This is a genomic window from Variovorax sp. 10N420 (assembly GCF_056394705.1).
In genome coordinates this window covers 112364-223737 of sequence record NZ_JBFTIJ010000001.1, presented here as the reverse complement: position 1 = coordinate 223737, position 111374 = coordinate 112364, and the positions used below count along the sequence as shown (strand labels likewise).

Genomic DNA, 111374 nt, shown 5'->3' with positions numbered 1-111374 from the left:
ATCAAGCCGAGCGCGACCAAAATGAATGGCCAATACCTCACTGGAATGAAGAAGAGGTCGTGTTTGGTCACCAGGACCATCTCCGTCCCGGTCTTCTTGTCAATCACGGCGCGCGGCTCGGATGACCTTTGCAGGAGGAGATGCAGTCCGTAAACCAGAGCTGCGGCAAAGCACAAACCTATCAGTTCAGACCATTGCTTTTTGTCGACCGGAATCGGGACTCCAAACAAGCGCTCCGCGCCAATCTTGCTGGCAAGCAGGCCGAGGACCGCGAATATCGCAACCATGATTCCATACCCTCTCCAAATCAGCATGTGCTCTCTCCTTGTAGTACTCTGAAATTCCGGTCGCGAGCTTTTGTTCGGCCTGAAGTTGTTTGATATCGGCAGATTTGTAGAAAATTTGAGCCGGGCTTCGGGCACCCCGGCGCCGACAACCATGTGGCAGGATGCAGGCCAACACCGGACGGTCGACGCCGTCCTCCATACAGACCTCCAGGACGAGTATGAAGACCGAATCAGGACCGGCTCTCGCGGGCAGGAAGCCCGATGCATTCGAGATGAAGGTGCGCTTTGCGTGCGGAGCTCTGCTCGGGCTGGCAGTTGGCCTGGGCCTATGCGTCAATCTGTCGCCGCTTAGTGCTCTGGCCACATGCATTCTTGTGGGGGCTGCCGTCCTCGCCTGTGGAATCTGCGCCGCTCGGTTCGGCGACAACTTCTGGGCGAATCTTCGTTGGCTCCGGTAGGCTTGTACTGCGGCTCGCGCAGGAGCGGTCCTTCAGGCGATGCCTCCAATATGAACCTTTTCATTTGTCCAGGTGCCCCCAGCCCCACGCGTGTTCGTCTCTACGTGGCCGAGAAGAATGCGGTTCAGCCAGTTCTCCAGGTCACCGATGTCGTCGTCAATCTTCAGGCCGGGGAGCAGCGTCAGGAGCCGCACCTAGCGCGGAACCCGATAGGCAGGATTCCGGTTCTGGAAGTCGAGGATGGCGTGTTTCTCAGCGAATCGCTGGCCATCATCGAATATCTTGAGGAATGCTTTCCCGACCCTTCGATGTTCGGCAGCACAACCCTGGAGCGGGCGCGAGTGCGCGAGCTGGACCGCGTCGCCGAACTGCGCGTGCTGCTGCCCCTCGGCAGGCTTGTCCATGCGACGAACTCGCCGATGGCGCGGCGGCCCGAACCGCTGCTGGCAGACCACTTCAGAAGCATGTTGCCGCTTGGGCTGGGCTTCCTAAACGACCGGCTGCGCGATGGACGGCGCTTCATCGCCGGCGACCGCCCTACGATTGCTGACTGCACGCTCGCCGCAGCTCTGGACTTCGGACGCCGACGAGGCGTCCCGCTCGATGACGAGTATTGTGAGGTGGCTGCGTGGTTCGAGCGCTACCGTACCCGTGCCGTGGTTCGGCAGGTCATGGCACCATGAGCGCGCTGCTCAAAGGTCACGTCGCCACCAGAACCAGACACTCACCACGCACCTCTGAAACGCTTGATGTCCTCGCTTTGGCGCAGTAGCTGCATTGCCGACTGCGGTGCTTGTCCATTGGCTGGCGCCAGGCGCGGATGCCGTTCAGGTCGGAGCATGGCTCGTCGGCCTGGGGTGGCTTGCCGGTGTCGTGTGGGAGCTGATGGGCAAAGACTTCAAGTAGGCATGGGCGGCGGCAGGCAGAATGCGGCCAGAACAATACCGATGAGGGCGACCACATGAGAGGCATGGCGGTATCGGCAATCGAAGGTTATCAGCGCTACTCGCCGTACAAGGGATTCAGCTGCGCCCACGGAGTGCACTCGGGCGGCGCCTCCTGCTTTCAGTTTGCCAAGCAGGCCATTTTTCGTGTTGGCATGACGCTCGGCTTCATGTTGACGGTGCGGCGCTTTCGCAAGTGCGCTGAGTCGGCGCGCCTGAATTCCGTGTCACAACAGGAGGGGCCCGATGGGCGCCGTCAGAACACGTCAACAGGACCATGGCAGTCGGTGGCTAACACCTTGGATTGCGGTGTCTCCGTGGCAACTTGCTGCTGTTGGCCAAGCTAGGCTTCAAACGGCCCAGGAGCGGACATTTGCTGCGATGAAAAAAATCCCAACAGGCCTTCGATTGCGATGCTTTGCCGGCGATGGCGATTTTCCTGCGATGGCAGAGGTGGCCAACGCAGTATTTGCGGCTGACAAGATGGGCTGGATTCGCACTCCGGAACACATACGACAAGATTACGCCCGGTTCACTGACTTCGACCCGCAGGGCGACATCGTGATGGCCGAACTCGACGACCAGTTGGTGGGCTACGTGCGCACCTCGCACTGGACCGACGAAAACGGCTGGCTGGCCCAGGGTCAGGTCGGCTTCGTCCATCCAGCCTTTCGGCGGCGCGGCATTGGCGCCGAACTGCTGCGCTGGGTGGAAACGCGACAGCGCGAGTTTGCGAGGGACCAAGGCGGTGTGTCTGTGCATCACGTCTTCGTGACCGAGGGCGAAGTCGGCCGCGTAGCAATGCTGCGCCGCGCCGGTTATGTGCCCGCTCGCCATTTCATGCTCATGGAGCGGCCCACGCTCGACCACATACCCGCCGCCCCCCTGCCCGAAGGCTTCGAGGTGCGTCCGGTGCATTTAGAACATTTGCGCCCGATTTTCGACGCCCACATGGAAGCTTTGCAGGGACATTGGGGCATCGCACCGCCCAAGCCAGGCGACTTCGAGCGCTGGACGACGCTGCCGACTTTTCAGCCGCACTTGTGGCAGGTGGCCTGGCACGTGGAAAGCGGTCGCGTGGCCGGGCAGGTGAAGCCCTTTATCAACGAAGAGCAGAACACGACGCAGAACCGTCGGCGCGGCGAGACGGAATTCATCAGCGTCGGAGCGCCGTGGCGCCGACGCGGCTTGGCGCGCGCGCTAATCGCGAGGGCCCTACATGCGCAACGCGACGCTGGCATGAACGAATCCGTGCTCGGCGTGGATGCCGACAATGCACACGACGCCGCTCGACTTTACGAGAGCTGCGGATTTCGCGTCGTTCAGCGCAACGCGGTCCTGCGCAAGACGGTGGATAGGTAGGCCGGCGCCAATCGGCCAACACCGGAGGGCGACGCCGTCCTCCAAACAAACGTCAGGACGAGCATGAAGACCGAATCGGGGCCGGCTCTCGCAGGGAGGAAGCCTGATGCATTCGAATTGAAGGTGCGTTTTGCGTGCGGAGCTCTGTTTGGCCTGGCGGTCGGCTTGGGCATATGCGTCAGCCTGTCGCCGCTCAGTGCTCTGGGTGCATGCATTCTTGTGGGTGTTGTCGTCCTCGTCTGCGGAATCTGCGCTGCTCGATTCGGCGATAGTTTCTGGGCCAATCTTCGATGGCTACAGTAGCGGCTCGTACCGCGGCTCGCGGCCAAGTCCGGACTCTCGTCGCCGTCGTCCAAAGCGCCTTCGTTTAAGCTCAGGAGACGTAAATCAACGGACTGAACGAATGGCAACTGTGTCTGCCGCCGTGCTTTCAAGTAGCGGCTTCCTGGTGCTACTCGTCGGCTTTTTGTGCGGGGCCCCTTTGGGCAGCGCAATCAACCAGAACCTCGACGAAGAACGCGTTCGCGCCTGGCGGGTTGCACATTCGAGTCTGGTTGGTGGAGGCGTCATGCTTCTGGCGAGGTCAGCATCACGCCAGATGCCTATCAAGTAGGCGAAGTCAAATCTGCACTCGCCACGCCCGTCGTCGATGCAGTGGTGCGAATCAAGCCGAGCAAAGTTCTGATTGTGGCTTGCCTGGCTACGCCGCCGCAGAAAATCATTCAGTTCGAACGAGAGTTGCGGGCTCGACACGACGTGGAACTGACCCTGACTTTAGTTGGCGACGGATGTCCTACTGCGTAAGCCCGGTGGCGCTGACCAAACTCACACCTGAAACGGCGGAGCTCGCCGCAACTTGCGAATCAGCAACCCAGGCAGCCGCAGCACAAACTCCACCATCAGCCGAGCATGCATCCACGTGAGTAGCAGGTTGTCCCGCACATAGTGAAAGTGCGAAACGCCGCCTTCTTCAGCGCTCAGGTACTTCACCGGCGCATCGATGTTGACGGGCTTGATGCCGCGCCACGCCAGCCGAACCACAGCCTCGGTGTCGAAGTCGAAGCGACGCATCCACGGTTGTCGCGTCATCGTCGCGATCAGATCCGCCACCGGATAGACGCGAAATCCGTAAAGCGAATCACCGACGCCCGCGAACAGCGTCTCAAGCTGGGTCCAACTGTTCGACACCCGCCGGCCGCGCACCCGTAGCAGTGGGGCACTGGCATCGAAGACCGGCCGGCCGAGCACCATCGTCTCGGGACGCGCCTGCGATGCCTTCATGAATGACGGGATGAGGTCCGCCGGATGCTGCCCATCGGAATCCATCGTCAGTGCATGCGTAAAGCCCGCCGCTTGCGCAGCGCAAAGCCCGTGCAGCACCGCCGCACCCTTGCCCTGGTTTGGCTCCAGCACCCACACGCGCAACCCTGGATCCGAAGCCGCCATCTGCTGGATCCGTTCACCGGTGCCGTCGGTGCTGCCGTCGATCACCACCCACACGGGGTTCCATTGAGCGCGTGCCGCTTTGACCGTCGAGAACAGGCGTTCGCCCGTGTTGTAGCTGGGGATCAGGACAAGGTGGGTACGCGAGACGTCTGGCATTCGGGCTGCGCCTGCGGAGTGCGCTGTTCCATGGATTGGCGGAAATATTGTTCGATCTGCTGCAGCAGCGCGTCGCTGTCGTGCGAAGGCGCGAAGCGTTGGCCCAATCGCAGCGTGAAAACGATGGGCAAGGGCGGCACGCGCCACAGCGGCCAGCCCTTGGCCAGATAGGGCGAATCGGTGTCGATGAAGACGGTCTGGATCGGTGCCTGCGCCAGCTTGGCGATCAGCGTCACGCCGGGCCTGAAGGCGTTCAGAGGCTGCGTCACGGTCCGCGTGCCCTCGGGAAAAATCACCAACTGGCCACCGTTCCTGAGGTCTTCGACCGCGAGCCGCACCATCGTTCGGGCCGAGTCGTTGCGGATGTAGCGCGCCAACCTCGCGCCCGCGCCGAGAAAGATGTTGCGCATCAGGTCGGCCTTCATGATGCAGGCGCTGCGCGGCAGTCTTGCCACCAGCAGCAAGGCATCGAGCATGGTCGGATGATTGGCGACGAAGATCAGCCCGCGTTCGTCGCGCAAGGCATCGAGGCAGCTGGAGTCGATGCGCATCATGCCGCTGAACGAAGCGGCGGCCCAGAAGAAGCGGTAGGCGCGCGCGATGACCATCCGGCCCAGGGAGCGCGCCGTCTTCAACGGGAGCACCGGATACAGCAACATCGCGATCAGATTCCAGACGAGCGAGATGCACCCCAGCAGCGCGAGCAGGATATAGAGCGGCAACGCGAGCAGGACCGAGAGCGCCATGGCTGTGGGAAGCGGCCGGTTCATCGCAAGAGGCGCTCTTCAGGCGCGCAAGCTGCCGCCGGCAACGGCATGGGCTTCGATTTCCACCAGAAGATCCTGGCGGCAGATGTCGGCTTCGAGATAGACGGCACGGCTGACCGTGTGTGCGTCCGCTCCGAGTGCTTGTTCGAGCACCTGCCGCACGATCGGCGCATCAGCGACGTGGCGCACGTACACCACGCAATCGAGTGCCGAAAGACCGAACCTGGCGCTCGTGCGTTCGTTGGCGGCGCCGATCACGGCTTCCAGATTTCGCAGTGTTTCCTGCGTCTGCGCGACGATTTCGCCGGTATGCACTGTCTCGTGGCCGACGATGCTGGCGGTGCCGGAAATGAAGAGCGCGACGTTGCCGCCGCCGATCTCGGCCAGTGCGGCGCGCGAGAAAGTAGGCGCGCGCGGGCCGTAGGCCGGCGGATAGCGGTAGGCCGAAACCTGGCGCGGGTTCTCGATCGGCAGCGGCGCCGTGCGGCCGGCCAGGAATCGAATGCACAACGCGCCCTGATGAATGCCCAGCGCACAGGCGGCCGGCGCGCCTTCGAACGCGGCCTGACCGGCTTCGACGAATGCCTCTTGCCGGCCGAGGTTGAACTGCCGATAACGCTCGAGACCGCCGCCGTCGCCGTTGATTTGCGGGAGATAGTTCCACACCCGCAGCAGGTGAGCGCAGCCCGTCTGCTCCAGCGACTTGAAGAGGTCGTGATAAGCCCGCTGGGCGAGCTTGGCCAGGCCCTGCTTTTCGACCGTTTCGTCAAGGTCGATGGCGCCGAGCATCCAATGGCCGTCGCTGCGCCATCGCACGACGCCCGTTGTTCCGGATTCGATGTGTTCGCTGGCATGCCAGACGTCGGCCATGGCGCCGCGCGCCGACAGCACGCGTGCATTCACGGTCGGCATCCAGGGGAGGCCATCCGGGGTTCCATAGCCGAGTGCACCGAATGGCGAACGCCCGCCGTCGGCGAGGGCCAGGCTGTCGGGCAACGAAAGGCGCTCTACGCGCAGGGGAGGCGCCCCGAGTGGTACTCGTGCTGTCACTGGGCCTCGACAATGAGTGTCGTGATTGGAATGTTCATGAGGCGGCTGAAGAGGTCCAAAGAAGAGATGCCCGGGAACGCGAATGTGGCGCATCAGCGCGAGGATTATCCCAAAAAGGCACCGGCAGTCGGCTCGCCGCCCGTCATATTGCGGCGCTCGCGGTTCGCGCCGGACAGTAAACTCACTGCCTGCTTTTGAAAACTCAGGATAGCGAGAGATTGAGCCATGGCCGGACACAGCAAATGGGCGAATATTCAGCATCGGAAGGGCCGGCAGGACGAGAAGCGAGGAAAGCTCTGGACCCGCGCCATCCGCGAAATCATGGTGGCCGCGCGCACGGGGGGCGGCGACCTCGGTGCCAATCCACGGCTCCGGCTGGCCGTTGAAAAGGCCAAGGCGGTGAACCTTCCCGCCGATACGGTCAAGCGCAACATCGACAAGGCCACCGGCAATCTGGAAGGCGTCAACTACGAGGAAATCCGCTACGAGGGCTACGGCATCGGCGGCGCGGCCATCATCGTCGACACCATGACGGACAACCGCGTTCGCACGGTCGCCGAAGTGCGCCATGCCTTTTCGAAGCACGGCGGCAACATGGGCACCGAAGGCTCGGTGGCATTCCAGTTCAAGCACTGCGGACAGTTCGTGTTCGCGCCGGGCACCGACGAAGACAAGGTGATGGAAGTGGCGCTCGAGGCAGGCGCCGAGGACGTGATCACCGACGACGACGGCGCCATCGAAGTGCTCACGGCAGCCGCCGATTTCGAGGCCGTGAAAAACGCGCTCGAAGCCGCCGGCCTCAAGCCTGAAGTGGCAGAGGTGACGATGCGTGCCGAAAACACCATCGAGCTCGCGGGCGAGGACGCCGCGAAGATGCAGAGGCTGCTCGACGTTCTCGAAGATCTCGACGACGTGCAGGATGTCTATCACAACGCAGCGATGTCCGAATGACGGACGCGCCAACGAAGGCCCGCGAATGAAGGTACTGGTGATTGGGGGAGGCGGCCGCGAGCATGCTTTGGCATGGCGGCTGGCGCAATCGCTGCGCGTGAGCAAGATTTACGTCGCGCCCGGCAACGGCGGCACGCGTACGGACGGACGCTACGAATGCGTCGACATCTCGGAGCCCGCAGCGCTGCGCGCATGGGCACAGCAGGAAAAGATTTCCTTGACGGTCGTCGGGCCCGAGGCGCCGCTGGCGGCCGGTGTCGTCGACGAGTTTCGCGCACACGGAATGCGCATCTTCGGACCCACCAAGGCCGCGGCGCAGCTGGAAAGCTCCAAGGCTTTCTCCAAGTCGTTCATGAAGCGTCACGGCATCCCGACCGCCGAGTACGAGGCCTTCACCGATGCTGCGTCGGCACACGCCTATGTCGATGCCAAGGGTGCACCGATCGTGATCAAGGCGGACGGCCTGGCCGCCGGCAAGGGTGTGGTCGTGGCAACCACGCTCGCCGAAGCGCACGAAGCCATCGACTTCATGCTGCTGGACAACAAGTTCGGCGTGTCCCACAACGAAGGCGGCGCGCGGGTCGTCATCGAAGAATTCCTGCAGGGCGAAGAAGCCAGTTTCATCGTACTGTGCGACGGCAAGAACGTGACGGCACTGGCGACCAGCCAGGACCACAAACGCCTGCTCGACGGCGACGAAGGTCCGAACACCGGCGGCATGGGCGCCTATTCGCCCGCGCCGGTGGTGACCGCGGAGGTACATGCGCGCGCCATGCGAGAGATCATCCTGCCGACGATTCGCGGCATGGAAAAGGACGGCATTCCCTATACCGGTTTCCTCTACGCCGGCCTCATGATCGATGCGGCAGGGCACCCGAAGACGCTCGAATTCAATTGCCGGATGGGCGATCCGGAGACGCAGCCGATCATGCTGCGGCTCAAGTCCGATCTCTTCGAGGTCTTCTGGCATGCGACCGACGGCACGCTCGACCAGGTCGAACTCGAATGGGACCGCCGCGTCGCGCTCGGCGTTGTCCTGGCGGCGCACGGATATCCGCTTTCGCCGCGAAAAGGCGATCGCATCGGCGGCATCCCGCCGGAAGCGCCCGATGCCGTGGTGTTCCACGCCGGCACCGCGCTCGAAGGCGGCGAACTCGTCACCAGCGGCGGCCGCGTGCTTTGCGTGACCGTGCTGGCCGACAGTGTCAAGCAGGCGCAGCAGCGCGCCTATGCCGTCGCGGCGCGCGTCCAGTTCGACGGCGTGCAGTACCGCAAGGACATCGGGCACCGCGCCGTGCACGCGCGCGGTTCGCAGTCTTGATGCAAAGCTCGACAGACGCCCAGCCGGCGGACGTCGGCGACTACCTTCGCGGCCTGCAGCACGACATCATCGCGGCTGTCGAGGCTGCGGACGGCGGCAGTTGCGTTCGCGACGAGTGGCGCAAGGACCCGGGCGAAGTGTTGCAGGGGAGTGGGTTGACCTGCATCCTCGAAGGCGGCGAGTTGTTCGAGCGCGCAGGTTGCGGCTTTTCCGAGGTGCGCGGCCCGAAGTTGCCGCCCTCGGCGACGCAGCACCGGCCCGAGCTTGCCGGCGCGCCGTTCGAGGCCATGGGCGTGTCGCTGGTGTTTCACCCGCGCAATCCGTATGTGCCGACGGTTCACATGAATGTCCGGATGCTGGCTGCGCTTCCGGTCGATGCGTCGCCGGTCTGCTGGTTCGGCGGCGGCATGGACCTGACGCCGTATTACGGCTTCGAGGACGATGCCGTTCACTTTCATCGGACCTGCCGCGATGCGCTCGCGCCTTTTGGCGACGACAAATACCCGCGGTTCAAGACCTGGTGCGATGAGTATTTCTTTCTCAAGCATCGCAACGAGCAGCGAGGCATTGGCGGAATCTTTTTCGACGACTTTTCCGAATTGGGTTTCACGGAAAGCTTCGCGATGCTGCGGTCGGTGGGGAATGCCTTCCTGCCGGCGTACATTCCGATCGTCGAGCGGCGACGAGACACTGCCTACGGCGAGCGCGAACGCCAATTCCAGCTTTACCGCCGCGGCCGTTATGTGGAGTTCAATCTCGTCTGGGACCGGGGCACACACTTTGGCCTGCAGTCTGGCGGGCGCACCGAATCGATTCTTTTGTCCATGCCGCCGCTTGCGAGCTGGGCCTATCGGCAACAACCCGAGCCCGGAAGCCCGGAGGCGGCGCTCTACAGCGACTTCATCGTGCGGCGCGAATGGCTTTGATCAAAACGCGGATCGGCGTCTTCGGCGGCGCCTTCGATCCGCCGCACAAGGCACATGTGGCGCTCGTGCAGTCGGCGCTTGCGCAGCTTGCGCTGGCCGAGCTTCGCATCTTCCCGACCGGCCAGGCATGGCACAAGGCGCGCGCCTTGAGCTCGGCCGAAGACAGGCTGGCCATGTCGCGCCTGGCCTTCGACGGCATTGCCAACACGGTGGTCGATGCTCGCGAAATCAGCCGCCCCGGACCGACCTACACGCTCGACACGTTGCGCGAATTGCAACAAGCGCATCCAGCTGCGCAACTCGTTCTGATCATGGGCGCCGACCAGGCCCTGTCGCTGCCTCGCTGGCACGGCTGGGAGGACATACTTTCGATCGCTATAATTTCCGTAGCATATCGCGCAATACCCACGGGCTCTTCCGGCGAATTCGACCCTTCGAACCTGCCATCCCTTCCAGCCGGCGCGCGATTCGAAAAGCTCCAACTCCCGCCAATGGACATCAGCGCGACCGACATCCGGTCGCGCGCCGCGCGTGGCGAGGACCTCAACGAACTGGTTCCGCCGGCGGTTGCACGCTATATTGAACAACACCATCTCTACCGATCCGCCTGATGAGAACTGAAGCCGCCGCCAAAAAAGACACCCAGAAACTCCAGAGAGCCATCATCGATGGACTCGAGGACGTCAAGGCGCAGGACATCCAGGTTTTCGACACTGAGCATCTGTCGCCGCTCTTCGAACGCGTGATCGTCGCTTCCGGAACCTCCAATCGCCAGACCAAGGCATTGGCCGCGAGCGTGCTCGATGCCGTGCGCGAGGCGGGCTTCAACAAGCCCCGCGTCGAAGGCGAGGCCAATGGCGAGTGGATCATCGTGGATTGCGGCTCCGCCGTCGCGCACATCATGCAGCCGGCCATTCGACAGTACTACCACCTCGAGGAAATCTGGGGCGACAAGCCGGTGCGTGCCAAGCTGGGCGCAACCAAGCCCATCGTGGTCAGGGCTTCCGAAGACGAAAAGGCGCCGGCCGCGAAGAACACTTCTTTGCGCCGTTCGAGCGCAGCCAAGACGGCCATCCGGGCTGCCGAACAAGCTGCCAAGCAGAAAAAGCCCGCGGCCAAGAAGGTTGCGGCGAAGAAGCCGGCTTCGAAGGCGCCCGTCAAGACAGTGGTCGTGAACAAGGCGCCGGCCAAGAAGGCCGCTGCAAAGACCAGCGCCAAGACTGTCACCAGGAAGACGGCACCGGCAGCCAAGAAGGTTGCGCGCAAGACCACTGCCGCGAGGTCATGAAGCTGCTGGTGGTCGCAGTCGGGCAACGCATGCCCGACTGGGCACAGACCGCCTGGGATGATTACGCCAAGCGATTCCCGCCTGAACTCAAGCTCGAACTGAGGGCTGTCAAGACCGAGCCGCGCGGCTCGAAGACGCTCGAAACGCTCTATGCCGCCGAACGCGAGCGCATCGAGGCGGCCATTTCCAAAGGGATGCGTATCGTGGCCCTCGACGAGCGCGGGACGTCCCTCACCACCAAGGCACTTGCCGCCCGGCTCCAGGCCTGGCAGGGCGAGGGCGACGACGTCGCGTTGGTCATCGGCGGCCCTGACGGCCTGGACCCGGCTTTCAAGGCCGCCGCGCACGAGCGGATCCGGCTTTCCGACCTCACGCTCCCGCACGCCATGGCGAGGGTGCTGCTGGTCGAGCAGCTCTATCGCGCCTGGTCGGTCAACGCGGGTCATCCATACCACCGCGAATGAGCCGCCCGGCATGAACCCAGGCTTTATCTACCTCGCGTCTCAGAGCCCGCGACGAGCGCAATTGCTCGGTCAATTGGGCGTGCGGCATGAATTGCTGCTGGCCGGTCCCGAAGAGGATGCGGAAGCGCTCGAGGCCGTCCGCCCCGGCGAATCGCCGACGGCTTACGTCCAGCGCGTCACGGGCCTGAAGCTTGATGCGGCAGTGCGGCGGCATCAGCGGCTGGCACTGCCTGCCGCGCCGATCCTGTGCGCGGACACCACGGTCGCGCTTGGATCAACGATCCTTGGCAAGCCCGATGACGAACGAGACGCTGAGCGCATGCTCGCCATGCTGTCCGGCCGCACCCACCGTGTCATGACCGCCATCGCCCTCCAGCATGGCGCCGAAAGACAGGCGCTCCTGAACGTATCTCATGTGCGCTTCGCTGCGGTCGAACCGGAGCGAATCGTGGCGTACGTCGCGAGCGGCGAGCCCATGGGCAAGGCTGGCGCCTACGCCATACAGGGAAGGGCGGCCGCATTCATCGAACACATCAGCGGCTCGCATTCGGGCATCATGGGCCTCCCGATGTTCGAGACTGCCGGGCTGCTCCGCACGGTCGGCTTCACGCTTTAGACCTGGACAACAGATGCAAGACATCCTGATCAATTGGTCCCCGCAAGAGACGCGAGTCGCAGTGGTCGAGCACGGCGCGGTCCAGGAACTCCACCTCGAACGAACGCTGGAGCGAGGGCTCGTCGGCAATATCTACCTCGGCAAGGTATCGCGGGTGCTCCCAGGCATGCAGTCCGCATTCATCGACATCGGGTTGGACCGCACCGCTTTCCTGCATGTTGCGGACATCCTCGCGCCGTTCACGCCCGGATCGCGTCCGAGCACGCCGTCGCCGGAGCGCGATCATCGCAACCCCGCGGCAATGGTTCCGATCGAGAAGCAGGTGTTCGAGGGGCAATCGCTGCTCGTACAGGTGATCAAGGATCCGATCGGCACGAAGGGCGCGCGGCTGTCCACCCAGATCAGCATCGCAGGCCGGCTGCTGGTCTTCTTGCCTCAGGACAATCACGTCGGTGTTTCCCAGAAGATCCCGGCCGATCTTCGGGACGCCTTGCGCAGCCGGATGCAAGTGTTGATCGAGGCGGCAGCTGCGGTCGACGGAGGTGGGGTCGTGCCGGCAAACACCGGCGGCTTCATCCTCCGCACTAACGGCGAGGATTCGAGCGACGCCGAGCTTGCGGAAGACATCGCCTACCTGCGCAAGACCTGGTCCAGGATCCGGGAACTGTCGGTGCGCATGCCGCCCATGTCGCTGTTGCACCAGGACCTGAGCCTGCTGCAGCGCGTACTGCGCGACATGACCAGCGAAGACACGCAGACGATCCGCATCGATTCGCGCGAGCAGTTCGACGCGCTGCTCAAGTTCGGCCTGGAATTCATGCCGCAGGCGGCCGGCAAGCTGCAGCTCTACAAAGGCGAGCGTCCGATCTTCGATCTCTATTCGATCGACGAGGAAATCGCCAAGGCATTGGGGCGGCGCGTCGATCTCAAGTCCGGCGGGTACCTGGTGGTCGACCAGACCGAAGCGCTGACCACCGTCGACGTGAACACCGGCGGCTTTGTCGGCGCGCGCAATTTCGACGACACCATCTTCAAGACCAATCTCGAAGCTGCGCAGGCCATTGCCAGGCAGCTTCGTCTGCGCAACCTGGGTGGAATCATCATCGTCGACTTCATCGACATGGCGCGCGATGATCACCGTGAACAGGTGCTGGCCGAATTCCGCAAGCAGCTTGCGCGCGACAGGGTGAAGACCACGGCGGGCGGGTTCTCGCAACTGGGGCTTGTGGAGATGACGCGCAAGCGAACGCGCGAGTCGCTGGCGCACATGCTGTGCGAGCCATGCATCGCCTGTGGCGGCCAAGGCATCGTGAAGACGCCGCGCAGCGTGGCTTACGACGTGTTGCGCGAGATCCTGCGCGAAGCACGCCAGTTCACGCCGCGCGAATTCCGCATCGTCTCTTCGCCGCAAGTGATCGAACTGTTCCTCGACGAGGAAAGCCAGCACCTTGCCGGGCTGAGCGATTTCATCGGCAAGCCGATCTCGCTGCAGGCCGAACCCCAGATGGGCCAAGGCCAGTACGACATCGTCTTGCTCTGACCACCGGTCACCACGGGCCCAATCCAGAAACACCGCGGAACTGGCTTCGCCAGGCCGCCGGTGTCGCCCCCGGTAGGGGGTGGGCGGCTACACGAAGTGAGCAAGCCTGGGGGCGAGCTCAAATCCTTGGATCTTGGCCGGGTTGGGCGCCTCGGACTGCGAGGTTTTGCAGGCGCGCGTAGAGGCCGTCGAGCGCCATCAGTTGCGCGTGGGTGCCTTGTTCTGCGATGCGGCCGTGGTCCATCACGACGATGCGATCGGCGTGCTGGATGGTGGACAAACGGTGGGCCACGATGAGGGTGGTCCGGCCTTGCATGAGGCGCTGAAGTGCCTCCTGGACCGATCGCTCGGACTCTGTGTCCAATGCCGACGTGGCTTCGTCCAGAAGCAGTATCGGGGCATCCTTGTAGAGCGCGCGAGCGATGGCGAGTCGCTGGCGTTGGCCGCCGGACAATTGGGTGGCGTTGTGCCCGAGCACGGTGTCGATGCCATTGGGCAGGCTATCGACGTGCACCGTGAGGTTGGCCGCGGCTACGCATGCCCGGATGCGCTCGGGATCTATCTGGGCGCCGAGCGCGACGTTGGCCGCCAGGCTGTCGTTCAGCATGACCACATCCTGGCTCACCATCGCAAATTGCGCTCGCAGGCTCTTGAGCTGCCATTCGGCAAGGTCATGTCCATCGAGAAGCACACGGCCGCCGCTGGGCAGCACAAAGCGCGGCAACAGATTGACCAGTGTCGTCTTGCCCGAACCCGATGGACCGACGAAGGCCACGACCTCGCCGGGTTCAATGACGAGATCGACATCGTCGAGGGCCCTCGATTCGTCGTCCCCGCGATACGTGACGCGCGCTTGTCGCAGTTCAATCCGGCCTTTCGCGCGTTGCACTTCAAATCCGCCTTGCGGCTCGGCGCCTACGGTGTCCACCAGCTCGAGCCCACGTTCGAGCGCCGCGAGTCCGCGCGTGATGGGATTGGCCATGTCCGCAAGCCGCCTGATGGGAGCAATCAGCATCAGCATGGCGGCGATGTAGGCGACAAAGCCGCCGACGGTCAGGCCCTGTTCGTTGCTCTGCCACAGAGCGATCACCACCACGACCGACAGCGCAACGGCGGCGAGCAGTTGCGTCAGCGGCGTCATGGCGGCCGATGCAATAGTCGACTTCACGGCCAGCCGGTTGAGGCTGTGGCTCAGGCGCTCGAAGCGATTCGTCTGGCTTTCCTGGGCGTTGTGCAGGCGTACGACGCGATGCGCGAGCACGTTTTCCTCGACCACGTATGCAAGCTCGTCCGTCGCGATCTGACCAAGCCGCGTCAGGTGATAGAGGCGCTTGGAGAGCACCTTCATGATCCAGCCCACGCCGGGTACCAAGACGCCGACGATCAGCGTCAGTTTCCAGTTCAGGTAGAGCAGGTAGCACAGCAGCGCGATCAGCGTCAGGCCGTCGCGCGACAGGCCGAGCAGGGCCTGCACCAGCAGCATTCCGCCCGTCTGGACTTCATACACGACGGTGTTCGACAACGTGCTGGCGGATTGCCGCGAGAAGAGGGCGAGCTCGGCGGCGAGCAGCTTTTCGAAAAGCATGCGCCGAAGCCGTTGCATGCCTTCGTTCGCGATGCGCGCGAGGGCGTATTGGGAAATGAATTGCGCCAGTCCACGGACCGCGAAAAGAAGGATCATGCATACCGGAACGATCCAGAGCGCCAGCTGGCCGCGCGTGAATCCACGGTCGAGCAAAGGCTTGACCAACGCGGGCATCAGTGGCTCGGTGAGCGCGGCAATGAGTGCGGTAAAGAATCCGAGAGCCCACCAGCGGCGCGAGCCGCCGAACCAGGCCATCAGTCGCGCGAGTCGGCGCATCAAGGGGGGGCGCGCGACTTCGGCGGCGGGGGAGGGCTGCATGGCGGCGGATTCTACGATCGTCATTCCTGTAGGACCGCGCCGGGTCATACACGTTTTGTGACGCTACGTGCATCGCAATGTGTACCATGTGGCCTCGTCAAGTCCGAGGCGCGAACTTATTCCTCGGAAACCTCTCCGAACCGCATGAAAAAGCAGTTGCAAGACTTTCCCCCAACCCCTTCTTCATCGTTCCTCGCTCGCCGCGCCTTGATTGCGGCTCTCGCTGCCTCCCCGATGGTCCCCGCGCTCGCCCAGTTTCGGGTCGAAGTCTCGGGGGTCGGGTTGACGCAGCTTCCGATCGCGCTTGCCCCTTTCAAGGGTGAAGACGCGTCGCCGCAGAAGATTTCCACGATCGTTCAGGCCGACCTCGAGCGCAGCGGGCAATTCCGCGGCGTCGATGCGTCCGGGCAAGCGCTCGACGAAACCTCCCGTCCCGACCTCAGCCTTTGGCGCCAGCGCACCGCCGATTCACTGGTCGTCGGCAGCGTGACTCGGCTTGCCGATGGGCGCTACGACGTCCGCTTCCGCCTCTGGGATGTTGTTCGTGGACAGGACCTCGGCGGGCAGAGCTTCACCGTGCCGCAAGGCGACCTTCGGCTGGCGTCGCATCGGATCGCAGACTATGTCTACGAAAAGCTGACCGGCGAAAAAGGCATCTTCTCGACGCGCATCGCCTACGTCACCAAGGGCGGCAACCGCTACAGCCTTTGGGTCGCCGATGCGGATGGCGAAAACGCACAGGCCGCGCTGGCAAGCCCCGAACCCATCATTTCGCCGCGCTGGTCATCCAACGGAACGCAGCTCGCGTACGTGTCCTTCGAGTCGCGCAAGCCGGTGGTCTACGTACACAACGTCGCAAGTGGGCAGCGCCGGCTGGTCGCCAACTTCCGCGGCTCCAACAGCGCACCGGCTTGGGCGCCGGACGGCAACACGCTCGCGGTCACGCTGAGCCGCGACGGCGGATCACAGCTCTACACCATCTCTTCGAGCGGCGGCGAGCCGCGCCGGCTCACGCAGAGCAACAGCATCGACACCGAGCCCGTGTACTCGCCCGACGGCAGTTCGATCTATTTCGTGAGCGATCGCGGCGGTGCACCGCAGATCTACAAGATGGGTGCTGGCGGAGGCAACCCGACCCGGGTCACCTTCAACGGTACCTACAACATCTCTCCGGCGATCAGCGGCGACGGCCGGTGGTTGGCCTACATCTCGCGCGTCAATGGTGGCTTCAAACTCCATGTCATGGAGTTGGCGACCGGCAACGCGCAGGCCATCACCGACACCACCGCCGACGAGCGTCCGAGCTTTGCCCCCAACAGTAAGTTGATCGTCTACGCGACCAAGCTTCAAGGCCGCGAGGCGTTGATGACGACCACGCTGGACGGAAAGATAAAAGCACGCCTGGCGGGACAGGCGGGAGACATCCGCGAACCGGACTGGGGTCCGTTTCAAAAGCAATGATTAACTTGAGGAGTTCGAAATGTTGAAACGTACGATTTATTCGTTGGCCATCGTGGCTCTGATCGCCGGCTGCTCGTCGGGCACCAAACTCAACGACACGCCAGTGGTCGATCGTGGCGCGGGCCAGGGCTCGGGCGGCGCTGCCAGCGGTGTTGCACCGGTCACCATCGACCCGAATGCACAAACTGCGCAGGGCCCCGTCGGTGTCGCGCGAATCATCTATTTCGACTTCGACAGCTATACCGTCAAGCCTGAATTCCAGTCGCTGATCGACGGACACGCTCGCTTCCTGAAGGCGAATCCGCAGCGTCACATCTCGATCGAAGGCCACACCGACGAGCGCGGCGGCCGCGAATACAACTTGGCGCTGGGACAGAAGCGTTCGGAGGCGGTTCGCCGTTCGCTGACCTTGCTCGGCGTCAACGACAGCCAGATCGAAGCCGTGAGCTTTGGCAAGGAAAAGCCTGCGGCGCAAGGTACGGGTGAGGACGTGTGGGCGCAAAATCGCCGCGCCGAAATCACTTATCGTTGATCATGCCCCGTGTTTCCTTGCGAGGGGCGGCCCTCGCTGTTGTCTTGTTGTGCGCCTCGTTAGGCGCACAGGCCGCCCTCTTCGAGGACGACGAGGCACGCCGCGCCATTCTCGATCTGCGCCAGCGCGTCGAGACGATGCGCACCCAGAGCGCCGACGAGAACGCGCAGCTGCGGCGCAGCCTGCTCGATTTGCAAAACCAGATTGAACAGATGCGCGGCGACATCGCACGCATGACCGGGCAGAACGAACAGCTGACGCGCACTCTCACCGAGATGCAGCAGCGGCAGACTGAAGTCGACAACCAGCTGAAGAAGAACGAGCCCTCGAAGGTGTCGATCGATGGACGCGAGTTCAACGCCGACCCCAAGGAAAAGGCCGACTTCGATGCGGCATTGGGCATCTTCAGGGCGGGCCAGTTTGCTCAGGCGCAAACCGCGTTCGCGGATTTCGTCAAACGCTATCCGCAAAGCGGCTACAACGCCTCCGCCTTGTTCTGGCTCGGCAATGCGCAGTATGCAACCCGAAACTACAACGAGGCGATTGCCAATTTCAGGTCGATGCTTTCGCTCGCGCCTGACCACGCCAAGGCCCCTGAAGCCGTGTTGTCGATCGCGAACTGCCAAATCGAACTGAAAGACACGCGGGCGGCACGCAAGACGCTGGAAGACCTGACCAAGGCCTATCCGCAGTCCGAAGCCGCACAGGCCGGTCGCGAGCGCCTTTCGCGCCTGCGCTGATCTTGCTGAGCGCCATGCCTTCTCCTGTCGTCATCTCGGACGACGCCGATCTGGCCCGCCGATTCGGTGGCCTGGAGCGGCTGTACGGGGTTGCGGGTGCTACAGCGATTCGGTCGTCGCATGTGCTGGTCGTCGGCATCGGCGGCGTCGGCTCGTGGGCCGTCGAGGCGCTCGCTCGCAGTGGAGTGGGGCGGCTGACGTTGATCGATCTCGATCACATTGCCGAGTCCAACATCAACCGCCAGATTCACGCGCTGGAAGCCACGGTGGGACAGGCCAAGGTCGAGGCCATGCGCGAACGCATTGCACAGGTCAACCCGTCTTGCCAGGTCTCCGCTATCGATGAATTCGTCGAGCCCGGCAACTGGCTTTCGCTGCTTTCAATGGCGCAGGACGCAAATGGATCGCCCACCGCGGTCATCGATGCTTGCGACCAGGTGCGCGCCAAGTTGGTCATGGCCGCATGGGCGCGCGAAACGGGGGTAGATTTCATCACCGTCGGCGCGGCCGGCGGCAAGCGACTCGCGCACAAGGTCGACATCGATGACCTCGCTTTGGTGACTCACGATCCTCTGCTCGCGCAGCTGCGCCAGCGACTTCGCAAGGAGCACGGTGCTCCACGCGAAGGCCGGAAGATCGGCGTGAACTGTGTCTTCAGCCGGGAGAGCGTGGCGCCGCCTGATGCTTCGTGCGCGATGGAGGGCGATGGCACGCTCAACTGCCACGGCTATGGTTCGGTAGTGAGCGTCACTGCCACCTTCGGCCAATGTGCGGCAGGCTGGGTTTTGGACCGAATCGCCAGGAATGGCACGCTATAATTTCTGGCTTTGCTGGATTCAACGCCAGCAAAGAACGAAGAAGCGACTGGTAAATGGGTAGGGGACGTTAGCTCAGTTGGTAGAGCAGCGGACTTTTAATCCGTTGGTCACTGGTTCGAATCCAGTACGTCCTACCAACTACCCGCGTGGACATATGAGAAGCCTGCTATTTGGTTAATGGCAGGCTTTTTGTTTTGGTTCGGCCAAGTCACATCTTTCTGCAAGGTGTGTCGTTCTCGTTCACCAGTGAGGCCCTATGCCTTCTCCTGCAGCGCCTCCCGTACGCGTACCGCCGCATCCTCTCCGACTATCTCCCGGAGGATATCTGCCACTTCGCTCAACTGAGCTTTCGTCAAACCAACGTTCAGACTGATTCGAATGTGCGCCACGAGTTGCGGCTCGACGCCCGCCAATGCGGACAGCGCGCTCACGGTTGCAAGCTCACGGCTCTGCCAGTCGAGATTGTCCCGCGCGAAGATGTCTCCAAACAAGTGAGCCTTCAGGTACTCGTCGATGGCCGGGGCAAACTCGAACAGCGGTCCGCGTACAGGAGCGCCCGAGAGTTTGGTCTGGTTCGCCGTTCCGATGTCCATGATGTTGCTGCCGGCAGGCAGCGGCGTCGGAGTGCTGCCGGCTGGATCGTTGATTCCCCGCTGCTCGCGATCCTTGGTCACATTCATCAGTTCCGCCAAGGCATTGAGGCTGCGCGGGAAGCCGGCATAGGCATACAACTGCACCAGGACTTCCTTGCATTCATTGACGGTGAGTCCGGCATCGAGCCCGTGATTGAGTGCCGAGCGGAGCTTGGCGATCCCGCCAACGGCTGCGAAGGCCGCAATGGGAACAATGGCCCGCCGGGAGGCGGGGAGGAGCGACTGAGGCGACTGAGATTGAGGTTGAGATTGATGCGTCATGGTGGTGTCGTTTTCAAACCGCCGGAGGTCCCGCGAGATATTCGGCATCGCTCACCTTTTCCATCCATTCGACGTTCTTGCCGTCGAGCGCTTCTTGAATGGCGATATGAGTCATCGCCGTCGTGGGTGTGGCGCCATGCCAATGCCGGTGCCCCGGTGGACACCAGATCACGTCGCCTGCGCGAATCTCCACGATCGGCTCGCCTTCGCACTGCGTCCAGCCGCAGCCAGCGGTCACGATCAGAGTCTGCCCGAGAGGGTGCGTGTGCCACGCACTGCGCGCTCCGGGCTCGAAGGTGACGCTTGCGCACGACGCGCGGGCTGGCTCGGGCGGTGCGTTCAGCGGATCGATTCGCACCTGGCCGGTGAAGTAGGCGGACGGGCCTTGTGCCGAAGGCTGTGAGCCTGCGCGTTTGAGCATCATGGTGGACCTCTTGATGGTTGTCGAAAATCAAGTGGGGCCCGTCGCCAGCAGAGTCAGGCGTGGTGCAGGGCAGTGCGTCGCATCTGCAAGGGTGACGGCCAGACGGGCAAAGATTACGCCTGCACTGATAAGAAAAACAGTCGCAGGGCACCGCTATCGGCCGCCGCACGCATTTGGACTCGCCTGCGACCGCATCACTGACGCGCATCCGTTAAGTATTTGTACTAGCCCTGAAATAGCTTACGGAAATTGCTACTTTGATGCTACTTTGATGCTACATTGAACGTAACTTATCGTTGCATAAAAAGGTAGGCCATGGCCGCGTTGAGGGGAGGGACGGGAGCGAGAGCGGGGAGGCGCGAGTCTCCTCCTTGCCTGTCACGCGCGACTGCCTGCGCAAGCCATCCGTCCAGCAGTTGCCTTGCGAGCCGTCGGATCTCCCCCGCCAATGACGGCCAAATCGGCTACCGGCGTGATGTCGCCCGCCTGGACGAATCAGGTCATCTGCCATGACTCCAATGATCTTCGGGCCGGGCTCTCGCCGGCTCTTTGGCGTGTATCACGCGACTGAAGGCGCCGCAGACGCCGCCGTCCTCCTTTGTCCACCTTTCGGGCAGGAAGCGATACGTACGCATCGAATGTTCCGCGTGCTCTCCGATCGTCTCGCCCGTGCAGGAATGCCGGTGCTGCGATTCGACTATCACGGTACCGGCGACGCGCCGGGTGAAGACTTCGAGGGCGACATTCACGGCTGGGTCCGCGATGTCGGTATCGCCCACGAAGAACTGCGACGCCGCGCGGCGCCGCGCCGCATCATCTGGCTGGGTTCGCGCCTTGGCGCGGCGGTGGCCGTGCTCGCCACACAAGGCCGGTACAGCGACTTGTCGCGCCTGATCCTCTGGGACCCGATTCTCGATGGGGCGCGCTATCTGGAGGACGTACGCACAGCCCATGTCTCGGCCCTCGAGGTGTCGTATCTCAGGCCAAAGCCCGAATGGCGTCGCAGCCTCGTCGAGGACAAGGACGCCTTCACCGACGAGCTGCTCGGTTTCGCCGTTTCGCCGGAGCTGCGCCAGCAATTGCGAGCCCTGTCGCCCAGTTCGATGAAGCTGCCTCTGCTGCACTCGACCATCGTGCTGGCAGACCCCGAAGACACCGTTGCGCATACGTGGACTGTCGAGCAGGCCGAGCGCGGCGCGCCGGTGCGGCTGGTTCCCTTTTCGCACTCGCTGGTATGGACGTCCGACCCTTTCGCGGACAGCGCCATGGTTCCGGCCGAAGCTGTGCAATGCCTATGGAGGCACATCCATGAATGACTACAAGGAAATGCCGGTCCTGTTCGGGCCGGACGACTCTCTGATCGGGCTGATTGCGACGCCGGCGCAAAAATCGATGGCGCCTGTCGGATGCCTGCTGCTCAATGTGGGAGCCAATCACCGGGTCGGTCCACGCCGCATCAACGTCAAGCTGGCGCGACAGCTGGCGGGCATGGGCGTCAGCAGCATCCGCATCGATCTTGCCGGCCTCGGCGACAGTCGCCCGGCCAGCGGTGACGAGCATTTCCGCAAGCGGGAGGTGCTCGATCTTCAGGCGGCGATGAACCTGATGCAAACCTTGCTCGGCATCGAGCGCTTCGTTCTCGTCGGCCTGTGCTCGGGAGCGGGCAGCGGCCTCGCACTCTGTGTGAGCGATCCGCGGATGATCGGCTTGCTGATGTTCGACGGCTATACATTTCCGAGCCGTCGCGCTCGATGGGATCGAAGCCTTCAAAGCTTCCTGGCCGAGCGTTCGGTGACCGCACTGCTCGGGCGGGTGTATAGCAACATGCAGCGCGCGTTGCTGCCCGCACTCCACGCAGCATCGAAGGGCCGCACGGGGTCGGCAGCGGCGGCAGGGCCCGCGAGCATCTTCGCCGCGGACGACCGGCGCGCAGTCGCTGACCTGTTTTGCAGGTCCATGGGACAGATCGCGGAGCGCGACGTCGCGGTCATGTTCGTCTACAGCGCAACGCTCCAGGCCAGGGACTGGAACCGCGACCAACTCGGTCCATTCGTCAACGAACCGTTCATACGCAGGGCCGAATACCGTTTCCTGCCGGAGGTCGACCACAGTCTCTTATCGCTGAAGGCGCAAAAGATATTCATGTCCGTGGTGTGCGACTGGGCCATGCGAGTGATCCAAGGATCGGGCCGAGCCTTGTCGCCTTCCGCGGTCGCGACAGGGGAGGGCATCCGAATCCCGGAGCCGCGCGTCCCGACGGTGCTGGAGCACGCGCGGACTTGATGAGCGGGTTCACTGACCAACCATAAGTTCAAGAATCGGGAGGATGTCATGTCACCTATGTTCATACGCGCCTTGCGGCGGGGTGTCAGCGCAATTGCCATGGCCTTTGTATTTATCTTCCTGACATTGTTCATCTGGATTGATCCCAAGAACCCAAAGGAGGACGAATTTCGTGACAGCGTTTGATTGGGTGCTGGTCCTTGTCGCCGCATGTTGGGCGATAAAAGTGGCCTTTTATCGATAGCTTGTCTGGCTTGGGCGGCGGCCGAGATTCAAAGCGCCATCTTGATGATCGTGAAGTCATCCTCAAGCACACCCGGCCCGTGCGCGTCGCGCGCATAGTCCAGCAGCTTGTCCAACTCTGACTCCCCTTCGAGAACCGGACGCGCGAGCAATTCAGCAAAATCCGAGAACTCCAGCATCGAGCCGTCGGGTCTGCGGATCTCATAAGTCCCATCGCTGAAGATAAACAGCCGCGATGGCGATTCGAGAATGCACTGTCCTTCCTGGTAGCGCGCCGCAGGAGAGATGCCGACGCAAGGGCCGGACGCCTGCAGTTGCCGTCCGCCCCCCATCCCGTCGCAAGGCCCGTTCACAAGAATGGCCGGTGGATGGCCCGCGGAGGCATAACGAAGACCGCCGCTTGCACGGTGGTACACGCCGTACCAAACCGTGCAGAACAGCTCCCCGTGGCTTTCCATCTGATAAGCCAGATTGAGCGCAGTCAGCACCTCGCCGGGATTGCGGAAGTCGATTCGCGCAAGACCCTCCGAACGCAGCGTGTCCGCAACCGCCACCGATAGAAGGGCTGAGCCCACACCATGGCCACATACGTCGATGAGATACAGCGCGAAGTGCTCGTCGTCCACCCAGTGATAGCCGAACGAGTCTCCACCCAATTCGGTGGATGGAACGAATCGCCAGTCGACCACGAGCGGGCCCGACAGCGGTGCAGGGAGGATGGCTCGCACATATCGCTCGGCATCGCGCAGTTCCTGCTGCAGGCGGTCATGCGTGCGTTGCAGGTCCTCGCGGGACGAGGCAAGCTCGCGATGCGCGACAGTCAGTTCCTCGTTGGCGGACTCGAGTTGCGCAATCAACCTTGCCTCGCGCTGGCTGAGCAAGGTCATGTCGTAGGCCTTCTGCTGCACACGCCGCGCTTCCTCGTATTCCGCAGTCACGTCGAGCAGAAGAATCCAGACGGTGTTGTCATCCGCAAAGAAATGAACGTCCGCCACGCGGCCGCTCGGCATCTCCATCGATCGAATGAGGAAGGGAGTTTCCGCAAGCGGCAGCATGCCTTCGAGAAACGGGATCTGGTCCGAAGCAGCGCCCCCCGAACGGAGCTCAGCAAGCCCGTAATGCTCCAGGTGCCCGCCAGCCTGCACGAGGTTCAATGAGCCATCGACGACAAAGTGCGCGAGCACGCGCTGCGAATGCAACAGCGTCAGAAGCGAATCGGAGATGCGTGTCGGCAGATCGAGCATGACTATCGCGCAAGGCGCGCCGCCAGTTCCGCGAAGGTCTCCTGGACGCTATCGCCGGTCTTTGCGCTGGTGCGGCGAAAAGACCAGCCTGCGGCCTCCAGCACCTCGATGCGCTCCGGCGGGAGTGCCCAGTCCTCCACGAGATCGGCCTTGTTGAGCAGGACGAAGAAGGGCGTAGGCCCGATCTCCGCGGTGATGCGCTTCTGGATGGACTCCGCAGTCTCCAGCGTCTCAGGCCGTGTGCCATCCACCACGAGGAGATAGCCCGCGGCGCCACGGAGATAGCTCACGCGCACGGCGGCGATCTCGTCCTCTCCGGCGATGTCCCAGAGAATGAGCGCGATCTCTTCCGAGCCGACAGTCAGCACCTTCTTGTCGATCTTCACTCCGACCGTCGTGAGATAGGCATCCGAGAAGATGGAGTCGACATAGCGACGGACCAGACTGGTCTTGCCGACGCCGAACGCTCCGAGCAGGCAGATTTTCTTTTGCAGCATTGCTACTCGCCCACGGTTACGGAGAAGGACACGCGCCGATTCATCGACAGTTCGTCTTCGCTGGCGCCGGGTCTCAGCGGCTCCAGCGGCCCGGCGCCGCGAACGGCGAGCAATCCCTGGTCGATGCCACGCGCGCGCAGCATCGAACGCACGACTTCCGCACGGCCCACGCTGAGCGCGAGATTCGACGTGTCCTTGCCTGTGGCGTCGGCGTGTCCGACGATGGTTACCTTCACGGTGAACCCCAGGTTGCGGGCCACCTGGACCAATTCGCGCATGTCTGTTGCAACGGCATCGAGCTTGCTCTCCTGATCCGCCGCGGGTCGCGGCATTCCGAAATCGAAGTGAATGAGCTGTGACTGGATCGAGTCGCGCAGTCGAGCGTAGGTCGCATCTTCCACGTCCCTGAGTTGGCTGAGATCGACCTTCGGCGCGCCCGCGGGCAAGGTCAGCAGGTAGTTGCGCGCCTTGTCCGTCCACTGCTGGGTGGCGGTGCCGGCGACGCGAATGCCCCCGCCGTCCTGCGCGAGAAGAACTGTCGATGGGGGGCTCAGCGTCGCCTGCAGTCGCTTCAGCATGATGGCCGGATGCAATGCCTGATAGGGCTCCCAACGCCCGATGACACGCGCAGGGTCGAGGTGCGCCTTGTCCAGCAACGCCTCCGGCGCCATGGCGAGCGGATCGCGCAGCCCCGACACCAGCCACTTGCCGTCGCGGCGGTCGGCAGCCGTGACGACGATGCCTGGCTGGTCCTGCAATGCCGAGACATACGCATCGATGCGGCGGCTCTCGATGATCCGTTGCGCGAGCCAATAGCCCAATGCCAGCAGCAGTGCCAACGGAATGATCCACAGGAATGGAGAAAACTTTCTGTGCGTCTCGGCACTCTGCGACAGCAGGCACGGCCGCATCCGCTCACCAGCGGCTTCGAACGGGTCGGTGTCGCCTTGGAAATTGTCGAGTTCGGCATGCCACTCACTGTGGATGGCACCGAGCGTTTCGCCGATTTGGGTGCGCAGCATCGGGGGCGGATTGCCATGGATCACTGCGGCAAGAAAAGCCGACGGGCCTTCCTCGCACCAGAGCAGCAGGTCGCCCAAGCGCAGGCTGTCGATGCCGCGGCCGCCCGCGCCGCCCGTGCCCGCGTCATCAAACGAATCGCGCACGAAATCCTGGATCGCGGACAGCATCGCCGAGACCAGTTGTGGATCGCGCGTCGTCGCATCGTCCCTGGCGACATGCGCAAGCAGCAGGCCGGTCTTGCGATGAATGAGGAAGAGGTGTTCGACGCTGAACACGGCCGTGTGCTTGAGCACCACGTCGCGAAAAGTGCTGCCGGCGCGCCAGGCCTCGATGCGCCACTTGAGTCCGCGCCACGACAGGCTGTGCTTGAGTGCCTGATTGACCGATTGAAGCGTGCCGTCCAGCGTCTCGGCGATGGCCTTGCGAATCGCCGGACCCATGACCGGGTACAGGATGTCGACCATCGTGCCGGGATTCTTCCGGATCGACGCCTGGGTTGCGCGCTCGACGGTGGGTGCGATCACTTGGCCCAGGCGATCGTCCTGCTCGGCGGCCAGCGTAAAGGCGGCGGGCAGCACCGCGCCGACCGCGTCGGCGAATTCGCGTGGATCGTCGAATTTTTGCTGCAGCCTTGCCAGCGCCACCTGCTCGCGTTCGAGCAGTACGCCGCGCAGGGCATCCAGGCGAGGATCGGCCTCCAATCGGCTCGGCTCCGTAGCGGCCACGTCGGGGTTGACGCAGCGAGCCAGCTCCAGCAAAAGTCCGGCCAGCCGCCTGCTCCGATCGTCGTCAGAAGCGCTTCCAGGAGTGCTTGTCGCGGCGAGCGACAGGCGGGCGTTCACCGCTCACCCGTCCCGGCGCTCAGCCGCGCTCCCCGCCGTTGAGGCTCTTCGGCGTGGCGTCCTGGTTCAGGCATTTGGCGATCTCGACGAACAGCCCCGCGAGCAGATTGCGGTCCGTCTTGACATTGCTGAGCTCGGCGAACATCCGTTCGGTGGTGGTGCGCATGTCGTCCTGGCGCTTGCGCATCTCTTCGCGCAATCCCTGGACTTCATGGCTCAGGCGATCCGTGAAATCGCGTTCCTGGCGCGCCAGTTGGTCCGACACCTGCGCCAGGCGCTTCTCCAGTGCCTGTGTGTGATCGCGCAAGCTGCGCTCCAGCTCTTTGTCCGCGTCGGCCCGCAGATCCTTTTCTTCGCGAAACTGCCCGGCGACCGATTCCAGCTGCTTCTTGATCGTGGTTTCAAGATTGGTCAGGCTGCGCGACGACTCTGTCTCCAGATCGCGCATGCGCTGCTGAAAGCGGTCTTCGAGGATCGAAAAGCGCTTGTCGTAATCCTGCATCTGATTGCCGAACAGCAACTCGCGCATCTTGTCGACGCCGGACGTCTCGCCCGCTCCGTTGCCTTGGCTGGCCAGCGCCGCTTGAGCCGCCAGTGCGCTTTGCGCATCGATCATGGGTGAAGGTTTGTTGGCTGCAGTTCCCATCGAAATCTCCTCGGTAGTGGATTGAGAGGTGGCGCTTTCGGCGCGGTGAAGCGAATCCCTGGCGGCAGGAATGGACAGAAATGGATTCAAGGCGGCCTGCCGGCTCTAAAAAGCAGCGTCAGGCAATTGCGTCCGTCTTCGTGCCGATAGCTCAGGTCGTCTGAAAAGCGGCGAACGATCGGGATGCCCCATCCGCCAATGCGCGCGTCCTGGACGCTGGTCGCGCGCGCCGGTTCGGGCACCTTCCGGGGGTCGAACTCGCTTCCCTCGTCTTCGACTTCGAGCGCCACGTTCTCGCCTTGCCAACCCAGGCGCAGCAAGATGAGCTGCCCACCATTGCCGCATGCATAGTTCATGATGTTGGTCACGACCTCGGTGGAGCAGAGATCGAGCTTCAATGCGAGCTTCGGAGAAAGTCGCTGGCTCTCCGCCCAATCCTGAATCCAGCTGCTGATGCGCGAGAGTTCGCGCAACTCGCTTCCGACGAGCAGGGATGCCTTCGGCTCCCCGTCGTGATCGGACATCAGCGGCTTTCGGCGAGCGCCATCAGCGCGCTGCAGGCTGTGTCGACGTCGGGGTACACCGGGATGATCGAGTCGATGCCCGCCATCTTGAGAACCTCCGCAACCAGGGGCTGAGGGTTGGCCAACGCCATGCCGCCACCGCGCATCGACTGGGCCCTCGCGTTGATGACGAGCGTCCGGATGCCGATCGAGGCCAGGAAAGACACTTCCGACAGGTCCACCACGGCGAGAAGCTTTCGGGTCGCCACCAGCGCGGCAAAGCGGGTATCGATGTCGTGCCCGCCGATGCTGTCCATTCGGCCGACGAGACTGATCTTTTCGACACCGTCAGCCAGCTGTTCGCTTCTCAGATCCATACGGTCTCCGCGGTCGAATATCGATGGGGGTCCAGTCGGTTAGAACCTTCTTCTAGCTTACGCCGAAATCATTTCGGCGTCGATGGGCCGATCGCTCTACTCGTTGTCCGTGCGCGCAGGCACATTGCGAAGGGCTTCGACCAGCCGATCGACCCTGATGGGCTTTGTGAGGTAGTCGTCCATTCCGGCCGCGATGCAGATCTCCTGGTCGCCCTGCATGGCATTGGCAGTCATGGCCACGATGCGCGGGCGTCGCTCGGCATCCATCAGGGTGCAGATCTGCCTCGTCGCGTCCAGCCCATCGAGCTCCGGCATCTGAACATCCATCAGCACCACGTCATAGGTTTGGCGCTGGACGGATTCGACCGCTTCGATGCCGTTCGAAGCCAGGTCGGCCCGGTAGCCCATCTGCTGCAGGAGGCGCATCGCAAGCTTCTGGTTCACCGCGTTGTCCTCCGCCAGCAGGATGCGCAGCGGATGGCGCGCAGCCATCGTCGGGTCGATTTGCGGCTTGGCCGCGACGCTGGGCGCGGGCTTCGCAGCCGATTCATGCGCGAGCAGGTTGACCAGCGTGTCGAACAGTTGCGACTGGTGGATGGGCTTCGACAGATAGGCGTTGAACAGCGGTTCAGCATCGCCCGTCCCTCCAATATCCCGCCGCCCAAGCGAGCTGAAGAGCACGAGCGGAAGAGTCGGATGCTTGGCACGAATGCGCCGCGCCAGTTCGCTGCCGTCCATCTCCGGCATGTGCATGTCGAGGATCGTGAGATCGAACTGCTGCCCCTGTTCGAGCAAGCGCAGTGCCTCCAGCGGCGATTCGACGTCGCGCGAATCCATGCCCCACTTCGCGGTCTGGAGCGTGAGCACGCGGCGGTTGGTTGCGTTGTCGTCCACGATCAACACACGCTTGCCTTGCAGCTCGGCTTGCACGCCGGCAAAGACGCGGCGCTTGCTCGGTGGCGTCTCGGCGACCTGCGCTTCCATGGTCATGAAGAAGGTTGAGCCCGTGCCCGGTCCGTCGCTTTCGACCCAGATGGTTCCGCCCATCAGTTCGGCCAGCCGCTTGCTGATGGCAAGGCCGAGGCCGGTGCCGCCGTACTTTCGGGTGGTGCTGGAGTCCGCCTGAGAGAAAGATTGAAAGAGCCGGCTCATGCCTTCCGCAGAGAGGCCGATGCCCGTGTCGCGCACGGCAAAAGTCAGGTGGACCTTGCCGGTCGGCAGGGGATTGGAGCTGACTGTCAGCACCACCTCACCCGTTTCCGTGAACTTGACCGAATTGCTCAGCAGGTTCAGCAGGACTTGCCGCAGGCGCGTGAGGTCGCTGCTCACGCCCAGCGGCACGTCGCCTTCGAATACATACGCGATGTCGAGCTTCTTCTCGGCTGCGCGAGTGCTCACGAGATCGAGCGCGGACTCCACGCATTCGCGAAGATCGAACGGGTGCGACTCGATGTCCATCCGGCCGGCTTCGATCTTCGAGTAATCGAGGATGTCGTTGATGATGGTCAGCAGCGCATCGCCCGAGTCGCGAATCGTCGAAACATAGTCGTGCTGATCGGCGTCGAGCGGCGTGTCGAGCAACAGGCCGCTCATGCCGATGACGGCATTCATCGGCGTGCGGATCTCGTGGCTCATGGTGGCCAGGAACGCGCTTTTGGCTTCGTTCGCGGCTTCGGCTGCGGCGCGCGCTTCCTTGGTTTCATTGAAAAGCCGTGCGTTCTGGATCGCGATGACCGCCTGGTCCGCAAAGGTTTCCAGCAGCTTGATTTCCTTCTCCGCGAAGGGCTCGGGCGGCTGGCGCGTGACGTGAATCGATCCGATGTATTTGCCCTCCCACAGGAGCGGCGCGATCATGATTGCGTAGTTGCCCATCTGTTCGGCAATCTCCCGCATGAATGCGGGCAGGTGCGGCTCGCCGAGCGCATCGGGAATGTGCAGCACTTCAGGGCCGGCCATGGCGGTGCCGATCGCCGAATGATCGATCGGTCGCGGATAGTATTTTTCGAGCGATTCGCGTGCGGAGCCGCGATGCGCGCTCAGGTGAACCAAACCGTCGTCGCCAATCAGCGAAATGCCGAGCTGCGCGCCCGAGAACAGCCGCTGGCAGCTTTCCAGGATCTTGTCGAAAACGGGTTGCGCGTTCTCCATCGACTCGCTGATGACCTGCAACACGTCGGCCGTGGCGGTCTGCTGCTCCAGCGCTTCCTGCGTCTCGTTGAAGAGCCGAGTGTTCTCGATGGCGATCACGGCCTGGTCGGCAAACATCTTGAGCAGGTCGATCTGCCGCTGCGGGGTTTCGCCGGGTTCGGGCCAGGCGGTGGAGATCGCTCCGACGGGCACGCCGTCCTTGAGCATCGGCGCGCAGATCATCCGGCGCCTGTCGCCGGTGCTTGCCAGCGTCCGGTCGTAGGTCGGGTCGGCCCATGCGTCTACGTTGGTCACGGCCCGCCGTTCGAGGATGACGCGCCCGTTCATCTGATGAGGGTCGGGCGGGGCGGGCCAGAGCGCACGCGCGGACTCCAGCGCCTGTGCGGACCAGTTGCGCGTCGCAGCCAGACGAACCAGCTGTCCGTCGTAGGTGAAGATCGCCGATGTCGGACCTTCGAAGAGCCACATGGTGCAGTCCAGGATGGCCTCGAAAACCGGCATCACGTCCCTGGGAGATTCGCTGATGACACGCAGCACGTCACTGACGGCCGTCTGGTATTCGAGCGACTCGGTCAGCTCGGCCGTGCGCTCTTCGACCTTGTGCAGTGCGACCTGCGTTTCGTTGAACAGGCGCCCGTTCTGGATCGCGATGACCGCCTGGTCTGCGAAGGTCTTGAGCAGGGCGCGCTCGCTCGGCCGAAACGGGCCGACTTCCGTCCGCTGCATGCTCAGGATGCCGATGCCCCGGCCTTCCCAGATGAGAGGCGCCGAGAGATTGGCGAAGCTCGTCCCGGCGTGCTCGGCATGGTGGCGCAAGACCGAAGGCGCGTTCGGATCGTTCAAGACGTCCGGAATCTCCACGAGATCGCCCGTTTGAAACGAACGCTCGGCAGAGGTCCCTGCCAACGACAGCGGATAGTGCGACTGCATCAGTTCTGCAAACTCCGCCAGGCGTTCGCCCTGGATGGAGGCGCGGCCGGTCGCCGTCATCAACCAACGCGTGAGTTCGAGATTGCCCTGGTTGTCAGCCATCATCAACGCGAAAGAGCTGCCGTCGAAAAGCCGCGCACAGCATTCGAGGATCTTGTCGAACACCGGGCCCGGATCCGCGACCGAACTGCCGATGACCTGCAGCACCTCCGCCGCGGCCGTCTGGTGGGCCAGGGCGTCCGCCATCTCTCGGCCGCGACGCTCTGTTTCATCGAAGAGGCGTGCGTTCTCCAGCGCCAGACCCGTGGTTGCCGCCACGGTTTCGAGCAGCCGCAGCTGATGCGGCCCGAACGCGTATTCGCGCTCATGGTTCTGCAGCGCAATGATCCCCAAGGCGCGGTCGCTGCCGATGATCGGGACGGCACAGACCGAAAGCGCCCAGTCTGTCCCCGGTGAAGGACGAAGGCCCAATCGCGTCTGCTCCTCGCGCGTGTTGGCAGCACCGCTTTGGCGCGTGCGCAGCAATTGCGCTATCGGCTCGTCCGGCTGCAGCGATCGCGCCGGCATCAGGGGGAGGGGACGGCCGTGCTCGTACCGGTACAGCACCTGAACCATGTTGGTCTTGTCGTCCCACCAGACGATGTTCAGATTGCCGGTGTCGAACAGCTCCCGCAGCTTGTCACCCACGAGGTCGACGATGGCCTTGAAGCCCAGCTTGGCCGCCATGCCCTGCTGGATGCTGTTGATCAGAGCGAGCTCATTGGTGCGCTGGCCGAGCGCACTCTGGCGATCGGCCAACTCGCGCCGGAGGCCCTCCCGGATGCGGATGTTTGCCAACGCGCTCGCGGCTTGGCGCGCGAGGGTCTCGAGCAAGTCGCAGTCTGCGTGATCGAAACGGCCGGTAGGGCCTTCGACGTCTGCGTACAGGTAACCCAGAAGTTCGCGTTCCGCGACCAAGGGCGCAATGAGGCACGAGCGCTGTTCAATGGCTTGGGCGCCCTGCGGCCCATGGCGCAGGCTCGCCTTGCGAGTGCGGGCGGTCTCGGCCAGCCAAGGTCGGACGGCGTCGAGCAGATGGGCAGCACTTTCGCGGCGGGGCAGCGATGCTCCGGCAGCAATCAGGCCAGTCGCGGTTTCGAGCACGAGAAGGACGCGCTGTGCGCCGACGACCTCGGCGGCTTCGCTGACCAGAAGTCGTGAAACTTCGTCGGCCCTGCGGAGTGCGTTCAATCGAAGTCCGACGTCGAGCAGCCGCTCGCGCGGATTGCGCACTTTGCTGTCGGCGCGTGGCGCATGCTTCGACAGGGGTCGAGATCGGGACTCAGCCATGGGGCGTTTGCCTTCAACGATCAGCGGGTTGATGCGCGGGGGGCGCACACGGCGTGCAGTCTAGCGGCCAAGAGGCTTCCTGCACGAGCCCTCTTTCAGGGCTCCATAGCAAAACAGGCCGCTGATGCGACCTGTTTGATGGGATGCTTTGCCAAGGGTGGTTCAGCGGGTTGCGGCGTCGTCGTCTTGCATCGACGCTTGGCGCGAACTCGAAATGCTGGAGACGATGCCCACCGCGCCGGCACGGATCAGTTCCTGGCGAAGTGCGGCTTCCAGCAGCCGGCGCGCAGTGTCCGGTTTGTCGTGGTCGTACTCTTCGTCCAATTCGCAGTGCAGGTAGTAATCGACTCGGGCCATCAGTCGCTCTACCGACGCTGCAAGGTCTGTCTCATTCATAAGTTCCGCTCCTCCGAAAATCCGTCGTGCGGAGTGGATCTTGATTTGATCCGACATACGCTCCCAAGAACTGACATCAGCCTGACCCCTATGGCTTTGTTGCATTATCCACCGCTCTCACAAATGTGTTGCACTGAATGTCGCCGGAGTCCAACAGGGCGTCATGGATAAACAACCCGGGGGGTGCTAGCGCAATCCGAGTCGACTCCACGCAGAGCCCAGACGGGAAGGTCGGGATGGCACGGGCGGCGCGGACGGCGGCGGCAACAGGTGACGGACGGACAACGCCACCTTGACGCAATCCTTGATGTGCAATTCGCCCAGCGCTCGCAGTGCCGCGTAACTGAGTGTCGCGGACACGGCTTGGCCAACGATGGGAACGTATCTCGCCGCCTGTTTGGCAGTCATCCGGAAACCGGCATGGCGCGCGAGCTTGATCAGCAGCTCCCGGGTGAGCAGCCGCCCGACAAGCAAGGCGCCCACCGCGGATGCAGCCTTTTGGATTCGCTCGCGGTCATAGGGCGCGAGGCGGTCGAGCTGCGTCACCGACAGCCCGAACTCGGCGCTGATCTGCGGAATCACGCGCGAGAGGAGGGCGGCGTCGGCCGCCCAGTCAATGCCGGGGATCGGCACCGCACCCACCGCGGCGGCCATCAAGGCCTTGCGGCCGAGCAGGCGGCGGCTGCGGCGGATTGCCGCAATCAGTTGCGGATCACCTTGGGCGAGATCGATGGCGGAAGACATTCCGCCGTCATTATCAGGCGGCGAGCGCTTCCAGTTGGCCCGAAAGGGTGAGCCAGCGTTCCTCGAGCTGCTCGATCTCGTCATTGAGCGCCTTCAGCCGTTTGCCCGCGTCCGCGATCTCGGCCGCGGCCAGCGGCTGCACCATTCGTTCTTCGATCGCTGCCTTTTCGCTGCCGGCAGCTGCAAGCCGCTGGTCGATTTGCGCGAGCTCTCGTTTGAGCGGCTTGGCCTGCTCGCTGCGTTGCTGACGCTCGTGCGCATCCTGCTTGCGCTGGTCCTTGCCTGAAAGGGAAGTCTCCGGCGCAGCCGGTGCCGGCGCTTTCGCGGCCTGCACTGGTGGTGCGACGGCCACCTCGGCGGCGGCTTCGCGGGTAGCCAGTTTGGCTTCTTCGCGGAGACGCTTTGCCTCGTCCAGCAAGTAACGCTGGTAGTCGTCCAGGTCGCCATCGAAGTCGCCGACCTTGCCCCGGCCGACCAGCCAGAACTCGTCGCACACCGAACGCAGCAGCGCGCGGTCGTGGCTCACCAGCATGAGCGTGCCTTCGAACTCGTTCAGCGCGACTGCGAGAGCTTCGCGCGTCGCCAGATCGAGGTGGTTGGTCGGCTCGTCGAGCAGCAGCAGGTTGGGGCGCTGCCAGACCATCATCGCCAGCACCAGCCGCGCCTTCTCGCCGCCGCTCATGGTTCCGACGGCCTGCTTCACCATGTCGCCGCTGAAGTTGAAGCTGCCGAGAAAGCCGCGCAAGTCCTGCTCGCCCGTGCGCTCCTTGACCGAGGCGCCGAGTTCGCGCGCCATGCGGACCATGTGTTCGAGCGGCGTGTCCTGCGGACGAAGCACGTCGAGTTCCTGCTGGGCAAAGTAGCCGATGTTCAGGCCCTTGCCTTCGGTGACGGTGCCGGCGAGAGCACCCATTTCGCGCGCGATCGTCTTCACCAGCGTCGACTTGCCCTGGCCGTTTGCGCCGAGGATGCCGATGCGCTGGCCGGCCAGCACCGAACGATTCACGCCCGTCAGGATGACCTTGGGCGGCGCGTCCTCGCTCTGATAGCCAAAGCTCGCAGCGCTGATCGAGAGCATCGGATTGGGGATGTTGCCCGGCTCCTTGAACTCGAAAGTGAAGTCGGCCTCCGCCAGCAGCGGCGCCACTTTTTCCATCCGCTCCAGTGCCTTGACGCGGCTCTGCGCCTGCTTGGCCTTGCTCGCCTTGGCCTTGAAGCGGTCGATGAATTTCTGCAAGTGCGCGATCTTGTCCTGCTGCTTGGCGAAGGCGGCTTGCTGCAGTTCCATCTGCTGGGCGCGGAGCAATTCGAAAGCGCTGTAGTTGCCGCCGTAGCGGGTGAGCTTGGCTTTTTCGATATGCAGGGTCACATCGGTCACGGCGTCGAGGAATTCGCGGTCGTGGCTGATGACGATCATCGTGCCGGCGTACTTCTGCAGCCAGGCTTCGAGCCAGACCAGCGCGTCCAGATCCAGGTGATTGGTCGGTTCGTCAAGCAGCAGCAGGTCGCTCGGACACATCAGCGCGCGCGCCAGCTGAAGGCGCATGCGCCAGCCGCCGGAGAAGCTGTTGACCGGATGCTCAAGCTCGTGCGCCTTGAACCCGAGTCCGAGGATCAGCGCCTGCGCGCGGGGCACGGCGTCGTGCTCGCCCGCATCCGCCAGGTCTGTGTACGCATGAGCCAGGGCCATGCCCATGTCGTGATCGTCCGGATCGGCCTCATGGCCGGCTTCGGCGAGCGCCAGCGTTTCGCGCAGTTCGACGAGCCGCGTGTCGCCGCCGACGACGAAGTCGGTGGCCGACTCGTCGGTTTCGGGCATGTTCTGCGCGACCTGCGCCATGCGCCACTGCTTGGGCATGGAGAAGTCGCCGCCGTCTTCATGCAGCGTGCCGTTGAAAAGCGCGAACAAGGTCGACTTGCCGGCGCCGTTGCGTCCGACCAGACCCACTTTTTCGCCGGGATTGATGGTGACGCTGGCGCCGTCGAGCAGCACTTTGGCGCTGCGGCGCAGGATGACGTTCTTGAGGGTGATCATGTCGGTGCCCGCCAAGATGCGGCGAGCCTGGGGGTGTTTCTACAGCAGGGATTCGCGCGGGACCAGCAGGACCTGGTCTTCTCCGGCGCTCGTGGGGAGCCACATCACTTCGAGTTGCGGAAAGGCCGCTTCGAAGTGAGGGCGTTCGTTGCCGATCTCGAGCACCAGCACGGCGGATTCGCTCATGTGCGCTGGCGCGTCGGCAAACAGGCGGCGAATGAAGTCCATGCCGTCGGCGCCACCGGCCAACGCCAGTTCGGGCTCGGCACGGTATTCGGCCGGCAGCGCGGTCATGCTCTGCGCGTTGACGTACGGCGGATTGCAGAGAATCAGGTCGTACGGCCCGCGCACGCTCGCCAATCCATCGGACTCGATCAGCGCGATGCGCGCATCGAGTTGGTGCCGCGTCACGTTGATTGCAGCGACTTCGAGCGCCGTCGTGGACAGATCCGCCGCATCGACGGTGATGTCCGGATAGGTCATCGCCGCCAGCACGGCCAGGCTGCCATTGCCGGTGCAAAGGTCGAGCACGTTCCGCGTATGTTCGCCAAGCCAAGGGTCGATGCTGCCGTCCGCCAGCAGTTCGGCAATAAAGCTGCGGGGCACGATCGCGCGTTCGTCGACGTAGAAGGGTATGCCTTGAAGCCAAGCTTCTTTCGTCAGATACGCGGCGGGTTTGCGCGTCTCGATGCGCTGGGCAAAGAGCGCTGCGACGCGCGCCGCGTCGGCGGGCGCCACAGGGCGATCGGCCACGCTGTCCAGTTCGTCGAGCGGAAGGCTCAGTCTCCAGAGCACGAGCCACGCGGCTTCGTCGAAAGCGTTGCTCGTACCGTGGCCGAACGAAACGCCCGCATCGGCCAGCTGTCTGGCGCCGGCCTCGATCAGTTCGATGACGGTGCTCATGCGTGAAGCAGTGCTTCGAGCCTGTCCAATGTGCGGCGATAGATGTTCTTCAGCGGCTCGATTTCGGCGACCGCGATGTGCTCGTCGATCTTGTGGATGCTCGCGTTCGTGGGCCCGAGTTCCACCACCTGCTTGCAGATATTGGCGATGAAGCGCGCATCGCTGGTGCCGCCGCTGGTCGACAGTTCGGTCTCGATGCCTGTCTCGTCGCGGATGGCCTGCTGCACGGCCGCGACCAGTTCGCCTGGCGTCGTGAGAAAGGGCAAGCCGCCAACGGTCCAGGCCAGCGTGTAGTCAAGCCCGTGCGCATCCAGCACCGCTTGAACCCGCTTCTGAAGCGAGTCGGGTGTGGATTCGGTCGAAAAGCGGAAGTTGAAGTCCACCACCGCTGCGCCGGGAATCACATTGCTGGCACCGGTGCCCGCGTGGATGTTGCTGACTTGCCAGCTGGTCGGCTGAAAGTAGGCGTTGCCGGGATCCCAGCCACCGGCCTGATTGATGGCGACCAGTTCGGCCAACGCGGGTGCGAACGCATGGACGGGATTCTTTGCCAGATGTGGGTAGGCGATATGGCCCTGCACGCCCTTGATCGTCAGCTTGCCGCTCATGGTGCCGCGGCGGCCGTTCTTGATCATGTCGCCGCAGCGCTCGACGCCTGTCGGTTCGCCGACGATGCAGTAGTCGATGCGCTCGCCGCGCTCAGCCAGCGCATTGCAAACCACGACCGTACCGTCGGTGGCCGGGCCTTCCTCATCGCTCGTCAGCAGCAGGGCGAGCGACAGCCGAGGATCGGGCGTGGTGGCGAGAAATTCCTCGATGGCCACGACGAAGGCCGAGAGCGATGTCTTCATGTCGCATGCGCCGCGGCCGTAGAGCTTGCCGTCCCGGTGCGTGGGAGTGAAAGGATGGCTGGTCCATTGTTCGAGCGGGCCCGTCGGCACCACATCGGTATGGCCTGCGAAGGCGATGGTGCGCGACGCCTGGCCCAAGGCACCCGGCCGCATCGCCCAAAGGTTGGTCACACGGAAGTCCGCAGGGCCGCTTTCGATGGTTTCGAGCCGGAATCCGAGCCGCGCCAGCCGTTCGCCGATCAGGCCTTGGCACCCCGCGTCATCGGGAGTGACTGAAGGACGTGAAATCAGTTGTTCGGCAAGCTGGAGCGTTCGGGACATCGAAATTGCGAAATTGGGCTCACAGACGCACGTCGAGCGTGATGTCCGTGAATGTGGGTTCCTCGACCTGCTCGAGGATGGAGCGTTCTTCGTGCCGCGCGGCAGGTGCCTTGCGGTTCTGCAGGCGCCACATGAGGTTGGTGGGCGAATCGGCCTGCGCCAGACCTTCCTCGCGAGTGACGAGATTTTCGGTGATCAGGCGGGCGATGTCTTCTTCGAAGGTTTGCGACCCTTCGGCCATCGATTGCTCCATCGCTTCCTTGACCGCGGAGAAGTCGCCCTTGGTGATGTGCTCGGCCACTAGAGCGGTATTCAGCAGCACTTCGAGCGCCGGCACACGCGCGCCGTTCGGCGTGCGCAGCAAACGCTGGGCGACCACTGCACGCAAGGCGCCGCTGAGGTCACCCAGCAACGTCGCCCGCACTTCCACCGGGTAGAAGCTCAGGATGCGGTTCAGCGCCCGATAGCTGTTGTTGGCGTGCAGCGTGGCGACGCAAAGGTGGCCCGACTGCGCGTAGGCGATGGCAGCCGTCATCGTCTCGCGGTCGCGGATTTCACCGATCTGGATCACGTCGGGCGCCTGGCGCAGCGCGTTCTTCAGCGCGATCTGCAGCGATTGCGTGTCGCTGCCGACATCGCGCTGGTTCACCATCGACTTCTTGTTGGTGAAGGTGAATTCGATCGGCTCTTCGACGGTCAGGATGTGCCCGGTCGCGTTCTCGTTGCGATAGTCGAGCATCGAGGCGAGGGTCGTGCTCTTGCCCGCGCCGGTCGAGCCAACCATCAGGATGAGTCCGCGCTTCTCCATCACGAGCGTCTTCAGGATTTCCGGAAGATTCAGCTCATCGAAGGACGGAATGACCGAGGCGATGTGCCGCACCACGACTGCGTAACTGCCGCGCTGGCGCATGGCGCTGATGCGGAAGTTGCCGGCGCCGTCCAGGGCGATTGCCATGTTGAGTTCGCCGGTGCGTTCAAGTTCGGCGACGCGGCTTTCGTGGACGACTTCGGCCAGCAGGCTGAGGGGCGCCTCGGGCGGGAGCACTTGCGCGTTGATCGGCATGCAATTGCCGTTGATCCGGATCAGCGCCGGGGAGTTGGCCGAAAGGTAGATGTCGGACGCCTTGCGCTCGGCCATCAAACGAAGAATTCTCTCCATCGTGTTCATCGGCTCTCTCTCCTAGGTGTAGTTGCTCGCCCCCAGGCTTGCTCACTTCGTGTAGCCGCCCACCCCCTGCCGGGGGCGCCGCCAGCGGCCCGGCAAAGCCGGTTCCGCGGCGGCCTTGGGACGGGCGCGCTGCGCGCAGCCGGGGGCAGGGGTTTCATTCAGTCGCGCAGCAGGTCGTTCAGCGAAGTCTTCGCGCGGGTCTGCGCGTCCACGCGCTTGACGATGATGGCGGCATAGAGGCTGTATCTGCCGTTGTCCTTGGGCAAGGTGCCGCTGATGACGACCGAACCGGCTGGCACGCGACCGTAGCTGGTTTCGCCGGTCGTGCGGTCATAGATGGGCGTGCTCTGGCCGATGTAGACGCCCATCGAAAGCACGGAGTTTTCTTCGATCACCACGCCCTCGACCACTTCGGAGCGCGCGCCGATGAAGCAGTTATCTTCGATGATGGTCGGGCCGGCCTGCAACGGCTCCAGCACGCCGCCGATGCCGACGCCGCCGGAAAGGTGCACGTTGGCGCCGATCTGTGCGCAGGAGCCCACCGTGGCCCAGGTATCGACCATCGTGCCTTCGCCGACGTAGGCGCCGATGTTGACGTACGAAGGCATCAGGATCGCGCCCTTGGCGATGAAGCTGCCGCGACGCGCGACGGCCGGCGGCACGATGCGCACGCCGGCTTCCTTCAGTTCGCCGGCCGACAGGTGCGAGAACTTGGTCGGCACCTTGTCATAGAAGCCCAGCGAGCCGGCCTGCATCTGCTCGTTGTCGCGCAGGCGGAACGACAGTAGCACGGCTTTCTTGATCCACTGGTGCACCGTCCACTGGCCGACGCTTTCGCGGGTCGCGACGCGCAGGGAGCCGTTGTTGAGATCGGCAATCACGTGCTCGACGGCATCGCGGACTTCCTTCGGCGCGCTGGTGGCGGAAATATTGGCGCGGTCTTCCCACGCGGCGTCGATGATCTGCTGGAGTTGTTGGGTCATGGAAAAGCTCAGTTCTGGATGAATTTCACGATGCGCTCGGCGGCCTCCGTGCACTCGGCGGTGTCGGCTACCAACGCCATTCGGATGCGCCCGCGGCCGGGATTCGAGCCGGCGACGTCGCGGGCGAGATAGCTGCCGGGCAGCACCGTCACATTGTATTGAGCGTAGAGCGCGCGGGCGAAGGCTTCGTCGTCGCCTTGCCACGCGGCGGGGATGCCCGCCCAGAGATAGAAGCTCGCGTCGGGCAGGCGAACGTCGAGCACCGGCTCGAGCAGCGGCGTCACGGCCGCGAACTTGGCGCGGTATTGGGCCCGGTTCTCGATCACGTGGGCTTCGTCGTTCCAGGCCGCGATGCTCGCCGCTGCGACCGTGCCGCTCATTGCGCTGCCGTGGTAGGTGCGATAGAGCAGGAAGGATTTGATGATCGAGGCGTCACCGGCCACGAAACCGCTGCGAAGGCCCGGCACGTTGCTGCGCTTTGAAAGCGAGGTGAGCGCGATGAGGTTGCGGAAATCATTGCGGCCCAGCTTCGCCGCCGCTTCGAGCCCGCCCAGCGGAGCTTCGTCCCGAAAATAGATTTCGCTGTAGCACTCGTCCGCGGCGATCACGAAGCCGTAGCGGTCAGAGAGGGCAAAGAGCTTCTGCCATTCGTCCAGCGGCATCACTGCGCCGGTCGGATTGCCGGGCGAGCAGACGAACACGAGCTGCGTGCGCGCCCAGACGTCCGCGGGCACGCTGTCCCAGTCGACAGCGAAGTTGCGTGAGGGCACGCTGGGCACGTAGTACGGCTCGGCGCCCGACAGGAAGGCGGCGCCTTCGTAGATTTGATAGAACGGGTTGGGCGAAAGCACCACAGGCGCTGGCGATCGCGTTGCATCGACCACGGTCTGCGCCAACGCGAAAAGCGCCTCGCGCGATCCATTCACCGGAAGCACCTGCGTGGCGGGGTCCAGTTCGAGCCCATACCGCCGCTTCAGCCAGCCGGTGAAGGATTGCCGCAGCTTCAGTTCTCCCGCCGTCGCCGGGTAGACCGCGAGGGCGCCCAGGCTGCTGGAGAGCGTCTCCTTGATGAAGTGCGGCGTCGGATGCTTTGGCTCGCCGATGCCGAGGCTGATCGGCGCGAAATCAGGGTTGGGCGTGACGCCCGCGAAGAGTTGGCGCAGCCGCTCGAAAGGGTAAGGCTGCAGTTTGGCGAGCAGGGGATTCATGGTCGGAATTATCCGGGGGGCCTTCAGAGCTTCTTCACCAGCACCTGGCTCTTGCGGTCCCAGTTGTACTTGCGCTTGCGGGCCTCGGGCAGCCAGTCGGGGTTGACTTGCTGGAAGCCCCGCTTCAGGAACCAGTGCATGGTGCGCGTCGTCAGCACGAAGATGCTTTCGAGCCCCTGCGCCTTTGCGCGCTGTTCGATGCGCTTGAGGATGCGTTCTCCGTCGCCCTGCGCCTGTGATTGGGGCGACACCGTCAGCGCCGCCATTTCAGCCGTCTTTGCTTCCGGGTAGGGGTACAGCGCCGCGCACCCGAAGATCACGCCGTCGTGCTCGATGACCGAATATTGGCCGACGTCGCGTTCAATCTCGGTGCGGCTGCGCTTCACCAGCGTGCCGTCGCGCTCGAACGGCTCGATGAGCTGCAGGATGCCGCCGATGTCATCCGCAGTGGCTTCGCGCAGCGATTCGAGCTTTTCATCGATCACCATGGTGCCGATGCCGTCGTGCACGTACACCTCAAGCAAGAGCGAGCCATCGACGCTGAAAGGCAGGATGTGATTGCGCTCGACCCCGGCCTCGCAAGCCTTCACGCAATGCTGGAGATAGAAGGCCGTATCCGTCGGCCGTTGCGCCGGCGGCAGCGTCGCCAGGAGTTTCTTGGCGGCATCGAGCGGCAATTCGGTGTCGATCGGGTTGTCCTCGCTGACGGGTTGGGTCGTGTCGAGTGCAATGCCTGGAACCTCGGTCAGGAAGATCAGCTTGTCCGCCTGGATAGAGATGGCGACGCTGGTCGCAACTTCTTCCATGGTCAGGTTGAAAGCTTCGCCGGTGGGCGAGAAGCCGAAAGGCGACATCAGCACCATGGCGCCGAAAGCCAGCGCCTGGCGGATACCCGCCGCGTCGACTTTGCGCACCAGGCCCGAATGCTGGAAATCGACGCCATCGACAACGCCCACAGGGCGCGCAGTAATGAAGTTGCCCGAAATCATGCGAATGGTGGAGCCCGCCATGGGCGTGTTCGGCAGGCCTTGGCTAAAAGCCGCTTCGATCTCATAGCGCAGTTGGCCGGCGGCCTCTTGCGCGCAGTCCAGGGCGACCTCATCGGTGATGCGAATGCCGTGCGAGTACCTCGCCTGGTGGCCCTTGGCGCGCAGTTGTTCGTTCACCTGAGGCCTGAAGCCGTGAACCAGCACCACCTTGACGCCCATGCTCTGGATCAGGGCCAAATCTTGCGCGATGTTCGCCAGCTTGCCGGCGGCGATCGCCTCGCCGGCCATGGCGACCACGAAGGTCTTGCCGCGGTGCATGTGGATGTAGGGCGCCACCGAGCGAAACCAGGGCACGAAAGTGAAGTTGAAGACGGTGGACATTGGCGGGTAGAAGGGGGCGAAAAGGCGGGGCGCAAGATAATCGTCGATTTTCCCCGAACTGCTCGCCTTGTCTTCGTCTCCTCTTCGAATCGAGTTCCCTGAATCCCTGCCGGTGTCGGCCCGGCGCGACGAAATCATGGCCGCCATCGAGGCGCACCAGGTCGTGATCGTCTGCGGCGAGACCGGTTCGGGCAAAACCACGCAATTGCCCAAGATCGCGCTGGCGCTCGGTCGGGGCAAGCTCAACGCCCCGCCCGGCAAGGGCCGGCTGATCGGCCATACGCAGCCGCGCCGGATCGCCGCCTCGTCCGTCGCCAAGCGCATTGCGGAAGAGTTGAAGACGCCGCTCGGCGATGTGGTCGGCTTCAAGGTGCGGTTTCAGGACCGCCTGTCGCGCGATGCTTCAGTCAAGCTGATGACGGACGGCATCCTGCTGGCCGAAACGCAGACCGACCCGCTGCTGAAAGCCTACGACACGCTCATCATCGACGAGGCGCATGAGCGTTCGCTCAACATCGACTTCCTGTTGGGCTACTTGCGCGAGATCCTGCCGCGCCGTCCGGACCTCAAGGTCATCGTGACTTCGGCCACCATCGATGCGGACCGTTTTGCGCAGCATTTCTCATCAGTGAAGGGGCCCGCACCGACCATCATGGTCTCCGGGCGCACTTTTCCGGTGGAGCAGCGCTATCGGCCCTTCGAGGAATCGCGTGACTACGACCTCAACGATGCTATCGCCGACGGCGTGGATGAGCTGTGGCGTGACCCGCACAATGCGGGCGATATCCTGGTCTTTCTGCCTGGCGAACGGGAAATCCGGGAGGCGGCCGACCATCTTCGCAAGCACCTGAGCCACCAGCCGGTGCTGCGCAACGCCGAGGTCCTGCCGCTGTTCGCCCGACTTTCTCAGGCGGAGCAGGACCGGATCTTCGATGGCCATACCGGTCGTCGCATCGTGCTGGCGACGAACGTCGCCGAAACCTCGCTGACGGTGCCGGGCATTCGCTATGTGATCGACACGGGCACCGCGCGCGTCAAGCGCTACAGCTTCCGCAGCAAGGTCGAACAACTGCTGGTCGAGCCGATCAGCCAAGCCGCGGCAAACCAGCGCGCGGGGCGCTGTGGGCGGGTGGCGAACGGCATCTGCATTCGGCTGTACGACGAAAAGGACTTCGAGGGACGGCCACGCTTCACCGATCCGGAAATCCTGCGCTCGTCGCTGGCCGGCGTGATCCTGCGCATGAAGTCGCTGCATCTGGGCGACGTCGAGCGCTTTCCGTTTCTCGAAGCGCCGCAGCGGCGGGCGATCGCGGACGGCTACCAGTTGCTCAATGAATTGGGTGCCGTCGATGATGCCAACGAACTGACGGCCACGGGTGCCGAGCTTTCCAAGCTGCCGCTCGACCCGCGAGTCGGGCGAATGATCCTGGAGGCGCGTGCGCGCGGTGCGCTCGAAGAAGTGCTGGTCATTGCGAGTGCGTTGTCGGTGCAGGACGTTCGCGATCGTCCCATGGATGCCCAGCAGCAGGCCGACCAGGCCCATGCCAAGTTCGACGACGAGAAGAGCGAGTTCAGCGGCTACCTGCGGCTGTGGAAGTGGATCCACGACGCGCGAGGCGGCCACGGCGACACGCACAAATTGAGCAACCGGCAGTACGAGCAACTGCTGCGCCAGAACTTCATCAACGTGCGTCGTGTGCGCGAATGGCGCGACATCCATTCGCAGTTGCTCACGGTGGTGACGGAGCACAAATGGCGCATCAACGCACAGCCTGCTGGCTATGAAGGGCTGCACCTCTCAATGCTCTCTGGGCTGCTCGGAAACGTCGGCTGGAAGCTCGAGGATGACGAGGCTTATCTGGGCGCGCGGGGCATCAAGTTCTACCGGCATCCCGGTGCGCATCTGAAGAAGAAGCCCGGTCGGTGGATCGTCTGCGCCGAGCTCGTCGAGACCACGCGCCTCTTCGGGCGCGGCATCGCAAACATCGAGCCGCAGTGGCTCGAACAAGTGGCCGGCCATCTGCTCAAGAAGCAACTGCTCGATCCGCATTGGGAAAAGAAGGGCGCGCAGGTTGCGGCGTTGGAACGTGCCACGTTGTATGGCCTGGTGGTTTACAGCGGCCGGCGTGTCGATTTCAGCAAGGTCGACCCTGTCGCCGCGCGCGAGATCTTCATTCGCGAGGCGCTGGTAGGTGGGCAATGGGAAAGCAAGCTGCCCTTTCTTGCGGCCAATCGAAAGCTGGTTCGAGAAGTCGAAGGGCTGGAGCACAAGTCGCGGCGGCAAGACGTGCTTGTCGACGACGAACTGATCTTTGCGTTCTACGACGCGCAGGTGCCGCCTGATGTGTCGAGCGGCATGACCTTCGAGAACTGGTATCGAGCGCAGTCGAAGGCCCAACCGCGACTGCTGCACCTGACGCGCGATGAGTTGATGCGGCACCAGGCGGCAGGCATCACCACGCAGTCGTTTCCGCCGACTTTGCGGCTCGGCGGTGTGGACTGTGCCGCGACCTATCTGCACGAGCCGGGCGACACCCGGGATGGGCTCACCGTCACGGTGCCGCTGTTCGTGTTGAACCAGGTGAGCGAAGAGCGTTGCGAATGGCTGGTGACCGGCATGCTGAAGGACAAGATCCAGGCGCTGCTCAAGAGCCTGCCCCAGAAGCCGCGCGCCCGATTGGTGCCGCTGCCCGAATCGGCTGCGCGTCTGGCCGAAGAACTCTCCGCGCCCGAGATCTTCGGCCATGGATCGCTGACGGACGTCCTGCTCAAGCGCGTGCGCGACCAGACCAGCCTCGACGTGAAGCGGGCCGACTTCAAGCTGGACATGCTGCCGCCGCATCTGTTCATGAACCTGCGCGTGGTGGACGAACATGGGCGCCAGCTTGGCATGGGCCGCAATCTGGGCGCCCTGAAAGCAGAGTGGGGCACCCAGGCCCGAGGTGCCTTCCAGGCGCTGGCTGGGCTCAACGTCAAGGTTGCACCAGCGGCTGATGAACGGGCGCCGAACGAAGGCCGAACGAACGATTCACGCAAGATCGAAGCGCCCCCGGCAGCGCCCGCACTGCCAGCCGGCCAGCGCTATGCCGCCTGGACTTTCGGCGAGCTGCCCGAATTGATGGAGGTGCGGCGAGGTTCGCAATCGCTGATCGGCTTCCCGGCGCTGGTCGATGATGGCGACGCGGTGATGATCGAGGTCTTCGACGAACCTGCCATTGCAGCCGCCAAGCACCGGAGCGGACTGCGCCGCCTCTTTGCATTGCAGATTAAGGATGCGCTCAAGTACCTCGAGAAGAACATCCCCGACCTGCAGAAGATGGCGGTCGCGTTCATGTCGCTGGGAACGTCCGAAGAGCTGCGCGCGCAGATCATCGACGTGGCGCTGGACCGCGCATTCCTGCAGGACCCCTTGCCAACCGATGAAGCCAGCTTCAAGCGACGTGTGGAAGAGGGGCGAGGGCGACTGACGCTGATTGCGAATGAAGTCGCTCGGCTGGCTGGCGTCATCCTGACCGAATACGCGGTCGCGGTCCGCAAGATCAAGGACACGAAGAGTCAGCCCGCAGCGACTGCCGATGCCGCGCAGCAATTGCAGAGGCTGGTCGGCAAGCGCTTCATCGTCGATACGCCCTGGCCGCGACTGCAGCATTTCGCGCGCTATCTCAAGGCCATCACGCTGCGGCTGGACAAGCTGCGCGGCGACCCGGCGCGCGACGCGCAGCGCCTGGCCGAATTGCGGCCTCAGGAGCAACGCTATTGGCGTCTTTTCGCCGACCGTAAAGGCGCGGTAGACGAGCGAATGGGCGAATTCCGCTGGCTGCTTGAAGAACTGCGCGTGAGCTTCTTCGCGCAGGAACTGCGCACACCACAACCCGTGAGCGTGAAGCGGCTCGACAAGCTCTGGGCGCAACTCGAAAGCTGAAAAAAAGCCCGCCGAGAGGCGGGCTTTGTTCGGTCACGCCAGTGAGCGTGTCTTTGTTGCTATATCCGCCCCATGAGGAGCAGCACGATGACCACCAGAACCACCAGCCCGAGGCCGCCGCTAGGCCCGTAACCCCAACTGCGGCTGTACCCCCAGCTCGGCAGTGCGCCAATGAGCAGCAGGATCAGGATGATCAGCAGAATGAGTGACAGGGACATGGACTTCTCCTAGGGCGAAATGTTTGTAGGAGACCATGGTCATCGAAGGAGTGCGATCTCATCGCCGGAAGGCGCCCCCTCCGGCGGTCAGGACTCTCCTACCGTTCCTGTCAGAGCCGCGCCAGTCGATCCAGGGCGCTGTGGAGCGTTTCGTCCTTCTTGGCGAAACAGAAGCGCACCACGCGCTGGTCGAACGCATCGCCGTAGAAGGCCGACAGAGGGATTGCCGCGACGCCGATTTCGCTGGTCAGCCAAAGGCAGAAATCCGATTCGTTCAGGTCGCTCACCGCGCTGATGTCGACACACTGGAAGTACGTGCCGGCGCTCGGCAGCAGCTTGAAGCGCGTCTTTGCCAGCCCCGCGGCGAACAGGTCGCGCTTGCGCTGATAGAAGGCGGGGAGTTCAAGGTACGGCGCAGGGTCGGCCATGTAGCTGGCGAGCGCGTGTTGCATCGGCGTGTTCACGGTGAACACGTTGAACTGATGCACCTTGCGGAACTCAGCCGTCAGCGACGCCGGCGCCGCGACATAGCCGACTTTCCAGCCTGTGACGTGATAGGTCTTGCCGAAGCTGCTCACGATGAAGGTCCGCGCGGCAAGGTCCGGAAAGCGCGCCGCGCTTTCATGGCGCGCACCGGTGTAGACCATGTGCTCGTACACCTCGTCGCTGATCAATAGGACATCGGTCGGTGCGAGCAGTTCTTCGAGGCGGCGCATTTCCTCTTCGGTCCACACGGTTGCACTCGGGTTGTGCGGCGTGTTGACGATGATGGCGCGAGTGCGCGGCGAAATGGCGGCGGCGATCTTGTCGAAGTCGGGGCGGAAGGTCCCCGGCGTGAGCGGCACGCGCACCACGGTGCCGCCTGCAAGTTCGATGTTGGGCACGTAGCTGTCATAGCAGGGCTCCAGCACGATGACTTCATCGCCCGGCCGCACGACGGCGAGGATTGCCGTGATGATCGCCTGCGTCGCGCCCGCCGTGATCGTGATCTCGGTCTGCGCGTTGTAGTTGTGGCCATACAAGGCCGCAATCTTCGACGCGATCGCCTCGCGCAACGCCGGGATGCCGGGCATCGGCGGGTACTGGTTGTGGCCCGCGCCCATTGCATCCGTGACGGCCTGGAGCAGCTTCGGATCGCAGCCGAAGTCCGGAAAGCCCTGCCCAAGATTCACCGCGTTCTTCTCGGACGCGAGTGCCGACATGACGGTGAAGATGGTCGTGCCGACGGCGGGCAGCTTGGTCTCGACTTGGGGTGTACGGGCAGTCACGGTACGGGTGCTCACAGTTCGTAGTCTTGATGATGACCGCTCAAGGCCTTGGCGATCAGGTTGCGATCGAGCCGGTCTGAAAGCAGCTCGGCGAATTTGAAGACGAAGTTGCGCAGATAGGCGCTGCGCTTGAACGCCACGCGCGCGATGTTGGTGCCAAAGATGTGGCCCATGGGCCGCACGACGAGGTCCGCGTTGGAATCATCGCGCACCGCCATCTCGGCGACGATTCCAACGCCGAGGCCGAGCCGCACGTAGGTCTTGATCACGTCCGAGTCGATGGCTTCGAGTGCGATTCGGGGCGTCAGCTTCTTCTGGGCGAAGGCATGGTCGATGCGCGTGCGGCCGGTGAAGGAAGGGTGATAGGTGATGATCGGTTCGGTCGCCAGGTCCTCCAGCGAAATGCGTTCCCTGTCGGCCAACGGATGCCCCTTGGGCAGCACCAGTACGTGCTGCCATTCATAGCAGGGCATCGTCACCAGGTCGGTGTAGTCGGAGAGCGACTCCGTTGCGATTCCGATCTCGGCGATCTCGTCGATCACCATGCGCGCCACCTGATCGGGCGAGCCTTGATGCAGACTGACGTTTACCTTGGGGTAGGCCTCGCGGAGCTTGGCGACCGGCACGGGCAGTACATAGCGCGCCTGCGTATGGGTGGTCGCGATCGACAGCGTGCCGCTGTCTTGGGCGCTGAACTGTTCGCCGATGCGCTTGAGGTTGCCAACCTCGCGCATGATCAGCTCGATGCTGGCGAGAACATGCTGCCCTGGTTCGGTGACGCGCTTCAGGCGCTTGCCGTGCCGTGCAAAGATCTCAACGCCCAATTCTTCTTCGAGTTCGATGATGGCTTTGGACACGCCGGGCTGCGAGGTATGCAGCGCTTTGGCGGCTTCCGTCAGATTGAGGTTGCGCCGCACCGCCTCTTGAACAAACTTGAACTGGTGAAGATTCATAACGAATTCCGTCTTATTTAGGAATTTATTATGCCTTCGCAATCTATAAAAATCAGCCGGGAATCAGCTCGAAATCAGCCCGAAATCAGGATTCGGACATCAGCAATCCAATGCCTTGTGCGCGAGCAGTTCGATCACGTCCGGCTCCTCGCCCACCGCGCCGGCGAGTGTGAAGGTGACCTGCGGGTGCCGCATGCGCATTCCCTCCAGCAAGCGGGGCAGGTCTTCCCGCACGTGCTTGCCCATTCCGAGGAAAAGCGGGACCACCCGAATGGATCGGGCTCCGTCGCCCACGAGCGCCGCAGTGGCGGTCAGCAGGTCAGGGGCGACCAGTTCGAGGTAGGCGCATGCCACGCCGACCGACGGGTCAAGCGCCGCGACGCGCCGAGCCACAGCCTCGATCGGCGCCCGCCAGCGCTCATCGCGCGAACCGTGCGCGAAGAGAATGACGGCGCGGCCTGACTCGATCATTGCCGCAGCGCCGCTAGCGTCTCAACACCAGCCACGTGAAGGCGGCGAGCGACATCACTGAATAGATCAGCCCGGGTGCGGCTGCCGTCATCCAGGGCAGCCAGTTCCCGAGGTTGCCCAAGTACCCGAAGACGTTGTTCAGCAAGAAGAAGCTGATGCCGATCATCACGCCGACGAACACATACGTCGCGATCCCGGCCTGGCGGAAGTGCAGATAGGCAAACGGCAGGGCCAGCACGATCATCACCAGGCACGACAGCGGATAGAACACCTTGCGCCAGAACTCGATTTCATAGCGCTGTGCCGTCTGCCCGTTTGCATCGAGATGGCGGATGTAGTCGAACAGGTCGAGCGTGCGCATGCGCTCCGGCCGGAGCAGGGCGACCGACACCATCTCAGGCGTGAGCGAAGTCTTCCATTCGACCATCGGGATCTTCGTGGTGATGATGTGAGCCTGGTCGGCGCTGCGCGTCTGGTATTCCTGTCGCTCCACGTCGACGAGCGTCCAGTGTCCATCTTCGGCGCGGGCAGAGGCCGCGGACACCTGCGACGTGATGAATCCCTTGCCGTCGAACTCGAAGATGCGCGGGTCCTTGAGCGTGCCGTTGCGCTCCATCGTGGCGACGTTGACCGCAAACGAGGCGTCGCCTTGCCGCTCCTTGAGCCATGCGCCGGTGTTGCCTACGAGCGAGTAGGCGTTCTGGAAGCGCGCCTTGAGCAACTGGGCTGTCCGGTCGGTGAAGGGTGCGACATAGTCCCCGATCGCGAATGTCAGGATCACGAAACCCAGCCCCAGCAAAAGCAGCGTCCGCAACGCGCGCCATGGGCCGAGACCGCTGGTCCGCAGGATGGTGAATTCCGAGCTCTGCGCAAGCCTGGCCATGACGAAGATGGTGCCGATCAGCACAGCGATCGGCAGCAATTCATACAGGTGGCTGGGGATGAGCATCGCGACGTACGCGAGGGCCTGGCCTGCCCCATAGCCTAGCGATTCAGGTTTTCCGATGGACTGCAGCTCATCGACAAAATCGAAGAAGAAGAACAGGCTGAGGAAGCCCAGGGCCACAAAGCCCACGGACTTCATCACCTCGACATAGATCAGGCGACGGATTGTTTTCACGCGTTGGGGGTCGTTGCGGGTCGGGCGCGGCTTGCCGTGAAGCCCCAATTGAAATGACGTTTCGCAAGCCACAGAAGGCCGATCACCAGCGCCCCGCCATGGAGCGCGAGCATGAAGCCTCCCATGCCGTACTTGCCTGAACTGACCCAGTTCTGCCCCAGGTTGAGCATGTTGTAGTAAAGGACGAAGGCGAACAGCGCGAACAGGTAGTTGCCGCTGCGGCCGACTCTCGGGTTCACGCTGGAGAGTGCCAGCGCAAGAATCACGAAATTCGCAGCGCCAAACAGCATGCCGACGCGCCAGGCCAGTTCGCCACGGTTGACGAGGGTCGGATCGCGCAGCAGCGTCAGTGTCGTGCGAGTGCGCACGGGCGAAGCGTCCGACGAGTCGCTGCCACTGCCGCCGACCTTGGCGCCATAGGTTTCGAACTCGCTGATCTTGATGCCCTCGGTCGGCGTGAGCGGGCGTTCGAGGCGTTGACCGTTGCTCAGCAGCAGAAAGCGCTTGCCGTCGATATCTTCGATGTGTCCATGGCGTGCTGACGTGATGATGTGCAGGTTGCGCTCGATGGAAGAAATGAAGACGTTGTTCGCCGTGGCGCTGTCAGGCGCGTCCTTGTCGATGAAGAACACGCGCAGCCGACCCGCGGACTCGCGGAATTCGCCGGGCGCCACGCGCTCGATGTCGCTGCGGCTCTCGTAGCGCTGGCGCATGCCCTCGGTCTGTGAATTGGCCCACGGCCAGCCGACCAGCGCGAACAGCGCAACCAGCAAGAGGATCGGCCATGCAAAGCCGAAGAGCGGACGTAGAAAGTCCGCCAGCCCGCGGCCGCTCGAAAACCAGATCACCATTTCGCTGTCGCGATACATACGTGACAGCGTGCCGACGATCGAGATGAAAAGGCAGAGACTCAGGATGGTGGGCATGTAGCCGAGCACCGTATAGGTCATCACGAGGAAGACCTCGGAGGGATTCACGCTGCCTTTGGCGGCCAATCCGAGCGTGCGGATCAGCATCATGGTCATCACGATGGTGACCAGCACCACGAGGGTGGCACCGAAGCTGCGCGACAGCTCCTTGCGTAGAGAGGAATGGAATAACATCGTCGAGGGAAAAAAAGGATTATGGACTTTCAACTCAAGACCCTCTCCATCGCTCAGGCAGTCACCGACAAAACCGACGTTCTCGTCGTCCTCGTGGCTTCCGCAATCGGCACCTCCAAGGACGCACTCTCCACGCTGATCGCCAGCGCCCGGAAGGCAGGCGATCTGCCCGACAAGGCGGGCAAGCTGCTCGCGCTCTATCGGCCCGAGGCGGTTTCCGCTCCCCGCGTGCTGCTGGTCTCGATCGGCGACGGCAAGCCGGCATCGGTTCGCACCGCGGTGAGCGCGGCGATCGGTGCGGCCAAGGGGTCCAACCCGAAGCGGGTGTCCATCGTTGCAGCGCAAGCCATCGACGCGGCCGCGCTCGCCAGCGCCGTCATTGCGGCAGCGGACGCCAGCTATGTCTATGGCACGACGAAGTCCAAGGCCGAGCCACGCACGATCCGCCAATTGACCTTCGGCGTGAGCGACGCTGCGCCACTGCGCCAGAGCTTCGATGAGGCTGCCGCTGCCGTTGTGGGAATCGAGCTGGCCAAGGAATGGGCCAATCGGCCGGCCAACTACTGCACGCCAACCATGCTGGCCGGTGCCGCGCAAGAGCTCGCCAAGCTGCCGAACGTGAAGTGCGAAGTGCTGGGTCCCAAGGAAGTCGAGAAGCTCGGGATGGGCGCATTCTCGGCGGTCGCCCAGGGCTCTGCGGAGCCGCTGCGCTTCATCGTCCTGCGCTACAACGGAGCGCCCAGGCAGCAGGCGCCGGTGGTGCTGGTCGGCAAGGGCATCACCTTCGACACGGGCGGCGTCTCGCTCAAGCCGGCTGCCGAAATGGACGAAATGAAGTTCGACATGTGCGGGGCCGCGAGCGTGTTGGGCGTGTTCCGTGCACTGGGCGATCTGCAGCCGGCGATCAACGTCGTCGGTCTTATTCCTTCATGCGAGAACATGAACGACGGCCGCGCGGTCAAACCTGGCGACGTCGTGACCAGCATGGCCGGCCAGACCATTGAAGTGCTCAACACGGACGCTGAAGGCCGGTTGATCCTGTGCGACGCCCTGAATTACGCCAAGCGTTTCGAGCCGGCAGCGGTGATCGATATCGCCACCCTCACGGGCGCCTGCGTGATCGCCTTGGGCGGCGTGCGCAGCGGCTTGTTCTCGAGCGACGACGCGTTGGCGACGGCGCTCAGCGCCGCTGGCGAGGCATCGCTGGACCGCTGCTGGCGCATGCCGCTCGACGAGGATTACGCAGAAGGACTCAAGAGCAACTTTGCCGACGTGGCCAACATTGCCGGTCGAGCGGGCGGTGCAATCACCGCCGCCAAGTTCCTCCAGCGATTCACCACCGACTTCCCGTGGGCTCATCTCGACATTGCCGGCACCGCATGGAAGGGTGGGGCGGCCAAGGGCGCGAGTGGTCGACCAGTCGGCCTGCTGTTGAACTACCTGATGACTCGGAGCCGAGAAAACGCCGAGGCGGCACCGCGAAAGCCCACGAAGAATGCCTCGAAGACCGCCTCGAAGGATCGGGCAAAGAAGTGACGGAAATCGACGGCCACTACAACATGCCGGACAAGGTGAGCTACGCCTGCCGCCTGCTGCGGAAGGCTGTCAGCGCCCATGGCGCGCGCCTGGTGGTCATGGCTGATTCGCAGACGCTGGACGCGATCGACCAGTCGCTGTGGACACTGCAGCCAAGCGAATTCATCGCCCACTGCCGTTGTGACGATGAAGCGCATAAGGTCACGCGGTCGCCGGTCGTGCTGGCCGAAAGCGGGTCGGAGTCGCTGCCGGACCGGCCCATTCTCGTGAACCTGGGCGCTGACTTGCCGGTGCGGTTCGAGCGGTTCGAGCGGTTGATCGACATCGTTGGCAGCGACGAATCCGACAAGCAGGCAGGGCGCGCCCGCTGGCGGCACTACAAGGATCGCGGCTATGCGATCCGCACCTTTCCCTATGCGGGGAGCGCCAACTGATGGCATCCACCCAGCGCACGCCGCCGCGATTCGTGCCAACCTTGACGACGGTGGTCGAGGAACCTTCGCAGCCCGAGCCTCCCATTGAAACAGCGGCGCCTGCGCAAGCCGAGGCGCCCGCATCGGCAGAGGCTTCGCAAGCCGTTGCCCTGGGTCCCGAAGCGAGGCTCTCCGAGGCCCACGCTTTCCGGCTCGAAGAGCAGTTGCTGCATCGCGTGCTGCAGCGCGTGGACCTGCAGATGGAGGAGCGATTGAGCGATGTCGTGTCAGCTGCCGTTCAGCACCATCTCGACACCATGATCCCCGGTCTGCGCAAGGAAATCGAGGCGGTATTGCGCGCGCTGGTGAGCGAATCGCTGTCGCGCGAGCTTTCGGAAAACCCCGGGTCTACGCCAACATTCGGGCCTCATTCCTTGGGCTAAACTGCGCGCCAGGTCGAAAAGCGCACGGGCGCCGAGCTTCGCGGCGCGATACTTGCTGAGTTAAAGCGCCCGGATCCAAAGACCGGTTTTCAACTCTATTTATTAAGTTCTGGAGGTTCCCATGCAAATGAAATGGACCGCGGTCGCTCTGGCTGCCATCGCGCTTGTGGCCTGTGGCAAGAAGGAAGAAGCTGCCGCGCCGGCCGCCACGCCTGCGCCGACTGCAGCAGCACCTGCCCCGGCAGCACCTCCGGCTGACGCGCTTGTCGTGAAGATCGGCCATGTCGCGCCGACCAGCGGCGCCATTGCGCACTTGGGCAAGGACAACGAAATGGGCGCGCGCATGGCCATCGAAGACCTGAACGCCAAGGGTGTGAAGATCGGCGACAAAGTTGCCAAGTTCGAACTGCTCGCCGAAGACGATGCAGCCGATCCGAAGCAAGGCACCGCAGTGGCCCAGAAGCTGGTCGACAGCAAGGTCAACGGCGTTGTCGGCCACCTGAATTCCGGCACGACCATCCCCGCCTCCAAGCTCTACAGCGACGCTGGCATTCCCCAGATCTCGCCGTCGGCGACCAACCCCAAGTACACGCGTCAAGGCTTCAAGACCACCTTCCGCGTGGTGGCTGACGACACGCAACTCGGCGGCACGCTGGGCAAGTACGCAGTCGAAACGCTCAAGGGCAAGAACATTGCCGTGATCGACGACCGCACTGCCTACGGCCAAGGTGTCGCTGAAGAATTCGAGAAGGCCGCAAAGGCCGCCGGCGGCACGATCGTCGGCCACGAATTCACCACCGACAAGTCGACCGACTTCAACGCCATCCTGACCAAGCTGAAGGGCGCCAACCCCGACGTGCTGTTCTTCGGCGGCATGGACGCCGTGGGCGGCCCGATGCTCAAGCAAGTCAAGCAGCTCGGCATGACCGTGAAGTTCATGGGTGGCGATGGCCTGTGCACCGCAGAACTCGCCAAGTTGGCCGGCGACGCAATCGGCGAAGACATGGTCGTGTGTGCCGAGGCTGGTGGCGTCGAAGGTGATTTCAAGGCACCGCTCGAAGCCTGGAAGACCAAGTTCAAGGAAAAGAACGGCGTCGAAGTGCAGATCTATGCACCGTACGTCTACGACGCCGTGAACGTGCTGGCCGCCGCGATGGAAAAGGCCGGCTCCGCCGATCCGGAGAAGTACCTGCCTGAAGTCAGCAAGGTCGAATACAAGGGCCTGACCGGCCCGATCGCGTTCGACGAAAAGGGCGACATCAAGAACGGTGCGCTGACGCTGTACACCTACAAGAATGGTGCCCGTACCCAGATCGCCGTGGTGCGCGGAGCGAGCTAAGGGCTCACACGCCACGTCGGAAAGAAAGGGCCTTCGGGCCCTTTTTTTGTGGCTGCATGCATTACCGAGTGCAGTGGGGAATGTGGAGAGTGCCCGCAAAAAAGCCCCGACAAGCGGGGCTTTCAGGACGATTCCAAGTGGCAGGTGGAGACTGCCGGAAGCGATTTTTTGGCGGAGCAGGCGGGATTCGAACCCGCGGAGGGCTATTAACCCTCACACGCTTTCCAGGCGTGCGACTTAAACCGCTCATCCACCGCTCCGAAGCCCGCGATTGTAGCAGTGCGCAGGCGCCGTTTCGGGCGTCACGCGCCATTTGATGTCAGCTGCCGCCCTGCGCTTTGCCCGCTTGCATCATCCGCATCGCGGAGGCAATGAGCGCGGCCGTTTCGTTCATGTTGCTGGGCACGATCAACGTCGTCGTTGCGTCCGCCGCGACCTTGCCATAGGCGTCGACCGCGCGCTCGGCAACCTTGAGTTGGACGGCCTGTTCGCCGCCGGGCTGGCGAATCGCCGCCGCCACCCGCTCGATCGCGCCGGCTGTCGCCTCGGCTACGGCAGTGATGGCTGCCGCCTGACCCTGCGCGTTGTTGATCTGCGCCTGCTTTTCGCCTTCGGAGCGCGCGATGAAAGCCTCGCGCTCGCCGGTCGCGATGTTGATCTGCTCCTGGCGCCGGCCTTCGGAAGCGGCAATCAGTGCGCGCTTTTCGCGCTCTGCCGTGATCTGGCGCTGCATCGCGTGAAGGATCTCGTTGGGCGGCGTGAGGTCCTTGATTTCGTAGCGCAGCACCTTCACCCCCCAATTGAGGGCCGCTTCGTCAATGGCCGAGACGATCTGCGAGTTGATGATGTCGCGCTCCTCGAAGGTCTTGTCGAGTTCGAGCTTGCCGATGACGCTGCGCAGTGAAGTCTGTGCAAGCTGCGTCACGGCCATGATGTAGTTGGACGAGCCGTAGCTTGCGCGCATCGGATCCGTCACCTGGAAATAGAGGATGCCGTCGACTTGCAGCTGCGTGTTGTCGCGCGTAATGCAGACTTGGCTCGGCACGTCGAGGGGGATTTCCTTCAGGCTGTGCTTGTAGGCGACGCGGTCGATGAAAGGAATCAGAAAATTGGGGCCGGGCGTCATGGTCCCGTGGTACTTGCCGAGGCGCTCGCGCACCCAGGCGTTCTGTTGCGGCACGAACTTGACCGATTGGGTGATGACGATGATCGCGATGACCAGGATGACGAGGGGGACGGCTGCGTATTCCATTGAACTCTCTCTTTGCTCTTTGTAGATTCGATTCAGACTTTTTCGACGACGAGGCGGCTGCCGATCACCTGCGTGACCTTGTGCTCGCCGGCCGATGGCACGCTGCCGGGCCGGGCGATCACGGTCCATTGCGCGCCGCGGTAGCGGACGGTGGCGGTGCCGTCGTCGTTCCAGGCATCGACGTGGACGTGCTCGCCGACGTCGAGGTTGACGTTGGGGTTGGCGCCGGTGGGCGGCTCCGGCGGGCGTTTGCGGCGGATCGCGTGCCATGCGATCACGGATGAGACGCTGACCACCGCTGCGACGATCAGTTGCGTGTCGAATCCGGCGCCTGCGTGCGCCGAGATCGCCGCGGCGGCGAAGCCGACTCCCATCAGCAGGAGGTAGAGCGTGCCGGTCCCGGAAAGCAACTCGAGGACGATGGCCGCACCTGCAATCAGCCACCAAATGGTGGAACTCGCCATGACGTTTCCTCTCTTTGTTTTAGGTGCAGGGGATTGTGTCAAAGCTGGAACTCAGCTTCATCTGAATTCCGTACACTTCGCGCCTATTTGCCCGTCCGGAGCCTGTTCATGAAATTTCGCTTTCCGATCGTCATCATCGACGAGGACTTCCGCTCCGAGAACACCTCGGGGCTCGGCATCCGCGCGCTGGCGCACGCCTTCGAGAACGAAGGCTTCGAAGTGCTGGGGGTCACGAGCTATGGCGATCTGAGCCAATTCGCCCAGCAACAAAGCCGCGCCAGCGCGTTCATCCTCTCGATCGATGACGAGGAATTCACCGTCGGCCCCGATCTGGACCCAGCCGTGCTCAACCTGCGCAATTTCATCGGCGAAGTGCGGCGCAAGAATGCCGACGTGCCGATCTACATCTACGGCGAAACAAAGACCTCGAGGCACATTCCGAACGACATCCTGCGTGAGCTCCATGGGTTCATCCACATGTTCGAGGACACGCCGGAGTTCGTCGCCCGCCACATCATCCGCGAGGCGAAGAGCTACCTTGAAGGCGTGCAGCCGCCTTTCTTCAAGGCGCTGATCGATTATGCGGAAGACGGCTCCTACTCATGGCACTGTCCGGGCCACTCGGGTGGCGTGGCGTTCCTGAAGAGCCCGGTGGGACAGATGTTCCATCAGTTCTTCGGCGAGAACATGCTGCGCGCGGACGTGTGCAATGCGGTCGAGGAACTCGGCCAGTTGCTCGACCACACGGGTCCCGTCGCGGCGAGCGAGCGCAACGCGGCGCGGATCTTCAACGCCGACCACTGCTTCTTTGTCACCAATGGCACCAGCACGAGCAACAAGATGGTGTGGCACCACACGGTGGCACCGGACGACGTCGTGGTGGTCGACCGCAACTGCCACAAGTCGATCCTGCACGCGATCATCATGACGGGCGCAATCCCCGTGTTCATGAAACCGACGCGCAATCACTTCGGCATCATTGGTCCGATTCCCAAGAGCGAATTTGAACCGGCGGCCATCAAGGAAAAGATCCGCGCCAATCCGCTGCTGGCGCACGTGAACGCCGACACGGTCAAGCCGCGCGTGATGACGCTGACGCAGTCGACCTATGACGGCGTGATCTACAACACCGAAACCATCAAGGGCATGCTCGACGGCTACGTCGATACGCTGCACTTCGATGAAGCGTGGTTGCCGCATGCCGCGTTCCACCCGTTCTACGGCGCCTATCACGCCATGGGCAAGCGCCGCGTGCGCCCCAAGGATTCGCTGGTGTTTGCGACCCAATCGACACACAAGCTGCTGGCGGGCATCAGCCAGGCGAGCCATGTGCTGGTCCAGGATTCGCAGAACCGCGCACTGGACCGCGATCTGTTCAACGAGGCGTACCTGATGCATTCGTCGACCAGCCCGCAGTACGCGATCATCGCCAGTTGCGACGTCGCGGCCGCCATGATGGAGCCGCCCGGCGGCACCGCGCTGGTGGAGGAGAGCATCCTCGAAGCACTGGACTTCCGTCGTGCGATGCGCAAAGTCGAGGACGAATTCGGCAAGGACGAGTGGTGGTTCAAGGTCTGGGGCCCTGAGAAGCTGGTCGACGAGGGCATCGGGCGCGCCGACGACTGGATCATCAAAGGCGAATCGCGCACGGCCAAGTGGCACGGCTTCGGCAAGCTGGCCGACGGCTTCAACATGCTCGATCCGATCAAGTCGACCATCGTGACGCCGGGCCTCGACCTGAACGGCAAGTTCGCGCCGACCGGCATTCCAGCCGCCGTGGTCACCAAGTTCCTCGCGGAGCACGGTGTGATCGTCGAGAAGACCGGCCTCTACAGCTTCTTCATCATGTTCACCATCGGCATCACCAAGGGCCGCTGGAACACGCTGCTCACGGCGCTGCAGCAGTTCAAGGACGACTACGCGCGCAATCAGCCGATGTGGAGGATCATGCCGGAGTTCTGCCAGCAGCAGCCTGGATACGAGCGCCTTGGGCTCAGAGACTTGTGCCAACACATCCATCAGCTCTATGCGCGCTTCGACGTGGCGCGGCTGACCACGGAGATGTACCTCAGCGACCTGACGCCCGCGATGAAGCCGAGCGACGCCTTCGCGCACATTGCCCATCGCAAGACGGAGCGGGTCGAGATTGACGAGCTCGAAGGGCGCATCACGACGAGCCTGATCACGCCCTATCCGCCGGGCATTCCGCTGCTGATTCCGGGTGAAGTCTTCAACAAGAAGATCGTCGATTACCTGAAGTTCGCGCGCGAATTCAATACGCAATGCCCGGGCTTCGAGACCGACATCCACGGACTGGTTGCGCGGATCGACGACTCGGGCAAGAAGCGCTACTACGCCGATTGCGTGCGAGGGGCATAGCCCCGGGGCGCCGCCGTTCTGGGTTCGACCGCTTCAGAAGTCGGCGTCGTCGCGTTCGCGTACGAAACGCGCGAATCTCGGCAAGCCGGAGGAGGTCTTGCCGTTGTAGCGATAGGTCACCCAGGTGCCGATGGCTGGCGGCTTCTCGCGCTCCGCATCGCTGAAGCCACCGCCTAGCTTGAAGCGCTTGCCGTCCGGCGTTTCGACCAGCAGCGCGCCCATCCGCTTCGCATGCTTGCCACGTCCGCCGATGTGGGCGACGACGCGTGCTTCTGCATCGTCGTAGGCCTTGACCTTGAGAAGGTCGGTGCTGCGATCGGCTCGATAAAGCGATGAGCCCCGATGGAGCATCAGCCCTTCGCCGCCCATCCTGATGGTCTTGTCGAGCAGAGCGTCGAGTTCGTCGGCGGTCGTTGCACGCTGTTGCGGCACGGCGACCACCCAGGGGACGGTGGTGATGGGAAACAACTTGCGCAAGCGCGCGAGCCGCGCCGTGAAATCACCCGGCTCGGCAGGAAGATCGAACACCATGAAGTGAATCTCCCGCCATGCTGCATCGGACGGCGTCTGGCTGCGCACCGTCGACACTGCGCGGGAGAAATGGCCTCGGCCGGCCCACAGTTCACCGTCCAGCGGCATCGTAGGCAATGCCTCCACGAACCAGGCGGGTGCGGCGATAGGTTCGCCACTGCGTGTTTTCAGTTGATGGCCGTCCCAGTAGGCGCGCACGCCATCGTATTTTTCGCTGACCCAGTAATCGTTGAGTGACATGCCGCGGCGGTAGACCTCGGCCATGATGAGAGGCGGGGGCGCCTTCGGGGCGCCCTGTGCGAGGGCTTCGCCTTGCCTCGAAAGGCCAATGGCCATTCCGGCAGCCGCCAGCAACAACGTTCGGCGGGAAAGCGGCACGGACGTGGCTCCGCCGGTGCCGCTCTTGCGGCGTTTGCAAAAAGAAAAACTCACGATCAACTCCCTGACATTTTTGGTATGCCGGGATTATTAAATGCGGCTATGTGCCGCTTCAGACGGATTCTGAGATGCCCCCGACGACGTTGCTGAAACCGCCGTCCACATAGGTGATCTCCGCGGTGACCCCGCTTGCAAGATCGCTCAGCAGGAAGGCTGCGACGTTGCCGACTTCTTCGATGGTGACGTTGCGCCGCATCGGCGCGACCTTCGAGATTGCAGAGAGGAGCTTGCCGAAGTCCTTGATGCCGCTGGCAGCCAGCGTCTTGATCGGACCGGCGCTGATGCCGTTGACGCGCATCCCCTTGGGGCCGAGCGATTCAGCCAGATAACGCACCGAGGCCTCGAGCGAAGCCTTCGCAAGGCCCATGGTGTTGTAGTTGGGCAGCGCGCGGATCGAGCCGAGGTAGGTCAGTGTCAGCAGCGCCGATTTGTCGTTGAGGTAGGGCAGGGCCGCCTTGGCCATTGCCGGGAAGCTGTAGGCGCTGATGTCGTGCGCGATCTTGAATGCCTCGCGCGAAAGCCCTTCGAGGAAATCGCCGGCGATGGCCTCGCGCGGCGCAAAGCCGATGCTGTGCACGAAACCGTCGAACTTGGGCCAGGTCTGAGAAAGATCGGCAAAGAGCTTATCGATCTGCGCGTCGTTTCCGACATCGCAGTCGAAAACCAGCTTTGAATCGAAGTCCGCGGCGAACTCGGCAATACGGTCCTTGAATCGCTCGCCCACATAGCTGAAAGCCAGTTCGGCCCCTTGCTGGTGGCAAGCTTTGGCGATGCCATAGGCGATGGAGCGGTTGCTCAGCACGCCGGTGATCAGAAGTTTTTTGCCGGAAAGAAAGCCCATGGATCGACCTCGTGAAAATCTTGGGCAGAATTCTCGCATGCGGGTTCTTTGGTTCTGTTGCTTGCTGGTGTGTGCGGTTCCCGCTTGGGCGGCGCATGGTTACGCCATGTGGGACGACCTGAAGTACCCGGCCGGCTTCAAGGCTTTCGACTACGTCAACGTCGATGCGCCCAAGCGTGGCGAGTTGCGCCTGGTCAGCAATCAGCGCTATTCGACCTTCGACAAGTACAACCCTTTCACCATCAAGGGGGCCCCGCCCGCGTACTTGGCCAACCTGATGTTCGATTCGCTGCTGGCCGGGTCGATGGACGAGACGGCATCGGGCTACGGACTCCTGGCCGAGGATGTGGTGGTCTCGCCCGATCGGCTCAGCGCGACCTTCAAGCTTCGCCCTGAGGCGCGCTTTCACGATGGCACGCCCGTCGAGGCCGCGGACGTCAAGCACAGCTACGACACATTGATCGGTCCGTATGTGTCGCCCGGCTACAAGACTCTGCTCGAAGATGTCGAAGGCGCCGAGGTGATCGACGCGCGGACCATTCGCTTCAAGTTCAAGAAGCCGAACCGCGAACTTCCGCTGACTGTCGGCGGCTTGCCCGTCTTCAGCCGCCGATGGGGCATGGAGAACGGCAAAGCCAAGCCTTTCGACCAGGTGGTGATGGACATCCCGATCGGCAGCGGCCCTTACAAGATCGGCCCTGTGCGTTTCGGCAAGGACATCACCTACGTGCGCGATCCGAATTACTGGGCGCGCGACCTTGCCGTTCGGCGCGGCACGAACAACTTCGACCGCATCACGATCAAGATTTACCAGGACAACACGGCGCGCCTGGAAGCATTCAAGGCCGGCGAGTTCGACATGATGAGCTTCTATTCGGCGGGCGACTGGGCGCGCCGCGTGACGGGAAAGCGGTTCAATACCGGGGAACTGGTCAAGCGCGAATTCGCCCATCGGCTGCCGTCGGGCTTCCAGAGCTTCGTGCTCAACAGCAGGCGTCCGTTGCTGCAGGATCGGCGCGTGCGGCAAGCGCTCGGCCTCGCGCTCGACTACGAGTGGATGAATCGGCAGATGTTCTACGGCGGCTATCCGCGCGTGAGGGACCTGTTCGGCAATACCGATTGCGCGGCCGAAGGCACGCCATCCGAGCAAGAGCTCAGGCTGCTGGAGCCTTGGCGCGGAAAGATTCCCGACGAGGTGTTCGGACCGATGTACGAGCCGCCGACCACCGAGGGCCCAGGGCACTCGCTGCGAGACAACTTGCGCAAGGCCAGTGATCTCCTGAAGCAGGCTGGCTGGGAATATCGCGATGGCGCGCTGCGCAATGCCCGAGGCGAGCCGATGCAACTCGAATATCTCGACAGCAAGGAGGGCGGTGCCCGAACCGTGTCACCGTGGATGCGCAATCTCGAGAAGCTGGGCATCACGCTGAAGTTCGCTTCGGTTGATTTCGCGCTCTACCAGCAGCGCCTGGACAAGTTCGAGTTCGACATCACGACCATCAACTTTCCAGGCACAAACAATCCTGGCCAGCAACTGGCGGACATCTTCGGGAGCAAGGCGGCCACGACGGAGAGTTCGGGCAACTACATGGGCGTGAGCAGTCCGGCGGTCGATGCGTTGGTGAACGACATCGTGCGCGCCGAGAGCAAGGCTGAGCTCCTTCCGGCCTGCCGGGCGCTCGACCGGGTCATCATGCACAGCCACTACCTGATCCCGCAGTGGACCTTGACGTCGCACCGGATCGCCTACAACGCCTGGCGCCTGGCCTACAAATCGCCGATGCCGCCTTATGCATCGGCCGAAGACTGGGTCATGACGACCTGGTGGGCCAAATAGGGCAGAGCCAGCAAAGGAAACGAAGACCCGATGTTTTCCTATGTCCTCAAGCGGCTGTTGCTGTTCATCCCCACCTTGCTTGGCGTGCTGCTGGTGACCTTTTTCGTGATTCAGTTCGTGCCGGGCGGTCCTGTGGAGCAGTACCTCGCAGAAGCGAAGGCGGCCACGCGCGGCGGCATCGAATCGGGTGGCTCCAACTATCGCGGCAACCAGGGAGTCGATCCGAAGCGGCTGGCGGAAATCAAGGCGCTCTACGGTTTCGACAAACCGGCGCACGAGCGGCTCTTTCAGATGCTGGGGCAGTTCGCCCGCTTCGACCTGGGCCGAAGCTTCTTCCAGAACAAGGATGTGTGGACGCTGATCCTGGAGAAGCTCCCCGTCTCGATCAGTCTCGGGCTCTGGACCTTCTTCATCAGCTACGGGGTTGCGGTGCCGCTGGGCGTCGCCAAGGCCGTGCGCGCAGGCACGCGCTTCGACCTCGTGACCACCTTGCTGATCCTCGTCGGCTATGCGATTCCGGGTTTTGTCCTCGGCGTGGCACTGCTGGTGATCTTTGGTGGGCAACTGCAATGGTTTCCGTTGCGCGGCCTGACCTCGGCCAACTGGGACGAACTCAGCTGGGGTGCGCGCATCGTCGATTACCTCTGGCACATCACCTTGCCGGTGACAGCGATGGTGCTGGGGAGCTTTGCGGTGACCTCCATGCTGACCAAGAACGCCTTCCTGGAGGAGATCCGCAAGCAATACGTGCTGACGGCTCGCGCCAAGGGCCTGGGCGAACGGCAGGTGCTTTGGAAGCACGTATTTCGCAACGCGTTGATTCCGATCGTCACCGGCCTGCCGGCGGCTTTCATCGGTGCGTTTTTCACGGGCTCGCTGCTCATCGAGACGCTCTTTTCGCTCGACGGGCTTGGCTTGCTGGGCTACGAGAGCGTGATCCGGCGCGACTATCCGGTCGTGCTCGGCACGCTTTATCTCTTTACGCTGATCGGCTTGGTGACCAAGCTTATTTCAGACCTCTGCTACGTATGGGTCGACCCGAGGGTGAAGTTTGACTAGCGCCGCCGCCAAGCCCGTGTCGCTGAGCCCGGGACGCCGCGCGTGGCTGCGCTTCAAGCGCAATCGGCTGGGGTATTGGAGCCTGCTGCTGTTCGTGGTGATGGTCGTCACGAGCCTCTTTGCCGAAGTGCTGTCGACCGACCGGCCGCTGGTCATGCGCTACGAGGGAAAGATCTACTTTCCCGTTTTGCGCGACTATTCAGAAAAAACCTTTGGCGGCGACTTCGAGACACCGACGGACTACCTCGATCCGTTCATTCGCGAGCGCATCACGCAAGGCGGCAACTGGGCGATCTACGCACCGAACCCGTACGGCCCCAAGACGCTCAACTACTTCGCAAAGTCTCCGAGTCCGGCGGCGCCAACCCGCGACAACTGGCTGGGCACGGACGATCGAGGTCGCGACCTGCTGGCACAACTGATCTACGGCTTTCGGGTAAGCGTACTGTTCGGCCTGGCCCTCACCGCCATCGGCACCGTGCTGGGCGTGGCGGCCGGCGCGGTGCAGGGCTACTTCGCGGGCAAGACCGACCTCGCGTTCCAGCGTTTCATCGAGATCTGGGGTTCAATGCCCGAGCTTTATTTGCTCATCATCTTCAGCGCCGTGTTTGCGCCGAGCGTCGCGCTGTTGTTGATCCTGCTGAGTCTCTTCGGCTGGATGGGGCTTTCCGACTATGTTCGCGCCGAGTTCCTTCGCAATCGCCAAATGGACTACGTGCGGGCCGCGCGAGCGTTGGGCGTGGGCAATCTGCAGATCATGTGGCGGCACATTCTGCCCAACAGCATGACGCCGGTGGTGACGTTTCTTCCGTTTCGCATGAGCGCTGCGATCCTGGCGTTGACTTCGCTCGACTTCCTCGGCCTGGGCGTTCCGCCTGGTACGCCTTCGCTTGGCGAACTCCTGAGCCAAGGCAAGGCGAACATCGATGCCTGGTGGATTTCCTTGTCTACCTTTGGCGTGCTCGTCCTCACGCTGATGCTGCTGACATTCATGGGCGACGCGCTGCGCGACGCGCTCGATCCGCGAAAGGCTGACAGATGACACCCTTGTTGAATGTCCAGGGGCTCAGGGTTGCCTTCGGCGACAAGGAAGTGGTGCACGGCATCGACTTCAGCATCGCACAGGGCGAAAAGCTGGCGTTGGTCGGCGAGTCGGGGTCAGGCAAGACAGTCACCGCGCTGAGCCTGCTTCGACTGGTTCAGAACGCGGACGTTTTCGGCGTCGCCGAATTTGCTGGAGACGAATCGACGGGTGCGCGCCGCGATTTGTTGTCACTGCCTGAATCGAAGCTGCGCGGCATCCGGGGCAAGGAGATCGCGATGATCTTCCAGGAGCCGATGACCGCTCTGAATGCGCTCTACACCGTCGGCGACCAGATCGCCGAAGTGCTGGAACTTCATCAGGCGCTGTCTTCCAGGGCGGCGCACGAAGCGTCGGTGCAACTGCTGGCGGACACCGGCATTCCCGAACCGGCGCGGCGGGCGAGGGCGTTTCCGCATCAGTTGTCGGGCGGACAGCGCCAGCGGGCGATGATCGCGATGGCGCTGGCTTGCAGGCCGCGCCTGCTGCTGGCGGACGAGCCGACCACCGCGCTCGACGTGACGGTGCGCTCGCAGATCCTCGAACTGCTGGCGGACCTGCAGCGCAAGTACGGCATGGCCGTGCTGCTCATCACCCATGACCTCAATTTGGTGCACCGGTTCGCAGATCGCGTGGCGGTCATGGAAAACGGTCACGTCGTCGAGCATGGTGCCGTGTCGACCGTCTTCGGCGCGCCGCGGCATCCCTACACACGCAAGTTGATCGACAGCCGGCCGACACGGGATGTGGATCCTGCCCCCGCCGGTGGCGCTGCGCCGGTACTGGCCGCGAAGGGGCTGCGCGTGAGCTATCCGGTCTCGAGGCCCGGAGTGAGAGGCTGGTTTCGCAAAGGCGAGTTCATTGCCGTTCAAGGCGCCGACTTCAGCATCGGCCCTGGAGAGACCCTGGGCGTCGTGGGCGAGTCGGGTTCGGGGAAATCCACTCTGGCGTTGGCTGCGCTCGGCTTGCTGAAGCACCAGGGGGAACTGGACGTCTCCGGCCACCGCTGGGACGCGGGACGGGCCAGCAACCGTGCGCTGCGGCGCGTCATGCAGGTGGTCTTCCAGGACCCGTTTTCGTCGCTCTCGCCGCGCATGACCGTCGAACAGATCGTCGCCGAGGGCCTGACCGTTCATGCACCCGAACTCGGTTCGACGGAGCGGCGAACGCGCGCCTTGGCGGCGCTGGCCGACGTCGGGTTGACCGACGCGCAGTTCCCCGCGCTTCTGGACCGCTACCCGCATGAATTCTCCGGCGGGCAACGACAACGCCTCGCGATCGCTCGCGCACTGATCGTCGATCCCAGTCTGCTGGTACTTGACGAGCCGACGAGCGCGCTCGACGTGACCATCCAGAAGCAGGTCCTGGGATTGCTGCAGCGCTTGCAGCGCGAGCGCGGCCTAAGTTACTTATTGATTACACATGACGTGGAGGTGATCCGCGCGATGGCGCACCAGGTCATCGTCATGAAAGACGGTGCGATTCTCGAATCCGGCCGGGTCGAGCGCGTGCTCGACGCGCCGGAGCATCCTTACACCCAGAAACTAGTCGCCGCCGCCTTGGCTGAATAGGCGAGTCATGGATGCAGGAAATGTTGCGTATCGGCAAGGGCCGGGCCTCACGCCGCCGCGAAGCTGTAGCGGCTGTGTCGGACTGATGACAATAAGACTGGTACCGCATCCGCTTGCCTGGACCTTGGAAAACGATGAATTCGTAACGCGTTTGGCATATAATTCGAGGCTCACGACCAAACGGGCGGGTACTTACCGCCCGTTTTTTATTGGTCGAAGCATTTTTCCTGGTGCTGCAAAAGCGGGCGGCGGCATCGGGCACATCAAGGGCGCAAACAGACACGTGGCATTGCAGCAGACAGTGGAACAAACCGTGGCCGGACTCGGCTACGACCTGGTCGAGATCGAGCGGTCGGCCGGGGGATTGCTGCGCGTCACGATTGATTTGCCGTGGAATGGCCCAAATTCTGTCGCTGTGGCGCCTGGGGTGCCGGAGCCCGTCCTGACGGTCGAGGATTGCGAAAAGGTCACGCGACAGTTGCAGTTCGCACTCGAAGTCGATGGCGCCGAATACAAGCGGCTCGAAGTGTCATCTCCAGGCATCGACCGCCCGTTACGCAATGAGCAGGATTTCGAGCGTTTTGTGGGCGAAGTCGTCGACATCACGCTCAAGGCACCGATGGGTGCGGCGGCAAGCGGCCAAGTGGCGGCCAATCGCAAGAAATTTCGGGGCACGTTGGAGCGGGTTGCGATGGCCGACGGTTCGCAGGGCTGGCAGATCGTCTGGAGCCAGGAGCCCGAAGGCCGCTCGGTGCCAAAGCCTGGCCAGAAGATCAGCAAAAAGCGCGCGCCTGCTCCGATGCAGGCGCTGGGTTTTGCCTTGGACGAGTTGCGTGAGGCGCGGCTCGCCCCGATAGTGGATTTCAAGGGGCGCAGGCCCAAACCTGGCACGGTAGTGTCGGACTGAACGAGGAGAGTGGTGGCATGAATCGCGAAATGTTGATGTTGGTGGATGCGATCTCGCGCGAGAAGAACGTCGAGCGCGACGTCGTCTTCGGTGCGGTCGAGTCCGCCTTGGCGCAAGCTACCAAGAAGCTCTATCAGGGCGATGTGGACATTCGCGTCGCCGTGGACCGCGACAGCGGCGACTACGAGACCTTCCGTCGTTGGCACGTCGTTCCCGATGAGGCCGGCCTGCAATTGCCCGACCAGGAAATCCTGCTCTTCGAAGCCAAGGAAGAGATGCCGGACATCGAGGTCGACGAATACATCGAAGAGGCCGTCGATTCGGTGCCGATCGGCCGTATCGGCGCGATGGCTGCCAAGCAGGTCATTCTTCAAAAGATCCGAGACGCCGAGCGCGAAATGCTGCTCAACGACTTCATGTCGCGTGGCGAGAAGATCTTCACTGGCACCGTCAAGCGGCTGGACAAGGGCGACATCATCGTCGAGGCCGGCCGGGTCGAAGGGCGCCTCCGCCGCAGCGAGATGATCGCCAAGGAAAACCTCCGCAATGGTGATCGCGTACGCGCCATGATCATGGAAGTCGACCTGACCCTGCGTGGCGCACCAATCATCCTGTCTCGTGCAGCGCCGGCATTCATGATCGAGCTCTTCCGCCAGGAAGTCCCCGAAATTGAACAGGGCTTGCTCGAAATCAAGAGCTGTGCCCGGGACCCGGGTTCACGGGCCAAGATCGCTGTGCTTTCGCACGACAAGCGCGTCGATCCGATCGGCACCTGCGTCGGTGTGCGCGGCACGCGCGTCAATGCCGTGACGAACGAACTCGCCGGCGAGCGCGTCGACATCGTGCTCTGGAGCGAAGACCCGGCTCAATTCGTGATCGGTGCCCTCGCACCTGCGAACGTCAGCTCCATCGTGGTCGACGAAGAGAAGCATGCAATGGACGTTGTGGTCGACGAGGAAAACCTCGCAATCGCGATCGGCCGTGGCGGGCAGAACGTGCGTCTGGCTTCCGACCTGACCGGCTGGAAGATCAACATCATGGATGCCAACGAGTCGGCCCAGAAGCAGGCGACCGAAACCGATGCCAGCCGCAAGCTTTTCATGGAAAAGCTGGATGTGGACGAGGAAATCGCCGACATCCTGATTTCCGAAGGCTTCACCAGCCTGGAAGAAGTCGCTTATGTCCCGATTTCCGAATTGCTCGAGATCGAAAGCTTCGACGAAGATACGATCAACGAATTGCGGTCGCGCGCCAAGGATGCGCTGTTGACCATGGAAATCGCCCGCGAAGAGAATGTGGAGGGCGTTTCGCAGGATCTGCGCGACCTTGCCGGGCTGGATCCGGCACTTATTCCGAAGTTGGCCGAGGCGGGTGTACATACCCGCGACGACCTCGCCGACCTTGCGGTCGATGAACTCACCGAGATCACCGGCCAGAGCGCCGATGACGCCAAGAACCTCATCTTGAAAGCCCGCGAACATTGGTTCGCCGGCCAAGAGTGATGGTCATGGAGGCACGAAACCAATATGTCCAGTACCACTGTCGCCGAGTTCGCGAACGAACTCAAGAAGACTCCCGAAACCTTGCTTGACCAGCTCAAGAGCGCCGGGGTGCCCAAGCAGGCGCCGACCGACGCCCTCACTGAGGCGGACAAGCAGCGATTGCTCGGCTTCCTGAAGGCCAGCCACGGCACGGTCGAGCCCGAACGCAAGAAGATCACGCTGACGAAGAAGTCGACCAGCGAGATCAAGCAGGCGGATGCGACCGGACGTGCCCGCACGATCCAGGTCGAAGTGCGAAAGAAGCGCACTTTCATCCAGCGCGATGAAGGCCATCCGGCGACTGCCGATGCTGCGCCGCAGGCCGAAGCGCCCGTCGCCGCACCTGCCGCTGCCCCTCAGATCGACGAAGCCGAACTCACCCGCCGTGAGGAGGAAGCCCGTCGCCAGGCCGAACTGATCCGGCGCCAGGAAGAAGAGCTGGTCGAAAAGCGTCGCTTGCGTGAAGAAGCCGAGGCGCGTGAGCGTGCGCAGGCCGAACAAGCCGAACGAGCCGAGCAGGAAGCCAAGGCAGCCGCCAAGAAGAAGGCGGCCGAAGCCGCTGCGGCGGCGACAGTGACTGAAGGCGCTCCGGAGGCTCCGGAAGAAACGCCTGCCGCCACTGACCGCAAGGCTGCTGCCGAGGCGGCAGCCGCGCAAGCCAAGGACGACGCCAAGGCAAAGGCCGCTGCCGAGTCGAAAGCGCGCGCGGACGAGGAAGCCGCTCGCGCCAGGGATCTGGACGAACGCCGTCGCAAGGCGCTCGCCGAGGCCGAAGCCATCCGCGCCATGATGAACGCGCCGGCTCGGGTGCTGGTGCCGCACAAGGCTCCTGAAAAGCCCGCCCCCGACGCCGCCAAGGGTGGCGTGAAGGGTACGTTGCATAAACCGACGGCGCCCGCAGCACGTGCCGGCGCGCCAGGAGCGCCCGGAGCTGCCGCGCCCGCAGCGGGTGCCGGTGCTGGTAAGGAAGTGAAATCCGCCAAGCTCTCGTCGAGCTGGGCCGGTGACACCGCCAAGAAGAAGGAAATCAAGACCCGCGGCGATGCGAGCGGCGGCGTCGGTCGCGGCAATTGGCGCGGAGGCCCTCGTGGTCGTCGGGGCAACGACCGCAACGGGCAAGAGGAGCGCGCACCCGCGGCACCGGTCGAGGCTCGCGTGATCGAAGTCCATGTTCCCGAAACCATCACGGTGTCGGAGCTCGCGCACAAGATGGCGGTCAAGGCCTCGGAAGTCATCAAGCAATTGATGAAGCTAGGCCAGATGGCGACCATCAACCAGTCGCTAGACCAGGACACCGCGATGATCATCGTGGAGGAAATGGGCCACAGCGCGGTCGTCGCCGCACTGGACGATCCCGAAGCCTTCACCGATGAGGACGTGTCGGCGCAGCAGGCCGAAGCCTTGCCTCGCGCACCGGTCGTGACCGTGATGGGTCACGTTGACCACGGCAAGACCTCGCTGCTGGACTACATCCGCCGCGCCAAGGTCGCCGCGGGCGAAGCCGGCGGCATCACCCAGCACATCGGCGCCTATCACGTGCAGACCGCTCGTGGCATGGTGTCCTTCCTCGATACCCCGGGCCACGAGGCGTTTACTGCCATGCGTGCCCGCGGCGCGCAAGCGACCGACATCGTGATCCTGGTGGTTGCCGCGGACGACGGCGTCATGCCGCAGACCAAGGAAGCCATCAAGCACGCCAAGGCTGCGAAGGTGCCGATCGTGGTGGCGATCAACAAGATCGACAAGCCCGATGCCAACCTCGACCGCGTCAAGCAAGAGCTGGTTGCGGAAGAAGTCGTGCCCGAAGAATACGGCGGCGATACGCCGTTCGTACCCGTGTCCGCGAAGACCGGGCAGGGCGTGGACGATCTCCTGGAGCAGGTTCTGTTGCAGGCCGAAGTGCTGGAACTCAAGGCGCCGGTGGATGCTGCTGCCAAGGGTCTCGTGATCGAGGCGCAACTCGACAAGGGCCGCGGACCGGTCGCTACGGTGCTGGTTCAGTCCGGCACCCTCAAGACCGGGGACGTGGTGCTGGCCGGTTCGACCTACGGCCGCGTGCGCGCCATGATCGATGAAGATGGCAAGACCATCAAGACGGCTGGCCCGTCCATCCCGGTCGAGATCCAGGGCCTGACCGAAGTCCCGCAAGCTGGCGACGAGTTCATGGTGATGGGCGACGAACGCCGTGCGCGCGAAATCGCGACATACCGTGCGGGCAAGTTCCGCAACACCAAGCTGGCAAAGATGCAGGCGGCCAAGATGGAGAACATGTTCTCCGACCTGACCGCGGGCGAAGTCAAGATGGTGCCGATCATCATCAAGGCCGACGTGCAGGGTTCGCAGGAAGCCCTGGCCCAATCGCTGCTCAAGCTCTCGAACGAAGAGGTCAAGGTGCAGGTGGTGTACGCGGCAGTCGGCGGCATCAGCGAGTCGGACATCAATCTTGCGATCGCTTCGAAGGCGATGGTCATCGGCTTCAACGTGCGTGCCGACGCAGGTGCGCGCAAGCTCGCCGAAGGCAACAACGTCGGCATTCACTACTACAGCATCATCTATGACGCTGTGGACGAGTTGAAGACGGCGATGGCCGGCATGTTGGCGCCCGAGCGCCGCGAAGAGATCATCGGCTCCGCCGAGATCCGTACCGTGTTCGTGGCATCCAAGATCGGCACGGTCGCGGGTTGTATGGTCACCTCCGGGTCGGTCAACCGCACGGCACATTTCCGCCTGCTGCGCGACAACGTGGTGATCTACACTGGCGAAGTCGACTCGATCAAGCGCCTGAAGGACGACGTCCGCGAAGTCCGCGAAGGCTTCGAGTGCGGTATCAAGCTCAAGAACTACAACGACATCAAGGAAGGTGATCAGCTGGAGTTCTTCGAGATCAAGGAAATCGCCCGGACGCTGTAAGCACCTGGATCGACCTCGGCCATGCCCAAAAGAAAGACCGCTACCCCCAACCGCGCCTTCAAGGTGGCCGATCAGATCCAGCGCGATCTGACCGAGCTGATCGCGCGCGAGTTGAAGGACCCGCGCGTCGGCATGGTGACGATCCAGGCCGTCGAGGTCACGCCGGACTACGCGCACGCGAAGGTTTTCTTCAGCCTTCTCGTGGGCGATCCGGTCGAGACGACCGAGGCCTTGAACCAGGCTGCGGGCTTCCTGCGCAATGGCTTGTTCAAGCGCCTGCACATCCACACGGTTCCGACCCTCCACTTCCAGTTCGATCGCACGACCGAACGCGCCGCGGACATGAATGCGCTGATCGCCCAGGCGGTCGCGTCGCGCTCGAAAGACGATTGACGATGAACGCGCCACGCACACGGGTGCAGCGGCGCCCTGTGCATGGGGTGTTGTTGCTCGACAAGCCGCTGGGTCTCTCCAGCAATCAGGCCTTGCAGAAGGCCAAATGGTTGCTGCGCGCTGAAAAAGCGGGACACACCGGCACGCTCGATCCGCTCGCGACGGGTGTGTTGCCGCTGTGCTTTGGCGCCGCCACGAAGTTCAGTCAACTTCATCTCGAAGCCGACAAGACCTATGAAGCTCGCGCCAGGCTCGGCATAAAGACCTCCACGGGAGATGCCGAGGGCGAAGTCATGGCCGAACGGCCGGTGTCCGTCACGGCGGACGATCTTGCGCGGGCCGAAGCGAAGTTCACCGGGCCGATCGCCCAGGTGCCGCCGATGCACAGCGCCCTGAAGAAGGACGGCAAGGCGCTCTACGAATACGCGCGCGAGGGCATCGAGGTCGAACGCGCGGTTCGCAATGTCGTGGTTCATGAACTCACGCTGAAGGCCGACACGGCCGACACCATTCACATCCGCGCTGCGGTCAGCAAGGGCACCTACATTCGGGTGCTCGGCGAAGACATCGGCGAAGCGCTCGGCTGCGGCGCACATCTGACTTTCCTGCGCCGAATCGCGACAGGCGGCTTCGACATCTCGCAGTGCGTGACCCTCGAAGCGTTCGAAGCCATGGGCGAAGAAGAGCGTCTAGCGCAACTTCTGCCGGCTGAATCGCTGGTGACCGGCCATACGACGGTCACGCTCGGGCCGGAAGATGCGGCGCGGTTCCTGTCGGGCCTGCGCCGTCGCGGGAATTGGCCCGACGCATCGCAGGTGGCCGTATTTGGCCGCGAGCCGCACGCCTTCCTGGGCACTGCCCATGTCGCGGCCGGCGAACTGATCCCGGGGCGCTTGCTGAACCCCATCGAAATCCAGCAGACACTTTTGACCGAAGCGACACCATGAGCACCAACCAGATCCGCAACATCGCCATCATCGCCCACGTGGACCATGGCAAGACCACCATGGTCGACCAATTGCTGCGCCAGTCCGGCACCTTTGCCGAGCACGAGAAAGTGGTCGACACAGTGATGGACAACAACGCCATCGAAAAAGAGCGGGGTATCACGATCCTCGCCAAGAACTGTGCCGTGACGTGGAAGGGTATGCACATCAACATCGTCGACACCCCAGGCCACGCCGACTTCGGCGGTGAAGTCGAACGTGCGCTGAGCATGGTGGACGGCGTCGTGCTGTTGATCGACGCTCAAGAAGGCCCGATGCCACAGACGCGCTTCGTGACCAAAAAGGCTTTGGCTCTCGGCCTGAAGCCCATTCTGGTGGTGAACAAGGTCGACAAGCCCGGCGCACGCCCCGACCACGTGGTCAACGCCGCCTTCGACCTGTTCGACAAGCTCGGCGCCACCGACGAACAACTCGACTTCCCTGTCGTCTATGCGTCCGGCATCAACGGCTGGTCGTCGCTGGAAGAGGGCGAGCACGGTGAACAGTGGGGCCCCGACATGTCGGCGTTGTTCGACACCATCCTCAAGCACGTACCTGCGCACGATGGCGACCCCGAAGCGCCACTGCAGCTCCAGATTTCGGCCATCGACTTCTCGACTTTTGTGGGCCGGATCGGCGTTGGCCGCATCAACGCCGGCACCATCAAACCGATGATGGATGTCGTCGTGATGGAAGGACCGGACGGCAAGGCCGTCAAGGGCCGCGTCAATCAGGTGCTGACCTTCCAGGGTCTGGAGCGCGTCCAGGCCGCAGAGGCAGGTCCAGGTGAAATCGTTCTGATCAACGGCATTGCCGATATCGGAATCGGCGTGACGGTGACCGATCCCGTCAATCCGACGCCACTCCCGATGCTCAAGGTCGATGAGCCGACCCTGACGATGAACTTCTGCGTCAACACGAGCCCGCTCGCCGGCCGCGAAGGCAAGTTCGTCACCAGTCGCCAGATCTGGGACCGCCTGCAGAAAGAGTTGCAACACAACGTGGCCCTGCGCGTCAAGGAAACGGACGAAGAAGGTGTCTTCGAAGTCATGGGCCGCGGCGAACTGCACCTGACGATCCTGCTGGAAAACATGCGTCGCGAAGGCTACGAAATGGCAGTGTCGAAGCCGCGCGTGGTGTTCCGGGACATCGATGGCGAGCGGCACGAGCCGATCGAACTGGTGACCGCCGACATCGAAGAGCAGCACCAGGGCGGCGTGATGCAAGCGCTGGGCGAGCGCAAAGGCGAACTCGTCAACATGGAGCCGGACGGTCGCGGCCGCGTGCGCCTCGAATACCGCATTCCGGCGCGAGGCTTGATCGGTTTCACCAACGAGTTCCTGAATCTGACGCGTGGATCGGGCCTGATCTCGAACATCTTCGACAGCTATGAGCCACACAAGGGCGAGATCGGCAGCCGCAAGAACGGCGTATTGATTTCGATGGATGACGGCGAGATCTTCACCTACGCCTTGGGCAAGCTGGACGACCGCGGCCGCATGTTCGTGCGTGCGAACGACCCCGTCTACGAAGGCATGATCGTCGGCATCCACAGCCGAGACAACGATCTGGTGGTCAATGCCACGCGCACCAAGCAGCTGACGAACTTCCGCGTGTCCGGCAAGGAAGATGCGATCAAGATCACGCCGCCGATCGAACTCACGCTCGAATACGGCGTGGAATTCATCGAGGACGACGAGCTCGTCGAAATCACGCCCAAGAGCGTGCGGCTGCGCAAGCGCTACCTCAAGGAACACGAGCGCAAGCGCGCTTCCCGCGAGAGCGCCTGATGCATTCCGCCGGCGGACGTCGTGGACTGACGCACGGCCGCGCAGCCTGTCTGATGGTCGTGGTGACCCTCATGTGGGCCACGGCGGGAGTCGTCACCCGCCACCTCGAGCACGCGCGCAGCTTCGAGGTGACGTTCTGGAGAAGCTTCTTCACGGTGGTTTCTCTGCTCGTGATCCTTCCGCTTTGGAGGGGCAGGGCGGTTTTCACGCGGATTCGGCACGCGGGGCATGAACTGTGGATCTCCGGCGTCTGCTGGAGCGTGATGTTCACGGCCTTCATGGTCGCGCTCACCTTGACGAGTGTTGCCAACGTTCTGGTCACCATGGCGCTTGGGCCCCTGCTGACGGCGCTGGGCGCGCGGATTTTCATCGGCCACAAACTCGCAGCGCGCACCTGGGGCGCCATCGTCCTGGGCGGCATCGGCATCGGATGGATGTACGGAGCGCAGGTCGGAGAGGGTTCGCTGCTCGGCACACTGGTGGCGCTAGGCGTTCCGCTTGCCGCAGCGTGCAACTGGACGGTGGTTCAGCATGCTCACGCGAAGGGCCACGATGTCGATCTCGTTCCGGCCGTGCTGATCGGAGCCATGATTTCCGTCCTCGTCACGTTACCGCTGGCGTGGCCATTGAAGGCCAACGCGCACGACCTCGGGCTTCTGGCCTTCCTTGGGCTCTTTCAGCTTGCGATTCCGTGCGTCCTTTCCGTGCTTTGCGCGCGTGTCCTGAAGGCACCGGAGGTCTCGCTTCTGGGCCTCCTGGAGGTGATCTTCGGTATCGCGCTTGCATGGGTCGGCGCCGGAGAAGAGCCAGAGTCGAGCGTGCTTGCAGGCGGTGTCCTGGTCATTGGCGCGCTCGTGTTCAATGAACTTCTTGGCATGCGCGAGCGTCGCGTGCCCGCGGCCACGCTGCCCGGGACTTCCTGAAACTTTCAAAGGACCTCACTACAGATGCGCTTTTCAGCAACTCTTCTTTCTTGCGCCCTCGTCGCCGTGCCGTTCTGCGCGTCGGCGCAGGTTTCCATCAACATCAACATTCCGGGACTCGTGGCAGTCGCGCCGCCGCCGCCCCGCATGGAGCCCCTGCCGCCGCCACGTGCGGGGTATATCTGGGTGCCTGGCAATTGGCAGTATCGCGAGAATGCCTACGCGTGGCACCAGGGGTATTGGCAACCGGCACGCGCCGACTACGACTATGCGCCGGGCCGCTGGGTGCGTGCGGATGGTGGATGGCGCTGGGTCGAGCCGAACTGGAAACCCGTCAAGTACAAGAAGGACCGTGACCACGGGCACCATGATCACGAACACGATCGTGGTCATGATCACGACCGCTACGATGACGCGTATCACTGCCCACCGGGTCAAGCAAAGAAGGGCCGCTGCTGATCGCGCTGCGGCCTGAATCGAAAAGCAAAAAAGCCGGCGCTTCAGGCCGGCTTTTTCTATTGGGTCGCTCGGATTACGGGCGAGCCACTTTCCAGACTTTGTTGAAACCGTCGCCCGTCTTGTCTCCAGCCTTCGTGTCCTTGGACCAGTAGTACAGCGGCGCGCCCTTGTAGGCCCACTGCTTCTTGCCGTCATCGCGCACGATGATCGTGTAGGGGCCGATCGGCTTGGCATTTTCTGCGACGGGGAGCGGCGGCCAGGCTGTGGCGCATGGGCCGTTGCAGGCGGATTTGCCGCTCCCGACGGCATCTCGGTCGAAGGTGTACAGCGTCATGCCGGTCGGGCCGATCAGCACTCCGTCGGCAGTGCGTGTCGGCGTGTCCGGTGCCGGCGACATGCTCCCGCATCCGGCGAGCAGGGCAACGGCGAGGATCGAGGCGCTGAGCAGTTTCATAGAGTTTTCTCCTTCGGTTAAAAAAAACGAGTTCGAGTGGACAGTCTATCCGCCGGCCTTTTCCAATTGCTGGTAGACCACCGTGGCGATACCGAGCAATGCATCGTGAGACAGCGGTCCGGTCAGCGCGTAGCCAAACCCATGGTCGATCCAGTAGAAGCTGGGCACCGGACCATCCGCCGAATATCGGAATGCAGTCTCGTCCGAGCGCGCGGCCTTGGATGAGGTGGCGAGACTGCCGATGTAGAGCGTGATTCGCTCCCCCGTGGCTCGTTCGAACATGAACTGCGCTCGCGCGCCTTCGTTGCCCGGCAACAGGCGTCCACCCACGAGCGTATAGCCCTCTGCCGACAGATCCGGTACCTTGATGGGCCGATCCAGGCGCTTCGAAAGCCATTGCGCGAGGTGCTGCTGGTCCGCAGCGGCCACTTCGACTGGGTGACGTTTTTCGGGCGTGTAGACAGCATGAGCCACAGCGGCCGCGTGGACGAATTCCCGCGTCGCCGGCCCCCGAGCCAACGGCGCGCCGGTCGGCGATGTCCATTGATTGTTGGCCAGCCAACCCGCGGCAAAGGCGAGGGCGATCCCGGCGGCCATCCCGCCCCATTGCATCCAGCGGTTCTGACGGGCGTGATGCCGGGCAGCAAGGCCGGCCGCTGCCAGCAAGGCCGGCGGCACCGGTTCGTCGAGAACCTCGCGATGCAACTGGCGCAACGCTTCGCGCTGAGCTTCCCAGGCGTGCAGATCATCGTCGACGGGCGGAGTAGGCGTTTTCATGGCAATGGCCGGTTACTTGAGGCGGCGCAGGCCCGGGCGATTGGCTGGTGTCGACGTCCCATCCATCAGATCCTGCAGGCGACTGCGTGCGCGTGAAAGGCGCGACATGACGGTGCCGACCGGAACGCCAAGCACTTTGGCCACCTGCGCATAGGAAAGATCTTCGAGCGCCACGAGCAGAAGCACAGCGCGCTGGTCCTCCGGAAGCAACAGCAGACAACGCTGGAGATCGAGGGCCTGGTCGCGGTGCGACTCAGCGCCGCGCAATTCGTGAACAAGCTCGTCGACATCGACCGAAGCGCGAGGCGGTGCGCGTCGGATCTGGCTCGCGAATACGTTATGCATGATCGTGAAGAGCCAGGCGCGCAAGTCGGTTCCGACGATCCACAAGCGCCACTTGCTGCAAGCGCGCTCGAGCGTGTCCTGCACCAGGTCGTCGGCCGCCCAGCCGTCGCCGGTTAGCGCACGCGCATATCGACGCAGGCTCGGGATCTGTTCGACGATGGCGCTGGAATCCATGACGACAGGCGTTCAGTGCTGAATCGCGCGGCAGATCGGAGCCACACGGTCCGGACTCTGGACAGCCAGGTAGCCGCTCATCAGCGTGACGTAGGCAACCAGCACAGCAAGCGGCAAATTGATTGGCGGCATGGAATGTTTCCTGGAGGCGACTCAACCGATCGTGGTCGATTGCCTCATGAACGCCGCCGCGGTCGTGTTTATTCCAACCGCCTCAAAATAAATGAACGAGATCAGGGGGTGCCGCCAGGATCGCCGCCAGTGCCGTCGCGCATGACGCGCCGTTTGATCGCCTTGGCCGGATTTCCGCCATAGACGGTCCATGGATCCAACGACCGGAATGCAACGCTGCGAGCCCCCAGGACCGCGCCTTCACCCACCTCCACACCGGGTCCGACGAAGGCTTCGGCTGCAATCCAAGCCCGCGCGCCGATGGTGATCGGCTGGGCCGTCAGCTGAAAATTTTCCGAAGTGATGTCATGGCTGCCGGCGCAAAGATGTGCGCCTTGCGAGACCAGCGCTCCAACGCCGAGCGAAATGGGAGCCATGTTGTAGCAAGTCACCCGTTCAGCCAGGAGCGCGCGGTCCGCAAGATGCAGGTGAGGGGGGTACCAGACCCGCGCGCTGCCCCGCACGTCGGAGAGTTCGCCCAACCGGGCGCCAAAGAGCTTCAGCAAAAAGCGCCGCCAGAAGCGCATCTGCGGCGGCGTCCACGATGCAAGCACTGCCCAAGTCAGATTCCAGATGGCGCGCGATATCCGGTTGCCCAGTGAAAAGCTCGGGCCGCCTTCAAGCGGATTGACACGCGAAGCATCGAGGGGTTGGATCGCCATGCGGGTTCCTTCAGCGGCTTCGGCTCTTCATGGCGCGTTCGACCTCGCGTTTGCCTTCGCGGTCCTTGATGGTGTCGCGCTTGTCATGTTCGGCCTTGCCTTTGGCCAGTGCGATTTCACATTTCACCTTGCCGGCTTTCCAGTGGAGGTTGAGCGGCACAAGCGTATAGCCCTTTTGCTCGACTTTGCCAATCAGGCGGCGGATCTGTTCCTTGTGCAACAGGAGCTTCTTGGTACGGACCGAGTCGGGCGTGACGTGCGTCGAAGCCGAGCGCAGGGGATTGATCTGGCAGCCGATCACGAAGAGTTCGCCATCGCGAATCACGACATAGCCGTCGGTCAATTGCACCTTGCCTTCGCGCAGCGACTTGACTTCCCATCCTTCGAGCACCATTCCTGCTTCGAAGCGCTCCTCGAAGAAGTAGTTGTAGGCAGCTTTCTTGTTGTCCGCGATGCGGGAAGATGTGTCTTGCTTTTTCTTGGTGGCCATGGTGAATCAAGTGAGGTCTGCATGGCTTCAATACAATCCGTCGCGCACGCTGTGCCGATTCTATGAAAACAGTCCACAAGTCCGTTCTGATCTGGTACAGCGCCGACGAGATGTACGCCCTGGTCACCGACGTCGCGAAGTATCCGGAGTTTCTACCGTGGTGCGATCGCTCGAAAGTCATGGAGCAGGACGAGTTCGGCATGACTGCCCAGGTTGGCCTCGCGTTCAGTGGATTTCACCAAAACTTCACGACCCGCAACACTCACGTGCCGGGCCGGGAAGTGCATCTGAAACTCGTGGACGGGCCATTCTCCAATCTCGACGGCGTCTGGAAATTCACACCTGTCGGCGAAGAGGGCGAGCGCGCATGCCGCGTCGAACTCAACCTCAGCTATGGCTTCAACAACTTTGCGCTGCAGGCTTTGGTGGGACCCGTGTTCGACAAGATTGCCTCCAACCTCGTGGAAGCCTTTGTGAAGCGCGCCGAACACATCTACGGCACCGCCTGATGCCGCTGCAAGTCACGGTAGTTTGTTCGCCCGCTCCGCGCGAGGTGTTCGAAGAGGTTGTGAGCGTTCCTGAAGGGTCCTCGATCGAAGATGCGGTGCTTGCAACCGGCCTTTCCGCCGCGTTTCCGCAATTCGACTGGAAGGCGGCCACTCCGGGGATCTGGGGCCGGCAAGCGGAATGGACCCAAGTCCTGGCAAACCTCGATCGCGTCGAGCTGTGCCGTCCGCTGACCGTCGATCCCAAGATCGCGCGGCGCGAGCGCTTCAAGCAGCAGGGCGCACGCGGAACAGGCCTCTTTGCTCGCCGTCGCAAGGGTGGCAAAGCAGGCTACTAGAAACGTAGAAACGTAGAAACGTAGAAGCGTAGAAACGAGAAACAGAAACCGCTACTTGCAGTCCGATTCAATGACGGATTGCAGGCGCTGTTGTTCGGCCGCGCGGGCTCTGTCGTCCATGATCTCGCGCTCGCCCTGAGCATTGACCCGCGCCACGCGGATACCGCTGTCCATCGTTGCCTTGCCCTGCCGCGCCCGATTGCAGTTTTCAGCCTTGGCCTGCGCAATCCTCTGCATCTCCGCCGCTTGCTTGGCCTTTTCGGCCTCCTCGGCCTTGCGCGTTTTTTCTTCAAGATCCTTGTCGATGCCCGATGGCTTCGCGGTGGCGGCGGGCGCGGGTGCGCTTGCAGCGGGGGCTTCGACCGACGTTGCCGGCGCGGCCGCATTTGCGCGCTTCGACGGCACGTTCGGCTTGTGAAGGATGTTCTTTTCGGGGATGTCGATCGGCGGCGGCTGGTCGCTGAAGACCTTCTTGTTGTCCTTGTCGATCCATTGCCATTGGGCCTGGGCACCCAGTGGCAGAAGGAAGATCGAGCCTAGGACGACGAGGTGCGCGAATTTCATGGCGGGCAGTTTAGCGCTGCCTTACGTTTTGCAACCTTGGAGCTGGCGTTTTAGCAACACAGATGGCGCTTGTGACTTCTTTTCTGCCGTTAATGCGTGCGGGAAAGCGCATTTCCCCATGTCATCGGGGTCGCCGAGCCATCGTTACAATCCGTCTTTTGGAGCTTCACCCATGCGCCTTCTCGGCAAAGCGCTCACCTTCGACGACGTGTTGCTGGTGCCAGCGTTCTCCCAGGTCCTGCCCAAGGACACTTCCCTCGCCACCCGGCTCTCCCGAAACATCACCCTCAATCTCCCCCTGGTTTCCGCTGCAATGGACACCGTGACGGAGGCTCGCCTCGCGATCGCCATGGCGCAAGAAGGGGGCATCGGCATCGTGCACAAGAACTTCACCGCTGCGGAACAGGCCGCGCAGGTCGCGAAGGTGAAGCGCTATGAATCGGGCGTGCTGCGCGACCCGGTGGTGATCACGCCGAGCCACACCGTGCGCGAGGTTATGGCGCTGTCGGATCAACTCGGAATTTCCGGATTCCCGGTGTGCGATGCAGGCAAGGTGGTCGGCATCGTGACCGGACGCGATCTGCGCTTCGAGAACCGGTACGACGCTCCCGTCAGCGAAATCATGACGCGGCGCGACAAGCTCATCACGGTGCCCGACGGCACCACGCTTGCCGACGCCAAGGCGCTGCTCAACAAGTACAAGCTCGAACGCCTGCTCGTGATCAATGATTCCTGGGAGCTCAAGGGGCTGATCACGGTCAAGGACATCACCAAGCAAACCAGCTTCCCGAACGCGGCGCGCGACGCCAGCGGCCGCTTGCGCGTGGGCGCGGCAGTGGGCGTGGGGGCGGGGACTGAAGAGCGTGTCGAAGCGCTCGTCAAGGCCGGTGTCGATGCCATCGTCGTCGACACGGCCCACGGACACAGCGCCGGCGTGATCGAGCGCGTGCGCTGGGTCAAGAAGAACTATCCGCAGGTCGACGTGATCGGCGGCAACATCGCGACGGGCGACGCAGCTCGCGCGCTGGCTGACGCCGGCGCCGATGCGGTCAAGGTCGGGATCGGCCCGGGGTCCATCTGCACCACGCGGATCGTGGCCGGTGTGGGCGTGCCGCAGATCATGGCCGTGGACAGCGTCGCGACGGCACTGCAAGGAACCGGCATTCCGCTGATCGCCGATGGCGGCATCCGCTATTCGGGCGACATCGCAAAGGCCATCGCTGCCGGCGCGAGCACGGTCATGATGGGCGGCGTGTTCGCCGGCACCGAGGAAGCTCCTGGCGAGATCGTGTTGTTCCAGGGCCGCAGCTACAAGAGCTACCGGGGAATGGGCTCGATCGGGGCAATGCAGCAGGGCAGCGCCGACCGGTACTTCCAGGAGTCGAGCACCGGCAACCCCAACGCGGACAAGCTCGTGCCCGAAGGCATCGAGGGGCGCGTTCCTTACAAGGGCTCGATGGTCTCCATCGTTTATCAGATGTCCGGCGGATTGCGCGCGAGCATGGGCTATTGCGGCTGCGCCACCATCGAGGAAATGAAGAGCAAGGCCGAGTTCGTCGAAATCACCACCGCAGGCATTCGCGAGAGCCACGTACACGACGTGCAGATCACGAAGGAAGCGCCCAACTACCGCGCCGAGTGATCGGTCAGCCATGCAACACCAGAAGATCCTGATCCTCGATTTCGGCTCGCAAGTCACTCAGCTGATTGCCCGTCGCGTGCGCGAGGCCCACGTGCTGAGCGAAGTTCATCCATGCGACGTCTCCGACGAATGGATTCGCGACTACGCCAAGGACGGCAGCCTGAAGGGCATCATTCTTTCGGGCAGCCACGCCAGCGTCTACGAAGAGACGACCGACAAGGCCCCGCAGGCAGTGTTTGAGCTCGGCGTGCCGGTGCTGGGCATCTGCTACGGCATGCAAACCATGGCGCACCAGCTGGGTGGCAAGGTCGAGGGCGGCCACAAACGCGAATTCGGCTTTGCGGCCGTTCGTGCGCGCGGCCATACCGAGCTGCTCGAGAACATCGCTGACTTCACGACCGACGAGGGTCACGGCATGCTCAACGTCTGGATGAGCCACGGCGACAAGGTCACCGAGCTGCCACCCGGCTTCAGGCTGATGGCTTCGACTGAAAGCTGCCCGATCGCCGGCATGGCCGACGAAGATCGGCATTTCTATGCCTTGCAGTTCCATCCCGAAGTCACGCACACGCAGCAGGGAAAGGCGATCCTCGATCGCTTCGTGCTCGGCATCTGCGGCGCCAAGCCCGACTGGGTCATGCGCGATCACATCGCCGAAGCTGTCGAAGCCATCCGCAAGCAGGTGGGCGACGAGGAGGTCATCCTCGGGCTTTCAGGCGGCGTCGATTCGTCAGTGGCGGCTGCGCTGATTCACCGCGCGATCGGCGACCAGCTCACCTGCGTCTTCGTCGACCATGGCCTCTTGCGGCTGAACGAAGGCGACATGGTGATGGACATGTTCGTCGGCAAACTGCACGCCAAGGTGCTTCGCGTGGACGCGAGTGAGCTCTTCCTGGGCAAGCTGAAGGGCGTCAGCGATCCCGAAGCCAAGCGCAAGATCATCGGGGGCGAGTTCGTCACCGTCTTCAAGCAGGAAGCCGCCAGGCTCACCAGCGCCGGCGCGAAAGGCGCCAAGTGGCTGGCACAGGGCACCATCTATCCGGATGTGATCGAGTCCGGCGGCGCCAAGAGCAAGAAGGCCGTGACGATCAAGAGCCACCACAACGTGGGCGGCCTGCCGGAGCAATTGGGACTGAAGCTGCTGGAACCTTTGCGCGATCTGTTCAAGGACGAAGTGCGCGAGCTTGGGGTGGCGCTCGGGCTGCCGCCTGAGATGGTCTATCGCCATCCCTTCCCCGGGCCGGGCTTGGGCGTGCGGATTCTGGGCGAGGTGAAGAAGGAATACGCAGACCTGCTGCGCCGCGCCGACGCGATCTTCATCGAAGAACTGCGCAATTTCACGGACCCGAGCAGCGGCAAGAGCTGGTATGACCTCACGAGCCAGGCTTTCACTGTCTTCCTGCCGGTGAAGAGTGTGGGTGTGATGGGCGACGGCCGCACCTACGACTACGTCGTGGCGCTGCGCGCTGTGCAAACCAGCGACTTCATGACGGCGGACTGGGCGGAGCTGCCCTATGCGTTGTTGAAGAAGGTGTCGGGGCGGATCATCAATGAGGTGCGCGGGATTAATCGCGTGACCTATGACGTGAGCAGCAAGCCGCCCGCGACGATTGAGTGGGAGTGAGCCGAAGCCGAGACACAGTTGATACCCAGCTTGACCACGGTCGCAGCTACGACCTGGCACCTTGCACTGAGCAAGCGGCGACAGACTGGGTCTACTAGGCTGATGTCACCGTGCTCAGACCAGCTTGCCAGCCTCACTGATCGGTATGGGCACAGTCATGTCCAACAACATCTGCGCCATACCCTTCCCCAGCGGGTCCATCCGCATCGATGAAGGGCCGCCGCCGTCGAGCGCATCGTGGAGCAGCAAGTTCATCCCGGCGATGCCCGGCAGATAGAAACGCTCGATTTTTCCATGCACCAGATGCGCAAAATACGCGCTCACCGCCTCAGGCGTGATGCGGCACCAGATGAGGGGCAACCATTCGGGCCGGCGCGCCACGAGCCCGATGTTCGACAGGTTGCCCTTGTCGCCGCTGCGCGCCCAGGCGAGTTCAATCAATCGCACTTCGACTTGCTGGCCACCGTCGCCCTCGAAGGGCGGAGGCTCGCAAGTGGCAGTCGCGCCCACATCGTCCGTATTCATCGGTACCGTTACCGAGTACGACTGACCGTCCAGCACGAAAGATACCGGCACCGCCTTCTTGGCGAGCAAGAAAGCAAAGGGCTTGATCAACGGCGACACCGCCGGTCGGCCGCCTCCGGGGCCTGTGGTGCCGGGTGACCACGATGTGCCCGATGGCGCAATTTCGCGCGCGAACATGGCCAGCGCCGCCTTCTGGGGATGGTTCGCGACCACCCGCATCATGACTTCGCGCACGTGGCGAGTGCGTGCGTGCGGCCCGTAGAGCGACTCGGCACCGATCACTTCGATATACGTCGACGTGAACGGCGGCAAGCCCATGTCGACGAGGATTTCGCTGGTTCTTTCGATGATGGATTCAGCGGTGCGCACCGCCTTCTTCTCGGCGTCGATACCGATGATCACCATGCTTGCGGCGCAGCGGAAGCCATCGAGTTGGGTGGCCGACACTTTGTAGTGGGGAGACGGTGCACGGCCGCGTGCCGGGCTCACGTACACGCGATCGGCGCCTTGCTGCTCGATAGTCACTTCGCGGAAGTCGCAAGTCACGTCAGGCAGCATGTATTCGCCTGGGTCACCAATCTCGTACAGCAACTGCTCAGCCACACAAGCACGGATCACCTTGCCGCCGGTGCCTTCCGGCTTCGTCACGACAAAGCTTCCGTCGGCATGGCATTCGGCGATGGGATAGCCGATGTGGGTCCAATCCGGAATGTCTTTCCAATCGGTGTGAAGTCCGCCGGTTGCCTGGCAGCCGCATTCGATGATGTGGCCCGCGAGGCTTCCCGAAGCGAGCAGGTTGTAGTCGTCCGCGCGCCAGCCGAACTCGTGCATGAGCGGGCCCAACGTGACGGCACTGTCGACGCAGCGCCCGGTGATGACCACGTCGGCACCGGCTGCCAGCGCGGCGGCGATCGGAAGTGCGCCCAAATAGGCATTGGCGCTCAATGCTTTCTCGGGCAGCGATTCATCAGTGAACATGTCTTTGGTGCCGGCGTCGCGCACCTCCGGCATCCGTGCGCTCACGTCGTCGCCCTCGATCACCGCGATGCGCAGCGTCACGCCTTCGGCTTCCGCCAGCGCCTGGAGTGCAGTCGCGCAGCCGTGCGGATTGATGCCGCCGGCGTTGCTCACGACCTTGATACCTTGGCGCTTGACGTCCTTCAGCACCGACTTCATCGCGATGTCGACGAAATCCGTCGCATAGCCCAATTCTGGCTTGTTGGCGCGCGCCGCGGCGAGGATCGCCATCGTGGTCTCGGCGAGATAGTCGAAGACCAGATAGTCGAGCCGGCCGAGTTTCACCAGTTGGGGCGCAGCCACCATGCTGTCCCCCCAGAAGCCGGAGGCGCCTCCGATGCGAACAGTCTTCTGCACAGGAGGTGACGTGGGCATGGGCGTGGACGCGGTCATGGGTGGCGAGCGACTCTATGGCTGCGAAAGGAACAAGCTTAGGCGAGGAGCGCGGCAGACGCTTGCGCCAAGTCGCTGCGTGGGGGCAAGCACCCGGCGCGAAAACACCCAGCGAGGCACTGCGGCATGATGACCCGGCCTTGGTTCGCCGCTATTCTTGTTTTTGCCATGTCATTGCCTCCACCTACCGCCGAGCGCCTTCCCGCCCACGGCCGCACTATCACTATCCGTGGGTATCGCCGCAACGACGGCCTATGGGACATCGAAGGCCATCTTCGCGACGTTCGCGATCAGAGTTTCAAGTTTCCGGGCGGCGAACGACCCGGCGGCGAGGCGATCCACTCGATGTGGCTGCGGCTGACGGTCGACGATTCGGCGCTCATTGTCGACGCCGTGGCGGCAACCGAAGATTCGCCGTTTCCGGACGCCTGCGGCGACATCGCGCCCCACTATGCAGATCTGATCGGCGTGCGCGTGGGCGCTGGATTCAACCGTCACATCTCCAAGCTCTTCGGGGGCATTCGCGGCTGCACGCACATGTCGGAATTGCTTCGGACCATGGCGACCGGCGTGGTCCAGACGCTTGCGGGAAACACCCTCGCCGTTTCGGACACGGAGAAGCCTTTTCAGCTCGACGGCTGCCACGCGTTGGCGACGGACGGGCCGCGCGTGGCGCAGTTCTATCCGCGCTGGTATCGACCGGCACGATGAAGGCGCTGGCCGGGTGGCATTGATCTCCAAGCTCCGGGTCCGTTTGCGCGCTTGAAGCTGATGCAGCCAATTCGCACAAGACTGGGCAGGTGCCGTTGCCTAAGCTTGGCGAATGGCCACCATTGAATCCACCATTGCGTGCGGCAGCGGGTCCTTCAAGGCGAATGCCGAGGGCATGAAGGCGCTGATCGAGCGCGTGCGTGCCTGCGAGCAGCGCACCATCGCCGCATCGGCGAAGTCCCGCGAGCGCTTCGAAAAGCGCGGTCAGTTGCTGCCACGCGAACGGCTCTCCCTTCTGCTCGACCCGGGCACGCCGTTTCTCGAGATTTCATCGCTCGCGGGCCTGGGGCTGGACAACGCCGATCTGGAGAAAAGTGTCGCGGGCGGCGGCGTGATCGCGGGCATCGGCTGGGTGTCGGGCGTGCGTGTCATGGTCAATGCGTCGGATTCGGGCATCGACGCCGGTGCGCTGCAGCCGATGGGCATACCGAAGCAGTTGCGCGTGCAGGAACTCGCACTCGAAAACAAGCTTCCATACGTTCAACTCGTGGAAAGCGCGGGCGCCAATCTGATGACCTACAAGGTCGAGGAATTCATCACCGGCGGAAGCCTGTTTCGCAATCTCGCGCGCATGTCTGCAGCAGGATTGCCCGTGATCACCGTGACGCACGGATCTTCGACGGCGGGAGGCGCCTACCAGACAGGCTTGTCCGACTACATCGTGATGGTGCGCGACCGTTCGCGGGCTTTTCTGGCCGGGCCGCCGTTGCTCAAAGCCGCCACGGGCGAAATCGCGACCGAGGAAGAACTCGGCGGCGCGGTGATGCACACCTCGATTTCCGGCCTTGGCGACTACCTTGCGGAGGACGACCGCGACGCCATCCGCATTGCACGCGAAATCCTCGCCAACATCGACTGGAACCGCGATTTGCCGCAGGAGCCGCCGCGACGCTTCAAGCCGCCACGCCATGACCCCGAAGAACTGCTCGGCATCATGCCGATGGACCCGAAGCGGCCCGTCGACATGAAGCAGGTGATTTCGCGCATCGCGGACGATTCGGACTTTCTCGAATTCGGCGAGAACTACGGCAGCGCTACGGTCGTCGGTCACATCAAGATCGAGGGCGTTCCATTGGGTGTCGTGACCAACAACGGCCCGATCGATCTGGCCGGCGCGACGAAGGCAACCCACTTCATTCAGGCTTGCTGCCAGTCCAAGACGCCGATCCTCTATCTCAACAACACGACCGGCTTCATGGTGGGCAAGGACTATGAAGAGGGCGGCATGATCAAGCACGGCTCGAAGATGATCCAGGCCGTGACCAACGCGACGGTGCCGCAGATCACCATCTATTGCGGCGCTTCCTTTGGCGCCGGCAACTACGGCATGTGCGGGCGCGGCTTTCATCCGCGGTTCTGCTTTTCGTGGCCGAATGCCAAGACTGCAGTGATGGGCGGCGAGCAGGCAGCGCGGACGATGGTCATCGTCACCGAGGCGGCGATGAAGCGCAAGGGCGAAGTCGACCAGGCAAAGCTGGATGATCTGGAGCGCCGCATCATCGAGCGCTTCGACAGCCAGATGAGCGTCTTCACGACCAGCGCGCGTGTGCTCGACGATGGCGTGATCGACCCCTGCGATACGCGGGCCGTGCTGTCGACGGTGCTTTCAATCTGCCGTGAAGCCGAATTGCGCCAGCCGCAACAGATGCAGTTTTCCGTGGCCCGTCCTTGAGCAGGCTGAGTCCTGAGACCATTCATGACAGCACCCGCATCCATTTCGCACGCCACGCCTTTCCACAAGGTGCTCATCGCCAATCGAGGCGAAATTGCATTGCGCGTGATTCGAAGCGCTCGCGCTCTCGGCTATCGCACGGTGGCGGTCTATTCGACCGCAGACAGGCTCGCTCGCCACGTGCGAGAGGCCGACCAGGCCGTCTGCATTGGCGAGCCGCTTCCGGCGCAGTCCTACCTGAACATTCCTTCCATCATCGAAGCCGCGAAACGCACGGGTGCCGATGCGGTGCATCCGGGCTACGGATTTCTTGCGGAGAACGAAGACTTTGCGCAAGCTTGCAAGGATGCAGGGCTGGTGTTCATCGGCCCATCGGCCGAGGTGATCGCTTCGATGGGCAACAAGGCCGCCGCCAAGGCGTTGATGCAGGCAGCCGGCGTGCCGTGCATCATGGGCTACCAGGGCGATGGTCAGGGCGAAGATTGCCTCGGACGGGAAGCGGCACGCATCGGCTTTCCCGTGATGATCAAGGCAGTGGCGGGCGGGGGAGGTCGGGGCATGAGGCTCGTCCCGTCCGCGGACGAGTTTTCAGGCCTGTTGCGCAGCGCGCGATCGGAAGCGCAGAGCGCCTTCGGCAATGCGGATGTGCTCCTCGAGCGCGCCATCGTCGAGCCGCGCCACATCGAAATCCAGATTCTTGCGGACCGCCACGGCAATGCGATTCATCTTGGCGAACGCGATTGTTCCGTGCAGCGCCGTCACCAGAAATTGATCGAAGAAGCGCCGTCACCCGCGGTGGACCCCGAGCTTCGCGAACGCATGGGTGCGGCTGCACTGGCAGCGGTAAAGGCGATAGGCTACGAAGGCGCAGGCACGCTTGAATTCCTGCTCGACCGCGAAGGCAATTTCTACTTCATGGAGATGAACACCCGGCTGCAAGTCGAGCACCCCGTGACCGAGGCCGTGACCGGACTCGATCTGGTGGAATTGCAGCTGCGAATCGCTGCGGGCGAGGCACTGCCGATTTCGCAAGAGCAAGTCCGATTCGACGGCCATGCCATCGAAGTGCGGCTGTGCGCGGAAGACGCCGACAAAGGCTTCATGCCGCAAAGCGGGACGGTCGCTCTCTGGAAACCGCCGAAGCGGTTGCGTGTCGAAGACGCATTGCATGACGGCGTCGAGATACCGCCGTTCTACGACTCCATGGTCGCGAAGATCATCAGCCACGGCCGCACGCGCGATGAGGCGCGACGCAAGCTTGCGTCGGGTCTGGAAGACATGGTGGCGCTCGGTGTGACGACCAACCAGGCCTTTTTGCGGCGTTGCATTTCCCATCCGGCATTCGCGAGCGGCCAAGCCACGACGGCCTTCATCGGCCAGCACATTGAAGAATTGCTTGCCATCGACGCTGTCGCGCGCGAGCGCGCCACTGCGCTTGCTGCCGTGCTGCTTTGTGAGACAAGCGTGGAGCATCGTCCCCCGTCGAATGAACGTCGCATGTGGCACAGCGTGCCAAATTCTTTGCGCTTCGAGATCGACGGAAAGCTTTGCAATGCGAGCTTGGTCGGCTCTCAACAGCGCTTCGATGTCACTTTCACGGAAAAGAGCTACGAGGTCGAACTCATGTCTCTCAGCGATGAGGCCGTGCGCTTCATCTGCGATGGCGTGGTCGAAGGTGTTGCCTACCATCGAGACGGACCGGCGCTCCTGATCGGCTATCGCGGTCTGTCGTTCCATATCGAAGACAAGACGCGCGCTGCCTCGGTCCGGCAGGGCGACGCCGGCGGAGACGGCAAGCTGCGGGCATCGATGAATGGACGCGTGGTGGCGATATCGGCCGAGGCGGGGCAGCAGGTCAAGGCCGGCCAGGCGATCGTGACGCTGGAGGCGATGAAGATGGAGCACGTCCATATCGCTCCGGCGAGCGGGAGACTTGCGGCCCTGCACGTGGCGATCGGTGATCAGGTGGCAGCCAACCGCGTGCTCGCCGAGATCAATCCGATTCCGCTTGTGACTGCCATTGCGATTGAGATTCCGGGTCCGGAGCCAGCGCGAAGCTGCTCTTGAGGCCCTGGGTGGCCGAGGGGCCCACCCACAAGTCGAATGAACCGGCCTCGACGGTCGGCTTCAGGTCCTGACCGATGAACATCAAGTCGGCGCGAGACAAAGTGAAATCCACATCGACCGTTTGACCGGGCTTGATCCGCACCTTGCGAAAACCCTTGAGTTCGCGCACAGGTCGCGTCACGCTCGCGGCCCGGGCGCCAATGTAGAGCTGCACGACTTCGTCCGCGTCGCGTGCGCCGGTGTTCGTCACGCGCGCGCGCAGATCGAGCTTGCCATTCCAATTCATGCGCCCTGATTTGAGTTCGAGCGAGTCATAGCGCACTCGCGCATAGCCCAGCCCATAGCCAAAGGGGTAGAGCGCGTCGTTGGTGGCATCCAGGTAGCGAGCCTTGTACATCTGCGCTGGCGCGTTGGCGAGCTGCGGCCGGCCAGTGCGCTTGTGGCTATAGTAGTAGGGCACCTGGCCCGGTGTCTGCGGAAAGCTCACGGGCAGGCGGCCGGACGGATTTGCATCGCCGAAGAGCACGTCAGCGATGGCGGGTCCGGTCTGGGAGCCCAGGAACCAGGTGACGACGATCGCATTGGCGCCCCGCACAGCGCCCTCGAGTGCGAGTGCCCGGCCATTGCGCAGGAGGATCACCACGGGCTTGCCTGTCGCAGCCACGGCATTCGCGAGATCCTGCTGAGCTTTCGGGATTTCGATGTCCGACCGTGACCGCGATTCGCCGGACATTTGTTCGTTTTCACCAATCGACAGCACCACGACATCCGCATCCTTGGCCGCTGCCACTGCCGCGGCAATGCCGCCTTCGAGGGGCGCGTCCACGTCCGAACCTCGCACCACCGTCAGCGAATCGGGCGAAGACAGGCGGCTGCGCAGTGCATCTTCAATGCCGACCGGCGGCGCCTGATCCGGAAAAATGCGCCATGGGCCGAACAGGTCCGACGTGCCGGCGAAGGGCCCGATCAAGGCGATCTTCTTGCCGGATTTGGGCAGCGGCAGCAGATCGCCCTCGTTCTTGAGCATCACGATGGAGCGGGTCGCCGCTTCGCGCGCCAACGCCTGATGTGCAGCCATGTCGAAGCGGGAGCCTGTCGGTTTGTCGTCCAGGCCACGGAAGGGCTGGTCGAACAATCCGAGCTTCGTCTTGACGCGCAGCACACGGCGGACTGCTTCGTCCAGCCGCGACTTCGGCACCTCGCCCGCCGCCACGAGCGCCGGGAGGTACTTCATGTACAAGCCGCTCTGCATGCTGACGTCGGTGCCGGCGAGGAATGCGCGCCGCGCCGCTTCCCGCCCATCCGCGGCAAAGCCATGCGCGATGAGCTCTTCGTCGGCCGTGTAGTCCGACACGACGAAGCCCTGAAAACGCCATTCGTCGCGCAGCACGCCCGTCAGCAAGGATGGATTGGCGTTCGACGGAATGCCGCCGATCTCGTTGAAGGCGCTCATGATCGACAGCGCGCCGGCGTCGATGGCCGCCCGAAAAGGCGGCAGATAGACCTCGCGCAATGTTCGGTCCGACAGGTCGACGGTGTTGTAGTCCAGTCCACCCTCGGCGGCGCCGTAGCCGGCGAAATGCTTGGGCGTGGCGAGCATCGAGTCCGCGCGCGACAGATCGGCACCCTGAAAGCCATGCACCCGCGATGCCGCGAACTGGCGGCCGAGGTAAACGTCTTCGCCAGCGCCTTCGACGCCGCGGCCCCAGCGCGCGTCGCGCGCGATGTCGACCATCGGTGCAAAAGTCCATCGGAAGCCATCGGCACTGGCTTCTTGCGCCGAAGCCCGCGCCGTGCGCTCTGCCAGCGCCGGCTCCCAGCTCGCCGATTCGGCCAGCGGGACCGGAAACACGGTGCGAAAGCCATGGATGATGTCCGCGCCGAAGATCAGCGGAATGCCCAGGCGCGATTCATTGACGGCCGCTTGCTGCGCTTGCCGTTTGCCTTCAAGGCCTTCGTCGTTGAAGAGACCCGTCACGCGGCCGGCGCGGATGTCGGCCAGTTGCTGGTCGACGCTTTGTTTTGCGGCTTGCGGGTTGGCCACGATGTCCACGCCGGCGGGCGCGTAGAGGCTGAGCTGGCCGACTTTTTCTTCGACGGTCATGCGGGCGATCAGCGATTCGATGCGCGCTTCGCCAAGCGATTGATGGACCGTGGTGGAACAGCCTGTGATGCCAGCCGCGAAAAAGAGGAGGAGGGCGGCCGCTGCCGGAAATCTGCAAACACTCATGGCGACCATTTTCGCGGATGGCGCGCGCAACGAGGCTGCTCGGGGACAATCGGGCGTTCCTTTCTCCGCTTCCGCAGGGTCCGAACCATGTACATGCCTCCGCAGTTCAATGCCACCGATCGCGCAATCGCCTTGGAGTTGATGCGCGCGCACGCCTTTGCCAGCCTGATTTCGACCGACGACGAAGGATTGCCCTTTGTCAGCCATCTGCCGCTGGTGGCGGACGAAAGACCCTCCGGCGAACTGGTGCTGCTGGGGCATTGCGCCAAGCCCAACCCGCACTGGCGCTACCTGCATGAAAGGCCCAGGGCCGTGGTGACTTTCCTCGGCCCGCACGCCTACATGTCGCCTTCTGTGTATCCCGACCTTGCGCGAGTTCCGACCTGGAACTACCTGGCCGTGCACTGCACGGTCGAGGCAAGCCTGATCGAGTTACCTGCCGAAAAGGATGCGCTCCTCAAGCGCCTGATCGGCCAGCACGAGCCGGCGTATGCGCAGCAGTGGCGCGACCTGGGCGAGGAGTTCCAGAACAAGATGCTCAACGGCATCGTGGGGTTCGAACTGCGCGTGACTGCGCTCCAGTGCAAGCTCAAGCTCAATCAGCACCGCAAGGAGTCGCATCCCGCCATGCACGCGCAATACAGCGTGGGCTCGTCCGACGAAAGGGCGCTCGCCGGATGGATGAAGCGTCTAGGCATGACCGTGACCGACGGAATGAAGGCGGAGGATATCTGAGATGCGCGCCCTTGGACTCATCGGACTTCTGATGGCGCTGCTCATTGCCGGGGTGCTCGTGAAAAAGCAGTTGAACGTGGTCGCCGCTCCCGTTTTGCCGGCCGGCGCCGCCGCGGCGACTGGGGCCGCGCCGACCGGCGACGTTCGTGCCCAGAGCCAGCAGATTCAGCAGCAGATCAAGCAATCCATCGAAGCGGCGCAGCAGCCGCGTTCCATGCCGGATGACAACTGACGCGCATTGGATGGAATCGGCGCTCGCGGAGGCGAGGCAGGCCGCGGACGCCGGCGAAGTACCGGTCGGCGCGGTGGTGATCAAGGGCGGCGTGCTCATCGCCAGCGGACGCAACGCCCCCGTCGCGCTGCACGACCCCAGCGCGCACGCTGAAATCAATGCGCTGCGCGCGGCAGGGGAGGCGCTCGGAAACTATCGCCTCGATGGCTGCGAGCTCTTCGTGACGCTCGAGCCCTGCGCGATGTGCGCCGGCGCGATGTTGCATGCGAGGCTGAAGCGCGTCGTGTTCGGCGCGAGCGATCCGAAGACCGGCGCGGCGGGCTCGGTGCTTGATCTGTTCGCGCAATCGCAACTGAATCACCACACTGCCGTCAAAGGCGGGGTGATGGCGGCGCAATGCCAGAAGCTTTTGCAAGGGTTTTTTCGCGGTCGCCGCGGCGCGCTGCGCGAAGCAGCCGAACCGTTGCGCGACGATGCCTTGCGCACGCCGGCCGAACGTTTCAGCGCGCTGGCTGACTACCCCTTCGAATCGCACTACGTGTGCGACCTGCCGAGCCTGCAGGGATGGAGGATGCACTACCTCGACGAAGGCCCCACCGAGGGACTATTCGCGCTCCTGTGCCTGCACGGGCCGGGTGAATGGAGCTACTTCTTTCGGCACCTTGCCAGTCTCGGTCAGCTTCGCGTCCTGGCGCCGGATCTCATCGGCTTCGGCAAGAGCGACAAGCCCAAGCGCGAGGCGATCCATCGGCTGGAGTGGCACCGCGATGTGCTGCTCGAATGGATCGACCAACTCGACGCCAGACCGCTCGTGCTGGTGCATAGCGCGGGCGCGTCCGGGCTGGCCTCGCTTCTCGTCGATGCGGCTCCCGGGCGTTTTGCCAAGGTGCTTTGCGCGCCCGACGAAGGCGCCCAGGCCGCCGATGCATGGCGAGCACCGTTCGCTGACCGCGGCTATGAGGCCGGCCTCCGAGCGCTGGGGGCCGTTCAAAGACGTGTCTCGGGCCCTTCGGCAGCGCAGGCGGCACAAATCGCCAAGGATGCGATGGGATACTTCGCCCCGTGAAAAAACACATCTATATCTATTCGCCGTCCAGTGCGGTGCGCGACAAGGCCGCTTTCAAGCGGGGCGTCAAGCGCCTCCAGGCATTGGGCCACGAGGTCGAGATCGACGAAGCCGCGCTTGCCACCCATCAGCGCTTTGCCGGCGACGATGCCGTTCGGCTGGCCTCCATCTCGCGTGCTGCGGCCAGCGGCGCCGACGTGGCACTCATCTCGCGTGGCGGGTATGGGCTGACGCGCATCCTCGACGCGATTCCGTACAAGGCCGTTGCCAAGGCCATCCATCGCGGCACCGAGTTCGTCGGACTCAGCGATTTCACTGCCTTCCAGAGCGCGCTGTTGGCGAAGACCGGCAGCGTGACCTGGGCCGGCCCGGCAATCGGCGAAGATTTCGGCGCGGAAGCAGGCGCGGACGACATCATGGAAGCCTGCTTCGACGACCTGCTGTGCGGGCAGGGCGAAGGCACCGGCTGGCGGATGCCGGCGCGCGACGCGGCCGACGTGGGCTCGTTTCGCGGCATTCACGGCGCGGTGCTGTGGGGAGGCAATCTCTGCGTGCTGACCAGCCTGCTCGGAACGCCATATTTCCCGACGATCGATAAGGGCGTGCTGTTCCTGGAGGACGTCAACGAGCATCCTTATCGCATCGAACGCATGCTCGACCAGTTGCGCCACGCCGGCGTTCTCGCGCGCCAGAAAGCGGTGATCCTGGGACAGTTCACGGGGATCCGAAAGGTGCCGCACGATCGCGGCTTCGGCATGCAGACCGTGACGGCGAGATTGCGGGAGTTGATCAAGGCGCCGGTGTTGACCGGGCTACCTTTTGGTCACGTGCCGACCAAGGTTCTGCTGCCGGTCGGCGCGAAGGTGGAAATTGCCGCCGACGGGCGCGACGTCTTCATGGTCTGGGGACATCGCCACGCTCATTGAGCGTTGACGTTGAACCTCGAGCGCTGGGCGTCGCTCGGCTCAGGTGGTGATGCGCTGGTGGGTCCTCGGACCCATCGTGTGCGGGAGGCCGCCCTTGAACAGGCGATTGATCTGGCGCATCTGGCGTCGCGCTGCGACTTCACCGTCGACCGCGCTCAGCGCCGTCAGCACATCCTGGCGCAGATACCAAAGCGCCTCGAGGTCGCCCGCGAAGCGCACGCGCTGTGCAACACGTTGCACCGAGTGCCCCCCGTGAACCTGCAGGAGCGACAGCATGGCGGTGCGAATCCGACCCATCTGACGGTCCGCGGAACGACGCGAGCCGAAACCTGGGAGAGACAGAATGCGGAAGAACCTGCTGAGGGAGACCATTGCGTAAAGGCGGGTGCCGAGAGCCTTGATGAGTGAGTACGTTACGGCGGCCCCCTTTCACGCACAAGAGGCGAAACGACATTTCGCGTTTAAAAACAACATACTTCACGATTCACTTCAAGCTTTGGTCCAATAAGAGTACGGAAGTGTTACTTGTCTAAATGCAACAGTTGCAACCAGGGTCCGCCAAAATGAAAAAGCAACAGGTTCAAGCTGAAGTCGCGCGATTTGGCTCCGGAAGGCCGTCTTTTTTTGCTCCTTTGCCATAATCCGGAAGCGAGAGCTACCAAAAACTGCACACATGGGCGCCGAATCCACTGTCGTATTTGCTGACTTGACGGGGAGTACCAGGGTCTTCGAGGCCATGGGAAACGCGCGCGCGACCGAGACGGTGACTCGGCTGACCCAATGGATTGGTGGTGTGTGTGAATCCCACAGTGGCCGGGTCGTGAAGACGCTCGGCGATGGCGTGCTGGCCGTGTTCGGAAACGGCATCACGGCCACCCGTGCCGCGCTCGAAATGCAGCGCAATCATCAGAAGCGGCTGCAAACCTGGCCTGCGCCTCTGCGCATGGAGCTTCAGATCGGCGTCGCGAGCGGGGAAATCGTGCAGGTCGATGGCGATTGCTATGGCGACGCCGTCAACCTGGCATCGCGCCTGAGCGATCTCGCAGGCCCCGGCCAGATCTGGGCGACCGAATCCGTCATCGATCAATTTCATGGCGGCGAAGTCCGTCATCGCAGCCTCGGCCCCATCAACATTCGCGGCAAGAACGAGATGCCGATCGTTCACAGGATCGACTGGCAGGACGAGGTCTCCGAGTTCCTGACGATGCCGGCTTCGCTGGTTCAGTCGGCGCGAGCCGCCGATTCATCCTTCGGGCAGATCGAGCTGGCTTGGCTCGACGTGCGCTCGATGTTTCGGGCCGAAGAGTTGCCCATTCACCTGGGCCGGGTCGACGAGGCGCAATTCGTGGTCAACGATCCCCGCGTTTCACGCCTGCATGCACGCATCGAATCGCGCAATGGCAGCTGCGTGCTCGTGGATGTCAGCACGTACGGCACCTGGGTGCGCTTTCATGGCACGGCTGGCGCCAGCGGCGAGATCGCACTGCGGCGCGACGAATGCGTGTTGCATGGCAGCGGCGAAATAGGCCTGGGGGCGCCGCTGAGCGACTTCAGCGCGCCGACCATCTCGTTCAACACCACGGGCGGAAACGTGCTGCTGGCGCGACGCGACGTACGTTGAAGCTGCCGGGGTGCCTCAAGAGGCATCAGGTGTACGGGGCTTATCGGGCATATGGGGCATATCGGGCATTTCCGACATGCCCAATTCCGAACATATCCGAGTCACCACGGTTTTCATTTTCGAGAGCTCGGTCTCCAGCCGCGCGACATGGGCCTTGAGCGCGGCGACTTCGCTCAACGAGATCTCGTCGGCGCCCGTGGAAGCTGCTGGCGAGGCCAAGACCTCCGCAGGCTCGCCGCCGAGGAGATGGGTCCAGCGGCTTTCGCGCGAGCCGGGCAGGCGCGGCAATTTCACGACAAGACTACCAGCAGGCCGCTCGGCCATTTCATCCAGGAAGCCTTCAACGGACGAGATGTCGGCAAAGTTGTGCATGCGGTCTGAGGCGATGCGAAGCTCTCCCGCGGTCTGCGGTCCGCGCAGCATCAGCACGGCCAGCAGGATGATCGATTGCGATGGAATCCTCAACACGCCATCGATGTTGTGCGCGTAGCGAAACACGCGGCCGCCGCTGGTTTCCTGCACGAGGCTAAGGCCCTTCAGGCTTTCGATCGCACTCTGGGCGTCCGAATCCGTGATCTCGAGGATTGGGTTGCGACTGGTCTTCTGGTTGCAGCCCGCGACCAGCGCGTTGAGGGTGAGCGGATAGCTGTCGGGCACCGTCCGCTGCTTTTCAGCGAGCACGCCAAGCACACGGGTTTCAAGAAGCGAAAGAACGGGAAGAGGGCTGGACATGGCAGGAAATCGGGGTTGGTTTTTTGCGCGATTTGCGCGATCTGGTGCACGGATGTAGCTTAGCGATCAAACTGACGACGCCTTGCCAATCTCCTGTTGTCCCGCTGCTCATTCAGGAGGCAATGCGGTGGGAACCCGCGTGGATACACGCGACCCGTAGGCGACTCCCGCGACTTCACACAGTGTTATCCACAGAATGGCGGCACAACTTCGGCGGGGGCAGCCCGCACACAGCGCGTCAGGTCTGTTGCTGCTCGGCCACTCGGGCGAGACGTTGCATATCTTCGAGCAGAAGACGCAACGGGGCGGCGAGCAATGGGTCGGGAGCATCTTGGCCCCGCGCGCGGGTCGTAGCGCGCAAGGCGGCCAGATCGGGCTGGCCGCGCCCGGCGAGAACGTCCGCGACGCTTGCGAGCCCGGCGCTGACGGCCTGCGCCGCTTCGCCCGCGCAACGAAGCGGCTGCTGCTCACCCTTGACGCGCAGCACGCGGTTGAGCAGCGAGATGTCCTGCACGATGCGGCCGGTCAAGCCGACGATGTTCCTGTGGTGCCGCCCGTCGGCCGCAACATCCGCGCGCTTGAAGAACCGTGATGCCCGATCGGCGCTAGCTGCAAGTGTCGTCAGCCGATCGAGCGCCGCGCGAACAGCCGCGCCTGCTTTCTCCGCGTCGGACTCGTTGCGCGCCGCGCGTGCATCCGCTTGCTGCAGGAGATGCGCCAAGCGTCGAAGCAACGTCGCGCAACCTGTTCGAAGGCGGTCGCCGGCACGGTACCTCGAAGAGGCCATGGCGATCGCCATCGCGACTGCCACGCCGATGAGAATCTGCGCCATCCGCAGCAATGCCACTTGCAACGGCGAATGGCCCGGCAGGCCTCCCGCCGCAAGAATGATCAACGCGGCGACTGGAGCGCTGCGCAGCCCAGGGCTCGCGGCACTGGCGAAAGACAGCAGCACGACCACCGTGAGCGTCGTCGCCAGCGCATGGGCGCCCATGTGCTGCAGGTAGACACCAATCAGCCCGCCAGTCACACCGATCAGCGTGCCCTTGGCGCGATCCCAGCCGGCGTCGAATGTGGATGCCGAATTCGGCCGCATCACGATGAGCGTGCTCATGACTGCCCAGAAATGCTCGGGCAGACCCGCCAGGCTCGAAGCGAAATAGGCGAGCACGACCGCGGCGGCGAGCTGCAGCCCATGGTGGCGCTTTTCGGCGTCCATCGAAAACCAGCTCATGCGGCCTCCGCGTCGTGTGTCTCAGCGGCGAGCACCTCGGAGATGCTTTCGATCAACGTGCAAGCCTCCAGCAGCACGGCGCGTTCGTGATCTCCGAGCGTGGTGCCGATGACCTTGGCCAGCGAAGCTTCGCCCGCGTGCACGGCGGCTGCGAGTCGCTTCGAGCCCGTCCGGGTCAGGCTCAGCAGCGATTGGCGCCCGTCGGATGCATGAGCCTTGCGGGCGATCCAGCCGTCTTCTTCGAGCTCTGCCAGCAGCCTCGTGAGAGATTGAAGCTTGACGCCTTCACGCGCTGCGAGATCGGTCGGCGTCATTGCGCCGGCGCGGTAGAGCTGGCCAATTGCACTCAGCTTTGCCGCGCTGAGACCGCCTTGCTGCGGCGAAGGGCGCAAGCGCCGGGCCAGAAGGGTGACGGCCCCGCGCAGGCGGATGGCGCAGTGTGCTGAATCGGGAGGAGGTTGGGTTCTGCTCATGCAAGGTACCAAGACGCGTCGTAGTTTTCCGGCTACCGGATGCTAAGACATGTCTTGGTAGATCGCAACCGCAATCGCAATCGCAATCGCAATCGACGATCAAATGGTCAACGGTAAAGATTCAACGATGCGCTGGCGCGCCGGCTGCATCTTCCATGTCCGCGCTGTACGCCCCCTGGCTCGCGGCGGAATTCAGCCGTGCGCGCTTGAGCAATGCCTGCTGTGCCGCGCCGACATTGGCTGAGCGGCCCTGCCACGCCTGGAGCGCCGGGTCCTGCAATGCGCGTCCGTACGAATAGCTCAGGAGCCACGGGTGCGGCCCCAGTCGATTCAGCGCGTCAAGATTTGCCGTCGCCTCGGCAGGAGACTGTCCGCCGGACAGGAAGTTGATAGTCGGCACCGCGGCCGGCACGGTGCGCCGCAGTACGCGCAGGGTATGCGCCGCGACTTCGTCGCACTTCGATTGCCGCGCCTGGGACTTGCCCGGAATCACCATGCTCGGCTTGAGGAACATGTGCTCGAGTGCCACGCGATGGCGATCCAGCGCATGGAAGACTTCGCGCAGAACCGTTTGCGTGACCTCGGCGCAGCGCGCCAGGGTGTGACTGCCGTCGATCAGCACTTCGGGTTCGACGATCGGCACCACATCGAGCTCCTGGCAGACCGCCGCATAGCGCGCCAGAGCCTCGGCATTGGCTTTGACGGCTGCGCGGCCGGGGAGGGTGTCGCTGATGTTGTAGACGGCCCGCCACTTTGCGAATCGTGCGCCATGTTGCTTGTAGCCTTCGAGGCGTTCGGCGAGCCCGTCCAGCCCTTGGGTGATCTCGTCGCCGGGCGAAAGCGCGAGCGGGATCTTGCCCGCGTCGACCTTGATCCCGGGCACGATGCCTTGTCTCGCCGCAAGCCGAGGCAGCGGCTCGCTATCGTCCGAAAGCTGGGTCAGCGTTTCCTCATAGAGGATGACGCCGCTGATGTACTGGCCGAGTCCCGGCGTCGAAAGGAGCAGGCTTCGGTATGCACGCCGGTTCTCCTCGGTTGAATCGACGCCGATCGTCTTGAAACGCTTGGCAATCGTCGGGCCGCTTTCGTCGGCGGCAAGAATGCCTTTGCCCTTCTGGGCGATCGCTTCGACGGTGGCCTGGAGTGCGGTGGGGTTGGTCATGGCAGTCCTCCGTGTGAGTCGTCCAGTCTCATACCGGAAGGTGCCGTGATGCAAGCCCGCCTTGCAGAATTATTGAAGATGTTTGCCCGATTCTCCGGCTGACTCCTGCAAGTGGAGACAAGCGCCGTCAAGATGCCTAAGCTTCGGTCCATGCTGACATCCACCCACAATGCATTGCGCAGCGATCGGCCTGACGATCAACTGCAAACCACCGTGATGAGGGCCGAACTTGCCGCCATGATCGACCGCATCACGGTCACTGACGGCGGCCATGAAACGGCCATACCGCGCCTGATGCTGGGCCGCGCGTCGCAAGTGCAGCATCCCGTTCACTCCATGCACGAGCCGGCGTTTTGCGTTCTGGCGCAAGGCAGCAAGCGCGTTTTGCTGAGCGACGAGGTCTACGTCTACGACAGCAGCCAATATCTCGTCGTGGCGCAGAACCTGCCGGTGGCAGGGCAGGTGGTCGATGCATCGCCCGAAGCACCGTACCTGGGCCTGCGCCTGAGCTTTGACGTCAAGGACATCGCAGCGCTCGCGCTGGAGATGAGGCTGGGTGAGGCGCTTCCGAAGCGGGCGTCCCAGCGAGGCATCTTCACTGGCGAGTTGTCGACCACGCTGCTGGACCCGGTGCTGCGGCTGACCAGGCTGCTCGACTCTCCCGAAGACATCCCCGCGTTGGCGCCGCTCATCACGCGGGAAATCCTGTACCGGGTGATGAAATCGCCGGATGGCTGGCGGCTGGCCCAGATGGCGGTCGTCGACGGCCACAGCCAGCGCATCGCCCAGGCGATCGGCGTGCTCTCGCGTCGCTTCCAGGAGCCGCTTCGCGTGGAAGACCTCGCGGACGAAGTCCACATGAGCGTGTCATCACTGCATCAGCATTTCAAGGCGGTGACCGCGATGAGCCCGCTGCAGTTCCAGAAGCAGCTGCGCCTGCAGGAGTCGCGACGAATCATGATCAGCGAAGACGTGGACGCCGCCACGGCAGGGCACCGGGTGGGGTATGAAAGCCAGTCGCAGTTCAATCGCGAATACAGCCGTTTCTTCGGCTTGCCGCCGGCACGCGACATCAAGCGCCTGCGTGAGCTTCAGTTGGGCCGCGTGACCAGCTGAAGCGCTTGACGAGCGCGGCAGAGGCCGCAAAACCGTTCCCACGGCTTGCAAATGTCAGTGGCGCACCCGAAGCGGTGTGCCGCAGAAGGGCGTTCGTCCATCGACGCGCCCATTCAATTCGAAGAGGTCAATCATGAAGATTCATCTGAAGCTGAACGACAAGGTGATTCCGGCCACGTTGGCGGACAACAAGACGGCCGAGGAGTTCGTCGCCATGCTGCCCCTGACGATCACGATGCACGATCTCTTCAAGCGAGAGAAATTCGGGCCGTTGCCAGGCGCCATCTCGGGGACCGGCATGCGCACCGACCAAGGCTATGAAATTGGCGACCTGATCTGCTGGGCTCCCGGGCCGGATCTCACGATCTTCTACGGGCACGACGGGCAGACGCTCAGTGGCGCTGTCCACATTCTGGGAAAACTCGACTTCGGGGCAGAGGAGTTCGGCGTTGCCGGGCCGCTCACAGTAACCATCGAAGTGCCGGAGACGGATATCGACCAGACGACGCTCGATCTGCTGAGCGCTTGTCGCCAGCGCGCGTGCTCCAGTGTAGGTTGGCGGACGGCATCGTGAGGATGCGTCTTACACACAGGCGCTGACCGCCGTCTCGAAATTGGCTGTTCGGCGGAATGCCTCCGATAAGGAGCAGCAAATGGATGCGCGAGAGCTTGTGCATAGACGACGTCGGCGCTATCAGCGGTTTTTCAGGCGTGCCTTCATGGTCGGGGCCGGTCTCGCGCTGATCTTGTTCGGCGTGCCGCTCCTGTATCCAGCGCCCGTTGCGCCTTACGCGCCGGTGCCGAGCAACGCTACCACTGCAAGGCTGATTCCCTATGAGCTGGTTGACTCGCAGGTGCTGCTCGTGTCGATTCTGCTGGCCTTTGTGCTTTGGTCGCTCGCAGGCTGGATTACGGCGACGGTGTTGCTCTGGCTTGAATCCTTCAGAGACTCACATTCAGCGCGGCCGCGATTCCACACGCGGTGACATGTTGCGCGCTGAAGCGTGGCCGGCTATCTGCGGTGTTGCGGAGAAGGGCGTCTTGGAGAAGGAGTCTTCAGGCTCTGGATGATGAGCCGTTTGGACACGTTGAATCACGCGCGTTTGAGTTTACATAATATACATTGCATTCTTCGAATCGACAGCGACTCACCCAGAGCCATCAATGCCCATTGCGCTGCGTTGTCCGGCCCGACCTCTGTCGTTCCAGTGCAATCGCGCCTTCCGCAAACGCGACGAGTTCGTCCGAAAGCGGCGCGCCAGGCACAAGGACACCCACGCGTTCGGCCAGCGCTTGCAACTGCGCGCGCAACGACTCCGCGTTCTCAGGGATCGGGATCTCCGCATCTTCAGGCATGGCAAGTCCTTTGGTCCACAGCACTTGCAGACCTTGCTTCGATGCAATCACCCAGCACGTAGGAGACGAACCCGCAGCGCCACCGGCGAACGCAGCGGCTATCGAATTTCAGCGTGGAGACAGCTTCAGAGACACCGGCAGTTCATGCACAGCTGCCCGCAAGATTTGCGGCATTCCTTGCGAAGACATCGCTGTCCGATGGGCTCCTGGAGCCTCTCTCCAGCGACCAGGCGCGTTTTGGCGGATGGCACGCTCGTTGCACACCGGCAGTTCCCATCCACCAAACAAGGCGCCACTTCGCCTGCCAACCATTGGAGTGCTCACCATGATTCGACCAGCGGCTCTCGCCTTGATCACGGCCTTCGTCGCGCAAGCGGCCTTGGCTCCACAACCCATCCATGCGCAGCCCGCGCGCTCATCCGACGCGTCATCGTCGTTGTCCTCCAACAAGCTTTCGCGCACGGACACCAACGCGCTCAAAGATATGGCGCAAGCCAACATCAACGAAGTCGCGGCCGGCAAGGTCGCCTTGCAGAACGCGCAGAGCCCGCAAGTCAAGCAGTTCGCGCAAATGATGATCGACGACCACACCACCGGCCTGAAAGAAGTCCAGCAGGTAGCTGAAACCAAGGGCGTGAAGCTGCCCGATGGGCCGGACGTGATCCACAAGACGGAGTCCAAGGCGATGTCGAGCCTGCATGGCGCGGAGTTCGACCGGCAATACATGAAGAAGGCCGGCGTCTCCGATCACCGCAAAGTGCATGACCAGCTTGAAAAAATCAGCAAGAACGCGAAAGACAGCGACGTGAAGAACCTCGCCGAGAAGATGCTGCCGGTGGTCGACGGCCATCTTCAGCACGCCCAGAGCATGAGCCGCGACGGCGGCAGTGCCAAGCCCTGACAGTCCGCCGCCGATCGCTCGCCTGCTCTCGAAAGCGGTCCGGCATCAAACGTTTTTTCCACCCCCTCCAAAGCAAGGAGCTTTCATGTTTTCACACAACAAGCGACTGCAATACACGGTTCGAGTGAGCGAGAGCAATCCCGGTCTCGCCAACCTCATGCTGGAGCAGTTCGGCGGGCCGCAAGGCGAATTGGCTGCGGCGTGCCGCTATTTCACGCAGGCATTGGGCGATGACGATCCAGGCCGCAAGGACATGCTCTTCGATATCTCCACCGAGGAGCTGAGCCACCTCGAAATCATCGGCACCATCGTCGGCATGCTCAACAAGGGCGCAAAGGGCCAACTGGCAGAGGGAGTCGAAGAGCAAGGCGAGCTCTACCGCACCATCACCGCAAACGGCAATGACAGCCACGTGACGCAGGTGCTCTATGGCGGTGGCCCGCCGCTGGTCAACTCTGCAGGCGTTCCGTGGACGGCCGCCTACATCGACACCATCGGCGAACCAACCGCGGACCTGCGTTCGAACATCGCCGCCGAGGCACGCGCCAAGATCGTGTACGAGCGCCTCATCAATCTCACCGATGACCCTGGCGTGCGCGACGCCCTCACCTTCCTGATGACGCGCGAAATCGCGCACCAGAAGTCGTTCGAAAAAGCGCTCTATTCCATCGAACCCAACTTCCCGCCGGGCAAGCTGCCGGGCGATCCGCGCTTCACCAGCGTGTACTACCGCATGTCGAACGGCGGCGATGGCATGCGCGGTCCCTGGAACCAGGGCGGGCAGTGGAACTACGTGCCGATGACGCAGGAATCCTCGCCGGTAGACGGCGGCGATGGCATGGCGACGGTCTCGCTGGGCGAGGAGGAAATGTCGACGGTGCAGCAGATGGCCGCGCGCACGCAGTCGCAGAGAGATGGCGACCCCACCACGGGTGCGGAACTGGGCCAGGGCCAAACGGCCGAGACCATGAACCCGGTCGACAGCGCGGCTGTCTCGGGCAAACCCGTGGCCTGAAGGCGGCGGCATTCGCCGATTCATCGGCCGCGGCCGGCCGAGGTCGGCCCGATGCACGCGCGAAGGCATGCGTGCATCAGGGTTTCCGGGTTGAAGTTGCCGAAGTGCTTTGCTCAAATGACGGGATCATGAGCGAGACGGACTTCACGATGCTGCGGCAGCGAATGATGGCCGAGATCGCCGCCAAGACGATCTTCTCGACCACGTACCTGGGCAAGGCTGCGCTGGCATCGCGAGTCATGAAGGCCTTGGCAACGGTGCCGCGCCACGCCTTCGTGCCCATTGAGCTTCAGCCTTACGCCTACGTCGACTCCCCTTTGCCGATCGGCTTTCACAAGACGATTTCGCAACCGTTCATCGTCGCGGTGATGACCGACCTGCTCGGCGTACAACCGACCGACACCGTGCTCGAAATCGGCACTGGCCTGGGCTACCAATCGGCCATCTTGGCGGAACTGGCGCACCGGGTTTACTCTGTTGAAATCATCGAGGAACTGGCCGAACAAGCGGAACAACGGCTCGCCGACGAAGGCTACGACAACGTCCAGATCAGGATCGGAAATGGATGCCAGGGCTGGCCCGAGCGCGCGCCCTTCGACAAGATCATGGTGACGGCGGCCCCTGAGCTGATTCCGCCGGCCCTCATCTATCAACTGAAGCCCGGCGGAACAATGGTCATACCCGCCGGATTGCCCGACGCCCAGCAGCTCATCCAGCTCAAGAAAGACGCACAGGGTTCGGTGACCACCCGGGAAATCTTCCAGGTACTTTTCTCGACACTCGAAGACGTCACCTCGACGTGAGTCGTCGGCTGCGGACCGCGCTTGCCAGTTGGTCCAGTACCGGAACGGTCTGCGCGAAGCTGATGCAGGCATCGGTGATCGAAACGCCGTGCTTGAGCGGCACGCCGGTGACGAGGTCCTGCCGCCCTTCCTCCAGATTGCTTTCGATCATGATGCCGGTGATGCGCCGATCGCCTTCGGAGATCTGCTGCGCTACGTCTTGCGCCACGACGATCTGGCGCTGATGCTGCTTGCTGCTGTTGCCGTGAGACACGTCGATCATGACCTGCTCCCTCAGGCCACTCGCTTGCAGCGCTTGGCAGCTCGCGGCCACGTCGGCGGCCGAATAGTTCGGCGATTTGCCGCCGCGCAGGATCACATGGCAGTCGTCGTTGCCGCGCGTCTCGAAAATCGCCGCCATTCCCATCTTGGTCATGCCCATGAAGGCATGCGGCGCCCTTGCAGCGAGGATGGCGTCGGCGGCCACCTTGATGCTGCCGTCGGTTCCGTTCTTGAAGCCGACCGGGCAACTGAGCCCCGAGGCGAGCTGGCGGTGGCTCTGGCTTTCGGTGGTGCGAGCGCCGATGGCGCCCCAAGCGATGAGATCGGCGATGAATTGAGGGCTCAACAGATCGAGAAATTCGGTGCCGGTGGGCAGTCCCAGCAGCGTCAGTTCACGAAGCAGGCGCCGCGCGCGCTCCAGGCCTTCGTTGATCGCGAAGCTGCCATCCAGATGCGGGTCGTTGATGTAACCCTTCCAGCCGACGGTGGTTCGCGGCTTCTCAAAATACGTGCGCATGACAATCAAGAGATCGTCTTCAAGATCGTCGGCCGCCTTCTTCAAGTGGTGGGCGTATTCGATGGCCTGGTCATGGTCATGGATCGAGCAGGGTCCGACCACGACGATCAACCTGTCGTCGCGTCCATGCAGGATGTCGGCGATGGCCGACCGGCTGTCCTCCACCAGCGCAAGCGTCTCGTCTAGCACCGGCACCCTCTCCTGCAACAGCGCGGGCGTCATCAGCGGACGCACGGCGCCGATGCGCACGTCATCGATGCGCGTGGTGTCGATGGTGCTGTCGCGGGAGCCGATCTCGGCGTCGTGGAGAGGATCGTCGAGCTTCGGCATAGGAATAGGCATGGCGTCGGTTGAGAAAGCCGACATTTTCCATCACGAGAACTTCGGAAAAGGTGATTCGGATTGTGTTTGGGTGTTCAATGCGCAGGCTCGACGCATCAACAAGGGATTTGCAGCATGAAGTTTGGAAGGATCGTCCTCGGAACAGTGGCCGTGGTTGCCGTCGCCGGTGCAGCGGGCTGGTTCAGCCTCGACAAGGAAACCCGCGCGTTGATCGCCACGATGCCGACCGACCGCGACCTGCTGTTCTGGAGCCAGCCGCAGCGCGATGCTGCATTCCGTGCGCTCGACCGTCTGCCGGTGCTCGCCAAGGCACACGTCGTGGACGCCGGCCCCACGCCCTCGCCTCTTCCGCCAGGCCCGCCACTGGCGCTGCCGCTTGACGTCGATGCCTTCATGGCGGAGCAAAGGAGCGCTGCGGTCGTCATCCTGCACGACGGCAAACTTCGCCTGGAGCGCTACGGACTGGGCTTCGACCGCGAGGGACGATGGACGAGCTTCTCGGTTGCCAAATCGATCACCTCCACCCTGCTCGGCGCCGCAGTCCGTGAGGGCAAGATCCGCAGCCTCGATGACAAGGTCAGCGACTACATCCAGGAGATGAAGGGTTCGGCGTATGACGTCGTCAGCATCCGCCAATTGCTGACGATGACCTCCGGCGTTCGCTGGAACGAAGACTACGCCGATCCGGACTCCGACGTCGCGCGCTTCAACAACCACAAGCCCGAGCCCGGCGTCGATGCGCTCGTGAGCTACCTGCGCCGACTGCCGCGTGCCGCGCCGCCCGGCACCCATTGGAACTACAGCACGGGCGAAACCAACCTCGTGGGCGTGCTGCTGGCCCGGGCCATTGGCAAGCCGCTGGCTAGCTATCTCTCGGAAAAAATCTGGGTGCCGGCCGGCATGGAGCAAAAGGCGACATGGCTTCTGAGCAGCACCGGGCAGGAAATCAGCGGTTGCTGCATCCAGGCGGCGACGCGCGACTTCGCGCGCTTCGGCCAGTTCATCCTCGATGGTGCGCGTGTCAACGGGCAGCCGGTGGTCGCGGACGGCTGGCTGGCCGAAGCGACCACACGCCGCGCGGACATCGGCCAGCCCGGCCGCGGCTATGGCTTCCAGTGGTGGACCTACGACGACGGCAGCTTCGCGGCGCGCGGCATCTTCGGCCAGGGGATCTTCGTCGACCCGAAGCGCAGACTGGTGATTGCGTCCAACGGTGACTGGCCGGTCGCGACAAGCCGCGCCGAGAGCGCCGCGCGCGAAGCCTTCTACAAGGCCGTGCAGAAGGCGATCGACGACGAAGCGGCGGGCAAGCCCGGCAGCTAGTAGCGCGTTTGTCCCATTGGGAGTCTGGCAAAAAGTCGGCCACCCCAAGGCGGCCGAAAGCCCCAGCTCGCCTGGGACCAAAGGAAACTACCTTGTTGTCAGGCACGAGGCGTGTCGATTGTCGAAAAGAAGCGCCGGCCGGGCTATCCCTGCGGGCACGTACGTGTTGCTAGGTGGTGGCCGGGATTTACCCGCCATGAGGGCGGATGAAGAATGGACTCGCTTGTGATCGAACATTGGCGCGGTCGCGGCGAGAGTCTGGTCCAGTCAACATTCATCAAGGAGCACGCAATGAACAAAACTCTTGCAATCATGCTCGCCGCGTTTGCGGCGACCGGTGGTGCGTACGCCCAGAACCCGCCGGGCGCTTCATCGCAGGAGCAGGTCATCACCAACAGCAAGCCGCAGCAACGCGCGCAGGCGAAGGACAATGCAAAAAAGCACGGCGGCGACAAGAAGATCGGCGGCGACGAAATCAACTCGGCCGAGAACGACGACTTGGGCTCGGGCAAGGCAGCAGCGGCCGGACAGACAAAGGCCAATACCCGCATGAAGAAGAATTCAAAGGACAACGCTGCCCAATATCCTGCTCCGCCCAACACCCCCGGCATGCCAGCAGCCAAGTAGCTCGCTTCATCCGGCGACGGCCACGATCTGGGCGACGACAGCCATGACGGCATTGGTTTGCGCGCTCAGTTCACCGGGAGGGGGATTGCTCGCCGTGGTCATCACGGCGAGTCGAAGAGAAGGTACGACAAGCGCAAACTGAGCGCCATAGCCCCAGGCCCACGCAACCGGGCGACCGCTCAGATTGCCCGTAAACCACAGACAGCCGTAGCCGGCCTTCTGTATGGGCCTCGCACTCCATGTGGTGGAAACTTGAAAGGTCGTGCTGGTCTTGACCCAGTCTGAGGGCACGATCTGCTTGTCGCCCCATCGCCCGTCATTGGCCATCACCCATCCAATTTTTGCAAGATCGCGTGCTCGCAAGCGCAGGCCTCGGTAGCTCATGAAGTTTCCGGCTCTGTCGCGCGCTGCCCCAACCCGCTCGATGCCCAACGGACCGAACAGATCGCGCTGCGCAAACTGGTCCACCGGCATGCCTTGCGCTTGAACAAGGATTGGGGACAGCAAGGAAACCGCAGCATCGTTGTAGACCCACTTTCCTACCGTTTGCGGATCGAATGGAAGGCTCAATGCAAAGGCGACGGGGTCGTCTGCCGTGTCCAAGGCACGTATTGCGGTTCGATAGTCGTAAACCAGACCGGAGGTGCCGGTGAGAATTTGTTCGAGCGTGATCGAGAGCGCAGGCGCGCCCGGCGCTTTCGCTGCTGCTGAAGGCAGGAGAGTCGCGACCGTCTCCGAAAGACCCTTGATCCTTCCCTGGTGAATCGCGATTCCGACGAGCATCGAAGCGACGCTCTTGGTGACCGAGTTCACCCCCTGCAAGTCTGCAGCGGTCACGCCGCCAAGGTATTGCTCCGCAACAAGAGCCCCGTTCTTGACAACGACAACGCTCCTGAGGGCGGCGACCGAGCGAGCATCGGCCAAGACTTTCTGAAGGGCTGCCCGATCGATGACTGCGCCTCCCTTTGGTTCGCCCCAATCCTCATCGTTCTTGGAGTTTTCGGCAGCAACACTCGAACTCAGCCGTGACAGCGCACCAAGCGCAAACGCCAGATTGCCAGTGACGAATCCACGGCGTGACGTGGCGTTGCTCTGCATGGTTGTCCGGCTCTTTCAAGTCACGCGTCGATTCATCGGCGACGACCCAGCAGCATCGCCGCAAGAGGGATGGTGGTCAGCAATCCGACGGCCACCAGCGTCCATCCGATGCTTTTGCGCTGCTCTTCATTGAGCTTGTCGGAAAGCAGCAGGCCGACCCCGGCTCCCAATGCCCCGCGGGTCCCTGCCAACAGGGCGAGTTCGGGCAAATGAACTTCAGTTGTGATCACGGAAGAACTCCTTTCATGCCAGGAAACTGGTTTTGAGTATGCGCCGGAGGTGTCCATTTTGTCTTGGTCGCGCGCAAGTAGGCCTTGACCAGAAGATGACGATTCCAGTATTCTCGAATAATGGAATCGAATGAAGTCGTCCGCGCCCTTGCCGCCCTCGCACATCCGGTGCGCCTGGAAGTTTTTCGCGCCTTGGTGGCTGCGGGTCACGGCGGCCTCACGCCGGGAGTCATCCAGGCGGCGCTCGACGTGCCGCCCGCGACCTTGTCGTTTCATCTCAAGGAACTGGCGAATTCAGGCCTTGCGACGCAGGAACGCGCAAGCCGCAACGTCGTCTATCGCGCAGCGTACGAGAACATGAACGCGCTGCTTGCCTACCTCACCGAAAACTGCTGCCAGGGACAAGATTGCGCGGTCGAGACGGCGGCCGACGCCTGCAAGTGCTGAGCGCTTCATGACGACGCACGTTCTCATCCTCTGCACGCACAACTCCGCTCGGAGCGTATTGAGCGAAGGCATGCTCAATCAATGGGCCCAAGCCTTGAACAAGGACGTTCGCGCATTCAGCGCCGGCAGTGCGCCGAGCGGCCAACTCAATCCGTTCGCACTGGAGGTGTTGGGC

General features: G+C 63.1%; 108 protein-coding genes and 2 tRNA genes (2 of these 110 running past the window's edge). 59 read left to right on the top strand and 51 right to left on the bottom strand.

Features of this window, described 5'->3' with window-relative positions:
- Window positions 1-314, bottom strand: the 5' portion of a protein-coding gene (locus AC1DEK_RS01075) for a hypothetical protein (protein WP_478123348.1). The gene continues 19 nt to the left of window position 1, outside the view; the window shows 314 of its 333 coding nt (coding positions 1-314); its start codon is at window positions 312-314; its stop codon lies off the left edge, out of view.
- Window positions 315-795: 481 nt separating this feature from the next.
- On the opposite strand from AC1DEK_RS01075, the gene AC1DEK_RS01070 reads away from it, so the two are divergent.
- The 4 genes from AC1DEK_RS01070 (at window position 796) to AC1DEK_RS01055 (ending at window position 3664) form a co-directional block, all read left to right on the top strand.
- Window positions 796-1428 carry a glutathione S-transferase family protein gene (locus tag AC1DEK_RS01070; RefSeq protein ID WP_478123347.1) on the top strand — a complete coding sequence of 211 codons (633 nt, stop codon included), beginning with the start codon at window positions 796-798 and terminating at the stop codon, window positions 1426-1428.
- A 278-nt stretch (window positions 1429-1706) separates the two neighbouring features.
- A complete protein-coding gene (gene yidD, locus AC1DEK_RS01065; protein WP_478123346.1) occupies window positions 1707-2036 on the top strand; it encodes a membrane protein insertion efficiency factor YidD in 330 nt (109 codons plus the stop codon).
- Window positions 1936-3051 carry a GNAT family N-acetyltransferase gene (locus AC1DEK_RS01060; RefSeq protein ID WP_478123345.1) on the top strand — a complete coding sequence of 372 codons (1116 nt, stop codon included), beginning with the start codon at window positions 1936-1938 and terminating at the stop codon, window positions 3049-3051. Before yidD ends, AC1DEK_RS01060 begins: the two co-directional genes overlap by 101 nt.
- 403 nt (window positions 3052-3454) lie before the next feature.
- Window positions 3455-3664, top strand: coding sequence for a styrene oxide isomerase (locus tag AC1DEK_RS01055; RefSeq protein WP_478123344.1), 210 nt, complete (start codon window positions 3455-3457; stop codon window positions 3662-3664).
- Window positions 3665-3876: 212 nt separating this feature from the next.
- On the opposite strand, the gene AC1DEK_RS01050 is transcribed toward AC1DEK_RS01055, so the two are convergent.
- Genes AC1DEK_RS01050 through AC1DEK_RS01040 form a run of 3 tightly spaced genes read right to left on the bottom strand, consistent with a single transcriptional unit; the run spans window position 3877 to window position 6470 of the window.
- Window positions 3877-4653 carry a glycosyltransferase family 2 protein gene (locus AC1DEK_RS01050; RefSeq protein WP_478123343.1) on the bottom strand — a complete coding sequence of 259 codons (777 nt, stop codon included), beginning with the start codon at window positions 4651-4653 and terminating at the stop codon, window positions 3877-3879.
- Complete coding sequence (locus AC1DEK_RS01045; protein ID WP_478123342.1) at window positions 4620-5423, bottom strand: lysophospholipid acyltransferase family protein; 804 nt, start codon at window positions 5421-5423, stop codon at window positions 4620-4622. Before AC1DEK_RS01045 ends, AC1DEK_RS01050 begins: the two co-directional genes overlap by 34 nt.
- 15 nt (window positions 5424-5438) lie before the next feature.
- Complete coding sequence (locus AC1DEK_RS01040; RefSeq protein WP_478123341.1) at window positions 5439-6470, bottom strand: chorismate transformation FkbO/Hyg5 family protein; 1032 nt, start codon at window positions 6468-6470, stop codon at window positions 5439-5441.
- Between the two features lie 225 nt (window positions 6471-6695).
- On the opposite strand from AC1DEK_RS01040, the gene AC1DEK_RS01035 reads away from it, so the two are divergent.
- The 8 genes from AC1DEK_RS01035 to rng are packed head-to-tail and all read left to right on the top strand — an operon-like array spanning window position 6696 to window position 13576.
- Entirely contained in the window at window positions 6696-7421 is a 726-nt protein-coding gene (locus AC1DEK_RS01035) for a YebC/PmpR family DNA-binding transcriptional regulator (RefSeq protein WP_478123340.1), read from the top strand.
- Window positions 7422-7446: 25 nt separating this feature from the next.
- Window positions 7447-8742: a phosphoribosylamine--glycine ligase gene (purD, locus tag AC1DEK_RS01030; protein WP_478123339.1), complete on the top strand. Its 1296-nt coding sequence runs from the start codon at window positions 7447-7449 to the stop codon at window positions 8740-8742.
- Entirely contained in the window at window positions 8742-9668 is a 927-nt protein-coding gene (hemF, locus tag AC1DEK_RS01025) for an oxygen-dependent coproporphyrinogen oxidase (RefSeq protein ID WP_478123338.1), read from the top strand. Before purD ends, hemF begins: the two co-directional genes overlap by 1 nt.
- On the top strand, window positions 9659-10279 hold the full coding sequence (gene nadD / locus AC1DEK_RS01020) for a nicotinate-nucleotide adenylyltransferase (RefSeq protein ID WP_478123337.1): 621 nt from the start codon (window positions 9659-9661) through the stop codon (window positions 10277-10279). Before hemF ends, nadD begins: the two co-directional genes overlap by 10 nt.
- On the top strand, window positions 10279-10956 hold the full coding sequence (gene rsfS / locus AC1DEK_RS01015; protein WP_478123336.1) for a ribosome silencing factor: 678 nt from the start codon (window positions 10279-10281) through the stop codon (window positions 10954-10956). The genes nadD and rsfS overlap by 1 nt, the downstream gene beginning before the upstream one ends.
- Entirely contained in the window at window positions 10953-11420 is a 468-nt protein-coding gene (rlmH, locus tag AC1DEK_RS01010) for a 23S rRNA (pseudouridine(1915)-N(3))-methyltransferase RlmH (protein ID WP_478123335.1), read from the top strand. The genes rsfS and rlmH overlap by 4 nt, the downstream gene beginning before the upstream one ends.
- A gap of 10 nt (window positions 11421-11430) precedes the next feature.
- A complete protein-coding gene (locus tag AC1DEK_RS01005) occupies window positions 11431-12036 on the top strand; it encodes a Maf family protein (RefSeq protein ID WP_478123334.1) in 606 nt (201 codons plus the stop codon).
- A 13-nt stretch (window positions 12037-12049) separates the two neighbouring features.
- A complete protein-coding gene (gene rng, locus AC1DEK_RS01000) occupies window positions 12050-13576 on the top strand; it encodes a ribonuclease G (protein ID WP_478123333.1) in 1527 nt (508 codons plus the stop codon).
- 118 nt (window positions 13577-13694) lie between these two features.
- Here the strand turns inward: rng and msbA are convergent, their stop codons facing one another.
- Window positions 13695-15437: a lipid A export permease/ATP-binding protein MsbA gene (gene msbA, locus AC1DEK_RS00995; protein WP_478123963.1), complete on the bottom strand. Its 1743-nt coding sequence runs from the start codon at window positions 15435-15437 to the stop codon at window positions 13695-13697.
- 276 nt (window positions 15438-15713) lie between these two features.
- Here msbA and tolB point away from each other — a divergent pair, with 276 nt between their 5' ends.
- The 5 genes from tolB (at window position 15714) to AC1DEK_RS00970 (ending at window position 19167) form a co-directional block, all read left to right on the top strand.
- Window positions 15714-16940 (top strand): Tol-Pal system beta propeller repeat protein TolB, encoded by a 1227-nt coding sequence (gene tolB, locus AC1DEK_RS00990; RefSeq protein ID WP_478123962.1) that lies wholly within the window; start codon window positions 15714-15716, stop codon window positions 16938-16940.
- Window positions 16941-16959: 19 nt separating this feature from the next.
- Window positions 16960-17472, top strand: coding sequence for a peptidoglycan-associated lipoprotein Pal (pal, locus tag AC1DEK_RS00985; RefSeq protein WP_478123332.1), 513 nt, complete (start codon window positions 16960-16962; stop codon window positions 17470-17472).
- Window positions 17473-17474: 2 nt separating this feature from the next.
- Complete coding sequence (ybgF, locus tag AC1DEK_RS00980; RefSeq protein WP_478123331.1) at window positions 17475-18212, top strand: tol-pal system protein YbgF; 738 nt, start codon at window positions 17475-17477, stop codon at window positions 18210-18212.
- A gap of 14 nt (window positions 18213-18226) precedes the next feature.
- Entirely contained in the window at window positions 18227-19030 is an 804-nt protein-coding gene (locus AC1DEK_RS00975; RefSeq protein WP_478123330.1) for a tRNA threonylcarbamoyladenosine dehydratase, read from the top strand.
- Window positions 19031-19091: 61 nt separating this feature from the next.
- Window positions 19092-19167: transfer RNA gene (locus AC1DEK_RS00970), tRNA-Lys, on the top strand.
- 117 nt (window positions 19168-19284) lie between these two features.
- On the opposite strand, the gene AC1DEK_RS00965 is transcribed toward AC1DEK_RS00970, so the two are convergent.
- Both AC1DEK_RS00965 and AC1DEK_RS00960 read right to left on the bottom strand, forming a co-directional pair.
- Entirely contained in the window at window positions 19285-19992 is a 708-nt protein-coding gene (locus AC1DEK_RS00965) for a carboxymuconolactone decarboxylase family protein (protein ID WP_478123329.1), read from the bottom strand.
- On the bottom strand, window positions 19958-20368 hold the full coding sequence (locus tag AC1DEK_RS00960) for a (R)-mandelonitrile lyase (protein ID WP_478123328.1): 411 nt from the start codon (window positions 20366-20368) through the stop codon (window positions 19958-19960). The genes AC1DEK_RS00965 and AC1DEK_RS00960 overlap by 35 nt, the downstream gene beginning before the upstream one ends.
- Window positions 20369-20877: 509 nt before the next feature.
- Between AC1DEK_RS00960 and AC1DEK_RS00955 the strand changes: the two genes are divergently transcribed.
- Complete coding sequence (locus tag AC1DEK_RS00955; protein WP_478123327.1) at window positions 20878-21684, top strand: serine aminopeptidase domain-containing protein; 807 nt, start codon at window positions 20878-20880, stop codon at window positions 21682-21684.
- On the top strand, window positions 21677-22651 hold the full coding sequence (locus AC1DEK_RS00950; protein ID WP_478123326.1) for an alpha/beta hydrolase family protein: 975 nt from the start codon (window positions 21677-21679) through the stop codon (window positions 22649-22651). Before AC1DEK_RS00955 ends, AC1DEK_RS00950 begins: the two co-directional genes overlap by 8 nt.
- A 272-nt stretch (window positions 22652-22923) precedes the next feature.
- Here AC1DEK_RS00950 and AC1DEK_RS00945 read toward each other — a convergent pair whose 3' ends face one another.
- From AC1DEK_RS00945 to argA, 16 genes are all read right to left on the bottom strand, one after another.
- On the bottom strand, window positions 22924-24138 hold the full coding sequence (locus AC1DEK_RS00945) for a PP2C family protein-serine/threonine phosphatase (protein ID WP_478123325.1): 1215 nt from the start codon (window positions 24136-24138) through the stop codon (window positions 22924-22926).
- 2 nt (window positions 24139-24140) lie between these two features.
- The gene (locus AC1DEK_RS00940) at window positions 24141-24635 is read right to left on the bottom strand and encodes a Rab family GTPase (RefSeq protein ID WP_478123324.1); all 495 of its coding nucleotides are present in this window, start codon (window positions 24633-24635) and stop codon (window positions 24141-24143) included.
- A gap of 2 nt (window positions 24636-24637) precedes the next feature.
- Window positions 24638-26500, bottom strand: a complete 1863-nt coding sequence (locus AC1DEK_RS00935) for an OmpA family protein (protein ID WP_478123323.1) — start codon at window positions 26498-26500, stop codon at window positions 24638-24640.
- A 19-nt stretch (window positions 26501-26519) separates the two neighbouring features.
- The gene (locus AC1DEK_RS00930; protein ID WP_478123322.1) at window positions 26520-27146 is read right to left on the bottom strand and encodes a hypothetical protein; all 627 of its coding nucleotides are present in this window, start codon (window positions 27144-27146) and stop codon (window positions 26520-26522) included.
- An 86-nt stretch (window positions 27147-27232) separates the two neighbouring features.
- The gene (locus AC1DEK_RS00925; RefSeq protein WP_478123321.1) at window positions 27233-27670 is read right to left on the bottom strand and encodes an ATP-binding protein; all 438 of its coding nucleotides are present in this window, start codon (window positions 27668-27670) and stop codon (window positions 27233-27235) included.
- Window positions 27670-28026, bottom strand: a complete 357-nt coding sequence (locus tag AC1DEK_RS00920; RefSeq protein ID WP_478123320.1) for an STAS domain-containing protein — start codon at window positions 28024-28026, stop codon at window positions 27670-27672. Before AC1DEK_RS00920 ends, AC1DEK_RS00925 begins: the two co-directional genes overlap by 1 nt.
- A gap of 96 nt (window positions 28027-28122) precedes the next feature.
- The gene (locus tag AC1DEK_RS00915; RefSeq protein WP_478123319.1) at window positions 28123-32433 is read right to left on the bottom strand and encodes a GAF domain-containing protein; all 4311 of its coding nucleotides are present in this window, start codon (window positions 32431-32433) and stop codon (window positions 28123-28125) included.
- A gap of 162 nt (window positions 32434-32595) precedes the next feature.
- Window positions 32596-32829: a hypothetical protein gene (locus tag AC1DEK_RS00910; RefSeq protein ID WP_478123318.1), complete on the bottom strand. Its 234-nt coding sequence runs from the start codon at window positions 32827-32829 to the stop codon at window positions 32596-32598.
- A gap of 186 nt (window positions 32830-33015) precedes the next feature.
- Window positions 33016-33573 (bottom strand): hypothetical protein, encoded by a 558-nt coding sequence (locus AC1DEK_RS00905; protein WP_478123317.1) that lies wholly within the window; start codon window positions 33571-33573, stop codon window positions 33016-33018.
- A gap of 13 nt (window positions 33574-33586) precedes the next feature.
- Window positions 33587-35608 carry an ABC-F family ATP-binding cassette domain-containing protein gene (locus AC1DEK_RS00900; RefSeq protein ID WP_478123316.1) on the bottom strand — a complete coding sequence of 674 codons (2022 nt, stop codon included), beginning with the start codon at window positions 35606-35608 and terminating at the stop codon, window positions 33587-33589.
- Window positions 35609-35647: 39 nt separating this feature from the next.
- On the bottom strand, window positions 35648-36511 hold the full coding sequence (gene prmB, locus AC1DEK_RS00895; RefSeq protein ID WP_478123315.1) for a 50S ribosomal protein L3 N(5)-glutamine methyltransferase: 864 nt from the start codon (window positions 36509-36511) through the stop codon (window positions 35648-35650).
- A complete protein-coding gene (gene dapE / locus AC1DEK_RS00890; RefSeq protein WP_478123314.1) occupies window positions 36508-37683 on the bottom strand; it encodes a succinyl-diaminopimelate desuccinylase in 1176 nt (391 codons plus the stop codon). The genes prmB and dapE overlap by 4 nt, the downstream gene beginning before the upstream one ends.
- 19 nt (window positions 37684-37702) lie before the next feature.
- Window positions 37703-38851: a PilT/PilU family type 4a pilus ATPase gene (locus AC1DEK_RS00885; protein ID WP_478123313.1), complete on the bottom strand. Its 1149-nt coding sequence runs from the start codon at window positions 38849-38851 to the stop codon at window positions 37703-37705.
- A 158-nt stretch (window positions 38852-39009) separates the two neighbouring features.
- A complete protein-coding gene (dapD, locus tag AC1DEK_RS00880; RefSeq protein WP_478123312.1) occupies window positions 39010-39834 on the bottom strand; it encodes a 2,3,4,5-tetrahydropyridine-2,6-dicarboxylate N-succinyltransferase in 825 nt (274 codons plus the stop codon).
- 8 nt (window positions 39835-39842) lie between these two features.
- Window positions 39843-41042, bottom strand: coding sequence for a succinyldiaminopimelate transaminase (gene dapC / locus AC1DEK_RS00875; RefSeq protein WP_478123311.1), 1200 nt, complete (start codon window positions 41040-41042; stop codon window positions 39843-39845).
- A gap of 23 nt (window positions 41043-41065) precedes the next feature.
- A complete protein-coding gene (gene argA / locus AC1DEK_RS00870; RefSeq protein WP_478123310.1) occupies window positions 41066-42412 on the bottom strand; it encodes an amino-acid N-acetyltransferase in 1347 nt (448 codons plus the stop codon).
- A 136-nt stretch (window positions 42413-42548) separates the two neighbouring features.
- Between argA and hrpA the strand changes: the two genes are divergently transcribed.
- Window positions 42549-46334, top strand: coding sequence for an ATP-dependent RNA helicase HrpA (hrpA, locus tag AC1DEK_RS00865; RefSeq protein WP_478123961.1), 3786 nt, complete (start codon window positions 42549-42551; stop codon window positions 46332-46334).
- A gap of 59 nt (window positions 46335-46393) precedes the next feature.
- Here the strand turns inward: hrpA and AC1DEK_RS00860 are convergent, their stop codons facing one another.
- The 6 genes from AC1DEK_RS00860 to lptF form a co-directional block, all read right to left on the bottom strand.
- A complete protein-coding gene (locus tag AC1DEK_RS00860) occupies window positions 46394-46552 on the bottom strand; it encodes a DUF3309 family protein (protein WP_478123309.1) in 159 nt (52 codons plus the stop codon).
- A gap of 110 nt (window positions 46553-46662) precedes the next feature.
- Window positions 46663-47835: a pyridoxal phosphate-dependent aminotransferase gene (locus AC1DEK_RS00855; RefSeq protein WP_478123308.1), complete on the bottom strand. Its 1173-nt coding sequence runs from the start codon at window positions 47833-47835 to the stop codon at window positions 46663-46665.
- Window positions 47832-48773 carry a CysB family HTH-type transcriptional regulator gene (locus tag AC1DEK_RS00850; RefSeq protein WP_478123307.1) on the bottom strand — a complete coding sequence of 314 codons (942 nt, stop codon included), beginning with the start codon at window positions 48771-48773 and terminating at the stop codon, window positions 47832-47834. Before AC1DEK_RS00850 ends, AC1DEK_RS00855 begins: the two co-directional genes overlap by 4 nt.
- Before the next feature lie 99 nt (window positions 48774-48872).
- The gene (locus tag AC1DEK_RS00845) at window positions 48873-49244 is read right to left on the bottom strand and encodes a sirohydrochlorin chelatase (protein WP_478123306.1); all 372 of its coding nucleotides are present in this window, start codon (window positions 49242-49244) and stop codon (window positions 48873-48875) included.
- A 13-nt stretch (window positions 49245-49257) separates the two neighbouring features.
- Window positions 49258-50364: an LPS export ABC transporter permease LptG gene (gene lptG, locus AC1DEK_RS00840; protein ID WP_478123305.1), complete on the bottom strand. Its 1107-nt coding sequence runs from the start codon at window positions 50362-50364 to the stop codon at window positions 49258-49260.
- Entirely contained in the window at window positions 50361-51467 is a 1107-nt protein-coding gene (lptF, locus tag AC1DEK_RS00835) for an LPS export ABC transporter permease LptF (RefSeq protein ID WP_478123304.1), read from the bottom strand. Before lptF ends, lptG begins: the two co-directional genes overlap by 4 nt.
- Before the next feature lie 21 nt (window positions 51468-51488).
- Here lptF and AC1DEK_RS00830 point away from each other — a divergent pair, with 21 nt between their 5' ends.
- From AC1DEK_RS00830 to AC1DEK_RS00815, 4 genes are all read left to right on the top strand, one after another.
- Window positions 51489-53003, top strand: a complete 1515-nt coding sequence (locus tag AC1DEK_RS00830) for a leucyl aminopeptidase (protein ID WP_478123303.1) — start codon at window positions 51489-51491, stop codon at window positions 53001-53003.
- A complete protein-coding gene (locus tag AC1DEK_RS00825) occupies window positions 53000-53437 on the top strand; it encodes a DNA polymerase III subunit chi (protein ID WP_478123302.1) in 438 nt (145 codons plus the stop codon). Before AC1DEK_RS00830 ends, AC1DEK_RS00825 begins: the two co-directional genes overlap by 4 nt.
- Window positions 53437-53859: a hypothetical protein gene (locus AC1DEK_RS00820; RefSeq protein ID WP_478123301.1), complete on the top strand. Its 423-nt coding sequence runs from the start codon at window positions 53437-53439 to the stop codon at window positions 53857-53859. The genes AC1DEK_RS00825 and AC1DEK_RS00820 overlap by 1 nt, the downstream gene beginning before the upstream one ends.
- A 121-nt stretch (window positions 53860-53980) precedes the next feature.
- Window positions 53981-55198: a branched-chain amino acid ABC transporter substrate-binding protein gene (locus AC1DEK_RS00815; RefSeq protein WP_478123300.1), complete on the top strand. Its 1218-nt coding sequence runs from the start codon at window positions 53981-53983 to the stop codon at window positions 55196-55198.
- A 169-nt stretch (window positions 55199-55367) separates the two neighbouring features.
- Here AC1DEK_RS00815 and AC1DEK_RS00810 read toward each other — a convergent pair.
- The 3 genes from AC1DEK_RS00810 to AC1DEK_RS00800 all read right to left on the bottom strand — a co-directional run bounded on the left by AC1DEK_RS00810 (window position 55368) and on the right by AC1DEK_RS00800 (window position 56914).
- Window positions 55368-55458, bottom strand: a tRNA-Ser gene (locus AC1DEK_RS00810).
- 59 nt (window positions 55459-55517) lie between these two features.
- Window positions 55518-56450, bottom strand: coding sequence for an SPFH domain-containing protein (locus AC1DEK_RS00805; protein ID WP_478123299.1), 933 nt, complete (start codon window positions 56448-56450; stop codon window positions 55518-55520).
- 32 nt (window positions 56451-56482) lie between these two features.
- Window positions 56483-56914: an NfeD family protein gene (locus AC1DEK_RS00800; RefSeq protein ID WP_478123298.1), complete on the bottom strand. Its 432-nt coding sequence runs from the start codon at window positions 56912-56914 to the stop codon at window positions 56483-56485.
- A gap of 108 nt (window positions 56915-57022) precedes the next feature.
- Here AC1DEK_RS00800 and AC1DEK_RS00795 point away from each other — a divergent pair, with 108 nt between their 5' ends.
- Complete coding sequence (locus AC1DEK_RS00795; protein WP_478123297.1) at window positions 57023-59293, top strand: Orn/Lys/Arg family decarboxylase; 2271 nt, start codon at window positions 57023-57025, stop codon at window positions 59291-59293.
- Between the two features lie 33 nt (window positions 59294-59326).
- Here AC1DEK_RS00795 and AC1DEK_RS00790 read toward each other — a convergent pair whose 3' ends face one another.
- Both AC1DEK_RS00790 and fabI read right to left on the bottom strand, forming a co-directional pair.
- On the bottom strand, window positions 59327-60160 hold the full coding sequence (locus tag AC1DEK_RS00790) for a DNA ligase (RefSeq protein ID WP_478123960.1): 834 nt from the start codon (window positions 60158-60160) through the stop codon (window positions 59327-59329).
- Between the two features lie 154 nt (window positions 60161-60314).
- Window positions 60315-61103, bottom strand: coding sequence for an enoyl-ACP reductase FabI (gene fabI, locus AC1DEK_RS00785; RefSeq protein ID WP_478123296.1), 789 nt, complete (start codon window positions 61101-61103; stop codon window positions 60315-60317).
- A gap of 37 nt (window positions 61104-61140) precedes the next feature.
- Here fabI and AC1DEK_RS00780 point away from each other — a divergent pair, with 37 nt between their 5' ends.
- The 12 genes from AC1DEK_RS00780 (at window position 61141) to AC1DEK_RS00725 (ending at window position 76560) form a co-directional block, all read left to right on the top strand.
- Window positions 61141-62940: an extracellular solute-binding protein gene (locus AC1DEK_RS00780; RefSeq protein ID WP_478123295.1), complete on the top strand. Its 1800-nt coding sequence runs from the start codon at window positions 61141-61143 to the stop codon at window positions 62938-62940.
- Window positions 62941-62970: 30 nt separating this feature from the next.
- Window positions 62971-63999, top strand: a complete 1029-nt coding sequence (locus tag AC1DEK_RS00775; RefSeq protein WP_478123294.1) for a microcin C ABC transporter permease YejB — start codon at window positions 62971-62973, stop codon at window positions 63997-63999.
- Window positions 63992-65041, top strand: a complete 1050-nt coding sequence (locus AC1DEK_RS00770; protein ID WP_478123293.1) for an ABC transporter permease — start codon at window positions 63992-63994, stop codon at window positions 65039-65041. The genes AC1DEK_RS00775 and AC1DEK_RS00770 overlap by 8 nt, the downstream gene beginning before the upstream one ends.
- Window positions 65038-66651, top strand: a complete 1614-nt coding sequence (locus AC1DEK_RS00765) for an ABC transporter ATP-binding protein (RefSeq protein ID WP_478123292.1) — start codon at window positions 65038-65040, stop codon at window positions 66649-66651. The genes AC1DEK_RS00770 and AC1DEK_RS00765 overlap by 4 nt, the downstream gene beginning before the upstream one ends.
- Window positions 66652-66934: 283 nt before the next feature.
- Window positions 66935-67558 carry a ribosome maturation factor RimP gene (rimP, locus tag AC1DEK_RS00760; RefSeq protein ID WP_478123959.1) on the top strand — a complete coding sequence of 208 codons (624 nt, stop codon included), beginning with the start codon at window positions 66935-66937 and terminating at the stop codon, window positions 67556-67558.
- Between the two features lie 17 nt (window positions 67559-67575).
- Window positions 67576-69060, top strand: a complete 1485-nt coding sequence (gene nusA / locus AC1DEK_RS00755) for a transcription termination factor NusA (RefSeq protein ID WP_478123291.1) — start codon at window positions 67576-67578, stop codon at window positions 69058-69060.
- Window positions 69061-69084: 24 nt separating this feature from the next.
- Entirely contained in the window at window positions 69085-72009 is a 2925-nt protein-coding gene (infB, locus tag AC1DEK_RS00750; RefSeq protein WP_478123290.1) for a translation initiation factor IF-2, read from the top strand.
- A gap of 21 nt (window positions 72010-72030) precedes the next feature.
- Window positions 72031-72402 (top strand): 30S ribosome-binding factor RbfA, encoded by a 372-nt coding sequence (rbfA, locus tag AC1DEK_RS00745; RefSeq protein ID WP_478102915.1) that lies wholly within the window; start codon window positions 72031-72033, stop codon window positions 72400-72402.
- 2 nt (window positions 72403-72404) lie between these two features.
- Window positions 72405-73349 carry a tRNA pseudouridine(55) synthase TruB gene (gene truB / locus AC1DEK_RS00740; protein ID WP_478123289.1) on the top strand — a complete coding sequence of 315 codons (945 nt, stop codon included), beginning with the start codon at window positions 72405-72407 and terminating at the stop codon, window positions 73347-73349.
- Complete coding sequence (gene typA / locus AC1DEK_RS00735) at window positions 73346-75178, top strand: translational GTPase TypA (protein WP_478123288.1); 1833 nt, start codon at window positions 73346-73348, stop codon at window positions 75176-75178. Before truB ends, typA begins: the two co-directional genes overlap by 4 nt.
- The gene (locus tag AC1DEK_RS00730; protein WP_478123287.1) at window positions 75178-76101 is read left to right on the top strand and encodes a DMT family transporter; all 924 of its coding nucleotides are present in this window, start codon (window positions 75178-75180) and stop codon (window positions 76099-76101) included. The genes typA and AC1DEK_RS00730 overlap by 1 nt, the downstream gene beginning before the upstream one ends.
- A gap of 24 nt (window positions 76102-76125) precedes the next feature.
- Window positions 76126-76560: a hypothetical protein gene (locus AC1DEK_RS00725; RefSeq protein WP_478123286.1), complete on the top strand. Its 435-nt coding sequence runs from the start codon at window positions 76126-76128 to the stop codon at window positions 76558-76560.
- A 73-nt stretch (window positions 76561-76633) separates the two neighbouring features.
- On the opposite strand, the gene AC1DEK_RS00720 is transcribed toward AC1DEK_RS00725, so the two are convergent.
- The 5 genes from AC1DEK_RS00720 to smpB form a co-directional block, all read right to left on the bottom strand.
- Window positions 76634-77014 carry a COG4315 family predicted lipoprotein gene (locus AC1DEK_RS00720; RefSeq protein ID WP_478123285.1) on the bottom strand — a complete coding sequence of 127 codons (381 nt, stop codon included), beginning with the start codon at window positions 77012-77014 and terminating at the stop codon, window positions 76634-76636.
- 45 nt (window positions 77015-77059) lie between these two features.
- On the bottom strand, window positions 77060-77791 hold the full coding sequence (locus AC1DEK_RS00715; protein WP_478123284.1) for an anti-sigma factor family protein: 732 nt from the start codon (window positions 77789-77791) through the stop codon (window positions 77060-77062).
- 12 nt (window positions 77792-77803) lie between these two features.
- Entirely contained in the window at window positions 77804-78310 is a 507-nt protein-coding gene (locus AC1DEK_RS00710; RefSeq protein ID WP_478123283.1) for a sigma-70 family RNA polymerase sigma factor, read from the bottom strand.
- A gap of 233 nt (window positions 78311-78543) precedes the next feature.
- Window positions 78544-79143 (bottom strand): LbetaH domain-containing protein, encoded by a 600-nt coding sequence (locus AC1DEK_RS00705; RefSeq protein ID WP_478123282.1) that lies wholly within the window; start codon window positions 79141-79143, stop codon window positions 78544-78546.
- Window positions 79144-79153: 10 nt separating this feature from the next.
- Window positions 79154-79633, bottom strand: coding sequence for an SsrA-binding protein SmpB (gene smpB, locus AC1DEK_RS00700; RefSeq protein ID WP_478102927.1), 480 nt, complete (start codon window positions 79631-79633; stop codon window positions 79154-79156).
- Window positions 79634-79695: 62 nt separating this feature from the next.
- Here smpB and AC1DEK_RS00695 point away from each other — a divergent pair, with 62 nt between their 5' ends.
- The gene (locus AC1DEK_RS00695; protein ID WP_478123281.1) at window positions 79696-80142 is read left to right on the top strand and encodes a type II toxin-antitoxin system RatA family toxin; all 447 of its coding nucleotides are present in this window, start codon (window positions 79696-79698) and stop codon (window positions 80140-80142) included.
- Window positions 80142-80477, top strand: a complete 336-nt coding sequence (locus AC1DEK_RS00690) for an RnfH family protein (protein WP_478123280.1) — start codon at window positions 80142-80144, stop codon at window positions 80475-80477. Before AC1DEK_RS00695 ends, AC1DEK_RS00690 begins: the two co-directional genes overlap by 1 nt.
- 51 nt (window positions 80478-80528) lie before the next feature.
- Here the strand turns inward: AC1DEK_RS00690 and AC1DEK_RS00685 are convergent, their stop codons facing one another.
- Entirely contained in the window at window positions 80529-81041 is a 513-nt protein-coding gene (locus AC1DEK_RS00685; RefSeq protein ID WP_478123279.1) for a DUF4124 domain-containing protein, read from the bottom strand.
- 172 nt (window positions 81042-81213) lie between these two features.
- Here AC1DEK_RS00685 and guaB point away from each other — a divergent pair, with 172 nt between their 5' ends.
- Window positions 81214-82683 (top strand): IMP dehydrogenase, encoded by a 1470-nt coding sequence (gene guaB, locus AC1DEK_RS00680; RefSeq protein WP_478123278.1) that lies wholly within the window; start codon window positions 81214-81216, stop codon window positions 82681-82683.
- Window positions 82684-82693: 10 nt separating this feature from the next.
- Window positions 82694-84307: a glutamine-hydrolyzing GMP synthase gene (gene guaA, locus AC1DEK_RS00675; protein ID WP_478123277.1), complete on the top strand. Its 1614-nt coding sequence runs from the start codon at window positions 82694-82696 to the stop codon at window positions 84305-84307.
- A 114-nt stretch (window positions 84308-84421) separates the two neighbouring features.
- Here guaA and AC1DEK_RS00670 read toward each other — a convergent pair whose 3' ends face one another.
- Complete coding sequence (locus AC1DEK_RS00670; RefSeq protein WP_478123276.1) at window positions 84422-86242, bottom strand: acyclic terpene utilization AtuA family protein; 1821 nt, start codon at window positions 86240-86242, stop codon at window positions 84422-84424.
- A gap of 168 nt (window positions 86243-86410) precedes the next feature.
- On the opposite strand from AC1DEK_RS00670, the gene AC1DEK_RS00665 reads away from it, so the two are divergent.
- The 3 genes from AC1DEK_RS00665 (at window position 86411) to AC1DEK_RS00655 (ending at window position 90752) form a co-directional block, all read left to right on the top strand.
- Window positions 86411-86953: a DUF2889 domain-containing protein gene (locus tag AC1DEK_RS00665; protein WP_478123275.1), complete on the top strand. Its 543-nt coding sequence runs from the start codon at window positions 86411-86413 to the stop codon at window positions 86951-86953.
- 112 nt (window positions 86954-87065) lie between these two features.
- Window positions 87066-88685, top strand: coding sequence for an acyl-CoA carboxylase subunit beta (locus AC1DEK_RS00660; protein WP_478123274.1), 1620 nt, complete (start codon window positions 87066-87068; stop codon window positions 88683-88685).
- A gap of 24 nt (window positions 88686-88709) precedes the next feature.
- A complete protein-coding gene (locus AC1DEK_RS00655; RefSeq protein ID WP_478123273.1) occupies window positions 88710-90752 on the top strand; it encodes an acetyl-CoA carboxylase biotin carboxylase subunit in 2043 nt (680 codons plus the stop codon).
- On the opposite strand, the gene AC1DEK_RS00650 is transcribed toward AC1DEK_RS00655, so the two are convergent.
- Window positions 90679-92982: a glycoside hydrolase family 3 N-terminal domain-containing protein gene (locus tag AC1DEK_RS00650; RefSeq protein WP_478123272.1), complete on the bottom strand. Its 2304-nt coding sequence runs from the start codon at window positions 92980-92982 to the stop codon at window positions 90679-90681. The genes AC1DEK_RS00655 and AC1DEK_RS00650 overlap by 74 nt on opposite strands.
- An 87-nt stretch (window positions 92983-93069) precedes the next feature.
- On the opposite strand from AC1DEK_RS00650, the gene AC1DEK_RS00645 reads away from it, so the two are divergent.
- Genes AC1DEK_RS00645 through AC1DEK_RS00630 form a run of 4 tightly spaced genes read left to right on the top strand, consistent with a single transcriptional unit; the run spans window position 93070 to window position 95941 of the window.
- Window positions 93070-93717: an FMN-binding negative transcriptional regulator gene (locus AC1DEK_RS00645; RefSeq protein ID WP_478123271.1), complete on the top strand. Its 648-nt coding sequence runs from the start codon at window positions 93070-93072 to the stop codon at window positions 93715-93717.
- Between the two features lie 31 nt (window positions 93718-93748).
- A complete protein-coding gene (locus AC1DEK_RS00640; RefSeq protein ID WP_478123270.1) occupies window positions 93749-93949 on the top strand; it encodes a hypothetical protein in 201 nt (66 codons plus the stop codon).
- 10 nt (window positions 93950-93959) lie between these two features.
- Entirely contained in the window at window positions 93960-95015 is a 1056-nt protein-coding gene (gene tadA / locus AC1DEK_RS00635; protein ID WP_478123269.1) for a tRNA adenosine(34) deaminase TadA, read from the top strand.
- Entirely contained in the window at window positions 95012-95941 is a 930-nt protein-coding gene (locus AC1DEK_RS00630) for an LD-carboxypeptidase (protein WP_478123268.1), read from the top strand. The genes tadA and AC1DEK_RS00630 overlap by 4 nt, the downstream gene beginning before the upstream one ends.
- A 39-nt stretch (window positions 95942-95980) precedes the next feature.
- Here AC1DEK_RS00630 and AC1DEK_RS00625 read toward each other — a convergent pair whose 3' ends face one another.
- Window positions 95981-96238, bottom strand: coding sequence for a hypothetical protein (locus AC1DEK_RS00625; RefSeq protein WP_478123267.1), 258 nt, complete (start codon window positions 96236-96238; stop codon window positions 95981-95983).
- A 376-nt stretch (window positions 96239-96614) separates the two neighbouring features.
- On the opposite strand from AC1DEK_RS00625, the gene AC1DEK_RS00620 reads away from it, so the two are divergent.
- Entirely contained in the window at window positions 96615-97562 is a 948-nt protein-coding gene (locus AC1DEK_RS00620; protein WP_478123266.1) for an adenylate/guanylate cyclase domain-containing protein, read from the top strand.
- 15 nt (window positions 97563-97577) lie between these two features.
- Here AC1DEK_RS00620 and AC1DEK_RS00615 read toward each other — a convergent pair whose 3' ends face one another.
- The 4 genes from AC1DEK_RS00615 to AC1DEK_RS00600 all read right to left on the bottom strand — a co-directional run bounded on the left by AC1DEK_RS00615 (window position 97578) and on the right by AC1DEK_RS00600 (window position 101163).
- The gene (locus tag AC1DEK_RS00615) at window positions 97578-98294 is read right to left on the bottom strand and encodes a YceH family protein (protein WP_478123265.1); all 717 of its coding nucleotides are present in this window, start codon (window positions 98292-98294) and stop codon (window positions 97578-97580) included.
- A gap of 238 nt (window positions 98295-98532) precedes the next feature.
- Window positions 98533-99528: an FUSC family protein gene (locus tag AC1DEK_RS00610; protein ID WP_478123264.1), complete on the bottom strand. Its 996-nt coding sequence runs from the start codon at window positions 99526-99528 to the stop codon at window positions 98533-98535.
- Entirely contained in the window at window positions 99525-100001 is a 477-nt protein-coding gene (locus AC1DEK_RS00605; RefSeq protein WP_478123263.1) for a MarR family winged helix-turn-helix transcriptional regulator, read from the bottom strand. Before AC1DEK_RS00605 ends, AC1DEK_RS00610 begins: the two co-directional genes overlap by 4 nt.
- 121 nt (window positions 100002-100122) lie before the next feature.
- Window positions 100123-101163, bottom strand: a complete 1041-nt coding sequence (locus AC1DEK_RS00600; protein ID WP_478123262.1) for a class I fructose-bisphosphate aldolase — start codon at window positions 101161-101163, stop codon at window positions 100123-100125.
- A 150-nt stretch (window positions 101164-101313) separates the two neighbouring features.
- Here AC1DEK_RS00600 and AC1DEK_RS00595 point away from each other — a divergent pair, with 150 nt between their 5' ends.
- From AC1DEK_RS00595 to AC1DEK_RS00585, 3 genes are all read left to right on the top strand, one after another.
- On the top strand, window positions 101314-102279 hold the full coding sequence (locus AC1DEK_RS00595; protein ID WP_478123261.1) for an AraC family transcriptional regulator: 966 nt from the start codon (window positions 101314-101316) through the stop codon (window positions 102277-102279).
- 133 nt (window positions 102280-102412) lie between these two features.
- Window positions 102413-102853, top strand: a complete 441-nt coding sequence (locus AC1DEK_RS00590) for a cyclophilin-like fold protein (protein ID WP_478123260.1) — start codon at window positions 102413-102415, stop codon at window positions 102851-102853.
- Between the two features lie 145 nt (window positions 102854-102998).
- Entirely contained in the window at window positions 102999-103265 is a 267-nt protein-coding gene (locus tag AC1DEK_RS00585) for a hypothetical protein (RefSeq protein ID WP_478123259.1), read from the top strand.
- Window positions 103266-103440: 175 nt separating this feature from the next.
- Here the strand turns inward: AC1DEK_RS00585 and AC1DEK_RS00580 are convergent, their stop codons facing one another.
- Window positions 103441-103635: an aminoglycoside phosphotransferase gene (locus AC1DEK_RS00580; RefSeq protein ID WP_478123258.1), complete on the bottom strand. Its 195-nt coding sequence runs from the start codon at window positions 103633-103635 to the stop codon at window positions 103441-103443.
- Between the two features lie 325 nt (window positions 103636-103960).
- Here AC1DEK_RS00580 and AC1DEK_RS00575 point away from each other — a divergent pair, with 325 nt between their 5' ends.
- From AC1DEK_RS00575 to AC1DEK_RS00565, 3 genes are all read left to right on the top strand, one after another.
- Window positions 103961-104536, top strand: coding sequence for a DUF4142 domain-containing protein (locus tag AC1DEK_RS00575; RefSeq protein WP_478123257.1), 576 nt, complete (start codon window positions 103961-103963; stop codon window positions 104534-104536).
- Window positions 104537-104621: 85 nt separating this feature from the next.
- Window positions 104622-105551, top strand: coding sequence for a manganese catalase family protein (locus tag AC1DEK_RS00570; protein WP_478123256.1), 930 nt, complete (start codon window positions 104622-104624; stop codon window positions 105549-105551).
- Between the two features lie 128 nt (window positions 105552-105679).
- Complete coding sequence (locus AC1DEK_RS00565; protein ID WP_478123255.1) at window positions 105680-106354, top strand: protein-L-isoaspartate(D-aspartate) O-methyltransferase; 675 nt, start codon at window positions 105680-105682, stop codon at window positions 106352-106354.
- Here the strand turns inward: AC1DEK_RS00565 and AC1DEK_RS00560 are convergent.
- A complete protein-coding gene (locus AC1DEK_RS00560; protein WP_478123958.1) occupies window positions 106341-107462 on the bottom strand; it encodes a 3-deoxy-7-phosphoheptulonate synthase in 1122 nt (373 codons plus the stop codon). The genes AC1DEK_RS00565 and AC1DEK_RS00560 overlap by 14 nt on opposite strands.
- 126 nt (window positions 107463-107588) lie before the next feature.
- On the opposite strand from AC1DEK_RS00560, the gene AC1DEK_RS00555 reads away from it, so the two are divergent.
- Window positions 107589-108797, top strand: a complete 1209-nt coding sequence (locus AC1DEK_RS00555; protein WP_478123254.1) for a serine hydrolase domain-containing protein — start codon at window positions 107589-107591, stop codon at window positions 108795-108797.
- Window positions 108798-109088: 291 nt separating this feature from the next.
- Complete coding sequence (locus AC1DEK_RS00550) at window positions 109089-109424, top strand: cell envelope biogenesis protein TolA (RefSeq protein WP_478123253.1); 336 nt, start codon at window positions 109089-109091, stop codon at window positions 109422-109424.
- 6 nt (window positions 109425-109430) lie between these two features.
- On the opposite strand, the gene AC1DEK_RS00545 is transcribed toward AC1DEK_RS00550, so the two are convergent.
- Window positions 109431-110522, bottom strand: coding sequence for a serine hydrolase domain-containing protein (locus tag AC1DEK_RS00545; protein ID WP_478123252.1), 1092 nt, complete (start codon window positions 110520-110522; stop codon window positions 109431-109433).
- A 32-nt stretch (window positions 110523-110554) separates the two neighbouring features.
- On the bottom strand, window positions 110555-110752 hold the full coding sequence (locus AC1DEK_RS00540; protein WP_478123251.1) for a hypothetical protein: 198 nt from the start codon (window positions 110750-110752) through the stop codon (window positions 110555-110557).
- A 120-nt stretch (window positions 110753-110872) separates the two neighbouring features.
- On the opposite strand from AC1DEK_RS00540, the gene AC1DEK_RS00535 reads away from it, so the two are divergent.
- The gene (locus tag AC1DEK_RS00535) at window positions 110873-111199 is read left to right on the top strand and encodes an ArsR/SmtB family transcription factor (RefSeq protein ID WP_478123250.1); all 327 of its coding nucleotides are present in this window, start codon (window positions 110873-110875) and stop codon (window positions 111197-111199) included.
- 7 nt (window positions 111200-111206) lie between these two features.
- Window positions 111207-111374: the start of an arsenate reductase ArsC gene (locus AC1DEK_RS00530; protein ID WP_478123249.1), read on the top strand. Its footprint extends 327 nt past the window's final position; 168 of the gene's 495 nt are visible here — the first part of the coding sequence; the start codon lies at window positions 111207-111209; its stop codon lies beyond the right edge, outside the window.

Bases quoted from the DNA above. Each gene is read 5' to 3' on its own strand.
- AC1DEK_RS01070 (WP_478123347.1), top strand. From the start codon at position 796: ATGAACCTTTTCATTTGTCCAGGTGCCCCCAGCCCCACGCGTGTTCGT.
- yidD (WP_478123346.1), top strand. From the start codon at position 1,707: ATGAGAGGCATGGCGGTATCGGCAATCGAAGGTTATCAGCGCTACTCG.
- AC1DEK_RS01060 (WP_478123345.1), top strand. From the start codon at position 1,936: ATGGGCGCCGTCAGAACACGTCAACAGGACCATGGCAGTCGGTGGCTA.
- AC1DEK_RS01055 (WP_478123344.1), top strand. From the start codon at position 3,455: ATGGCAACTGTGTCTGCCGCCGTGCTTTCAAGTAGCGGCTTCCTGGTG.
- AC1DEK_RS01050 (WP_478123343.1), bottom strand. From the start codon at position 4,653: ATGCCAGACGTCTCGCGTACCCACCTTGTCCTGATCCCCAGCTACAAC.
- AC1DEK_RS01045 (WP_478123342.1), bottom strand. From the start codon at position 5,423: ATGAACCGGCCGCTTCCCACAGCCATGGCGCTCTCGGTCCTGCTCGCG.
- AC1DEK_RS01035 (WP_478123340.1), top strand. From the start codon at position 6,696: ATGGCCGGACACAGCAAATGGGCGAATATTCAGCATCGGAAGGGCCGG.
- purD (WP_478123339.1), top strand. From the start codon at position 7,447: ATGAAGGTACTGGTGATTGGGGGAGGCGGCCGCGAGCATGCTTTGGCA.
- hemF (WP_478123338.1), top strand. From the start codon at position 8,742: ATGCAAAGCTCGACAGACGCCCAGCCGGCGGACGTCGGCGACTACCTT.
- nadD (WP_478123337.1), top strand. From the start codon at position 9,659: ATGGCTTTGATCAAAACGCGGATCGGCGTCTTCGGCGGCGCCTTCGAT.
- rsfS (WP_478123336.1), top strand. From the start codon at position 10,279: ATGAGAACTGAAGCCGCCGCCAAAAAAGACACCCAGAAACTCCAGAGA.
- rlmH (WP_478123335.1), top strand. From the start codon at position 10,953: ATGAAGCTGCTGGTGGTCGCAGTCGGGCAACGCATGCCCGACTGGGCA.
- AC1DEK_RS01005 (WP_478123334.1), top strand. From the start codon at position 11,431: ATGAACCCAGGCTTTATCTACCTCGCGTCTCAGAGCCCGCGACGAGCG.
- rng (WP_478123333.1), top strand. From the start codon at position 12,050: ATGCAAGACATCCTGATCAATTGGTCCCCGCAAGAGACGCGAGTCGCA.
- msbA (WP_478123963.1), bottom strand. From the start codon at position 15,437: ATGCGCCGACTCGCGCGACTGATGGCCTGGTTCGGCGGCTCGCGCCGC.
- tolB (WP_478123962.1), top strand. From the start codon at position 15,714: ATGGTCCCCGCGCTCGCCCAGTTTCGGGTCGAAGTCTCGGGGGTCGGG.
- pal (WP_478123332.1), top strand. From the start codon at position 16,960: ATGTTGAAACGTACGATTTATTCGTTGGCCATCGTGGCTCTGATCGCC.
- ybgF (WP_478123331.1), top strand. From the start codon at position 17,475: ATGCCCCGTGTTTCCTTGCGAGGGGCGGCCCTCGCTGTTGTCTTGTTG.
- AC1DEK_RS00975 (WP_478123330.1), top strand. From the start codon at position 18,227: ATGCCTTCTCCTGTCGTCATCTCGGACGACGCCGATCTGGCCCGCCGA.
- AC1DEK_RS00965 (WP_478123329.1), bottom strand. From the start codon at position 19,992: ATGCCGAATATCTCGCGGGACCTCCGGCGGTTTGAAAACGACACCACC.
- AC1DEK_RS00960 (WP_478123328.1), bottom strand. From the start codon at position 20,368: ATGATGCTCAAACGCGCAGGCTCACAGCCTTCGGCACAAGGCCCGTCC.
- AC1DEK_RS00955 (WP_478123327.1), top strand. From the start codon at position 20,878: ATGACTCCAATGATCTTCGGGCCGGGCTCTCGCCGGCTCTTTGGCGTG.
- AC1DEK_RS00950 (WP_478123326.1), top strand. From the start codon at position 21,677: ATGAATGACTACAAGGAAATGCCGGTCCTGTTCGGGCCGGACGACTCT.
- AC1DEK_RS00945 (WP_478123325.1), bottom strand. From the start codon at position 24,138: ATGCTCGATCTGCCGACACGCATCTCCGATTCGCTTCTGACGCTGTTG.
- AC1DEK_RS00940 (WP_478123324.1), bottom strand. From the start codon at position 24,635: ATGCTGCAAAAGAAAATCTGCCTGCTCGGAGCGTTCGGCGTCGGCAAG.
- AC1DEK_RS00930 (WP_478123322.1), bottom strand. From the start codon at position 27,146: ATGGGAACTGCAGCCAACAAACCTTCACCCATGATCGATGCGCAAAGC.
- AC1DEK_RS00925 (WP_478123321.1), bottom strand. From the start codon at position 27,670: ATGTCCGATCACGACGGGGAGCCGAAGGCATCCCTGCTCGTCGGAAGC.
- AC1DEK_RS00920 (WP_478123320.1), bottom strand. From the start codon at position 28,026: ATGGATCTGAGAAGCGAACAGCTGGCTGACGGTGTCGAAAAGATCAGT.
- AC1DEK_RS00915 (WP_478123319.1), bottom strand. From the start codon at position 32,433: ATGGCTGAGTCCCGATCTCGACCCCTGTCGAAGCATGCGCCACGCGCC.
- AC1DEK_RS00910 (WP_478123318.1), bottom strand. From the start codon at position 32,829: ATGAATGAGACAGACCTTGCAGCGTCGGTAGAGCGACTGATGGCCCGA.
- AC1DEK_RS00905 (WP_478123317.1), bottom strand. From the start codon at position 33,573: ATGTCTTCCGCCATCGATCTCGCCCAAGGTGATCCGCAACTGATTGCG.
- AC1DEK_RS00900 (WP_478123316.1), bottom strand. From the start codon at position 35,608: ATGATCACCCTCAAGAACGTCATCCTGCGCCGCAGCGCCAAAGTGCTG.
- prmB (WP_478123315.1), bottom strand. From the start codon at position 36,511: ATGAGCACCGTCATCGAACTGATCGAGGCCGGCGCCAGACAGCTGGCC.
- dapE (WP_478123314.1), bottom strand. From the start codon at position 37,683: ATGTCCCGAACGCTCCAGCTTGCCGAACAACTGATTTCACGTCCTTCA.
- AC1DEK_RS00885 (WP_478123313.1), bottom strand. From the start codon at position 38,851: ATGAACACGATGGAGAGAATTCTTCGTTTGATGGCCGAGCGCAAGGCG.
- dapD (WP_478123312.1), bottom strand. From the start codon at position 39,834: ATGACCCAACAACTCCAGCAGATCATCGACGCCGCGTGGGAAGACCGC.
- dapC (WP_478123311.1), bottom strand. From the start codon at position 41,042: ATGAATCCCCTGCTCGCCAAACTGCAGCCTTACCCTTTCGAGCGGCTG.
- argA (WP_478123310.1), bottom strand. From the start codon at position 42,412: ATGTCCACCGTCTTCAACTTCACTTTCGTGCCCTGGTTTCGCTCGGTG.
- hrpA (WP_478123961.1), top strand. From the start codon at position 42,549: ATGGCCGCCATCGAGGCGCACCAGGTCGTGATCGTCTGCGGCGAGACC.
- AC1DEK_RS00860 (WP_478123309.1), bottom strand. From the start codon at position 46,552: ATGTCCCTGTCACTCATTCTGCTGATCATCCTGATCCTGCTGCTCATT.
- AC1DEK_RS00850 (WP_478123307.1), bottom strand. From the start codon at position 48,773: ATGAATCTTCACCAGTTCAAGTTTGTTCAAGAGGCGGTGCGGCGCAAC.
- AC1DEK_RS00845 (WP_478123306.1), bottom strand. From the start codon at position 49,244: ATGATCGAGTCAGGCCGCGCCGTCATTCTCTTCGCGCACGGTTCGCGC.
- lptF (WP_478123304.1), bottom strand. From the start codon at position 51,467: ATGTTATTCCATTCCTCTCTACGCAAGGAGCTGTCGCGCAGCTTCGGT.
- AC1DEK_RS00830 (WP_478123303.1), top strand. From the start codon at position 51,489: ATGGACTTTCAACTCAAGACCCTCTCCATCGCTCAGGCAGTCACCGAC.
- AC1DEK_RS00820 (WP_478123301.1), top strand. From the start codon at position 53,437: ATGGCATCCACCCAGCGCACGCCGCCGCGATTCGTGCCAACCTTGACG.
- AC1DEK_RS00815 (WP_478123300.1), top strand. From the start codon at position 53,981: ATGCAAATGAAATGGACCGCGGTCGCTCTGGCTGCCATCGCGCTTGTG.
- AC1DEK_RS00805 (WP_478123299.1), bottom strand. From the start codon at position 56,450: ATGGAATACGCAGCCGTCCCCCTCGTCATCCTGGTCATCGCGATCATC.
- AC1DEK_RS00800 (WP_478123298.1), bottom strand. From the start codon at position 56,914: ATGGCGAGTTCCACCATTTGGTGGCTGATTGCAGGTGCGGCCATCGTC.
- AC1DEK_RS00795 (WP_478123297.1), top strand. From the start codon at position 57,023: ATGAAATTTCGCTTTCCGATCGTCATCATCGACGAGGACTTCCGCTCC.
- AC1DEK_RS00790 (WP_478123960.1), bottom strand. From the start codon at position 60,160: ATGGCCATTGGCCTTTCGAGGCAAGGCGAAGCCCTCGCACAGGGCGCC.
- fabI (WP_478123296.1), bottom strand. From the start codon at position 61,103: ATGGGCTTTCTTTCCGGCAAAAAACTTCTGATCACCGGCGTGCTGAGC.
- AC1DEK_RS00780 (WP_478123295.1), top strand. From the start codon at position 61,141: ATGCGGGTTCTTTGGTTCTGTTGCTTGCTGGTGTGTGCGGTTCCCGCT.
- AC1DEK_RS00775 (WP_478123294.1), top strand. From the start codon at position 62,971: ATGTTTTCCTATGTCCTCAAGCGGCTGTTGCTGTTCATCCCCACCTTG.
- AC1DEK_RS00765 (WP_478123292.1), top strand. From the start codon at position 65,038: ATGACACCCTTGTTGAATGTCCAGGGGCTCAGGGTTGCCTTCGGCGAC.
- nusA (WP_478123291.1), top strand. From the start codon at position 67,576: ATGAATCGCGAAATGTTGATGTTGGTGGATGCGATCTCGCGCGAGAAG.
- infB (WP_478123290.1), top strand. From the start codon at position 69,085: ATGTCCAGTACCACTGTCGCCGAGTTCGCGAACGAACTCAAGAAGACT.
- rbfA (WP_478102915.1), top strand. From the start codon at position 72,031: ATGCCCAAAAGAAAGACCGCTACCCCCAACCGCGCCTTCAAGGTGGCC.
- truB (WP_478123289.1), top strand. From the start codon at position 72,405: ATGAACGCGCCACGCACACGGGTGCAGCGGCGCCCTGTGCATGGGGTG.
- typA (WP_478123288.1), top strand. From the start codon at position 73,346: ATGAGCACCAACCAGATCCGCAACATCGCCATCATCGCCCACGTGGAC.
- AC1DEK_RS00730 (WP_478123287.1), top strand. From the start codon at position 75,178: ATGCATTCCGCCGGCGGACGTCGTGGACTGACGCACGGCCGCGCAGCC.
- AC1DEK_RS00725 (WP_478123286.1), top strand. From the start codon at position 76,126: ATGCGCTTTTCAGCAACTCTTCTTTCTTGCGCCCTCGTCGCCGTGCCG.
- AC1DEK_RS00720 (WP_478123285.1), bottom strand. From the start codon at position 77,014: ATGAAACTGCTCAGCGCCTCGATCCTCGCCGTTGCCCTGCTCGCCGGA.
- AC1DEK_RS00715 (WP_478123284.1), bottom strand. From the start codon at position 77,791: ATGAAAACGCCTACTCCGCCCGTCGACGATGATCTGCACGCCTGGGAA.
- AC1DEK_RS00710 (WP_478123283.1), bottom strand. From the start codon at position 78,310: ATGGATTCCAGCGCCATCGTCGAACAGATCCCGAGCCTGCGTCGATAT.
- AC1DEK_RS00705 (WP_478123282.1), bottom strand. From the start codon at position 79,143: ATGGCGATCCAACCCCTCGATGCTTCGCGTGTCAATCCGCTTGAAGGC.
- smpB (WP_478102927.1), bottom strand. From the start codon at position 79,633: ATGGCCACCAAGAAAAAGCAAGACACATCTTCCCGCATCGCGGACAAC.
- AC1DEK_RS00695 (WP_478123281.1), top strand. From the start codon at position 79,696: ATGAAAACAGTCCACAAGTCCGTTCTGATCTGGTACAGCGCCGACGAG.
- AC1DEK_RS00690 (WP_478123280.1), top strand. From the start codon at position 80,142: ATGCCGCTGCAAGTCACGGTAGTTTGTTCGCCCGCTCCGCGCGAGGTG.
- AC1DEK_RS00685 (WP_478123279.1), bottom strand. From the start codon at position 81,041: ATGAAATTCGCGCACCTCGTCGTCCTAGGCTCGATCTTCCTTCTGCCA.
- guaB (WP_478123278.1), top strand. From the start codon at position 81,214: ATGCGCCTTCTCGGCAAAGCGCTCACCTTCGACGACGTGTTGCTGGTG.
- guaA (WP_478123277.1), top strand. From the start codon at position 82,694: ATGCAACACCAGAAGATCCTGATCCTCGATTTCGGCTCGCAAGTCACT.
- AC1DEK_RS00670 (WP_478123276.1), bottom strand. From the start codon at position 86,242: ATGACCGCGTCCACGCCCATGCCCACGTCACCTCCTGTGCAGAAGACT.
- AC1DEK_RS00665 (WP_478123275.1), top strand. From the start codon at position 86,411: ATGTCATTGCCTCCACCTACCGCCGAGCGCCTTCCCGCCCACGGCCGC.
- AC1DEK_RS00660 (WP_478123274.1), top strand. From the start codon at position 87,066: ATGGCCACCATTGAATCCACCATTGCGTGCGGCAGCGGGTCCTTCAAG.
- AC1DEK_RS00655 (WP_478123273.1), top strand. From the start codon at position 88,710: ATGACAGCACCCGCATCCATTTCGCACGCCACGCCTTTCCACAAGGTG.
- AC1DEK_RS00650 (WP_478123272.1), bottom strand. From the start codon at position 92,982: ATGAGTGTTTGCAGATTTCCGGCAGCGGCCGCCCTCCTCCTCTTTTTC.
- AC1DEK_RS00645 (WP_478123271.1), top strand. From the start codon at position 93,070: ATGTACATGCCTCCGCAGTTCAATGCCACCGATCGCGCAATCGCCTTG.
- AC1DEK_RS00640 (WP_478123270.1), top strand. From the start codon at position 93,749: ATGGCGCTGCTCATTGCCGGGGTGCTCGTGAAAAAGCAGTTGAACGTG.
- tadA (WP_478123269.1), top strand. From the start codon at position 93,960: ATGGAATCGGCGCTCGCGGAGGCGAGGCAGGCCGCGGACGCCGGCGAA.
- AC1DEK_RS00625 (WP_478123267.1), bottom strand. From the start codon at position 96,238: ATGGGTCGGATTCGCACCGCCATGCTGTCGCTCCTGCAGGTTCACGGG.
- AC1DEK_RS00620 (WP_478123266.1), top strand. From the start codon at position 96,615: ATGGGCGCCGAATCCACTGTCGTATTTGCTGACTTGACGGGGAGTACC.
- AC1DEK_RS00615 (WP_478123265.1), bottom strand. From the start codon at position 98,294: ATGTCCAGCCCTCTTCCCGTTCTTTCGCTTCTTGAAACCCGTGTGCTT.
- AC1DEK_RS00610 (WP_478123264.1), bottom strand. From the start codon at position 99,528: ATGAGCTGGTTTTCGATGGACGCCGAAAAGCGCCACCATGGGCTGCAG.
- AC1DEK_RS00605 (WP_478123263.1), bottom strand. From the start codon at position 100,001: ATGAGCAGAACCCAACCTCCTCCCGATTCAGCACACTGCGCCATCCGC.
- AC1DEK_RS00600 (WP_478123262.1), bottom strand. From the start codon at position 101,163: ATGACCAACCCCACCGCACTCCAGGCCACCGTCGAAGCGATCGCCCAG.
- AC1DEK_RS00595 (WP_478123261.1), top strand. From the start codon at position 101,314: ATGCTGACATCCACCCACAATGCATTGCGCAGCGATCGGCCTGACGAT.
- AC1DEK_RS00590 (WP_478123260.1), top strand. From the start codon at position 102,413: ATGAAGATTCATCTGAAGCTGAACGACAAGGTGATTCCGGCCACGTTG.
- AC1DEK_RS00585 (WP_478123259.1), top strand. From the start codon at position 102,999: ATGGTCGGGGCCGGTCTCGCGCTGATCTTGTTCGGCGTGCCGCTCCTG.
- AC1DEK_RS00580 (WP_478123258.1), bottom strand. From the start codon at position 103,635: ATGCCTGAAGATGCGGAGATCCCGATCCCTGAGAACGCGGAGTCGTTG.
- AC1DEK_RS00575 (WP_478123257.1), top strand. From the start codon at position 103,961: ATGATTCGACCAGCGGCTCTCGCCTTGATCACGGCCTTCGTCGCGCAA.
- AC1DEK_RS00570 (WP_478123256.1), top strand. From the start codon at position 104,622: ATGTTTTCACACAACAAGCGACTGCAATACACGGTTCGAGTGAGCGAG.
- AC1DEK_RS00565 (WP_478123255.1), top strand. From the start codon at position 105,680: ATGAGCGAGACGGACTTCACGATGCTGCGGCAGCGAATGATGGCCGAG.
- AC1DEK_RS00560 (WP_478123958.1), bottom strand. From the start codon at position 107,462: ATGCCGAAGCTCGACGATCCTCTCCACGACGCCGAGATCGGCTCCCGC.
- AC1DEK_RS00555 (WP_478123254.1), top strand. From the start codon at position 107,589: ATGAAGTTTGGAAGGATCGTCCTCGGAACAGTGGCCGTGGTTGCCGTC.
- AC1DEK_RS00550 (WP_478123253.1), top strand. From the start codon at position 109,089: ATGAACAAAACTCTTGCAATCATGCTCGCCGCGTTTGCGGCGACCGGT.
- AC1DEK_RS00545 (WP_478123252.1), bottom strand. From the start codon at position 110,522: ATGCAGAGCAACGCCACGTCACGCCGTGGATTCGTCACTGGCAATCTG.
- AC1DEK_RS00535 (WP_478123250.1), top strand. From the start codon at position 110,873: ATGGAATCGAATGAAGTCGTCCGCGCCCTTGCCGCCCTCGCACATCCG.